The sequence below is a fragment of the Pseudomonas sp. TE3728 genome, from assembly GCF_056279145.1.
In genome coordinates this window covers 1,716,893-1,832,235 of the sequence record NZ_JBWBQT010000001.1, presented here as the reverse complement: position 1 = coordinate 1,832,235, position 115,343 = coordinate 1,716,893, and the positions used below count along the sequence as shown (strand labels likewise).

Genomic DNA, 115,343 nt, shown 5'->3' with positions numbered 1-115,343 from the left:
CATCGGCGCAGGGGTGACCAACGTACAAGTGGGTGATCGCGTCACCTACACCGGTTTTCTCAATACGTTGGGCGCCTACAGCACCGAGCGTCTGATCCCGGCCGCGCCGCTGATCAAATTGCCGGAAACCATCAGTTTCGAGACTGCCGCAGCCATGACCATGCGCGGCTTGACGTCCTCGTACCTGATGCGACGCATTTATGATTTCAAGGCCGGCGACAGCATTCTGTTGCACGCCGCTGCCGGTGGTGTGGGCCTGATTGTTTCACAGTGGGCCAAGCTGCTCGGTCTGAACGTCATTGGCACCGTGTCCACCGAGGCAAAGGGTGAAATTGCCCGGGCCCATGGCTGCGAGCATGTCATCAATTACAGCCATGAAGACGTCGCCCAGCGCGTTCGCGAACTGACGGACGGTGTAGGGGTCAACGTGGTGTTCGACAGTGTCGGCAAGAACACTTTCATGGGTTCCCTGGACTCGCTCAAGCGTCGCGGTTTGATGGTGTGCGTCGGCACGGCATCCGGCCCTATCCCGGCTTTCGATCCGGTATTGCTGGCGATGAAAGGCTCGCTGTTCCTGACCCGTCCGGCCCTGGCCGATTACATCGCCGATCCGGCGGAAAAAGCCGCGTTGGCGGGCGAATTGTTCGATCATGTCGGCAGCGGCCGGATCAAGATCGAGATCAACCAGCACTATGCTTTGCAGGATGCCGTGCAGGCCCATCGCGACCTGGAATCACGCAAAACCACGGGCTCATCGATTTTCGTCATTTAAGGGAGTTGTCTGCCATGAAAGTCGAACAATTGACCTGCAACATTGGCGCGGAATTGGTGGGCGTCAACCTCGCCGATGCGGTCCATGACGATGGTCTTTTTGCCGAGATTCGTGCTCAGCTGCTCAAGCATCGGGTGGTGTTCCTGCGTGATCAGGACATCACACGCGACGAGCATGTGGCATTCGCCCGGCGCTTTGGCGAACTGGAGGATCATCCGGTGGCCGGCAGTGATCCGGATCATCCCGGGCTGGTGCGCATCTACAAGAATCCAGACCAGCCGATGGACCGCTACGAAAACGCCTGGCACACCGACGCGACCTGGCGCGAGGCGCCGCCGATGGGCTGCGTGCTGCGTTGCGTAGAGTGCCCTCCGGTGGGCGGCGACACCATGTGGGCCAACATGGTCGAGGCCTATGCGCGCTTGCCCGAAGACGTGAAGGTGAAGATCGCCGACCTGCGCGCGCGCCATAGCATCGAAGCGAGTTTCGGTGCCGCCATGCCGATCGAAAAGCGTCTGGCGCTCAAGGCGATGTACCCGGATGCCGAGCACCCGGTGGTGCGTACCCATCCCGAAACCGGGGAAAAGGTGCTGTTCGTCAACGCCTTCACGACGCACTTGAGCAACTACCATACCCCCGAGCGGGTGCGCTTCGGCCAGGACGCCAACCCGGGCGCAGGTGAGCTGCTGCGTTACCTGATCAGCCAAGCCTACATCCCCGAGTATCAGGTGCGCTGGCGCTGGAAACCCAACAGCATCGCCATCTGGGACAACCGCAGTACCCAGCACTACGCCGTCATGGACTACCCGCCGTGCCATCGCAAGATGGAACGCGCCGGCATCATCGGCGACAAGACTTACTGATCGACCGCCACTGCATTCGCACTCGTAAACACGCCTGCCCGGCACGATCCCGGGTGGGCGGAACAATCATAAGAATAGGAGTAACTCATGCAATTCTTCGACGATTCCCTGCACCCGGAAAACATGGAAAAGGTGGTGATCACCGTGGCCCCGTATGGCCCCGAGTGGATGCCGGAAGACTTTCCCGAAGACATCCCGCTGACCATGGACGAGCAGGTGCAGAAGGCGGTTGAGTGTTATGAGGCGGGCGCAACGGTATTGCACCTGCACGTGCGTGAATTGGACGGCAAGGGTTCCAAGCGTCTGTCCAAGTTCAACGAATTGATCGCCGGTGTGCGTGAAGCCGTGCCGGACATGATTATCCAGGTCGGTGGCTCGATTTCCTTTGCCCCCGAAAGCGATGGTGAAGCCGCCAAATGGCTGTCTGACGATACCCGGCACATGTTGGCCGAGCTGACGCCAAAACCGGATCAGGTCACGGTGGCCATCAACACCACCCAGATGAACATCATGGAGCTGCTGTACCCGGAATACCTGGAAGGCACGTCCCTGGCCAATCCTGCCTATCAGGCAGCGTACAGCGAAATGACCGTACCGGCCGGCCCGGCCTGGGTCGCCGAACACCTCAAGCGTCTGATGGACAACGGCATCCAGCCGCATTTCCAGCTGACCGGCATGCATGCCATGGAAACCCTCGAGCGTCTGGTGCGCAGGGGCGTCTACAAGGGCCCGTTGAACCTGACCTGGATCGGTATCGGCGGCGGTTTCGATGGCCCCAATCCGTTCAACTTCTTCAACTTCATCCACCGCGCGCCAGACGGTTGCACCCTGACCTCCGAGTCGCTGCTCAAAAACGTCATGCCGTTCAACACCATGTCGATGGCCATGGGTATGCACCCGCGTGTGGGCAATGAAGACACTATTATTGATCACAAGGGCGATCGTTTCGGCTCGGTTGCGCAGATCAAGCAAACCGTACGCATCGCCCATGAACTGGGTCGCGAAATCGCCACGGGTAAAGAAGCCCGTGAGATCTACCGCATCGGTGTGCAGTACCAAAGCATCGAAGAAACCCTGTTGGCCAATGGCATGGCCCCCAACCGCAAGGCCGGGCAGAAAGGTGTGCCGCAACGCGGCTGATCGGCAGACGCAGCGGGGGGCAATGGCCTCCCGCTCGCTGCACTGCAACACGCTTGATAACAACAATAAAACGAAGCTTTGAGGAGGCTGCATGGCCTTTCACCCAATCGCCGCAGACGATGATGACTGCAGTGGCGTCGGCGTTGCGCGCAAGTACGCCTGGATCGTCTTTGCACTGACATTCGGTTTGTTGATTTCCGATTACATGTCGCGTCAGGTGCTGAACGCGGTGTTCCCGATGCTCAAGGGCGAATGGGCCCTGAGCGACGGCCAGCTCGGCCTGCTCAGTGGCATTGTCGCCCTGATGGTGGGGCTGCTGACCATTCCCCTGTCATTGCTGGCGGATCGCTTCGGCCGGGTCAAGAGCCTGGCGCTGATGGCTTTGCTGTGGAGCCTGGCGACGCTGGGCTGCGCATTGGCGCAGGACTATCAGCAGATGTTCATTGCACGGTTCATGGTCGGCGTCGGCGAAGCGGCGTACGGCAGCGTCGGCATCGCCGTGGTGATCTCGGTGTTTCCAAAACACATGCGTGCAACCCTGGCCAGTGCGTTCATGGCGGGCGGCATGTTCGGTTCGGTGTTAGGGATGGCGCTGGGCGGTGCAATCGCCGCCAAGCTTGGCTGGCGCTGGTCGTTTGCCGGCATGGCGCTGTTTGGCCTGCTGCTGGCGGTGCTTTACCCGGTCATCGTCAAGGAAGCACGCATTGCGCCGCAACGTACCGCTCAGGCGGCGAACAAGGCAGCTGCCGCGGTCAAGCGTCCGTTGCGTACGTTGTTTTCCAGCCGATCGGTGATCGCTGCCTACATCGGCAGTGGCTTGCAACTGTTCGTCGGCGGCACCGTCATTGTGTGGATGCCCAGTTACCTCAATCGTTATTACGACATGGCCACCGACAAGGCTGGTGGCCTCGCGGCGATCATCGTGCTGTGCAGCGGTGCGGGGATGATCCTGTGCGGCATGCTCAGTGATCGACTGTGTCGCCATTCGCCGGAGCGCAAAGTCGCTTTGGCCATTGCCTATTGCCTGGGCAGTTGTCTGCTGTTGTCGGCGGCGTTCGCTCTGCCGGCGGGGCCTGGGCAATTGGTGCTGATCTGCCTGGGCATGTTGATTGCCGCCGGCACGACCGGCCCTTGCGGAGCCATGGTTGCCAACCTGACCCATTACTCGGTGCATGGCACGGCCTTCGCCACGCTGACCTTGGCCAACAATATGCTGGGGCTGGCGCCTGGGCCGTTCATCACCGGCAGGGTGTCCGACCTTATCGGCTTGCAGGCTGCTTTCCAGCTGGTGCCACTGGTCAGCATCGCGGCTGCGGCCGTGTTCTTTTATGCCAAGTGTCATTACCACAAGGACATTGCCCGGCTTAAGGGCGAGCAAGTCCTCGATTCGATTGGCAAAGCGGCGTTAGAGGTGAAGTTGTGAGTGGTCGTTTACGTATTGATGTGTTTTTCGATTTCATCTGCCCGTGGTGCCTGATTGGCAAGCGTCAACTGGAGCGCGCGCAAGACCTGCTGCGCGTGCAGCAACCCGACGTGGAGATCACCACGGTGTGGCACGGGGTGCAATTGCTACCACAGCTGCCGGCACAGGGTGAACCCTTCGCCGATTTTTACCTCAAGCGTCTGGGCAGTCCTGAAGCGGTAGCGATGCGCCAGGCCCAGGTGCAGCAGGCGGCGATGGCGGTGGGTGTGCCCATCGATTTGAGCCGTATTCCCAACATGCCCAATACCGCCGACGCCCATCGCTTGCTGGAGCGGGCGAGGGCGCTGGGCAATAGCGCCCAATGCGATGTGTTGCTGGAGCGTTTGTTCGCGGCTTATTTCCAGTTTGGCGAAAATCTTGGCTGCCCGGACACCTTGCTGGTCATCGCCCGCTCGTGTGGCTTCAACGCTGCGGCGATGGCCTCCTTCCTGCAAGGTGACGGCGATCCTTACGTCGGCAACGAGGCGGGAGCGGCCAGCGGCGTGCCCAGTTTTCAATTCGACCGTCGCCTGACATTGGTGGGCGCACAGCCCGCCGAAGCGTTGCTTGATGCCATGTGCGAAGCCTTGGTTGAAAGTGCTCGCAAGCGGCAACCGGCATGAGTCTTCGTATTCCCGTGCCTGCCGGAAAACTCCCGCAGGCGGGTGGTCGTGCGCTGTTCGAATTCGATGGCAAAAGCCTGGCGTTATTCAACGTCGAAGGTGATCTGTTCGCCATTGACGACAGTTGCCCGCATCAGGGCGCCTCGCTGTGTGGCGGGCGTCTTGAGGGGCGGGTGATTCAGTGCTGCGCCCATGGCCTGCGCTTTGATCTGCGCAGCGGGTACTTGCTCAATTCAACCCAGCTCAAAGTCGCCAACTACCCGGTCGAGATCATCGACGGCCAGGCATTCATCGTCATCGTTCCCGAGGAGTCCGTGCCATGAGCACTATCGCTCTCACCCGTATCCACAGCCGAACGCGCGAACTGGCGCCGGGTTTTGTCGTCAGCCTGATCGTGGCGGCGGCTGCGTCCTTTTTGTCCGAGCATTACGGCGCGCCGGTGATGCTGTTCGCGTTGTTGCTGGGCATGGCGCTGAACTTTCTGGCCGGTGACGGCGCCTGCAAGGCTGGCATCGAATTCACGGCACGTACGGTGTTGCGCATTGGCGTGGCGTTGTTGGGCATGCGCATCACCCTCGAACAGATTGCCGCGCTGGGCTGGAAGCCTGTGGCGCTGGTGGTGATTGTGGTGGTGGTGACGATCGGCGTCTCGGTGATCGCGGCGAAGGCGCTAGGGTTCCAGCGTTTGTTCGGCATGCTCACCGGTGGGGCCACTGCGATTTGTGGTGCGTCGGCGGCGTTGGCGCTGGCGGCGGCATTGCCGAACCATCCGCAGAAAGAACGCGCAACGTTATTCACGGTGATCGGGGTGTCGGCGCTGTCGACCCTGGCGATGATCGTGTACCCGATGATTGCCAACTGGCTGTCGTTGTCGCCGCAAGTGGCGGGCGTGTTCTTGGGGGCGACCATCCACGATGTCGCGCAGGTGGTCGGCGCCGGTTACAGCATGTCGACCGAGACCGGCGATACGGCCACGGTAATCAAGCTGATGCGGGTTGCCATGCTGCTGCCCGTGATTGTCTGCGCCGCGATGATTACCCGCATGCAAGGCGCCGACCCGGCCGGCAAACGGCCGCCGCTGCTGCCATGGTTCGCCGTCGGATTTCTGATTCTGGCCTGTATCAACAGCACCGGCTGGATAGCCCCGGTGGTGCAGGGATCGGTCAATGACTTGTCGCGCTGGTGCCTGGTGGTTTCCATCAGCGCCCTGGGCATGAAGACCCAACTCAAGGAGCTGGCGGCGGTGGGCATCAAGCCGATCCTGCTGATGGTGGGGGAGACGGTGTTCCTTGTCGTGCTGGTGCTGCTGTTGCTGCGCTGGGGTCTTTAAGCCCGTTAAAAAATACTGTCAGCCGTAATGCTATCCCGTAGGAGCTGTCGAGCCTGCGAGGCTGCGATCGGCTGCGAAGCAGTCGTAAAACCAGAACCTGGGGTGCATCAGGCAAACCGCGTCAGCCGGATTCACGACTGCTTCGCAGCCGATCGCAGCCTCGCAGGCTCGACAGCTCCTACAGGGCCGGACCTCGCTCCACATTGCAGTGGGACTCCTCGGCCGGTGTCATAACACCGGTTCTTTTGCGGCGACTGTGCCAGCAGTCGCCGTTTTTTTTTGCCTGTTTTGCGTCCGTTTTCAGGGTTCGCTGGAGCCGGGCAGGGTGCTCAGGTCCGACGGTGCTTTGACGGGGTGCTTTTGCGCGCTGCGCCATGCGGCGGGCGGCATGCCGAACTGGGTGATGAACCAGCGTGTGAAGGAGCTCGCCATCGAATAGCCGAGCATGTCGGCGATTCGGCCCAACGAATAATTCGGGTTTTCCAGGTAGCGCAACACCAGATCGCGGCGCACGTCGTTGATCAGGTCGTTGAAGGCGCAGCCGTCGTCTTTCAGGCGACGTTGCAGGGTGCGTACGTTCATGCCCTGGGTCTGGGCGATCTGCTCGATGGTGGCGCGCCCCATCGGCAGCAGCAGATAGATGGCTTTGCGCACCTCGAACAGCATCGAAGGACCTTCGTGGCTGAGCAGCGAGTCGAGGTAGCTCTGCGCGTAGCGTGCCATGGCCGGGTCGGCATTGGGGTTGGTCACGTCGAGGCTGGCGTCGGAGCAGACGATGCCGTTGAACTCGCTGCCGAACTCCAGCTTGCAACCGAACAGGCGCCGATGCAGTTGCAGGTTGTCGGGAGGCTGGTGCGTGAAGTTGACGCTGTAAGGGTGCCAGTGGGTGCCGAGCAGGGCGGCGCACAGGCGGAACATCACGCCGATGGCCAGCTCAGTGGCTTGCCGGCTGGGCATCGGCGATTCGGTGACCACCTCTTCGCGAATGATCACCATCTTGCCGGCCTCTTCAATGAAGATGGCCAATGAATCGTTCATCAGATGACGGTAATGCACCACGACCTGCAAGGCATCTCGCAGCGTTCGCTGGTGGCTGAGCAGCAGGCTGACCACACCGAAGTCCGAAAGCTGACGCGACTCGGCCATGCTCAGGCCGAAGCTCTGGCAGCCACTGGCGGCGGCCGAATCTTCCAGCAGGCGTACGGCGGCATCAATGGGGATGCGGTGTTCGGGCGCTTGCAACAGCGCTTTGCTCAGGCCGACGCCGGCCAGCACATCACGTGGGTTGAACCCCAGGTATTGGGTGACCTCCAGGTAGTTGGTCAAGACAGCGGCGCGAACAAGCTTGGGCATGCGAAGGTCTTTCCTGGGCCAGTTGCGATTCGGATGAGCGTGGCGACTATATCCAGCACATCAGCAATTGAACAGTTGTGACGTTGTCGAGGGCGCTCGCCCGATTCTGTCCAGAAGCCCCTGCGTTTTTGTCGAGCAATCGACGCTCACCCATTGATTACAGTGACCCGCAGAGAAGCTGCGGGGTTTTTCGACCAATGGTCGGGGCACACCAGCATCTGCAAATCTGTCATGAAAAGAAAAGTGCCTGACGTCCAATGAAAAGCGCCTCGGGTGGGCGCTCTTTAATGTCAGTCCTACAAAAAGCCCCTGGCGATAGAGCCAGTCGAGTCATCGAGAAAGCGAAGGTGTTGAAAGTGGACAAACTGCAAACTGCCGCAACCGTTCTGATCGTACCGGGTCTGCGCGAGCACGTTGCCGAGCATTGGCAAACGCTGCTTGAGGCAAGGCTGTGCAAGGTACGCAGTGTGCCGCCGCTGGAAACCGACAAGCTCGATTGCGCCAAGCGGGTCGAAGCGATTCAGCGCGAGCTGGAGCAGATCGACGGGCCGGTGATTCTGGTTGCTCACAGCGCCGGTGTGCTGATGGTCGCGCACTGGGCTGCGCAGCACAGTCGGCCGATCAAGGGCGCGCTGCTGACCACGCCTCCGGATCTCGATGCTCATTGGCCACAAGGCTACCCGTCCGCTGAAACCCTGCGTACCCAGGGTTGGAATCCTCTACCAAAAGGGCCACTGCCGTTCCGCAGTCTGGTGGCCGTCAGTACCAACGACCACCTCGCCAGCCTGGATGCCGCCACTCGCCTGGCAGAAGGCTGGGGCAGTGAACTGCTCAACCTGGGCGAGGTGGGTCATCTCAATCCGGCAGCAGGGTTTGGCCACTGGCCGCAAGCCGAAGCACTCATCCTGGAACTGGATCGCTAGTTCAGGCGCCGGCTGGTTCCAGCCATCCGGTATTTGCCCTCACTCCTGAAAAACGCAAACCCCTGAAACAAGGGTTGCGCGAGGGCGGCTGCGCTTAAAACAAATACAAAAAGGCGGAGAGACAACGCAATGCACAACAATAAGAGTCACGGGTTCGCACCCTCGCGTTACACCTTGTTGGCCTCGGCCATTCTGGCCGCCGCCGTGCCGGTCGCGCAGGCGGTCGAACTCGACACAGGTAACCCGGACTGGACCGTGCGTTTTGATAACACCGTGAAGTACAACTACGGCGTACGCACCGAAAGCGCCGACAAGCGCATGTTGGCGACACCGAACAACAACGATGGCGACTACAACTTCCGCAAGGCTGGGACCAACATCACCAACCGTGTTGACCTGTTGACCGAAATGGATGTGGTCTACCAGAACCACATGGGCTTTCGCGTCAGCGCCGCCAGTTGGTACGACAAGGCCTACGAGAACACCGGTTCCAATTCCAACCCGTTCGTCAACGGCAATGACGCACGGTCGGGTCTGGTTGCCAACGATCCGCGCCTGGCCGGGGTCACCGGCGACAATGTCGGCAATGGCAGCCCGCACCTGAGCAACTACGCCCAGCGTTACTACACCGGTCCCTCCGGCGAAATCCTCGATGCCTTCGTGTTCTACAGCACCGAAGTGGGCGAGGAGTCGCTGCTGAGCGTCAAGGCCGGTCAGCACAACGTGTTCTGGGGCGAGACCATTCTCAACCCGGTGCACTCGAACAGTTACGGCCAATCGGGCCTGGACCTGGCCAAACTGGCTGCCTCGCCCGGTACCGAAGCCAAGGAACTGTTCGTTCCGCGTAACCAGTTGTCGATGTCGTTCACCGTCAATCCCGAGTTGACCGTGGGCGCTCAGTATTTCCTGGATTGGGATGCCGCCCGCCTGCCTGAAGCCGGTACTTACTATGGTGGTTCCGATCTGGTCGGTTTCGGTGCGCAGTCGTTCCTGCTGGGCAACACCAATGGCGTGGTGCCGGGCAGTCCGCTGGGTTGTGGTCTGGCGCCCTGCAACGGGTTGACCAATGTGCGTCGCGGCCACGACCTGACGCCAGACAAGCGCGGAGACTGGGGCGTGATGGCCAAGTGGTCGCCGGCCTGGCTGGATGGCACCCTCGGCGTTTACTACCGCGAAACCTCGGAAATCCTGCCGCAAGCCTGGCTGGATGCCAGAGGCCTGAGTTCGGCCAACCCCAACGGCACTCGGCCGGCAGGGCAAGTGCCTGCGGTGATCAACACGCTCAACTCGCTGAGCACCGCCACCTATCAAATGGCCTATGCCGACAACATCAAGATCGTTGGCCTGAGCCTGTCCAAGGACGTTGGCGGGGTGAGCGTCGGTTCGGACCTGAACATTCGTCACAACATGCCGTTGGCCAGTATTCCGGCGGTTGTCAGCACTAACAGCCCACTCGGTCTGGGCGCGGGTCTTGGCCTGTTGCCGGCGCGTACGGCTGCCACCGGTGTGGTTTATGACACCCCGCAGAAGGGCGACAGCATGGCCGCCACCGGTGACACCTTGCACTGGACGCTCAACGGCCTGATGACCTTCCCGAAAACCCCGGTGTTCGATTCGGCCAGCCTGCTCGCCGAGTTGTACTACAGCAACTTGCTCAAGCTCGATAGCAAGAACGAAGCGCTCTACAAGGGCAAGGACACCTATCGCGGCATCGACCAGCCGACCCGGGACAACTGGGGCATCGCGGTCAACTTCACGCCGACCTGGTACCAGGTGTTTCCCGGTGTCGACCTCAACGCACCGATGTCCATCAACGTCGGTCTCGACGGCGTGTCACCGGTGTCCGGTGGCGGTGCCAAAGACACCGGCAACTATGCCGTGGGCCTAGGTGCTGTTGTGTACAACAAATACTTCATCGACCTGAAGTACGTGGACTCCTTCGGCAAGACCGACAAGTGCGACACCAGCGGTCTGAGTTCCGGCGCGGCCAATGCCGGCAGCGGCGACGGTTCCACCCCCAATGCCTTTAGCGGCAATGAAAACTACGCGTGTTACGGCGGCGGCTACTCGGCCTTCTCCGGTGGTGGTGCCACGACTGAGGACCGTGGCGCTGTTTACCTGACGATGAAAACCACTTTTTGATGCACCACTGATTTGCTCAATGCAAGCAGGAGAATAACAAGATGAAATTCGCAAAAACCGTGTTGGCCGCTTCGCTGGCCATGATCCTTGTCGCCCAGGCACAGGCCGCTGTTTCAACTCAGGACGCTGCCAAATTGGGCAGCAGCCTGACCCTGGTGGGCGCCGAAAAGGCCGGGAACGCTGATGGTTCCATCCCCGCCTATGACGGTGGCTTGACCACGCCGCCGGCCAGTTTCAAATCCGGTGACAGCATGCGTCCGGATCCCTTCGTCAACGAAAAACCGTTGCTGGTAATCGACGGCAAGAACGTCGATCAGTACAAGGGCTCGCTCAGTGCAACCACGGTGGAATTGGCCAAGCGTTTCCCAAGTTTCCACGTCAATGTCTACCCGACCCACCGCACTGTCTCGTTGCCCAAGGCGGTGCTGGACAATGGGGTGAAAAACGCCACCGGTGCCAAGTCCCTGGAAGGCGGCCTGGCCATCGATAACGTACTGCCCGGTGTGCCGTTCCCGATTCCGCAGTCGGGCAACGAGGCGATGTGGAACTTCCTGTTGCGTTACCAGGGGGTCAACATCAACTCCAAGTACGACTCCTGGAATGTCGACTCCGCTGGCGTGCCGAGCCTGGCGACCACCGGACTGGCGTTCATTTCCTATCCGATCTACGAAAACCTCGCGCAGCCGATCAGCAGCGCCGACGTGTACTACCAGATGAAGTTGTCCTATACCGGCCCTGCGCGCCGGGCCGGTGAAGCGGTGATGCTCAAGGATGCCGCCAACCCGCTGCAGCAACCGCGCCGTGCCTGGCAATACTTGCCTGGCCAGCGTCGGGTCAAGCTGGCACCGAACCTGGCTTACGATACGCCTAACCCTGGCACCGCCGGTGCCGGCACCTACGACGATGTTTTCGTGTTCAACGGTGCACTGGACCGCTACGACTGGAAGCTGGTGGGCAAGCAGGAAATGATCGTGCCCTACAACACCTACAAGCTGACCTATGCCCAGGACCCCAAATCGCTGACCACCGCCAATCACCTGGCACCGGATTACGTGCGCTGGGAAAAACACCGGGTCTGGGTGGTGGAGGGCAACCTCAAGTCTGGCGCCCGGCACATCTATCAGAAGCGTCGCTTCTACCTCGATGAAGACAGCTGGACCGCTCTGGCCTCTGACCAATATGACGCCCGTGGTCAGCTGTACCGTGGCTCCTTCGCATTCCTCAGCCAGAGCTACGACAAGCAGATCCCGGACTCCACGCCCTTCATGATCTACGACTTGGTGGGTGGTTCCTACAACATCAACGGTGTGGTCGGTCCTTACGGCGGCATCAAGTACATCGATCCGCTCTCCAAGGCGCAGTGGTCGCCTGAGTCCCTGGCCGGTAACGGGATTCGCTAAGCAAACCGTGACAAAGCGTCCGTGCGGTCCACTGCCTGCCAGGCAGGGGACCGCACGACGGTCGGTGCATGCCGATCGTTTCGGGCGCCAGGTTGGAACGTCAGGCACACGGACGTGTGTCCCGGCGCGGTTTTCCGAAGAGGACGCGGTATGTGTTCGTACAAAAATTATCTGCAGTTGGCGCTCGGCGCCTTGCTTGCAACGTTGCAGGGTCTGAGCCAGGCGTCCGCTTATGTCGACGTGCTGGATCTGCCGGCCAAGGTCAGCGCCTTGGCCGTCAACAGCCCGCTATCGGGTATGACCCGCGCCGGCGAGCGTCTGGTTGCCGTCGGGCAGCGTGGCCACATTCTGTATTCCGATGATGCCGGTAAACACTGGCATCAGGCAGCGGTGCCGGTCAGTGCCGACCTCAATGCCGTGAGTTTTCCTTCCGCCACCCAAGGCTGGGCGGTGGGCGGTGACGGCGTGGTGTTGCACAGCAACGACGCCGGTGCGACCTGGCGCAAGCAACTGGACGGCCGCGAGATCGGGGCCTTGCTGGTCAAGCATTACGGCGCGTTGGCCAGTGCAGAGCCGGGCAACGAACAATGGCCACTGCTGGTCGCCGAAGGTGAGCGCCTGATGGCGCAGGGCGCCGACAAACCGTTGCTCGATGTCTGGTTCGCCAACGAGCGCCTCGGTTATGTGGTCGGGGTGTTCAACCTGATCCTGCGCACCGAAGACGGCGGCCAGAGCTGGACACCGTTCCAGGACCGCACCGACAACCCGCAGGGCTTTCACCTCAACGCCATCGCCTCCACTGGCGATGCGCTGTACATCGCTGGAGAGCAGGGGCTGCTGCTCAAGTGGGATGACACCCAACAGCGCTTCGCCGCCGTGCAGACACCCTATCAAGGCAGTTTTTTCGGTGTGCTCGGCAAGCCCGGGGAAGTGCTCGTCTATGGCTTGCGCGGCAATGTGCTGCGCAGCACCGATGGCGGTCTCAGATGGACTCCGCTGGACACTGGCCTGCGCGTCAGCATCACCGCCGGCCTGGTCGATGGCCGTGGCAACTACCGCTTGTTCACCCAGGGCGGGCAGATGCTGGTCAGCCAGGGCACAGGCGCGCAATTGCATCTGGTTCAGCAACAGGCACCGACACCGGTGACCGGCGCCACTCAGTCCGCCGACGGTGCACTGGTGGTGGTTGGCAGCCGTGGTGCACGGACGCTGTCCGTTGATAAGCCCTCGAACCCTTAGAGCGAGTACCCAGACATGGGCAATATCAAACAAGAAACCATGCCGGTGATCCGCGATCTGCGGGATTTCGACCGCCATTCCGGCAACCGGCTGGAGCGGTTGGTGTTCAACTACCGTCCGTTGTTCATGCTGCTGATGGCGCTGGCCACCGTGGTGTTGGGCTACATGGCCGCAACGCGCCTGGAGCTGCGCCCCAGCTTCGAAAAGATGATTCCGCAGAGCCAACCGTACATTCAGAATTTCCTGGAAAACCGCCAGTCGCTGCGCGGTTTGGGCAACTCGGTACGGGTGGTGGTGGAGAACACCCAGGGCGATATTTTCGACCCCGCTTATCTTGACGTGCTCAAACAGGTCAACGATCAGTTGTTCGTCACCGAAGGCGTCGACCGTGCCTGGATGAAGTCGTTGTGGAGCCCGGCGGTGCGCTGGACCGAAGTCACCGAGGAAGGTTTCCAGGGTGGCCCGGTGATGCCCGATACTTACCAGGGCAAACCGGAAGAAATAGAACAGCTGCGCCAGAACATTTCCCGCGCCGGTATCGTCGGCAGTCTGGTGGCCAGCGACTATAAATCGAGCATGCTCATTGTTCCGCTGCTGGACAAAGCCACGGCCAGCGGTCAGCGCATCGACTACCACGCCTTTTCGCAGATGCTTGAAGAGCAGTTGCGCGACAAGATCGAGTTCGCCGGTGACAGCGCTGCGCGCAAGGCCGGGGAGGAGGGCAAGGGGCAATACAAGGTTCGGGTGATCGGTTTCGCCAAACTGATGGGCGACCTGATCGATGGCCTGATCCAGGTGATGATGTTCTTCGGCCTGGCCGTCGTCACTTCACTGATCATCATTTACGCCTACACCCGATGCGTGCGTAGCACCTTGCTGGTGGTCGGCTGCTCGCTGATCGCGGTGGTCTGGCAACTGGGCATCGTCGCCTGGCTGGGCTATGCAATCGATCCGTATTCAGTGCTGGTGCCGTTCCTGATCTTCGCCATTGGTGTGTCTCACGCGGCGCAGAAAATGAACGGGATCATGCAAGACATCGCCCGTGGCACCCACAGACTCATCGCCGCACGCTACACCTTCCGCCGCCTGTTCATTGCCGGCGTCACCGCGCTGCTGGCCGATGCTGTCGGGTTCGCGGTGCTGATGCTGATCGATATTCCGGTGATCCGCGATCTGGCGATCACCGCCAGCATCGGTGTGGCGGTGCTGATCTTCACCTCGCTGTTGCTGATGCCGGTGGCGCTGTCTTATGTCGGCGTCGGCACCAAGGCGGCCGAGCGTGCGCTGAAAATCGACACCCGTGCAGACGGGCACAAAGGCTTCGGCAAACTGTGGGACTTGCTCGATCGCTTCACCACGGCCAAATGGGCCACGGGAGCGGTACTGGTCGCGGCACTGATGGGCATCGGCGGCTTCATGGTCAGCTTGCAGTTGAAGATCGGCGACCTGGAAAGTGGCGCACCGGAGTTGCGTGCCGACTCTCGCTACAACCGTGACAACGCCTACATCACCAGCCACTACGCGCTGTCCAGCGACCTGTTCGCGGTGATGATCAAGACTGCGCCGGAAGGCTGCTTGAACTACAAGACGCTGGTCCTCGCCGACCGTCTGGCCTGGGAGCTGCAGCAGTCTTCGGGCGTACAGGCCACGGCGTCGTTGGTCAACGCGGTGCGGCAAATCACCGCCGGTACTTATGAAGGCAACCCCAAGCTCAACAGCATCCAGCGCAATCAGGACGTGCTGAACTACGCCGCGCAGCAAGCCTCGGTCAACTCCCCGGAGTTGTTCAACACCGACTGTTCGCTGATGCCGGTGATCACCTTCCTCAAGGACCACAAGGCCGAGACCCTGGATGCCGTGGTGGGCATCGCCGAAAAGTTCGCCCGGGAGAACAACAGCGCAGATCGCCAGTTCCTGTTGGCGGCCGGGTCGGCCGGGATTGAAGCGGCGACCAACATTGTGGTGCGCGAGGCCAATCGCACGATGCTGCTTTACGTCTATGCGGCGGTGACGCTGTTCTGCCTGATCACCTTCCGCAGCTGGCGCGCGACCCTGGTCGCCCTGTTGCCACTGGTCCTGACCTCGATCCTTTGCGAGGCGTTGATGGTGGCCATGGGCATTGGCGTGAAAGTCGCGACCCTGCCGGTGATCGCATTGGGCGTGGGCATCGGCGTGGACTACGCCTTGTACCTGCTCAGCGTGCAGTTGCATTACCAGCGCCAGGGCCTGCCGCTGAGTCAGGCTTACCGCAATGCCGTGTCGTTTACCGGTCGGGTGGTGGGCCTGGTGGGCATCACTCTGGCGGCCGGTGTTGTGTGCTGGGTCTGGTCACCGATCAAGTTCCAGGCCGACATGGGCATCCTGCTGACCTTCATGTTCCTGTGGAACATGCTCGGCGCGCTGGTGCTGATTCCTGCCCTGTCGTACTTCCTGCTGCGTCACCCCGTTCCGCAAGCCCAAGTGGCGCAAGCCACTGAAACCGACACCTCTCAACGCCAGGGTATGCCCCATGCCCTGACCACTTCCGAGTAAGCCAACCATGTCTGATTACAAAGCTCCTTTGCGCGATATGCGCTTCGTACTCAACGAAGTCTTCCAGGTGTCCCGGCTATGGGCCCAGTTGCCTGGCCTGGCCGAGGTGATCGATGAAGAAACGGCCGCCGCGATCCTTGAAGAGGCCGGCAAAATCAGTGGCGAAGTTATCGCGCCGTTGAACCGCAGCAGCGACGAGCAGGGCTGCACCTGGAGCAACGGCGCGGTCCAGGCGCCGGACGGTTTTGTCGCGGCCTACCAGGCATTCGCCGAAGGCGGTTGGGTGGGTGTGGGTGGCGATCCGCAATTCGGTGGCATGGGCATGCCCAAGGCGATTTCGGCTCAGGTCGAGGAGATGGTCAACTCGGCGAGTCTGTCGTTCGGCCTGTACCCGATGCTGACCGCCGGTGCGTGCCTGTCGATCAATGCCCATGCCAGTCAGGAGCTCAAGGAACGCTATCTGCCGAGCATGTATGCCGGCACCTGGACCGGTTCAATGTGTCTGACCGAGGCGCATGCCGGAACGGACCTGGGCCTGATTCGCACCCGCGCCGAACCTCAGGCCGACGGCAGTTTCAAGATCAGCGGCAGCAAGATTTTCATCACCGGGGGGGAGCACGACCTGACCGAAAACATCATTCATTTGGTGCTCGCCCGGTTGCCGGATGCACCGGCCGGTCCCAAGGGGATTTCGCTGTTTCTGGTGCCCAAGGTGCTGGTCAATGACGATGGCTCGCTGGGTGAGCGCAACTCGCTGTCCTGCGGTTCCATCGAGCACAAGATGGGCATCAAGGCCTCCGCCACCTGTGTGATGAACTTTGACGAGGCGACCGGCTGGATCGTCGATGCGCCAAACAAAGGCCTGGCGGCAATGTTCACCATGATGAATTACGAACGCCTTGGCGTGGGTATCCAGGGTCTGGCGTTGGGTGAGCGTTCGTACCAGAACGCCGTCGAATACGCCCGTGACCGCCTGCAAAGCCGTTCGCCGACCGGCGCGCAGAACAAGGACAAAGCTGCCGATCCGATCATCGTGCACCCGGATGTACGACGCATGCTGTTGACCATGAAAGCCTTGAACGAAGGCGGGCGCGCGTTCTCCAGCTACGTGGCCCTGCAACTGGACACCGCCAAGTACAGCGATGACGCGGCAACCCGCACCCGCGCCCAGGAACTGGTATCGCTGCTGACCCCGGTGGCCAAGGCGTTCCTCACCGACATGGGCCTGGAAACCACCGTGCATGGCCAGCAGATCTTCGGCGGCCACGGCTACATTCGCGAATGGGGCCAGGAGCAACTGGTTCGCGATGTGCGCATCACCCAGATCTACGAAGGCACCAACGGCATCCAGTCACTGGATTTGGCCGGGCGCAAAATAGTCGGAAGCGGCGGGGCGCTGTACCGGCTGTTCGCTTCGGAAATCCGCAACTTTACCGCCAAAGCCTGCGCTGACCTCGGTGAGTTCACTAAACCGTTGAACGCCGCCGTCGACACCCTCGACGAACTGACCGCATGGCTGCTGGACCGAGCCCAGGGCAACCCGAATGAAATCGGCGCGGCGTCGGTCGAGTACCTGCACGTATTCGGCTACACCGCGTACGCCTACATGTGGACGCGAATGGCCAAGGCTGCCATGAGCACGCATTCCAAAGACGATTTCTACGCCAGCAAACTGGCCACCGCGCGCTTCTACTTCGCCCGTCTGCTGCCACGCATCCACTCGTTGAGCGCGTCGGCCAAGGCTGGCAGCGAATGCCTCTATCAATTGGATGCAGAGCAGTTCTGAGCCCACGTAAAAAGGACCGGAAACCCCAACCATGATGGCGACAAAAATAATTCCGCCCGCCGATGGCGCCTATGCCTATCCCTTGCTGATCAAGCAATTGTTGCTGTCCGGCGTGCGCTACGAACCGGGGCGGGAAATCGTCTACGCCGACAAACTGCGCTACAGCTACCAGACCCTCAACCAGCGGATCCGCAGGCTGGCCAATGCCTTGACCGCTGCCGGCGTCAAGGCCGGTGATACCGTGGCCTTGCTCGACTGGGACAGCCACCGCTACCTGGAATGCTTTTTTGCCGTACCGATGATCGGTGCGGTGCTGCACACCGTGAACATTCGTCTGTCGCCGGATCAGGTGCTCTTCACCATGAACCATGCCGAGGACGATCTGGTGCTGGTGCATGATGATTTCCTGCCGCTGGTTGAACAGATTCAGGGGCAGCTCAAAACCGTCAAAGGTTACCTGCAGCTCACGGACGATACGGCAAACGATACGTCGCTACCGGTATTGGGGGAATACGAAAACCTGTTGTCCGGGGCCTCAGACCAGTATGACTTTCCCGATTTCGATGAAAACTCGGTGGCGACCCTTTTCTACACCACCGGCACCACGGGCGACCCTAAAGGCGTGTATTTCACCCACCGCCAATTGGTCCTGCACACCTTGAATGCCGTGGGCACGTTGGGCGTCTATCAAGGCCTGCCGTTGCTGCGTTCCGATGATGTGTACATGCCGATCACCCCGATGTTTCACGTGCATGCCTGGGGTGTGCCTTATGTCGCCACCCTGATGGGGCTCAAGCAGGTGTACCCCGGCCGCTACGAACCCAACAGCCTGGTCAGGCTGTATCGAGAGGAGAAGGTCACTTTTTCCCACTGCGTGCCGACCATTCTGCAAATGATCCTGAGCTGTGAGGAAGCGGCACAGACCCGTTTCGATGGCTGGAAAATGCTTCTGGGTGGCAGCGCACTGACGCTGGGAATTGCCAGCGAAGCGAGCGCCAAAGGTATTCAGGTACACAGCGGTTACGGCATGTCGGAAACCTGCCCATTGCTGTGCCTGACGTATCTGCGTGATGAAGACCTCGAACAGTCCACGCAAGCCCAACTGGCCACCCGCATCAAGACTGGCACGCCGGTGCCGATGGTCGACCTGAAAATCATCGATGCCAATGGCAATGACGTTGCCCACGATGGCGAGTCTCTGGGCGAGATCGTGGTGCGCGCACCCTGGCTGACCCAAGGCTATTTGAAGGAGCCCGAAAAGGGCGCCGAGCTGTGGCACAACGGTTGGATGCACACCGGCGATCTGGCCTCCATCGACGCCTTGGGCGGGGTGGAAATCAAAGATCGAATCAAGGATGTCATCAAGACGGGCGGGGAGTGGATCAGCTCCCTGGAACTGGAAAGCCTGATCAGCGAACACGCGGCGGTGATGTCGGTCGCGGTCGTGGGCATTGCCGATGAGCAATGGGGCGAACGGCCGATGGCGCTGGTGGTGTGCGAGCCTGGGCAATATCTCGACCGCAAGATCCTCGAGGCGCATCTGCAAGGGTTTGTCGAGCGTGGCCGCATCAACAAATGGGCGATCCCCAAGCAGTTCAAGTTCGTCGCCGAGATTCCTAAAACCAGCGTCGGGAAGATTGACAAGAAGCTGATCCGGCAAAGCGAATTGGGGTGACAGCGGCGCGATGCTGACGTTCGGTAGGCCCGGGCCGACGTGTTGTTTCAGTGCATTGAAGGCCCGATGAAAATCCTGTGGCCGCGGGCTCTTGTGGCGAGGGGGCTTGCCCCCGTTGGGTCGCGAAGCGGCCCCTGCATTTCATATAACGGTTTTACGACTGCTTCGCAGCCGAACGGGGGCAAGCCCCCTCGCCACACAGGAGGTCGTGTTGTTAAACCGGTTCGCGGTGGATGTTGCCATCAACCAGTCGCGTAATGCCCAACGGGTTGGCGTTTTTCAGGGCGTCGGGCAGCAAGGCGTCCGGGCAGTTCTGGTAGCACACCGGGCGCAGGAAGCGCTCGATGGCCAGGCTGCCGACCGAAGTGCCACGGGCATCGGAGGTCGCCGGATAGGGGCCGCCATGCACCATGGCATTGCAGACTTCGACGCCAGTGGGGTAGCCGTTGAACAACACGCGGCCGACCTTTTGCTCCAGCAGTACCAGCAGATCGGCGTGTTCCTTCAGGTCCTGTGCTTCGCCAATCAACGTGGCGGTGAGTTGACCGTGCAAACTGTTCAGCGCTTGTCGCAACTCGGCCTCGTCGGCCACTTCGACGACGAGGGTGGTCGGGCCGAACACTTCTTCCTGCAACAGCGGATCACCCTTGAACAGCAGACTGACGTCGGCCTTGAACAGTTGCGGCCACGCTTGATTGCCGTGCTGATCCTGGCCCGCCAGGCGGATTATTCTCGGATGGTCGAGCAAGGCCTGCACGCCTTTTTCGTAGCTGCCGAGGGTGCCGGCGTTGAGCATGGTTTGCGCCGGTTGTTCGGCCATCAAGGCACTGAGCCGCGCGATGAAAGCGCTGAAGTGGGGTGAGCGCATACCGATCACCAACCCCGGATTGGTACAGAACTGACCGCACCCCTGGACCACCGACGCCACCAGTTCACCGGCGATTTTCTCGCCACGCGCGAGCAGGGCTTCCGGCAATACCAGCACCGGGTTGATGCTGCTCATTTCGGCGAACACCGGGATCGGTTGTGGCCGTGCGGCGGCCATGTCACAGAGAGCGCGACCACCTTTCAGCGAGCCGGTGAAACCGACGGCCCGGATCGCCGGATGCTTGACCAGCGCTTCACCGACGCCCGCGCCGTAGATCATGTTGAACACACCTGTGGGCATGTCGGTTTGCTCGGCGGCGCGGATGATTGCATCGGCCACGTGTTCGGCGGTCGCCATGTGTCCACTGTGGGCCTTGAACACCACCGGGCACCCAGCGGCCAGGGCGGCAGCGGTGTCACCGCCGGCAGTGGAAAAGGCCAGCGGGAAATTACTGGCGCCGAACACGGCCACCGGGCCGACGCCGATCCGGTATTGGCGCAGGTCGACCCGTGGCAATGGCAGACGTTCGGGCAAGGCGCGGTCGATGCGCGCACCATAGAAATCGCCCCGACGCAGAACCTGAGCGAACAGGCGCATTTGGTTGCTGGTACGACTGCGTTCGCCTTGAATGCGCCCGGTCGGCAGCGCGGTTTCGCGGGTGACCAGAGCGACGAATTCATCATCCAGTGCATCCAGTTGCGTGGCGATCGCTTCAAGAAATTCTGCACGGCGGGTTGCCGGTAGATTGCGGAAGGCCGGGTAAGCGGCAGCAGCGGCCTGGGCGGCGGCGTCCACTTCTTCCACAGTGGCTTGCATGAAAGAGAAGGGCAGCGCTTCGCCGGTGCTGGCGTCGTGGCCGTGCAGAGTGATGCTGCCGGCGGCGCTGCGGGCACCGCCGATGTAGTTGTGGCCGATAATCTCGGGCATCAAAAAAACTCCTGTCGGGAACGAGGGCAAGATTTTCGTGTTTGTCAGAATGCCAGGATCGCAGCCTTCGGCAGCTCCTACACAAGCGACCTGTGGTTGTATGTGATCCCTGTAGGAGCTGCCGAAGGCTGCGATCTTTTGGGACCTCAAACCAGCGAATCACCCCGGCGTGCCATGGCCGGCGCGGCGTTGTCCAGCGCAGCAATACGCGCAGCGGATTCGGCATCCACCTGATGCAACGACTTGCCACGGGTTTCCCGGGTCAGGCCGACGGCCACGATGGAAATCAACGCGGTGCCCACCAGATACCAGGCGATGGGTGTCGAGCTGTGATATTTGTTGAGCAGCGTGATGGCAATCAGCGGTGCCAGGGAACCGGCAAAAATCGGCGCCACCTGGTAGCACAGTGAAAGGGCGGTGTAGCGCACATGGGTCGGGAACATTTCGGCCATCAGCGCCGAGTAGGGCGCATAGGTCATCGACTCGATGCCCAGGCCCAGAATGATCGCCGCCATGATCAGCCAGTTGTTGCCGGTGTCCATCATCGGGAAACCGATAAAGCCCCAGAACGCGGTGAGCACCGCGCCGGTCAGGTAAATCGGTTTGCGCCCGACGATATCCGACAGATACCCCATCAACGGAATCAGGAAGAAGTGCACCAAGTGCGCGCCGAACATCAGCAGCAGAATTTCCGAGGTGTCCTTGTGCACCACCAGTTTCAGGTAGGTGATCGAAAAGGTGACCACGGTGTAATAGAGAATGTTCTCGGCAAAACGTGCGCCGATCCCCACCAGCACGGCGCGCCAGTGATGACGCAGCACTTCGACCACGCCCAGCTGTAGCTGCTTGGTCTGCGCCTGACGGGCCTGGGCTTCTTTGAAGATCGGCGCGTCATCGACGCTGGTGCGAATCCAGTAACCGATCAGCACCACCACCGCCGAGAACCAGAACGCCACACGCCAGCCCCAAGCGAGGAATTGTTCTTCCGACAGGTTCGACGACAACAGCAGCAGCGCGACGGTCGCCACCAGGTTGCCGGCCGGCACCCCGGCTTGCGGCCAACTGGCCCAGAAGCCGCGACGGTTGTCGGGGCAGTGTTCGGACACCAGCAAAATCGCACCACCCCATTCACCACCAAAGGCAAAACCCTGGATCAGCCGCAGCAGCACCAATAACACTGGCGCGGCATAGCCGATGCTGTCGAAGCCCGGCAGGCATCCCATCAGGAAAGTGGTGATGCCGACCACAATCAGGCTCAATTGCAGCAGGCGTTTTCGGCCGAATTTGTCACCGTAGTGACCGAACACCAGACCGCCCAATGGGCGAGCGAGAAAGCCGACCGCGTACAGGGCGAAGGCGGCGATGATGCCGTCGATGGGGCTGTCGGTCTGGCGGAAGAACAACTGGCCGAAGACCAGTGCGGAGGCTGTGCCGTAGAGAAAGAATTCGTACCACTCGGCAACGGTGCCGGCCATGGCGGCGGCCACTACGCGTTTGAGTCCCGAGGGGGTGGTTGCGCTTTGCGTGTGTAGAGGATTGGACATGCTGGCGTTTCCTGTAGGGGCGCAAAAACAGGCAGCCGGGCCGGGTCCGCAAAGACCCGCCCGGCAATCACTCAGAGACCGACGTCTGGCAACTCCGGACGGTTAGCCAAGGCCTTGGCCATGATCTGCTCGACGAATACCCGATCGGCTTCCGGCAGTGCCAGGCGTGGCGGACGGGTCAGCGCGCTGCCGCGACCGGCGATGGCTTCACAGAGCTTGATGCACTGCACCAGGTCGGCACGGGCATCGAGGTGCAGGATCGGCATCAGCCATTCGTAGATCGGCATGGCTTCGGCGAAGCGACCGGCCTTGGCCAGACGGAAGATGGTTTCGCCTTCTTTCGGGAACACGTTGGACATGCCCGAGACCCAGCCCTCGGCACCCACCGCGATGCTTTCCAGCACCACATCGTCGAGGCCGGCGAACAGCACGAAACGGTCGCCGACTTCATTGCGCACGTCGATGAAACGACGGGTATCGCCGGATGAATCCTTGAAGCACACCACGTTGTCGCAGTCGGCCAGGGAAATCAGGATGTCCGGGGTGACGTCGTTTTTGTAGATCGGCGGGTTGTTGTAAACCATCAGTGGTACGTCGGCGTTTTTTGCCACGTAGCGGTAGTGCTCGGCGGTCTCGAACGGCTTGGAGCCGTAGACCAGCGCCGGCATCAGCATCACGCCGTCGACGCCGACCCGGCGCACGGCATTGGCGACCTTGGCCGCTTGCACGCTGGTGAACTCGGCCACACCGCAGATCACTGGCACACGACCCCGGGAGGCGTCGACCGCGACTTCGGTCACGGCGATTTTTTCTTCGGCGGTCAATGAGGTGTTTTCCCCCACCGAACCGCACACCACCAGGCCTGAGACGCCGTCACGGATCACGTTGGAAATCACCTGATGGGTTTTTTCCAGGTTGATAGAGAAGTCATCGTTGAATTGAGTGGTCACCGCGGGGAAGACGCCACTCCAGTTAATGCGTTTGCTCATTGTTGCCTCCGGTTCGTTTTTTGTATTTCGTATACGATATTTTAAATGCCGGTGACTCGGCTAGTGTTTTTTTCAATTGGTCAGGGGTTTTTGGTCGCCGTTGGTCTGGGGGAGTTTCAGGCACCCGGCCAGGTGTCTGACAAGCGATAGCCCTGTGGCCACGGATCGCTCGGGTCGAGCAGCAGTTGGTGGGTGCCGGTGATCCAGGCCCGGCCGGAAATGCATGGGTAGATCGCTGGGCGTCCGGCCACTTCGGTAAGCGAATCGATGCGGCAGTGGAATTCGGAACCGATGATCGAGCGGCCAATAAAGCGCTCCCCCACTTGCATCAAGCCCTTGGCCTGCAGCACCGCCATGCGCGCCGAGCAGCCGGTGCCGGTGGGCGAGCGGTCGATCTTGCCGGGTTGAATCACCACCGCGTTGGCACCGGTGGCGATGCCATTTTCAACGACGATGGGCGCGGCAATCTGGCAGAAGGAAATATGCGACCACTCGGGGTTCAGCGGATGGACGAAGCCCAGCTGTTCATTGGCTGCGCGAGTGATTTTCAACCCGACCGCTACCAAGTCGGCAGCTTCATCGGGGCGAATGGAAAAGCCCAGGCGTTCGGCATCGGCGATCACAAAACTGTCGCCGCCATACGCAGTGTCGACCTGCAACGAGCCGAGGCCTTCGACTTCGATCCAGGCATCGAGGCGGTCAGCGAAGGAGGGCACGTTCTTGATTTCCACCCGTTCGACCTTGCCGTTGCGGCAGTCGGCCACGGCCTCGATCAGCCCGCCGGGCGCTTCGAGCACCAGCCGGGTTTGCGGTTCGGTCATCGGAAGGATGCCGCTGTCGAGCAGCACCGTGGCCACGCACAGCGAATTGGAGCCGGACATCGGTGGTGTGTCTGCCGGTTCCATGATGATCCAGGCCATCTGCGCCCGCGGATCCTTGGCCGGCACCAGCAGGTTGACGTGGCGGAACACGCCGCCGCGAGGTTCGTTGAGCACGAAGTTGCGCAGGGTCTGATCCTTGGCGATCCAGCGCGATTGTTCCCACACGGTGGCGCCCGGGGGTGGGGCGACGCCGCCGACGATCACATCGCCGACTTCGCCTTCGGCGTGACAGCTGACTACGTGAATGACTTTCGATGAGCGCATGGTTTGCTCCTTGTTTTGTCTGTTAGGGCCTCATCGCGAGCAGGCTCGCTCCCACAGGGTTTGGTGGTGTACACAAAATCGGTGATCGACGCAGCCCACTGTGGGAGCGAGCCTGCTCGCGATGAATTCACCGCTTACTTCACTGACTTTAGAAAAGCCGCCGTTTCCGCATGCACCGGATTACCAATCACCTGATCCGGCGAGCCGATCTCGTGCACCAGGCCATTGCGAAAGAACGCCACGCGGTCGGAGACATCGCGGGCAAAGCGGATTTCGTGGGTCACCAGCACCATGGTCATGCCGTCTTCGGCGAGCATGCGCATGGTGTCCAGTACCTCGCCGACCAATTGCGGATCGAGGGCCGACGTGGCTTCGTCGAACAGCATGTAGTCCGGCGACATGGCCAGGGCGCGGGCAATCGCCATGCGTTGTTGCTGACCGCCGGACAACTTGCCGGGAAAGGTCTTGAGTTTGTCGGCAAGGCCCACGTGAGTCAGTTGCTGCACCGCCAGCTCCTCGGCCTCGCGCTTGCTTTTACCCAAGACTTTGCGCGGCGCGAGCATCACGTTTTCCAGCACCGTCAGGTGCGGGAAGGCATTCCATTGCTGGAACACGATGCCGATTTTCTGCCGCAGGCGATTGAGGTCGGTGGCGCGGTCATGGACCTCGACGCCGTCGACGCGGATGTTGCCTTTCTGGATCGGTTCCAGACCGTTGATGCACATCAGCAGGGTCGATTTGCCGGAGCCCGAGCCGCCGATGATCGACACCACCTCGCCCTTGTTCACCGTCAGGCTGACACCCTTGACCACGGCGAGGTCGCCGAAGGATTTATGTACGTTGTCGATCTCAATCATTTTCTTGCCACCTTCTTTCCAGACGAGCGCCCAGGCGTGCGACCACCAGGCTCATGACGTAGTAAATAAGGCCCGCGATGCACAGCACCAGCAACGGTTCCTGGATGCGGGTGACGATGGTTTGCGAGGCGCGCAGCAGTTCGACGATGCCGATCCACATCACCAGCGCGGTGTCTTTCATCACGCCGAGCACCAGGTTCAGCCAGCCCGGAAAAGCCACCCGGGTGGCCATCGGCAGGACGATCCAGCGCAGGTCCTGCAGGAAGCTCAGGCCCAGCGAGCGACTGGCCCGGCGCAGGGTGAACGGCACCGACAACACACCGGCGCGCACGATCTCGGTGAAGTACGCGGCGGCGTAAACCCCCAGCACGATGCAGCCGACGCTGAAGGCGCTGATGTTCAAGCCGACGATGCTTTTGAGCGAGTTGAACAGCACGAACTGGATCAGCAGCGGCACGCTGCGAAACACGTCCAGCACCCAGGCCAGGGGCAAACTGGCCCGAGGCAGCAAGGCCCGCAGCAGACCGAAGAGCAAGCCGGCGAGGGAGCCGAGCATGATCGACCAGAACGTCAGTTGCAGCGTGACCCAGGCGCCATTGAGCAGGAACAACAGGTCATTGGAGGAAAAACCGGTGGCAAACATGGACAGCTCCTCAGTAACGGAACAACCGCCAGGCCATCAGCCGGGCTGTCGCGACGATCGCCTTGGCAATCAGGTAATACAGCACCGCTGCAATGGCGAAGAACTCGAAGGTGCGGAACGTTTTGACGTTGTAGTCCTGGGTCACGCCGGTCAGGTCATTGTTCAGCCCGACGATCACCCCCAGCGACGTCATCAGCACCGCCCAGACCATTTGATTAGTCAGTGGGTAGAAGACGATTCGCAGCAGCTGCGGGACGATGATCATGCGGTAGGCCTGAAAGGCGCTCATGCCCAGCGAACGTGCGGCGCGCACTTGTGTGTCCGGGACGGCCTTGAGGCCACCGCGAAAGTTCTCCGCCAGATACCCGGCATTGTTGAAGGTGATCCCGGCCAGCAGGGCGAGCCATGAGCTGACGTGCAGGCCCAGCGAGCCGAGGCCGAAGTAGAGGACGTAGATCTGGAACAGCGAAGGGGTATTGCGCGCGATCGATACCCAGCCGTTGCCGATGCCGCGCAGCAGCGGGTTCTTGCTTTCGCGCATCACGGTCAGGGCCAGGGCGATCAGCACGCCGAAGATCATCGACAGTGCCGCGGTCTCGAAGGTGACCAGGGCACCGGCAAGCATGTCCGGCAGGGCGCGCAGCGCTGAGCGCCATTGGAAGCTGTAATCAAACATGCGCAGGGCTCTCCAGTAGGGCGGCAGGTTGTAGCCACGCCGGCAGGCGCCCGCTGGCGGTGGCATTAGAGGCGGCATCAATGCATTCGGCGAGGCTGGCGAAATGCACTTTGCGGCCCACCAGGCCGGGTGCGTAATGGGCGTATTTGCCGGAGTTGGTCATCAAGGTTTTTGCGGCCAGCGGGATCACCGGTTCGCCGAGCATGCACCAGCAGGTATCGGTGACCAGGGTGGCGCCGAAAGCTTCGATCACGGCGACATGCCCGGCTTCGCGAGCCTGCTCCAGCACGGCACGGCCGCAGGTAATGGCGAGGACCACGTCAGGGTGTTTGTGCCGACCGAGGCACAGCCGCGCGAGGTGGGCGAATTCGCTGAGGGAGAAATGCGGATTGCCCAGCGAGACCACATCCACCCGGTTGTCGCGGGCACTGTTGAGTTCGCGCCAGCTGACCAGCAGATCCTTCAAGAGGATGTGCTCCACCGGCACCGGGTTATCCGTGTCCAGCACTTGCGCCGGGTCGATAGCCTCCGGGGTTATCCCGGCGATATGGAACAAGGGCGCGGCGGAGGTAGTGGCAAATGCCGCGCCGAACGCTTTGAGGTCGTCCAGGCTCGGCTTGCGGTTTTCCAACCCGCGCACCAGTGGAATCCGGCTGCCCGACAGCGCGCCAATGTAGTAACCGAGCAGCGGGTAGAAGGCGTCGTCCAGTTCACCCAGGGCGGGCAACTCGATCTGCAGTCGGGCCTTGCGTTGCGCGTCCAGGTGACAGCCGATCAACGGGGCGCGACCGGTCAGCGCGATGCAGATGTCCAGGTAGTCCGGGTACTTCAGGGTGCGTGCGCCGAGCACGCTGTTGGCGTAGACAACCGCGTTGGATTCGGCCCAGACGATCTGCTCGCCGGCCTTCGGCGCGCTGTCGAGCAGGTAGGGCGCGCAGGTAAAACTCAGCTGTGCACCCATCGCCATATAAGCATCGCCCAAGGCACTGGCCGGTTCGCCAAGGGCCGGGTCGATGCCCAGCTCGCGCCAGCGGCGCTGGTCCACGGAAATCGAATTGAGGGTGGTGGGTACCCGCACTGTTGCTCCCCATTGCACCAGCTGTTGGGCAAAACGCAGGCTCGCCGGTCCGGTGTAGATGCAGCCGTCAATGTGCGCTTGGGTGATATCCACCAAATGGCGGGCACCTTGCAGTTCGGCCATGCGCAGGACGATCTGCATCGCCACTTGTGCGGCCTTGCCATGCTGACCGTCGAGCAGCGCTTGGTCGTGTTCGGTGAGTTCGATCGCGGTGGCGATATCGGTGCTCGGCAAGGGGCTGTCGAGTGCCTGCCAGGCATCGCCTGGCAGGTGCTCGAACAGGCTCAGCGTTGTGTCCTCGACCCGAGCGAAGGCCTTGCCGCGCAGGGCGGCGAAGGCCTCCCGGCCGATGCACAGCACCGGCAGGGAACGCTCGAAAATGGTCTGTGCCACCAGCACGCCCAGGGTCAGGATTTCATCGGGTTCGGCCAGCACCAGTGCCGCCGGTGCGTGACTGTTGCTGATCAGTTCCATCAACACGCTACTGCCGGTGCACGAACCGCGACCGCTGGGGATGGCCAACACGCGGCCGGCCAGGTATTCGCCGCTGAGCGGGTGGTGACGGTCAATGATCTCGCCGCTATACGGATCGACCCCGCCCCAGAAACTCAACCCGATATCGGCGAACAGCAGGGCGCCCTCGGCGGCGCCCGCGACCAGGCTGCGACCGGTCAGAGAAGTGGGCCTAGGCATGCCGGACACCTTAGTAGTAGACCTGTGGCACGGTCAGGTTGGTCGGTGAGATTTCAGTGCCGACCCATTTGACGAACAGCTCTTTGTAACGACCGGTGCGCACCTGCTGGTTGACGAACAGGTTGAGGTAATTGAGCAGGCCATACTCGTTGCGCTTGGCACCGAGGGACACGTAGTCGATCACGTATGGCGCGTTACCGGCGACTTTCAGGTTTTTGTATTTGCCCGACTTAAGAGTGGCGGCGGCCACGGTGTTGGTGACCACGGTGGCGGCGATATGGCCTTGGGCGACGGCAAGCAACGTGTCGTTTTGCGACTGATAGGCGCGGAAGGTGCCGGTGCCCCAGCTCTTCACGTCTTTCTCCAAGGCGATGGCTTCATAGGTACCGCTGGTGTTACCGACGGGTTTGCCCTTGAGGTCATCGAAGCTATTGATGCCGGTGTCGTCGCGGGTCAGCACCACCATCTGGAAGGCAAAATAAGGCACGGTGAGGCCGACGGTCTTGGCCCGTTCGAGGGTGTCGGAGGTGGAGGCGACGATCACGTCGGCCCGCCCGGAAACCAGCGCCGGAATGCGGTCCGGGAACGGCGTCTCGATCACTTCGGCATCGACCCCGAGGATTTTCGCCAGGTCATGGCAGTAGTCCACGTCGAAACCGGCCGGGTTGTTACCGGCATCGCGAAAACCCATGGGCGGGAAATCCAGGGTCACGGCGCAGCGCAGCTTGCCCGAACCGATGATGTCGTCGAGCTTGTCGGCCTGGGCGGTGGCGATAAAGGAGGTACTGAGAACAGCGCTGAGGGCTACGGCAAATGCGGGGTTTTTCATAGAGGCCTCGTTGATGTGAAGTGCTGTTGGATATCGTATTGGGGATTTCGTATACGATATTAACAATAGCAATCAACGTGCCCATTTCCAGGCCGAGGCGCGAATTCAGTGTCAGGGCTTGAAATAGAGGTGTTGGAGTGGCGCAATTGGAGGAGAGTGACGCCGTGAAGACTTGGGCCCGCAACGGCAGGTGTTACAGATGGGAGCAATGGTTGTGCGGAGCGCCCCTTTAGGGAACATGCAAGCTCCTGTCGGGAATTGTGTTCGACTGCGGTAGGGGCGGCGAACAGCGAATCCGTAGGAGCTGGCGAAGCCTGCGATCTTTTGATCTTTGGCATTTTCGAAACCGCTGAAAATCAAAAGATCGCCGCCTGCGGCAGCTCCTACGGATTCGGTGCTTGCCGCCATACCGGGTCGAACACAATAGATTCGGAGCTCGCCGCCCTGTCGCGGTCGAACACAATTCCCCTGTAGGAGCTGGTGAAGCCTGCGATCTTTTGATCTTTTGATCTTTGGCATTTTCGAAACCGCTGAAAATCAAAAGATCGCAGCCTGCGGCAGCTCCTACGGATTCGGTGTTCACCGCCATACCGGGTCGAACACAATAGATTCGGAGCTCGCCGCCCTATCGCGGTCGAACACAATTCCCCTGTAGGAGCTGGCGAAGCCTGCGATCTTTTGATCTTTCTGGCTAACCTCGCGGGTCGAGGTTATCCAGCACCCGGTTCACTGCCAGCTCCCCGAGCATGACCACCGATTGAATCCCCAACATCATGTTGCGATGTGGCATGTCCATCAACCCGGCGAACTCACTGAGCATCATGCTCGCTGACGCCAGGGACTCGCAGGCGTTGACCAGCAGGGTTTCGTTATCGACCTCGGCGCCGACATGGTAAATGGTGCTGGGTTTGCGCTTGGTGTCTTTGGGGATGGGCGGCTTGAGGTAGTAATCGAGGGCGCGGTCGGCGGCTTCGTTGAGTTTTTTCGAATCGAGGGATTCGTAGGGGGATGTAGGATCGGTTTCAGGTGGGTTGGGTGTAGGTTTGATCATGGTGAAGCTCCTTGATGACTGGAGCTACCGCCGTTCGCGGTCAAACGAACAAGGTGGCAGCTGTACGCGGGTTGACCGACCGGACATCAAGGAATCCGGCACACCCGAAGGTGTCCCACGCACAGCCACCGCGACACGATATTTCAGACAATGCCTGAATGAGGTCTTGGACGCTGGCGCGCCTTGATTGATTCGGACGGTCAAATCCGATCGCTGATTCGTCAGCGACCCGGAAACGATAGAGCCCGGCCTCAAGGCACACAAGCCGGCGGATTCTGGCGTAGTCGTAGGCAACGGCGCAAGGATGTGTAGCCTGAGTGAGTGTCTGGAAGTGTCGTTTAAACAGTGCTTGTTTAGCGGTCTGACACCGAGTCTTGTGGTGGCTGTCCTGGCCTCATCGCGAGCAGGCTCGCTCCCACATTGGATCTGCAGCGTTCGCAAAAAATGGATTCACTGCAAATCCCCTGTGGGAGCGAGCCTGCTCGCGATGAGGCCCGAAAGAACACCACATTCCCTAACGCTGATTATCCCGAAACTGGCTCGGTGAAAGGCTGGTCAAGGCACGAAACTGTCGGCTGAAGGCGCTGTGGTCGGTGTAACCGCAGCGCAGCGCGATTTCGGTGATGGGCAGGTCGGTGTGCAGTAACAGCCGCGAACCTTCTTCCAGGCGCGCCTTGTGAATCATCTGCCGTGGGGTGAGCTGGAACACCCGCTTGCAGTGACGCTCCAGTTGCGCCACGGAATAGCCGGCGATGGCGGTCAGTTCGGCGAGGCTGATGGCGCGGGCGAAGTGGCTGCGGATGTGCGCATCCACGGCAGCGAGTTTCTGGAAGGCGGGATGGTTGGACTGGGGTGATTGCAGGTCGCGGGAGATCCCGGCCAGGCCAACGATCTGACCCTGTTCATCCTGCAAGGCGAGTTTGTGGGTCAGGCACCAGATCGGTTGATTGCCGTAATACAGGTGCAGCTCCAGTTGGTCGGCCAGTTCGCGGCCGCTGGACAATACCCGTCGATCCTGTTCGGTGTACAGCGGGCCGAAGCGTTCCGGAAAGACCATTTCGGCGGTGCGCCCCAGCAACTCCTCGGGATGCTTGAAACCGCAACGCCGGGCCAAAGTCTGGTTGACGAAGGCGTAGCGGGCTTGGCTGTCCTTGATGAAAAACACCACGTCCGACAGGGTATCGAGCAGCGGCGAGATCGGCTGCAGGCTGTTGAGCAGCGTTGGCAGATCGCAGGGTTTGAAGGTGCTGAGCGAGGGATACATGGCGCTGGGGTCTGATGGCGACCCCGGGATCATAGAGGCTCGGCAGCGTGGCCGAAACCCCCGAGAAGGTTTCAGGCTGGCGGGGTGTCGTCCAGGCACATCAAGGTCTCGATTCGCGCCGGGCTGAAGGGTGGGCGGGGTGCCGAAGGTTGCCAGCCAAACAGATGCTGCACCGCACCGCCACACACCCGGCCCTGACAGGCTCCCATGCCACAGCGACTGGCCAGCTTGGCTTCGCGCCAGTCAGTGTGCCCGGCCAATGCGGCGTAGGGCACGTCTTCGCAGCGGCAGACCAGGGTGTCGGGCCGGGCCAGGGACTTGAGTGACGGGGCGAGGGCGAATGCCTGATTCAGTGCCTCGGCAAAACCCTGCCAGCGTGCCCGGCGTGGCCACAATTGGCGGGCCGCTTCAAGGTTACCGACCGCCGCGTGACCAGCAATTGCACCTTCAACCAACGCCAGTTCACTGCCACCAAACCCGGTGCATTCGCCTGCCGCATAATGATCGGTACGGCTGCTGGCCTGCCAGGTATCCACCGCCAACGCCTGACCTTCGATGGCGTAACCCAGTGCCTGGCCCAATTGAATGTTCGGGATCAAGCCGAAACCACAGGCCAGCCGATCACATGCCAGTTCGACGATTTTGCCTTGCTGTTGCAGGCGCACGCCTTCCAGTCGGTCAGTGCCAAGGGCGGCCAGTACATGAGTCGCGGTGCGGTAATGGCGGTCGAACAAGCCGAACGATTGCATCAGCTTGTTGGGCCAGCGGGGCAGTTGCGCGGCGAAACCGGCGACGGCGGTGCGCGAGGCTTGCTCGGCGATGCGTTGTACTTGGGCGCCCTGTTTTTTCGCGGTGGCGGCACTCGCCAGTAATAGCGGGCCGCTGCCGGCGATCACCACGCGCTCACCCTGCACCGGCACACCCGCCTTGATCAGCGCCTGCAAGCCACCGGCCCCGGTCACGCCAGGCAACGTCCAGCCGGGGAAGGGCAGCAGCAACTCGCGGGCGCCGGTGCACAGAATCAGTTTGTCATAACTGATCAACCAGCCGTCGTCATCATCTTCGACCAACAGTTGTTTCGAACCGGGACTGGCGATCACCCGGGTGCCGGCGTGATGGCGGATGTTGCTGCAAGCCTGCAAACGCTCACGCAGGCGACGGGCCTGATTGGGCACGTTGGCTTGAGGGCCGTCACGCCAGATTTGCCCGCCCGGCAGCGGATTGTCGTCGAGCATGACAATGCGTGCACCGCTGGGGGCGGCGGCAAGGGCGGCGGCCATGCCAGCGGGGCCGGCACCGATGATCAGCAGATCGGCGTATTCGTTCATGAGCATGTCTGCACCTGCATGCCGTCTCGGCACAAAGTCTGGCAGGCGAGGCGTCGCCGGCCGTCGATGGTCACCCGGCATTCCTGGCAGATACCCATGCCGCACAGCGGTGTGCGGCGCTGACCACTGACCGACGTGCGCGTGCAGCCGTCGCTGCCCAACGCCAAGGCAGCAGCGACGCTGGTGCCCTCGGCCACCTTCAAGGCGCGGCCATCCAGCAGCAATTCAGGCATAGGCAGGTTCTCCGAGGAAACGCTGGGGGAGATAGGGTTGTGCGGCCAGTGGCGGGGTTTCGTCGAACAGTTGCGCCACCAGCAAGTCGGCAGTGCCGGGGGCCGTGGTGACGCCCAACCCTTCGTGACCGACCGCCAGCCACAAGCCTTGTCGCTGCGGGTGTTGGCCCACCAGCGGCAGGCCGTCGGGGCTGGCGGCGCGAAAGCCGGTCCAGGCGCGGATGCCGTTGAGCCGGGCCAGCCCGGGCATGTACTCGGCGGCACGCTTGAGCATTTTCGCCAGCATCCAGCCTTCGACCTGCGGGTCGGTGGTACCGAATTGCCGCGAGGCACCGATGAACAATTGCCCGGTGGGGCGCGGCTGAATATTGCAGGCGGTCGACGGCCCCGTGGCGTTGTGGGCGCTGGTGACGTAACCCAGTTCGACCAAGGTGTGGGTGACGGTGCGGGGGTAGCGATCGGTAATCAGCAGGTGACCTTTCTTCGGCTCGATGGGCAACTCCGGGCACAGTTCGTTGGCCTGAATACCGTTGGCCAACACCACCGCTTCGGCGCTCAACCAGTGACCGTCATCGAGGCATACGCGGTTGCCATCGACCGCGCTGACCCGTGCCCGGCGTTGACGGATGTTCGGCGTGTCGAGCATCCAGCTGGCCGTCGCCGGCGCATAAAGAATGCCGTCGCCATTGATCAACAAACCGCCTTCCAGACCTTCGCGCAGTTCCGGTTCACGCTGGCGCAAGGCACTGGCGCTGATCAATTCGCACGCCACGCCCTGGGCTTTCAGGTTCAAGTATTTGCCATGGGCGACCGCCATTTCCTCGGCGTTGGCCGCGAGCCACAGCGTGCCGTTGTTGCGGTAGGCGCAGCCGTCGGGCAGGTCCGGCGCCAGTTCGTGCCAGCGTCGCAGGGAATATTGACTCAGGGCCAGCTCGGCCGGATTGTCATCGAGCACCAGCAGGTGGCCCATGCCCGCCGCCGTCGCACCGTGCAGGCCGGCGTCCAGCACCAGCACCTGCAAGCCACGACGGGCCAGCGCCTGGGCACAGGCGGCGCCGATGATGCCGGCGCCGATCACGATCACATCGGCCACAAGGCCCTCGTTCATGGACGAATGCCCCAGGCGAACGGGTCATCCTGTTCGATGATCAAACTGGCTTCGGCGCTGATAAAGGCCCGGCCGCGAATGGTCGGCACAACGCGCTCGCCCTGCCATTCGTAAGAGCCTTCGAACTCGCTGCCGATGACACTGGCCTGGCGCCAGATCTGTCCCGGTTGCAACTTGTCGTCCGCTGCCAGGCACGCCAGTTTGGCGCTGGTGCCGGTGCCGCACGGTGAGCGGTCATAGGCCTTGCCGGGGCAGAGGACAAAGTTGCGGCTATCGGCGTGATCGTCATCGCTGAACAGCTCGACATGGTCGATCAGCCCGCCGTCTTCGCCACGTATACCCTGGGCCTCCAGCGCCTGTTGCACGGCGTAGGTGTAAGCGGTCAGCGCGTCGAGGTTATCGCCGGCCACCCGCAGGCCATGCTCGGCGATCAGGAAAAACCAGTTGCCGCCCCAGGCGATATCGCCGACCACCTGACCGACATTTGACACCTGCAACACCAGCGCCTTGCGGTAACGGTAGGCCGGCACGTTGCGCACGCTCACCGAATGATCTTCGTGCAGGGTCGCCTGCACCGTACCCACCGGCGTCTCGATGCGATGGATGCCGGGGCTGATCTTGCCCAGATGCGCCAACGACGCCACCAGGCCAATAGTGCCGTGGCCGCACATGCCCAGGTAACCGGTGTTGTTGAAGAAAATCACCCCGGCACAAGCGCTTGGGTCGACCGGCTCGCAGAGCAGGGCACCCACCAGCACGTCGCTGCCACGGGGTTCCAGCACACAAGCGGCGCGCCATTGATCGTGATGTTCGGCGAGCAGCTTGCGGCGTTCGGCCATGCTGCCGGTGCCTAGGTCAGGAAAGCCGGCAGTCACCAGACGGGTCGGTTCGCCGCCGGTGTGGGAGTCGATCACGGTGATGCGTTTCATGGGAGGGCCACGTCCGTTCAGATGAGTGAGCGAAAGAGTGGCCTGTGCAGCGGGGTGTCGGCTTGATGGATTTATCCTGTGCCGATGACGAAATCAGCACAGCATTTTAGCGGTCAGTGCGCGTGAGGCAGGTGTTCGAACAGGGTCTTGCAGACTCCGGCAATGTGCTCGTCCAGCAGCTTTACCGCCAGATCCACATCCCCGACACGACAGGCTTTGATGATCTCACGGTGCTCGTGATCAGCCCGTTCCTTGCCGGCCGACAGGCTCATCTGCATGCGCAGGTAGCGTTCCAGCTTGTCGTTGACCGAACGGATCAGGCTGACCAGAAACGGCCGTTGCGCCGGCTCGTAGAGGCAAGCGTGCAGCTCCCAATTGAGCTCGGCCCAGCGGCCCACGTCGTCCTCGCCGATGAATTCCTGACAGATGCGCTCGGCACGGGCGAAGGTTTCTTCGGTCATGTTGGGAATGGCCAGGCGCAGTATTTTGTCCTCCAGCAACATCCGCACTTCGAACATCTGCGCCAGCTCGGCATCGGAAACTCGCGTGACCATCGCCCCGCGATTGCGCTGGAACATCACCAGCCCTTCGGCCTCCAGCCGCTTGAGGGCCTCGCGCACAGGGATCTTGCTGACGTTGAACTGGCGGGCAATGTCGTCCTGGCGAATCGGCTCGTCTTCGGCGAAATGCCCGGCGACGATCGCGTCCCGCAGATGACGGGTGATGATTTCCGAGGTCGAAGGGGTATTGCCAAGGTCAGGAGCGTTGAGTTTGGGTAGGTTCACGGCAGCGGTCGTTTGGAGTGAGATGGCGATAGGGTATACGAAATTCTTTCACTGCGAAGTTCCAGGCGATGGTCGCCTCGAAGAATGGCAGGATTGGCACCCGCCCTCTCCCGCAAGGGGGAGGGCAATGTGCGGTATCAGGAAGCTTTGAGCGTTAGCGCTTACGACGATGGCCAGTGATCATCGACAGAGGCAGGTTTTCACGCAAGCGCAGGCTTTCCACCAACGCTGCGACGATATGCACACAAACCAATGCGAGCAGTGCATTGGCCATAAACTCGTGAACATCACGTAGCCAGTCTTCGCCCCAGAAATAGTCCACTTCTTCCATCAAAAAACCGCTGATACCCAGACCGGTCATCAACAGCAGCATGAGGACCATCACCAGTGCACCGATGGGCGAGTGCCCCATGCGGTGATAGCCCTTGCCGGAAAACAGCGCCCGGCCATGCTGAACGACCCTCGTCGGCGTCGGCCAGAAGTCTGACCAACGCGCCGATGGCGGGCCGATGAACCCCCACACCACGCGCACCAGCACGACAGCTACGGCGTAATAGCCGAGCCAGCGATGCCAGCCATCCCCTTCCTCATTGAGGAAGTAGTCGCTGATGAAGACAACCACCAGGGACCAGTGGCAAATACGTACGAGCGGGTCCCAGAGGCGCAGGGTTTCAGCTTTCACAGGTGACCTATTCGATCTCTTCTTTCACGACTTTGCCGGTGACCGGGTCAAAGTAGATCTCGACTTTGCGCTTGTCTTTGTCCCAGCCGTAGATCTCGTAGCAATTGCCGCTCGTGACCTTGAATTTCTTGATGTCATAGCCCTTGGCCTTGAGCTCTTCCTGAAACTTGACCTGGTCCTGCCATTGAGCCTTGTCGGTGGTGGTGCATTGAGGGCCAGCGAAGGCCAGGGGGGAGGCGGCAAGAAGCGAGAGCAACAGAAGTTTACGCATGGGTTTTCCTCGAAATATTGTTGTTGTCCGATAACGCGAGAGATTCTCAATCACTCTGTGCGCGCTGAAGATTAGTTGAGCTTTTGATCGCTGTCACGATGTTCCTATTCACTGAAGAGGGTCTTGAGTCACCGACACCTGTGGCGAGGGAGCTTGCTCCCGTTTGAGTGCGTAGCACTCACAAAAATCGATGATTGTTGTCAGATCTTTGGGGCCGCTACGCAGCCCAGCGCGAGCAAGCTCGCTCGCCACAAAGGTAAGCATGACTGAGGAACAGTGCTTGATTAGCATTGCCTGGAAGGCAGGGCATTTGCTTTTTTTTACTCAGAACCGGTAGTTGGTGCTCAGCTCCAGAGTTCGCGGTGCTCCGGGGGTGATCAGGTCCACCGAGCCATGGGCCGAGGCGTAATAGTCCTTGTCGAAGACGTTACGCAAGCGCAGCGCCATGTCCCATTTCGGCAGGTTGTAGAGCAACGCCGCATCGAAGGTGGTGTAAGCGGGCATGACCACTTGGTTATCCAGGGCGGTATAACGGTCATCGACATAGTTCGCCCCCATGCCTACGCGCCAGGTGTTGGTCAGCGAGCGCACCAGCCAGAGGTTGGCACTGTGACGCGGGGTCAACGTGGGTGTCTGGCCTTCGTTGGCGACGCCATTGGTTCGGCTGTTGGACTTGGTGATCTCGGCGTCCAGATAGGCATAGCCGGCATAGACCTGCCACTTGTCACTCAACTGCCCGCTGGCGGTCAGTTCAAGACCGTCGGTGCGCTGCTCGCCAGCCAAGACCAGTTTGGTCGGGTTCGCCGGATCGGTCGTTTTGATGTTGGTGCGTTCCAGCCGGAACAGCGCCGCGGTCAACGCCAGGCGATTGTCGAGCAGGTCCCACTTGCCGCCGATTTCGAAGTTGGTGGTTTGCTCCGGTTCAAGGTCCTGGTTGGTAGTGCTCAGGGCGAAGACTTCGGAGGAGGGTTGATAAGAGCGACTCACCGAAATGTAGTAGGACTGAACCTGATCAGGCTGATAGACCAGGCCTGCGCGCGGGCTCCAGGTGTTGTCGGTTCGGGACATCGAGGCGCCCGTCAGGTCATCCGAATACTCCTGATCGAACACGTCATAGCGCACACCTAGCAGTGCTTTCCATTGTGGGGTCAGTTCAATCAGATCCTGGACGTAGAAACCGGCCGTGTCCTGAGTAGTGGTGCCCTTGGCGGTTTGTCGGTTGGCCTGGAACGGCACGTCGATCAAGCCATCGCGGTACACCGGGACCCGCGCCACGTTGCTCTGACTAAAGACGGATTGGTCCTTGACCTGACGCCCCAGTTCCACGCCATAGAGCAGGTTGTGGTTCATCCCGGCCAGCGTGGCCTGTTGCTTCAGTTCGGTCTGGTTGAACCAGCCGTCTTCCTTGCGCTGCACGTTGCCGCGATTGAGTTTGACCAGCAATTCGCCGTTGGGGGCGGTGACGAAACGTGTCGGGCTGGAGTCGGCGAGTGTGTTGTTGCGATCCAGATCGTAGTGGTAGTAGCGGCTGGTGTTGCTCAGGGTGAAGTCGTCGTTGATGCGGTAGTCGACGCCGGCCGTGAACGAAAACACTTCGCTGCGGGTGTAATCGTCATCCGGGTCGGCGGAACCGAAGCGCTTGTCCCGATCGACATCGACCGGGCGATCGCCCCGCGCGGGAATGCCGAAGTCGATCAAGCGTTTGTCGTAGAGGTACGTCGCCCCCAGGTTCAGCTCAAGATCGTCGGAGAGTTTGAAGTAGGCCGAAGGCGCAATGGCCTTGCGATCGATATAGCCGTCATCGCGGAAGGTGTCGCTGTTCTCCAGCGCACCGGTCACCCGGAATGCCTTGTCGTTTTGCTGCTGATCGGCCCAGCCAGCGTCGAACTGCGTGCGCTTTTTACCCTCGCTGTCGAAGCTGACACCCACTTCCTGTTTGGGGGTGAAGTTGGGTTTCTTGCTGATGCTATTGATCAGGCCACCGGATGAACCTCGGCCATAGAGCACCGCTGCCGGCCCCTTGATCACTTCCACGCGCTCGACGTTGGACAGATCGCGGAAGTACAGCGCGTCGTCACGAACGCCGTCGACGTACATGTCGCCGATGGCACTGAAGCCGCGAATGGTGACTTGGTCGCGCTGCCCATCGCCATTGGAAAAACCAATGCCGGGGACGTTCTTCAACACGTCTTCCATCGACTGTGCGCCCTGATCCTTGATCACGCTCTGAGGGATCACGTTCACCGTTTGCGGGATATCCCGCAGCGGGGCGTCGATCTTCAGCGCACTGCGGCTGTCGGTCGGCCGGTAGCTCTGCTCGCTGTAATCACTGGTCACAGCGGTTGCAGGCAGGGCCAATGCCGATTGGGTTTGTGCTTGCAAATCAGGTACTGCAAAAAGCCCCAACAGTGAGAGAGAGGCCGGGTAAATGCGCGGTAAAGCCACCATGAGCTCCTTTTTTAATTATCGCGTTAATGATAACGATTATCTTTTGTAAGTAAATAAATATCATTTACATAAGGAGTCAATACATTGGCCGTTGAATTTTACATGCGGAAAAACGTATATTCGGCAAAACGCATATGAACGGCCCAACCCGGAGAAACCCAATGGCTGACCATCTGACGCCGACCACTGTTTTCAAATGCCTGGCTGACGACAACCGGGTCCGCATGATGCTGCTCATCGCCCATGAGGGAGAACTGTGCGTCTGCGAGTTGACCTGTGCGTTGAATGAGAGCCAGCCCAAAGTCTCCAGGCACCTGGCGCAATTGCGCACCTGCGGCTTGCTCTCGGATCGTCGCCAGGGCCAATGGGTTTACTACCGGCTGCACCCGAATCTTCCGGGCTGGGTGCATCAGGTGCTGACCGTGGTGCTCGAGTCCAACGGGCACTGGTTGAACCCGGATGCCAAACGCCTTGAACAGATGGGTGACCGTCCCGAGCGGGCAGCGGCTTGCTGCCCGGTTCGATGATTCCAGACGCGCTTTTGCGCAGGACAATGACCATGCACGATGACCACATGCCCCACCTCGATACCGAACTGGTTGATCTCCCGTCGACCGACAAGCTCGGCATCGAACAAACTTCCAGCCACAAGCCGCGCATTTTGCTGTTGTACGGATCGACCCGCGAGCGCTCCTTCAGTCGCTTGCTGGTCGAGGAGGCTGCCCGTTTGCTGCAGCATTTCGGCGCCGAGACACGGGTTTTCAATCCGTCTGGTTTGCCGTTGCCTGATGATGCTGGCGACGATCACCCACGGGTGCAGGCGCTGCGCGAATTAATGATGTGGTCGGAAGGGCAGGTCTGGTGTTCACCAGAACGTCATGGTTCGATGAGCGCAGTCTTCAAGGCGCAGATCGACTGGGTGCCGCTCGCGATGGGCGCCGTACGCCCGACCCAGAGCAAGACCCTCGCCGTGATGCAAGTGTGCGGCGGCTCGCAGTCGTTCAACGTAGTCAATCAGCTGCGGGTGCTGGGGCGCTGGATGCGCATGTTCACCATTCCCAACCAATCCTCCGTGCCGAAGGCCTATCTGGAATTCGACGATAACGGCCGGATGAAACCTTCGCCGTTCTACGACCGTGTCGTGGATGTGATGGAAGAACTGGTGAAATTCACCTTGCTGCTGCGCGATCGTCAGGACTATCTGGTCGATCGTTATTCCGAGCGCAAGGAATCGGCGCAAGAACTCATGAAACGTGTCAATCAGCGCTCTATTTGAAGGAGGAAACATGACGATCAAAGTGGGCATCAATGGTTTTGGCCGCATCGGTCGCCTCGCTCTGCGAGCAGCCTGGCGCTGGCCAGAGTTTGAATTCGTGCAGATCAACGATCCGGCAGGTGACGCGGCGACCCATGCGCACCTGCTGAACTTCGACTCGGTGCATGGTCGTTGGAATGACCAGGCCGACTCCGAGGGTGACAACATCGTCATCGACGGCAAACGCATCAAGGTAACGGCCAACAAGGCGATTGCCGACACCGATTGGTCGGGCTGCGATCTGGTGATTGAAGCCAGCGGCAAGATGAAGACCGTCGCGGTGCTTCAGGCTTACCTCGACCAAGGCGTCAAGCGTGTGGTGGTCAGCGCCCCGGTGAAGGAGCAGGGCGCGCTGAACATCGTCATGGGCGTCAACCATCAGCTGTTCAACCCGGCGGAACATCGCATTGTCACCGCCGCGTCGTGTACCACCAACTGCCTGGCGCCGGTGGTGAAGGTGATCCACGAGAAACTGGGCATTCGCCACGGCTCGATCACCACCATCCACGACCTGACCAACACTCAAAGCATCCTCGATCAGCCGCACAAGGATCTGCGCCGTGCGCGAGCTTCTGGCATGAGTTTGATCCCGACCAGCACCGGCTCCGCCACCGCGATTGCCGAAATCTTCCCGGAACTGCGCGGGCGTCTGAATGGCCATGCCGTGCGCGTACCGTTGGCCAACGCTTCGCTGACCGACTGTGTCTTTGAAGTCGAGCGCGTCACCACCGTCCAAGAAGTGAATCAGTTCCTCAAGGACGCGTCCGAGAACGAACTGAAAGACATTCTCGGTTTCGAGGAGCGTCCGCTGGTGTCCATCGACTACCGCACCGATCCACGCTCATCGATCATCGATGCGCTGTCGACCATGGTCATCAACGGCACCCAGGTCAAACTCTATGCCTGGTATGACAATGAATGGGGTTACGCGAATCGCACCGTCGAACTGGCCAGAATGGTCGGCCTGGCCGTTTAAGGAGCGGTGATGAAAGCGTTGTCAGCCCTCACGCCTCAAGTGCGGCAGTACCTGCTCGTGACGGGCAATTACTGGGCCTTCACCCTCACCGACGGTGCCTTGCGCATGTTGGTGGTGCTGCACTTTCACGCGTTGGGCTACAGCCCGCTGCAAATCGCGGCGTTGTTTCTGTTCTATGAACTCTTTGGTGTGATCACCAATTTGCTGGGCGGTTATCTCGGCGCTCGATTGGGCCTGAACCGGACCATGAACATTGGGCTGGGGATGCAGGTTGTGGCGTTGTTGATGCTGACGGTGCCAGTGGCCTGGCTGACGATTCCTTGGGTGATGGGCGCGCAGGCGCTGTCGGGGATCGCCAAAGACCTGAACAAGATGAGCGCCAAAAGCTCGATCAAGCTGTTAGTGCCCGAGGGGCAGCAGGGCACGCTTTACCAATGGATAGCCATCCTCACCGGCTCGAAGAATGCACTCAAGGGTGTTGGTTTCTTTCTCGGCGGGGCATTGCTCGCCCTGATCGGGTTCAAAGGGGCATTGCTGGCCATGGCGGGTGTCTTGGCGCTGATCTGGGTCAGCAGTTTGATTCTGTTGAAAAAGGATTTGGGCAAGGCCAAAGCCAAGCCCAGGTTTCGCGACATCCTGTCCAAAAGCCGGGCCATCAACATTCTGTCGGCGGCGCGGATGTTTCTGTTTGGTGCTCGCGATGTCTGGTTTGTCGTGGCGTTGCCGGTGTACTTGAGCAGCGTCTTTGGCTGGGACTTCTGGAAGGTCGGTGGATTCCTCGCGGCCTGGGTGATCGGCTACGGCATCGTGCAATCGTTCGCGCCGCGAATCACCGGAAAGAAGCGGGGGCATGTTCCTGATGGCCGCGCTGCGTTTCTGTGGGCGCTTGCTCTGGCAGGCCTGCCCGCGGCAATCGCTCTGGGGCTGAACACCGGGTTGTCGCAACAGGCGGTGCTGTTAGGCGGGTTGATGGTTTTTGGTGCGCTGTTCGCGGTGAACTCTTCGCTGCACAGCTACCTGATCGTGTCCTATGCCAAGGAAGACGGCGTGTCGCTGGACGTGGGTTTTTACTACATGTCCAACGCCATGGGACGGCTGATCGGCACCGTACTCTCTGGCTGGGTTTATCAGGCTTTCGGGTTGGCGGTGTGTTTATGGATATCCAGCGCATTTGTTATTTTCGCGGCAATGATTTCCGTGGCGTTACCGAGGCATGCTGAAATGCGTTAGATTGCGCTGGCGGTGGCTGTTTCACTGGCTTTACGCGAAGTGTCCAAGTGATTTTTGTTTAGGGTCCTGTCATTTTTCAGACGTCAAATATTTGCAATTTATTGTATGGATCGAAAAGCAATTAGCCCTAGCACAATTCATTCATACGCATTTATTAAAACCTCAGCCATAAATAAACGCATCAGGTCACGCTGCGAGGAAAACTACAAAAACCGGACAACTAAAAGATTCGCCACAATAAAAATCAAATCCTCCTTATAAGTCGGTGATTATCATGATTAAAATCATGACCTACTTTTTAATAGGAGCTGGTATTGCAGGATGCAACGGTATGGTAAAGCCCGACTTGTCGGGGCCTGCCAATGATTCATATTTTTCCGTCTTCTCGGGCTTTCCTTTGCCCTATCTGTACATGGCTTCCGCCGTGCAATGGAACGAAGACTATGCCGTCACCACGCGCCACACCCCTCTCGTACGCAACGTGAAATACAGCTGCAGCACTGGTTGCGACCTTGTTTTCATCCAGCACAAGGCCGACGGCCGCTACCCGTCATGGCGCGCACCGCGTGTGGGTGAACACATCACTGCCGTGGGCGCGAGCCCCTACATGACGACCGTCACCGGGCAAGGCAAAGTGTATCCGGCGCCTTTCATCAACAGCGATGAAGGCAGCGGCGAACGCTATGCCATCCATGATGCCCCGATGATTAAAGGGATGTCGGGTGGTCCCGTCATTGGCAGTGACGGCAACATTGTCGGCATCAATGTCGGTTTTTTCTCCACGACGCTTAATGATGTAAGTTTTCATCCCGGGTTAAAGGGGGCTGAGAGAGTCAGCATCTTTATCCCTTACTCGATCATTCAACGTGAATGGGAGTTGATGCAGGTGAAGCTTAACGATCCGCACGGCGCGAAGTACGCGAAGAAGTAACTTTACGTCGTCAATCAATTGACCGTCGGAATGTGTCTCATTGTATTGGCTGCAATGAGACACACCTTGGATGGTTAGTTGAATCCAGGCGTATATTGATTGTGTCGATCCGGGTCATTGAGGCGATAGCAGATCGCTGGCGGTGCGACAGACGAGAGGCTGGGGGGCTAGCAGATATCCCAGAACGTTTGGAGGTGTGACATGAGCCAATATCAACGACTCTTTCTAATAGCCGGCCCCACCATGCGTCACACGCCGGCACTGCAGCGGGCCGTCGCCCTCGCCGAGGCCACGGGCGCAGCGCTGCATATCACGGTGTTTATCGAAGATTTCAACATCTTGGGTTTGATCCACGCCAGTGCGAGGTTTCGTGAGGCTTGCCAGCAAGAGAACGAAAAATGGCTCAAGGATGAAGCCGATCTGATCCGTGGACGCGGAATCAACCTGAGTACCGAGGTGCTGTTCACTCGCGACGCGCTGCAAGAGATCCTTCAGCACGTGACAACAACGCAGGCGGATCTGGTTATCAAGGATGTGCAGCATGAGTCGGCGCTCAAACGCGTTTTCATCACGCCTCTGGATTGGCATCTGCTGCGTGAATGTCCGGTGCCTGTGCATCTGGTCAGCGAAGTCAGTTGCCCACTTCCACGCGTAATCGTGGCGGCCGTCGATCCGTCGCACCCAGAGACTCAGATCACTGGAATCAACGACCTGATCGTCCAGGCTGCGAACGAGTTGGCAATGCAATGCCATGCAGAAATGCATCTGCTGTATGCCTACGATCTATCGCAGACACATATATCCGATGCGGGCGCGGGTGCAGTGACGATGCCCGGCTTCAACAGTGACGTGCGCAAGTCTTTGCATAAGTCATTCATCGCATTGGCTGACCATTACGGCGTGCCCACCGAACGGCAACACTTCGTTGCAGGGCCGCCAGGCAAAGCATTGGCCGACTTTGCAGCGCATCACCGGGCCGACGTGATCGTCATGGGCAATGCCCATCGCAAGGGGCTGGAAAAATGGGTGGGCAGTACCACGGAGCATGTTCTGTATCGGGTGCCCTGCAACATTCTCGCCGTCGCCGGGCAAGCGGATCAATGAATGGATCCGTTGTTAAGTGAGCTGGGGCCTCGGCGGCCGACTCGGGATTTTTTCAGGGCGCGTGCCGAGATATCCCGGAAGGTGTCACTGTCGGTCGCCGCGAGCAGCTTTTCACCGTCCTTCAATGTGGCCATAAAGGTCACTTCGGTATTTTTCCCGGCGAGCAGATAGCCGGCGATGGCGCCGACGGGACCGAGCAACATGGCACCCGCGAGCCCCAGGCCTATGGCGGACTTTATATTCTTATTCGAATCAGTGTTCTGAACGGTTAGATCTTTAAACTCCGAGACCGGGAAGCTGGTTCCAAGCCGGGGTTTGAGGGACGTTTTGAGGGTGATGGTTCCAAGGTGATATTCCCCGTCGCACTGCGGGAAGTCACCGGCGAGTACTATGATCTTTGCCATATGGAATATTCTCTTGGAGCGATCATTTTTGGGTAGAACATTGCGCGCGCCCAAAGCCGAAACGTCAACGATACGACGATGAGTGGCATCCATGAATTCGCGATATACAAGTGCCGATTCTGCAAAAGAATTTCATTCTCAGATGTTCTCGGGGCGAAGGGTATTTCAGGAGCCCCGACCCGGCGCTGCGACATGGACGTTTTATAACGTTTAGCTCAAGCAGGCAGAGAGTGCGCTTTAATCCTCCGCTGGTTCGACAGGTTTAATCGCGACCAGAATCAAATGTTCGGCATCATCAACAGACCTTTCAGCCGAGAGGGTTTAACGGGGGATTAATGGACTTCTGGACCACCACGCAGGTATCGATTCTAGGGTTGGTTGAAGGGCTCACAGAGTTTTTGCCCATCTCCAGTACGGGACACCAGATTATTGCCGCGGACTTGCTCGACTTCGGCGGTGAGCGAGCCATGGCGTTCAATATCATCATCCAGTTGGGGGCTATTCTGGCGGTCGTCTGGGAGTTTCGTCGCAAGATTCTGGAGATCACTACCGGTTTGCCAACCCAGCGTAATGCGCAACGTTTCACGCTGAATTTGTTGATCGGTTTCTTGCCGGCGGTTGTTCTGGGTGTGATGTTCGCCGACAAAATCCATGAGTATCTTTTCAACCCGATCACCGTGGCCGTGGCGCTGGTGATAGGTGGAATCATCATGTTGTGGGCGGAGCAACGTGAGCATGTGGTGGTTATCGATCACGTTGACGAGATGCGCTGGACCGATGCCTTGAAAGTCGGTTGCGCACAGTGCCTGGCGATGATCCCCGGCACTTCGCGCTCGGGTTCAACGATTATCGGCGGGTTGCTGTTTGGCCTGTCACGCAAGACGGCTACCGAGTTTTCATTCTTCCTGGCGATGCCGACAATGGTGGGGGCCGCGGTGTACTCGGGCTATAAGTACCGCGACCTGTTCCAGTCTGCAGACTTGCCGGTGTTTGCCTTGGGGTTTGTTGCCGCATTCCTCTTTGCGATGATTGCCGTGCGCGGTTTGCTCAAGTTCATCGCCAACCATAGTTATGCGGTGTTTGCCTGGTACCGGATTGCGTTCGGTTTGCTGATTCTGGCGACATGGTTTTTGGGTTGGATCGACTGGAATCATCTCTCGGAAGGGGCGTAGGTCTGTGGCGAGCGAGCTTGTTCGCGTTGGGCTGCGTAGCGGCCCCAAAAATCTGCCAACCGATTTTTGTGAGTGCTACGCACTCAAACGGGAGAAAGCTCCCTTGCCACAGGTTCTTTTACTCAAGCCGCTGAGTGGATCTAAATCTTGTTAACCCCTGCCAGTGGCAAGCTGATGTGCTGTTCACGCTGCAGGAAATTCATCATTAACAGCACCCGTTCCTCGCCATCCATGGCCAGGAACACCGCCTCGAGATCGGAGAACGGGCCTTCAGTGATGCGCACCGTATCTCCGTGCCTCAACAACGTTGTCACGATCGCCTGACTGTCTCGCTCCTGAAGCTCGTCGATCAGTGCATCGCGGATCGGCAGTGGCTGACCGCCGAACCCGACGACTCGCGAAACACCGCGGGTCGAGCGCAGCGGGCCCCAACTGTCCTGAAGGCTCAGCTGGATAAACAGATAGCCAGGAAACAACGACTCGCTGATCACTCGACGCTGCCCGCGCAAAACGCGCTCACGCCGGTAGGTCGAACGAAAACAGGCGTAGCCCTGGCGCTGTAAATGCTCTTCGGCGCGCTCATCCTGTTTGGGCTTGCACTGAAGCAGATACCAGGCTTTGGCGGTGTGCTCTGCAATCGCGTTCATTTAAATGCCTCCTCTGCGTCGATCTGCTTCAGCACTTCGGCGGTTTTGTGCTGCATGAGCGAGCTGTCGCCGCGGCTTTCCACGGTCAGGCACGTCACGCCATCATCGTCCAGAAGACGCAAGCTGAGACGCCAGTCGGCAAAGACCAGGTTCAGCCCATCGCTCTCGTCGATGTCGAGGGCGTCGGCGGCGTAACGCTGCCTGATGCTCGCCATTAACGCCGGACCATCCTTGACGTGACGGCGGATTTCCCCGGAGGAGGGGAAGGCACCGATGCGTTCCACCAGCAGCACCGGCTGTTTCTGCACCCGGGGAAAGATCAGCTCCGACGCATAGGCGCGCACGATGAGGTACGCGAGGTTGTTCTTAAGGTCAGCGCCATACGGGCGGCGACTGTCATCTGCCTTGAAACCGCTCAATGTCTTCATAGAGGCTTCGTCCATAGGGTAATAAAGACCAAAAAATCAATTCGATAACGCACGCGTTTGTCAGGGTTCAGCGCCGTCACAAGGTGTTCTGATGCAGGTGCTCGAAACAGAAGTTGGTGGCTTCGATGTAACCTTCGGCGCCGCCGCAATCGAAGCGTCGTCCCTTGAATTGGTAAGCCAGTACGCAGCCGTTTTGGGCCTGCTTCATCAATGCGTCGGTGATCTGGATTTCACCGCCCTTGCCAGGCTCGGTATCAGCGATCAGGTCGAAGATATCGGGGGTCAGAATGTACCGACCGATAATGGCCAGGTTGGACGGGGCGTCTTCCGGGCGGGGCTTTTCGACCATGCTGTTGACCCGGTAAATACCCTCGCGAATCAGCTCGCCGGCAATCACGCCGTATTTTTGAGTCTGCTCACGCGGCACTTCCTGGATTGCCACGATCGAGCAGCGGAATTGCTCGTAGAGCTTGAGCATTTGCGCCAGTACGCCGTCACCTTCCAGGTTCAAACACAGGTCGTCGGCCAGCACCACGGCGAATGGCTCATCACCGATCAACGAACGACCGCTGAGAATGGCGTGACCCAGGCCCTTCATCTCCACTTGGCGGGTATAGGAAAAAGTACAGGTATCGATCAGCTCACGAGTGCCTTCCAGGAATCGCTCCTTATCAGTGCCGCGAATCTGGTGTTCGAGCTCGAAGCTGACATCGAAATGATCTTCCAGCGCTCGCTTGCCCCGGCCAGTGACGATGGCCATATGTTGCAGGCCGGCGTCGCGCGCTTCCTCGACGGCGTACTGGATCAGCGGCTTATTGACGATCGGCAGCATCTCCTTCGGCATGGCCTTGGTGGCGGGCAAAAAGCGGGTCCCATAGCCGGCAGCGGGGAATAGGCATTTACGAATCATGGAAGCGTCCTTGAAAGTAGACAGATGGAATGGCTAATGGCAGTAGGAAAGGTTCGACGGGTTGTCGGAACCGGTAACGCTGGAGAGTGCGGGCTCTAAATGGCTCGATCACTCGAGAAAAATGTTGGCAACGCTGCAGGGGCAGCGAAAGGCCTGTGCGCCATGTTTCGAACAAGGCGGGGGCAGAGAAAATCGGGCGGTCGGTTGGCCGGCGAGCATGCCTGGTTGTTCCACGGCATGCTCCTGACGCAACCTGCTGTAAACAAAGTTATTACCCAAGACATCTCTTACCCAACTTCTAACCGAATGTCCGACGTCCTGGCAATGCACTAACGGAACGGCTATATATTAGCCACTCGCTATTTCGGTGTAATTTAGATTGAACGGTCGCGGGAAAACGGCAATTGTTAGAAATTGTCTGGATAAATTCCAGAACTGTTATTTTCAGCGCTCAAAGAGTGAGATGTTATTTTTTGTCTGAAGAAAAAGTTGGGGGCTGTTCAAACGTCATGGTAATAAATACGCACTGATGGTTTGAAAGTTTCAGCTGCAGTTACTGGGGTTATACATACCCGGATTCATTCGTAGTTTAAAGCTCTTATGTTCGGCAAGTGCTATGTCACCGCCAATGTTGACAAGACGGGGAATGTTATCTTGCTTAAAAGGGTTTTGATTGTCTGCGTCGGCAATATTTGCCGCAGTCCCACCGCGGAGCATCTGCTGCGCGGGGCACTCGTTCATTCCGATATCGAGGTCAGTTCGGCTGGTCTCGCTGCCTTGGTGGGCAAACCCATCGAGCCGACGGCACACGCCCTACTCAAAGAGCATGGTCATCTGCCCGATGGACATGAGGCCGCTCAACTTACGCCTCAATCCGTCAGCGAGGCGGACTTGATTCTGGTGATGGAGCGGCGGCATGTCAGCGGGGTACTCAACATTGCCCCTGAAGCGCGAGGCAAAGTGTTGCTATTGGGCAAATGGCAAGACGATCGCGAAATCAGCGACCCCTACCGTCAAGGCAAACCTGCATTTGTGCACGCTTATGCGTTGATCGAAGAAGCCGTACTCGCATGGGCACAGCGCCTGGCGCGCTGATGGCCACTCCTTTTTGAATCGTAATACAGGCAAAGAATCCGACTTATGCAGCAAGCACCGGTAGTTAACGTGCGGGACGACGACAATGACGAGATTGATCTTCTCGGCTTGTTTGGAACACTCATCGACCATAAATGGCTGATTGCCGCGGTTACCGGTGCCTTCATGGTGGCTGGGGCCGCGTACGCGGTGATTGCGACCCCGGTATACCAGGCGAATGCGCTGTTGCAGGTTGAAGCGAAAAAGAACGATTTGTTGGGTTTCTCCGATGTCAGCAGTATGTTGGGCAAAGAATCGCCTTCGGCGACCGAGATCGAGCTGATCAAGTCTCGTGCGGTGATTGGTAAAGCGGTTGATAACCTGAAACTTGATATCGTCATACAACCGATGTACTTCCCGGTGGTCGGTGAGTTCCTGGCTCGTCGATTCCAGAGTAAAAATCCTGGTGAAATAGCCGACCCCTTGTTGGGGTTGAACAGTTTCGCCTGGGGAGGGGAGTCGCTGAAGATATTCAAACTGGATCTTCCCGACTCGCAACTGGGCAAGAAGTTGACCCTGACCGCGGGTGAAAATGGTCATTACACCTTGGTGGACGAAGACGACAACCTATTGGCAGCCACCCAGACTGGGCAACTTTTCGAACAGAATGGTGTTGCGTTCCAGATAGAGGAAATGCACGCCAATCCTGGAACCCGCTTCAGAATCATCCGCAATTCTCGCCTGACCAGCATCCTCGACTACCAAGAGGATTTGGATGTATCCGAGCGCGGAAAAGAGTCGGGCATGATCGGGCTGGCGCTGGAAAGCACAGATCCGAATCAGGCCATCAAAACACTCAATGAAATTGCCGCTATTTATGTGCGGCAAAACGTAGAGCGCACTTCAGCTGAGGCAGCGCAGAGCCTGGCGTTTCTTAAAGAGCAACTTCCGGTGGTCAAGCAGGACCTGGAAAAAGCCGGGAATGCCTTGAATGAATACCAGACGCGCAGCAAGTCCGTGGACATCACGCTCGAAACCAAAGCCATTCTTGATCAGATTGTCGGGCTTGATACCAGCATTTCAGAGTTGAAATTGCAGCAAGCCGAGATGGACCGCAAATTCACCCGCCAACATCCCGCCTATCGCGCCTTGTTGACTCAGATAGGTGAGTTGACCAGCAAGCAGAAAAGTTTGGCGTCCAAGGTGGAGGGCCTTCCCTCCACCCAGCAAGAATTGTTGAGCCTGACCCGGGATGTAGAGGTCGGTACCGCCATTTATACCCAACTGCTGAACAAGTCTCAGGAACTGGATGTGATGCGCGCGGGCACCGTTGGTAACGTGCGTCTGATCGACACCGCGGACGTCAATTTCCTCAAGCCGGTCAAACCGAAAAAAGCCTTGATTGTATTGATCGCCACCATTCTTGGCGGCTTCTTGGCGGTGGCCCTGGTGCTGGTACGCAAGGCACTTAACCGGGGACTGGAAAGTCCGGAAGCCATCGAGCAACTTGGGTTGCCGGTCTACGCGTCGATTCCTTACAGCGTTTTGCAGAAAACCGAAGAAGACAAAGTCTCCCGCGGACGAGGGCGCTCCGGGGCAGGTACTACGTTGCTGGCCGTCAGCCATCCTACCGATCTGGCAATTGAGGCACTGCGCAGTTTGCGTACCAGCCTGCACTTCGCCATGCATGAGTCCGACAACAACCGCCTGATGATTTCCGGGCCCAGCCCTCAGGTGGGTAAAACCTTCGTGTCGGTTAACCTCGCGGTGGTGATAGCACAAACCGGGTTGCGGGTATTGCTGATCGATGTGGACATGCGCAAGGGCTATCTGCACAAAGTGTTAGGTGTTTCTTCAGACAATGGGCTCTCCGATATCCTGGCCCGGCGCTGCGATGTGGCCACCGCTATCCATAAGACCGAAATCGACAACTTCGATTTTGTCAGTCGAGGCCAGATCCCGCCCAATCCTTCCGAGTTACTGATGCACGCCAATTTCAGCGCGCTATTGGAGCAGGCGAGCAAGCAATACGATCTGGTAATTCTCGATACGCCACCGATATTGGCAGTGACAGACGCGGCGATCGTCGGGCGCTTGTCTGGGACCAACCTGATTGTGACGCGCTATGGCCTGAACCCGGCGAAAGAAATCGAGTTGACGGTCCGTCGGTTCTCCCAGAATGGCGTTGCCATTAAAGGTGCGATTTTTAACGGCGTGGAGAAAAAGGCCTCCAATAAATATGGCTACAGTGATTATGGCTATTACCACTATGCCTACGCCTCCGACAAAAGTTGATGAGTGAGCAGGTCGCGTCATAAGTTCAGATGTTTGACGGCGTTACTGTTGTTCTTGAGTTTTTATCGTTTATTGCTGCGCCGGATCATTAGCCAATAGGCAGGATCAAACCGATATTTCATGGAAGCACCACGTCCTGAGGAAGATGACGAAAAATCCTGGGGCGGTAGCGTGTCTTATGCCGCTTCCTTCCTCATCGGTCACTCTTATTGCCGAACTTTAAGGCTATCAAGGAGCCTGGGATCTCTTAGGTTTCCAGCGGACGGCGTGAGCCAAAAACCAACGTTTGTATCACAGGTAATCATCATGAAAGTCACAGTATTCGGAATTGGCTACGTAGGTCTTGTTCAAGGGGCGGTGCTCGCCGAGATTGGCCACGATGTCATTTGTGTGGACATAGATGAGCAAAAAGTCAGAAACCTCGAACAGGGGATTATTCCAATCTATGAGCCTGGACTGGAAGTCTTAGTTAAAGAGAACTACAGCGCTGGAAGATTGAAATTCACTACAGATGCTATAGCTGCAGTGAAACATGGAGAGGTTCAATTCATTGCGGTAGGCACACCTCCTGATGAGGACGGATCTGCGGACCTGAAATATGTACTGGCCGTTGCCGAAACAATAGCAAGTAACATTGAAAGTAATTGTATTATCATTAACAAATCTACCGTTCCTGTTGGGACGGCCGATAAAGTGAGAGACCGAGTTGCGAGCGTACTTTCTGAGCGCGGCCGCACTGATCTCTCATTTGATGTTGCATCGAATCCAGAGTTTTTAAAAGAAGGTTCTGCAGTATCTGACTGCATGCGTCCGGATCGGATAATTGTCGGGACCGAGCAAGCTAACACCGAAGCAGTCATACGTGATTTATATGCGCCATTTAATCGCAATCATGAAAAAATAATTGTCATGGACGTTCGCAGCGCTGAGCTGACGAAATATGCAGCCAACTGCATGCTTGCAACAAAAATCAGCTTTATGAATGAGATATCCAACCTCTCGGAGATGCTCGGAGCTGACATTGAAATGGTGCGTAAAGGTATCGGCTCGGACCCGCGAATAGGCTATCACTTTATTTACGCGGGGTCCGGATACGGCGGCTCCTGTTTCCCAAAGGATGTGAAAGCTCTTATTAAGGCTTCGGAGCAATTGGACTTCGATGCGAAAGTTCTAAAGTCTGTCGAATCACGAAATCACGAGCAAAAATCTGTTCTATCGAGAAAAATCCTAAAACATTACGACGGAAAAATAGAAGGTAAAGTTTTCGCGCTTTGGGGATTAAGCTTCAAACCAAATACGGATGATATGCGTGAAGCTCCAAGTCGAGTTCTAATCGAAGAACTCTGGAAACATGGAGCCCACGTGCGTGCATTTGATCCAGAAGCTATGGAAGAAACTCAGCGAATTTATGGGAATCATGAAAATCTAAGTCTTTGTGGCACCAAAGAAGAAACTTTAAAAGACAGCGACGCCCTCATAATTATAACGGAATGGCAAGCATTTAAAGCTCCAGATTTTGATAATATAATTCAGAAGCTTCGCAATCCCGTCGTGTTTGATGGAAGAAACTTGTTTAATCCGAAAAAAATGCAAGATCTTGGGATCGAGTACTACTCAATCGGCAGGTGAAGTAGCTACCTTTCGCACATATGACGATCGTCTAAAAAAACGCTATAGAGTCTTTTGGTTGTAGCGATAATCGCTTATAAAAGACTCGACTATTAATAATAGACGATCTATTAAATGTGCGATGCGCTGACCTGGTTCAGGAGATTCAACATGGTTCTGAACAGGTAGCCAGCCTAACAATCAGGTTATATAGCTCTTTCAGAAAAAAGGTGAATGTACTTTAATTTGTCGTAGAGAAAGCGAAAAGTTACGATGGTGTTATTGAAAAAAGTACTAAATTCACAGCTGATCTCAGCAGTGCTCAGAGTAATAACTCTTATCTGCAAGCTCGTTTTCGTAATTTATCTGGGCGGAAAGTTAAGCCTTTCCGACCTTGGGGACTACGGTCTAATTGCAGCTATGACCAGTTATTCAATTTATTTCATAGGGCTCGAGGCACACTCATACGTAAATAGAAAAGGGATAGGAGAGGATTCTAATAAATGGCGAGTCCTGATTAATAAACAGCTTGGGCTATACCTGTTTACATCATTAGTCTTCCTTGTGATAACCCTGCTGTTGAGTCAACTGCATGCACTACAATTCAAGTACCTTTATTTTTTCTTGGGGATTACGTTGGTCGAACACTTCGGTCAAGAGTCCTACAGGACATTAATCGCACTAAGAGATCAACTGGCTGCTAGCTTAAGTCTTTTTTTTCGCGCAGCATCTTGGGTGATAATAACGGTTGTTGTATTTCAGTTGGAAATATACCGAGTTGAGTTAACGGATATATTTACTATGTGGTTGGTATTTGGGGCTATCAGCACCATAGCTACCTACATATATATTTCCAAAAAGTACACTAATGCCTGGTGTTTTACTCCGAAGCTTGATTATCACTGGTCAGTGTCCGCGATAAAAACCGCTTTAATTTTTCTCATGGCAACACTAAGCCTTAGGCTAATGCAGGTTTTAGACCGAGTCATCATCAACGCTACATCCGACAAGGAAACGCTAGGAATCTATGTTTTTTATACAAGCCTCAGCATGGCGGCGAGCGCTCTGTATATGTTCTTTGGGCCCAGCAGAATATATCCTGTCCTGGTAGCCCTTCATAAGGATGACGACAAGGCGCAATTTAAACTAGTGTCCAAAAAGCTTTTGCTTATATCTCTTCTTATGGGCGCTTTTTTTTGCTTGGCTATACCGTCATTTCTTGTGGCAGCTTCATTTTTTAGTAACTCACAGCTATTCCATATACAGCAAAACCCGCTTTTATTGATGTTGGTATTAGGGGCCTTGCTAGCAAACGCAATAAACTTAGGCTATCAGTACGTTCTCTACTGTAAAAATCTTGATAGAGTCATACTGCTATCCAACTGTATTGGGTTGTCCGCAAGCATTCTTTACTTGATAGTAATTTATTGTGTATACCAAGTTGATGCAATCAATGTAGCTGTCGCAGTATTGTTATTTTACCTCGCGAGCATAGTATTTAAGGTTTTCATAAATAAGCAGACTCAATAGGATGCCCATGAAGCAATATCAAATCGTAGGACCCTTTGACAGATACAACTACGGAGACCTTTTGTTTCCGCTTATTCTGGAAAAAGCGCTGCAATCTGAATCCGGATCCATAGTAAATTACTACGGTTTAATTGATAGCGATCTATCCCAATATAGCGGAAAGCCGACCAGATCAATTAAGGACTTTTACCAACAGACCAAAAGCGGTGATCACGTAATTATCGCGGGCGGTGAGTCACTCTGCACTAGTTGGGCGGACCTTTACTCGTATTTGAGCCCGACATTTAATAAGGTTTACAAGTATAAGTTGGTTAGAGCTGTTGATAGAAGAACTATGCTCGTGTCAAAAATAGCGAAGCACCTATGCGGTGGTGCTACCGATTTGCCATTCTCATTTAGCTCTTCAGAGTTGAATATGGATATTGACATCTCTTTGAACTGTGTCGGTGGTGCTGCAATTGCGTCGTGGACAGATACTAAGCGAAAACTCCTGAAGAAGAAGATACGGAGCCATAAAGCTATAGGTGTTAGAGACCGTAAAACATTTAGCATACTATCGGAAAAGGGAGATTTACCTTCGCTGAAGCTGGTTCCTGACTCAGCCATTCTCATGGAAAGATTATTATCTGAAGAAATGGAACAGAGAAAACACTCATTCAGTCATTATAAATCTATTCAGAACGACTATATATTTTTCCAAGTGGGATGTGAAAAGACCGACGATCTAAGCGAAGTTATATCTAATTTAGATTCCGTTTTGTCAAAAAGTAATTTTGATTTGGTTCTTTGCCCAATTGGGCACGCGTTAGGTCACGAAGACCTGTTGCCGTTGAAGACTATACGTAATGCATTAACTGGAAAGCATAAGGCTAGAGTTATTCTGATCGAGCCGGTTATAGATGTTTATGAAATAATGATGCTGATTTCGAAGTCCTCAATGTATATTGGGACAAGCCTGCACGGTACGATTACATCGTTGAGTTTTGGTGTCCCCTATATAACCTTCAATAAACAAATAAAAAAGCTAGAAGAGTATATTAAAACGTGGGGGGCTCCAGGTCTCACTACTCAATATCATGCAAAGGACATCTCTGTAGCCTTTGATAAAGTATCAGGTATTACAAAGCAATCTATATTGGAACACACCCGCCCACAAAAAGACCTAGTGACAGAGTTTATATCGGAACTGACGTCATGAGCATTGCTGCAGAATTTTTTTTTCTGCTAATGTTTTTTGCTGCCTCCGCGCTAATCCATTCAGAGAAAACAGCAAACAAGAAACTATTTTTGTCATTTTATGTTACCTATATATTTTTCTACGACTACGTTAATTACTACTTGGGTTTGGCCTTCGGAGCAGACGTAATTGTTTTTAAGCTAGGTACGGAGATTTTTCTATTATCCGCACTGCTTAAGATATTTCTTCAGGGACGTATTAGAGTAAAGGCAATTAAGCCTCTGCTTGCATGTGCCTTGCTCGTTGCGGTTGCCGCAATCATTGGTCTGAACAAAGGATACAATCCAAAGAATGTTTATATTGACTTCCGAAGTGCTCATCTCCCAATTATCTTTTCAATAGTGTTGATTGAGGCTGGGGGCGTTAAGGGGGTAAGATTTGAGCATGTATTTAAGATCGTGGTGCTTCTTACGTTATTTAATGGTGCGTACTCCATCTACGAGTATATGACCTTCAATGGGAATTACGAAAATATATGGAGATATCAATCTCTTCTTAACTCAAAAATGGAGGTGAATAGTAATTACAATGAAGCTCAACTTGCTTACCAGATGGTCCGTGATGACAATCTGAGAGCTGCTGGCTTTTTAGTTTCTGCGCTGATAGCAGCATACATATATGGGTTCATAGCAATACATTTAATTTGTAATATTCTTATTTTTAAGAAATCCAGGCGAATTTTATGGGATGGTATGCTTCTTGTTGCGTACATTGTGTTCTCCTATATAACACAAGTGCGAACCAGTTTCTTGATGGTGGGTATTGCACTTCTATTCATATATTCATTGAAGTTAGTGAGATCAGGGAAAGCTAAACAGGCGGTGGCTATTGGTGCATCTGTCTCTCTGGTCACGGGGCTATTTGTTTTTCTGTCTTCTGATGTTGGAGTTAAAGACGCATCCTCACTTGGACGGATAGCTCAGTACAATACTTTCTTTTCTGATTTGACATTCTCAGGGGGTGGCTTAGGTAGTTACCCTAGATCATTCGATTCTTTTTATATATATAGCATTCTGGAGTTGGGAGTTTTCTCCTTACTTTTGTATTACACGTTATTTAGAATGAGCGTTTCTCGAAAAGATCCTAGTCTTGAGCAAAAACGCTTTGGAATCTATACGCTTTTACAGTTCTCGTTATTTTTGTTTGTGTGCAGTTTTCAACACATTTCTGGCTCTATGTACTATTTTTTAATTGTGTTCCTTCTCTCGTATAACCATTTGTCCACAGAGCGCAAGGAGCATTATTTTAAGAATAACCTGCCATTCAGGGTGGCGAACCCAACTTCCTATGAGGTGCGCCATTAATGAATACTAGAATAAATTTCATCGTCGTTTTGTACTCTACTGATCCGGAAAACTCCAAAACTCTACGATCATTGAGTAATGTGGATTTTTCTAAGTATGGAATTGATGCTACTTACTGTATTCAGGATAATTCGCTGGGCGGATTTGATCTAAGCTCAATCCAAGGCATGTTAGGGCACGTTAATTATTATCATAGTGGAGAAAACAAAAAACTTTCCACTGTTTATAATGAGCTCATTAAAGATAATGGTCAGTGTGATTACTATATAATATTGGATGATGATTCGGTTATAGATGATTCCTATCTATTGAGTTTGCGTTCATTTTTTGAGTCGAATGTAAAAGTAGCTATCCCACTTATAAAGCACAATGGTGACTTGATTTCTCCAGGGCGGATTTCAGGGGTTCGAGGATACGCTCTCAAAGAATCTGATGTAGATGTCGGGATTGTAAAGTCATCTAGCCTAGTAGCAATGATGAGTGGAACTGTTTTGTCCAGAAGCATAGTCGAAGAACTAAGGTTCGACGAGAGGTTAAGTTTCTACGGAGTGGACACCAAGTTTTTCCTGTCGTACTCAAAAATATATGATGTTGTTTTTGTCCTTAATACGACGTTGGAGCATGAATCAGCGTTGCGCGATAATTTATCAGACTTTAACTCTTTGAAAAGAAGGCTGACAAATCTGATCTTATCCAAGGTTTACGTATTTGATGACGTGAAATTTCATCGAATTAAAATTTCGCTTTACGTACTTGCATTCGTGTCCAAGAGAATTATTACGACAAGAAACCTGAGCTACATTTTGTTGTTGAATACCATCCGATCAATCATGGCCAAGGCAAAATAATTATGACTGTCAAGATTCTTTGTCTCCACCAGGGTTCAGAGCTTTATGGGTCGGATAGAAGTTTTTTAAGTGCTGTCGAAGCATTGGCTCGCCATGTTGCTACTCACTCTATAGTTCCTTCTCCCGGAGATCTGGCACCTCTCTTGGAGAAAAGCGGATCTACAGTCTCCTACTATCCATTCGGTGTATTGCGAAAAAAAAGTTTCCGTCGTCCTTTGCGATATCTATGGGAAATGTTATCTGCGGTGAAGCACTACTACCTGTCGTACAAAACACATGACATTGTATATATCAATACTACCGTAATGTTTTCGGCACTCATCTCCGCCTCGCTTTATAGAGGAACTAAAAAGACTTTTTTTTGCCATGTGAGAGAGATTCCAGGAAGCAAATCAATTTTTATTTTCAAAGCACTGCTAAGACTGTCTGGTGCAAAATTGATTTTTAACTCTCAGGCGACTAAAAACGCATTCAACCTAAAAGGAGATGTGATTTACAACGGGGTGGAAGAAATATCATCGCCTCCGATGGCCTCTCAAGCAACTCAGAAAACAAAAATTCTATTAATTGGTCGCATAAATACTTGGAAAGGACAGGCATTCTTTCTGGATTCGTTAAGTTCTCTTGCGCCAGAGCAGTTGTCTAATTTAGATGTGCGCATAGTTGGAAGCGCATTCGAAGGCTATGAGTATCTTGAGACTGAACTGTATCAGAGAATCAAAGGCTCTGAATTAAATGGAATTGTTAGTTTGATTCCATTTGCCACTGATCCGACTGAACACTACACGTGGGCTGATTATGTAGTTGTACCCTCTATCAAGCCTGAACCCTTTGGCAGGGTGGCTATCGAAGCATTCTCTATGGGTTTACCTGTCATAGCTGCAGGGCACGGTGGTTTGGTGGAAATTGTATGCCAGGATAAGAATGGTTTTGTATTCGAACCGAATAGTTGCACAGCGCTATCCCATGTATTGAAAAATCTTCCGCCTTCGAGTAGTTACAATTATCGGGAGTTGTCAGTCGAAGCGCTAAAAACATATCGAGCAAAATTTTCCTTAACCCAATACGCCGAAAATATTGCAAAAACTGTGCTGGGAAGAACTAATAAGGACTAAATGCCTTGAGAACTATATTTCTTCTGCTATTCATTGCGTTCTCTAGTTGCTCTAATGCTGCAGCTAAAATTGATGTTGGCGTATTTTATTATCCTGGCTGGAACCAACCGCACACAGATCCATGGGCGAAAATCAAACCTTACCCGGACAGAGAGCCTTTGCTCGGGTGGTATAAAGAAAGCTCCCGAAAAGTCACGGCACAGCATGTGCAATGGATGAGTGACTACGGAATAGACTATGTGCTCTATGATTGGTATTGGGATAATACTCATGGTGTTACTAGAACGCATGCGATCAATTCGTTCATGGCATTACCTCAAGATAAATTGGAATTTATGGTTATGTGGGCTAACCATACAAATACCCCGGCCAGTCTGGGTCAGTTTGATGAAATAGTGGCTTACTGGGTAAAACACTATTTCACCCATCGCAACTATAAGAAGGTTGATGGAAAACCTGCCGTCTTCATATTTTCGCCAGAGCGTTTTGCCTCCGATGCTCGTCGCTTTGGCTATAGCACTTCCATGTTATTGGAACGTGCTAATCATGCAGCTGAAAAAGCCGGTTTTGGAGGCATCTATTTTATTGGAAGTGTAAACCCTAGTAAAGGTCACTCCCCTAGGGATCTGGAAAGCTCTGGATATAACGCATTATCGGCATATAACTATCAGGATTTGTCTCGCGGAGAAATCAAGATCACAAGCCTGTCCATGAACTATAAAGAACTAACCGTGGGGTATCAGCAAAAATGGGATTGGGTTCTTGATAATAGTGATATCCCTTACTTCATTCCTGTGACTTCAGGTTGGGATAAGCGTCCGTGGGGTGGCAGCACAATACCAGATCACGATAATTCATCCAGTACGCCACAGCAATTTTCAGAACAGTTACAGTCAGCAAAAAAATATGTTACGGATAATCCACAAAAAACTCTTGGGAATATAGTTATTTGCTGTTGGAACGAATACGGCGAAGGCTCTGTTATAGAGCCGAGCAAGAAGTTCGGTACTGAGTACTTGCAACTTATTAATAAAATCTTAAGAGAGAATAACTGAGCGTATGATTTCCAAGAACCTCTATATCCTCGGCATTCGTGGGATCCCCGCTAAACATGGCGGTTTTGAAACCTTTGCCGAAAAGCTCTCTCTCTACCTGGTCAAGCAGGGCTGGAAAGTCACTGTCTACTGCCAGGAAGAGGGTTCCGGCGGTATATCGACCAGTGAATGGAAGGGTGTTCATCGGATTCATATCCCGATCACCAATACAGGCGTGGCGGGCACGGTGTTTTTCGACTGGAAGGCCACCGTCCATGCGCTGGGCCAGAAGGGACTGTTTCTGACCCTTGGCTACAACACGGCGGCGTTCAATATTCTGCAGAGGATCAAGGGCCAGACCAATGTCATCAATATGGATGGCATCGAATGGCGGCGGGAGAAGTGGGGGCTCGTGGCGAAAACGTGGTTCTGGCTGAACGAGCGGGCGGGGTGCTGGATCGGCAACCACTTGGTGGCCGACCACCCGAAAATCAAGGATCACCTGGCCACCCGGGTCAAGGATTCGAAGGTCACCATGATCCCCTATGGCGGGGACCGGGTGAACGAGGCGGACTCGGCCGCCCTGGCCGGTTATGGGCTGGAGCCCCATGGTTTCTCGGTGGTTATCGCCCGGCCGGAGCCGGAGAACTCCTTTCTGCAGGTCGTCAAGGCTTTCAGCAGCAAGCGTCGTAACCATAAGTTGGTGGTGTTGGGCAACTTCACGCCAGAGAAGAACGAGTACCACAAGCGGGTGATGGACGCGGCCGGCGAGGAAGTGATCTTCCCGGGCGCTATCTATGAGGCGTCGGTGGTCCGGGCTCTCCGGTTTTTCAGCCGCTTTTACATCCATGGCCATCAGGTAGGAGGCACCAACCCTTCGCTGGTGGAGGCATTGGGCGCCGGCTGCTCGGTGATTGCCCATAACAACCATTTCAACCGTTGGGTCGCCGGTGATGCGGCGGTGTACTTCGACGACGAGCACGACTGTGCGAAGTTGTTCGAGAAATATCTGCGCGACGACCACAACCATTTGATCGCGGCTATGAAGGCTGAAAGCACCCGCCGCTTCAACGAAAAGTTCACTTGGGAAAACATCCTTTCCCAATATGAAAAATTACTGATCCAGTGGTACCCAAGGGAGTACAGCAAGTGACCCAACGTATTATCGTCACTGGCGGTGCCGGTTTTATCGGCTCCGCCGTCGTTCGCCATCTGATCGACAACACGGATGTGAGCGTGCTCAATATCGACAAGCTCACCTACGCCGGCAATACCGAGTCCCTGGCGTCGGTGGCGGGCAGTCCCCGGTATGAATTCCAGCAGGTGGATATCTGCGACACGGCGGCGCTGCACGAGCTGTTCGCGCGTTTCCAGCCCGATGCGGTGATGCACCTGGCGGCCGAGTCCCATGTGGATCGTTCCATCGACAGCCCATCGGATTTCATCCAGACCAACATCGTTGGCACCTACAGCATGCTGGAGGCCAGCCGCCGCTACTGGTCGGGGTTGGCGGCGGAGCAGAAGCAGGGCTTTCGCTTCCACCATATCTCCACCGATGAAGTCTATGGCGACCTGGAAGGCACCGACGACCTGTTCACCGAGACCACGCCCTACGAGCCGAGCTCGCCGTACTCGGCATCCAAGGCCGGCTCCGACCACTTGGTGCGCGCCTGGCACCGCACGTATGGCCTGCCGGTGCTGGTCACCAACTGTTCGAACAACTATGGGCCTTTCCACTTCCCCGAGAAGTTGATCCCCCATGTGATTCTCAATGCCATCCATGGCGAACCGCTGCCGGTATATGGCGATGGGTCGCAGATCCGCGATTGGTTGTTTGTCGAAGACCATGCCCGAGCGCTGTTCGAAGTAGTGTCGCGCGGTACCGTGGGCGAAACCTACAACATCGGCGGGCACAACGAGAAGCGCAACCTGCAAGTGGTGGAAACCATCTGCGAACTGCTCGATGAGCTGCGCCCCCGCGATGAAGAGCTGGGCTCATACAAGGAACTGATCACCTTCGTCACCGACCGCCCCGGGCATGACCGTCGTTACGCCATTGATGCGAGCAAGATCGAGCGTGAGCTCGGTTGGCGACCACAGGAAACCTTTGAAAGCGGCCTACGCAAAACGGTTCAGTGGTATCTGGATAATCAAGAGTGGTGGCAACGAGTCCTTAACGGTGAGTACCGCCCGGAGCGTCTTGGCCATATCGGTTGAACCATTCAAACCCTGCCTCTATTAAACTTTGAAGGGAATTCTCATATGAAAGGCATCATTTTGGCGGGCGGCTCCGGCACTCGCTTGCATCCTATTACCCGTGGTGTATCCAAACAGCTGCTGCCGGTCTACGACAAGCCGATGATTTATTATCCGCTGTCGGTATTAATGCTGGCGGGCATTCGCGAGATATTGATTATTTCCACGCCGCAGGACTTGCCCAACTTCCAGAACCTGTTGGGTGATGGCTCTTCTTTCGGCATTGAACTCAGTTATGCCGAACAACCTTCTCCCGATGGTCTGGCCCAGGCCTTCCTGATCGGCGAGGATTTTATCGGCGACAGTAATGTGGCGCTGATTCTGGGCGACAACATCTTCTACGGTTACGGCTTCAGCGCCTTGCTGCGTGAAGCATCGCAACGACAGACTGGTGCCACCGTCTTCGGTTATCGAGTCAGTGATCCGGAGCGTTTTGGCGTTGTCGAGTTTAACGATAACGGCAAGGCGATTTCGATCGAAGAGAAGCCAAAACATCCGAAGTCCGACCATGCTGTCACTGGCTTGTATTTCTACGATAAAGACGTTGTGAGCATTGCCAAGCAAGTCAAACCTTCGATCCGCGGCGAGCTTGAAATCACGGACGTGAACAACGCCTACCTGGAGCGCGGAGATCTGCACGTCAGCGTGCTGGGGCGTGGTTTTGCCTGGCTGGACACCGGGACCCATGATTCGTTGATGGAGGCCGGGCATTTCGTCCAGACCATCGAAGCGCGACAGGGCCTGAAAGTGGCCTGTCTGGAAGAGGTCGCGTACCACCAGGGTTGGTTGTCGGCTGCGGAACTCGATAAACAAGCCACCGCGTTACACAAAACCGGTTACGGCCAATACCTGGCACGGGTGCTGACAACGGAGCCTGCGAAATGAATGTCATCAACACCCGGTTGCCTGGTGTACTGATCATCGAGCCTAAAATCTTCGGCGATGCCCGCGGGTTCTTTCTCGAGAGCTACCACCAGCAGCGTTATCGCGACGCCGGCATCGAATTGCCTTTCGTCCAGGACAATCACTCGCGCTCGCAGTATGGCGTGTTGCGTGGTTTGCACTTCCAAAAGACCCGGCCCCAAGGCAAGTTGGTGCGGGTCACCCAAGGTGCGGTGTACGACGTGGTAGTGGACATCAATCCCCAGTCGCCCACCTGTGGTGAACATGTGGGCGTCAAGTTGACCGCCGACAACCATCTTCAGCTTTGGGTGCCGCCGGGTTATGCCCACGGTTTCTGTGTGCTCAGTGATACCGCTGATTTTCAATACAAATGCACCGATCTGTATTACCCCGAGGACGAGGGTGGTCTGCTCTGGAATGACCCGGAGCTGGACATTGCCTGGCCGTTGGAGTCGCCTGTTCTCTCGGAAAAAGACTTGCGCAACCCGCGCTTGCGCGCGGTGTTGAGTGGGGAATGACGGATTAATAATGGTCTATAGTTAACATTAACTATTTATGACCGATGTATTGAGCCTTGGATATTCAATCACATAGAACTTTGTGGGATAAGAATTCGGGAAAATCCTGACTAATAATAACAATCGGCGTCAGACACGAGGTGTTCAAGGTCGTGAGTTTGTGCCGAAAATGTCTTATTGGGTAGTGAACGTCTTGAAAAATCTTCTTTTCGTCAAAGCGTCCTGCCCTGCGCAAGCGCTTTTGAGGATGAGGTGACGAGGCTCGGCATATGGCATGCAATGCCTATAAATGACATCCTCCAAGGAGGCAATGTGTATGAACTGTCTCGTTGAATATACGGGTGTCAGTTCTATTCACCTGCTGTTCATTCCCGGTCCCTAGTATCAAATCTAATGCATAGTTGATGTCGAGAAGGAGTCTGATATGAAGAAACTACTTACGGCCGGCTTGCTGGCTGTCATGAGTACCGCGGCGTTGGCAGCGGATGAACCAGTGAGCAAGACGGTGAGCGAAAGCGAGCCACTGTCGTTGAACACCCCGCTGGTCGGGGGCGTGACGGTCGCCGAAACTATGGTGGTCGGTGCGGCCATCCTCGGCGCTGCAGTAGCCGCTTCAAACTCCGGTGGCAGTTCCAATGGCGGTACCTCTGGAACGGGCGGCACCACTGGTACGGGTGGTACGACTGGTACCAACTAATACCCCGCGAAGTGTGTTGTACAAGATCACTCAGAACTTTCTGGGTGATCTTGTTTTAGACTTGCCCTCGACTAGCGTAGTGCCATTATGATCCGTAGGTTTTCTGTTGTTATGCTGGCAAGTATCAGCTTGTCCGGCTGTATGTTTTCGCCTGGTCAACACATGGACACCAGTCAAATGGTTAGTGACGGCTCTCCGGAGAGTAGCCGAGTGGAACTTATTCCGATCACCCCTAAATTGATTGCCATGGATGCGGCCACGCAAGTTCGCGAATCGGTCCCCGCTGCGTTGTTGTCCTATGTTCCGGGCGGTTATCGCGTGGGTGCCAATGACCTGTTGTTTATCACGGTCTGGGATCACCCCGAATTGACGGCGCCTTCAGGGCCGCAACAGCAACTCGATGCCAACGGTCGTCTGGTGCGCCCGGACGGCACGCTGTTTTATCCCTACATCGGTAATATTCCGGCCGCCGGTAAAACCATCGAAGAGTTGCGAGCCTTTATCGCCGAGCGCTTGTCACAATTTGTCGAAAGCCCTCAGGTCGACGTCAGCGTTTTGCGTTTCGCCAGCCAGACCGTGGTGATTTCCGGCGCTGTGCTCAAAGCCGGTCAGCAACCGATCACCACCAACCCATTGAGTGTGGTGGAGGCCGTTGGCGCGGCCGGGGTGGACCCTTTGAACGCAGACTTGTCGGGCCTGACGCTGACCCGGGACGGGCGCGAATACAAGCTTGATCTGGACACCCTCAATCGCCGGGACTCAGAGCTGCAGGGCGTCTACCTCAAGGGTGGCGACCGGTTGTACTTGCCTTATAACGACCAAAAGCGAATCTATGTCATGGGTGAGGTCAACCAGCCTCGCGCGCTGAGCTTCAAGAGCAAATCGATCAACCTGACCGATGCTCTAGGCACGGTGGGTGGCTTGAACCAGAACACCTCCAACGGCAACGCGGTGTACGTGATTCGCGGCGCGGATAACCTGGAAACCGAACCGGCCAAAGTGTTCCAGCTCGATGCCGAATCCCCTTCGGCCCTAGTGCTGGCCACTCGTTTCGACTTGCAGCCGCAAGACATCGTCTATGTCGGCCCGGCCGGCGTGACGCGCTGGAACCGTCTGATCAGCCAGCTTCTGCCTACGGCCGCAGTCCTCGGGACCGGCGCCAGCTCTGTTAATAATCTCAGCGAAGCCAACAGCAGATAAGGCTCTATCCCGCCGTGAAAATTTTGCCTACCAGCGCCGGTCTGACGATGGCGCTCTTGCTGTGCGGGTGTAACCCGTTGATGAGGGCCTCCTGGGACACTCTCGAATCCTCCGTCACAGGACCTGCCTCCATCAACCTGACCCGCGCTCAGGTCGACGCCGTGCCGTATCCGCAGATCCTGGTCACCACCATCTCCAGCGAGGGGGTGATGGCCATGGCCCGTCGGCGCGGTGACCTGCAGTTCTGGGTTGCTTCCGGCAAGCAAGTGTTGATGATGCGCGACGGTTTGGTGGTGCGCACCGTCGGGTTGGGCGTTTCTCTTGACGGCACTCGCTTTAATGAAGAGTCGCCCTTCAAGCGCGGTCTTCAGCATTTGCCTGATGGCTATACCAGCACGCGCTGGATCGACATCTATGACGGCAACCGTATCGACATTGCGGTCAGCAGCCGTTTCAGCACCCATGGCATCGAGACCATCAGCATTCTGGACAAGGATTACGCCTTGCTGCGCATCGACGAGCAGGTGGATGCACCCACCCTGAATTTCCACGCCACCAACCGCTACTGGGTCGACCCTCAGGACGGTTTCATCCTGCGCAGCGAGCAACATCTGACGCCGCAGCTGTTCCTGAAAATCGTGCAGTTACGCCCTGATCGGGGGGCTGCCCGGTGAAGTGTCCGAACCTTTTATTGTTGGGTTTGTTCTTGATCGGTCCGGGCATGAGCCAGGCAGCCGTGACAGTCAGCGGTGATGTGCGCAGCCCCGGTTCCATCGACGTCAAGCCCGGTGCGCGTTTGATGGACGTCATTCAAGGCGCCCAACCCAACCCCGAAAGTTACTGGCTGGGTGCAGCGTGGCTGCACCGCTCATTAGAAGTTCAGCAAGCGCGCTTGAAGGCCGGCGTCTTGTTCGATCTGAAATTGCTGCAACGGGGTGCCTTGCTGGATGGCAAGGGCACGCGAGCAGATTTGAGTGCGCGCCTGTATGAGCAGATCGAGCGGCTGCCGGTCACTGGGCGCCAGGTTGCAGTGCTCGACCCGATCGCGGTGGAAGTGGGGTTCGCCCGCAACGCTTTGCTCGATGATGGCGACCGTCTTGTTTATCCCGCGCGGCCGTCCACCGTGGAAATCCTCGGGGCAGTCGCGCAGCCCTGTCATATGCCTTACCGCGCCTTGCAGGAAGTCCATGCCTATGCCCGGCAATGCACCATCCTGGACGATGCCGAGCGCGATTATCTGTGGCTGATCCAGCCTGACGGCAAGATTCGGCGCGTGGGCGTGGCGGCATGGAATCGTGAGGAGGGCGTTGTGGCGGCCCCTGGCAGCAGGATCCTGGTGCCGATCCGCAACGATGATCTAGAGATGCCGACGCCTGATCTCAATCAACAACTGGCCGAGTTTCTCGCCACTCAACCCCTGGCTGAGGTGGCCCCTTGAAGTTACGTTTTGCTGCTGTATTGCTCTTGCCCTGCGGACTGGTTCACGGTGAACCACGCTACACACAGAATGATTTTGGTGGCGTCGGTCTGCTACAGACCCCCACCGCGCGCATGGCCCCCGCGGGGGAACTGAGCGCCACGGCCAGTCGTACCGATCCTTACTCGCGCTACAGCTTTTCCTTGCAGCCGCTCGATTGGCTGGAGGGCTCGTTTCGTTACACGGCGATCACCAACCGCAACTACGGTCCCGAGGATTTTAGCGGCGACCAGAGCTTCAAAGACAAGGCCATTGACATCAAGGCGCGGCTTTGGGAAGAAAGTCACTGGGCACCGCAGGTCGCCGTCGGTGCCCGGGACATCGGCGGTACCGGGCTATTTTCCAGCGAGTATTTCGTCGCCAACAAGCGTTATGGCGACTTGGATTTCAGCCTTGGCATTGCCTGGGGCTATCTGGGTAATCGAGGGGATTTCAGCAACCCGCTGGCGGTCTTCGGCAGCAAGTTCAACGACCGGCCAGAGAGCTCGGCGGCTGTCGCCAGGGCAGGGGACGTGAACACCAACGCGTATTTCAGAGGCCACCCTTCGTTGTTTGGCGGGGTTGCCTACCAAACGCCGTGGGCACCGCTGAGCCTGAAGCTCGAGTACGAGGGCAACGATTACAAGAATGAACCGCTGGACAACTCGATCAAGCAAGACCTGCCGATCAATATCGGCGTGGTCTATAAGCTCGCGGACAGTGTCGATCTGAGTGCTGGCTGGGAGCGTGGCAATACGGCGATGTTCGGCATCACCCTGCACACCAACTTTGTCAGCCGCAAGGCGCCGGTCAAGACGTACGACCCTCCCGCCGAACCGTTGCCGGCGCAGGAACCGTCGACCCCGGCTGACCAGGTCAACTGGGCCGATGTCTCCAACCGGCTGCAGCAAAATGCCGGCTACAAGGTGAAACGCATCACTCAGCGTGGCTCCGAGTTGATGGTCTATGGCGAGCAGTCTCGCTATTTTTATTCGTCCAAAGCCGTCGGGCGAGCCAGCCGGATTCTTGATAACAGTGTCAATCAGGACATCGATTGGTTCACCCTGGTGAACCAGCGTTATGACATGTCCATCGAAGAAACCAGCGTGCCGCGCGAAACGTTCCGCGCGGTCGTGAACAATGACCAGCCGCTGAAGGATTTGCACCGTACGACCGAGGTCAACCCGGCGATGGCGCACCGGGAAACCACGCTCTACACCCAGGCGCTGGAACCGCTCACCTATGGCCTCGGCCTGGGCTACAAACAGAACATCGGCGGCCCTGATGGGTTGCTTTATCAGTTCACTGCCGATGCCGACGCAGAGTACCGTTTCACCCGCAATACCTGGTGGAGCGGCTTGCTCAGTGTCAACCTGCTGAACAACTACGACAAGTTCACCTACGACGCGCCGAGCGGGCTGCCGCGAGTGCGCACCGATTTGCGTCAATACATGACCACCTCCGATGTGATGATGCCGACGTTCCAGTTCAACCATGCAAAACAGCTGGATCAGGACTTGTATGGCATGGTCTACGGCGGCTATCTGGAATCCATGTACGCTGGCGTTGGCAGCGAAGTGCTGTATCGACCCGCGGGGAAACGCTGGTCGGTGGGCGCTGACCTGAACTTCGTGCGCCAGCGCGATTATGATCAGGGCTTCGGTCTGCGTGGTTACAACACCGTGACGGGCCATGTCACCAGCTATACTGAGCTGCCCAATGACATGCTTGCAGCGGTCAGTGTCGGGCGTTATCTGGCGCGGGACTGGGGCACCACCGTCGACTTGTCGCGGGTGTTCAAGAACGGTGTGAAGTTTGGCGCCTGGGTCACCCTGACCAGCGCCTCGAAGGAGGAGTATGGCGAGGGCAGCTTCGACAAAGGGATCTATGTTTCCATCCCGTTCGACGAACTGATGAGTACCTCCACCATGCGTCGGGCCAACATCGTCTGGGCGCCACTGACCCGCGATGGCGGTGCACGCCTGAATCGTGCCTACTCGCTGCAGACCATGACCGACGGACGTGATAGCGACCTGTTCTACAACAACTTCGAGAAAATTACCGAATGATCACGTGGCTCAAAGGCTTGGTCGAATTACCATTCTGGCTGCGGGGCCTGGTCTTTGCCTCGGTGACCTTGATTCTGCTATTCGCGGGTTTGCGCACTCAGCCGATCCCGGAGCTGTTCGTCGAAGAGGACAAGCTCCATCACTGGATCGGCTTTCTGGTATTTGCGTGCAGCTGCCGCCTGGCCTTTCCCACTGTGAAATTTCGCTGGATCGCTGTTGGGTGTTTGCTCACCGGTGTACTCATCGAGGCCGCGCAAGGTTTGATGCCGCTGCGCACGGCTTCGCCCTACGACATGCTGGCAAATACTGTCGGCGTAGTGATGGGGTTATTGATTTCAAGGTATTGGGTGCGCTGAAAGGCGTTAAAAACGCCCGGCAGTTTGTCTGCATTTTGTAACCGTTGATCCTCTCTATATTCCCTCCAGCAATACCTCTCTTGCCACTTTATCCGGGCTAATGCCTGTCGCCGCAGCCGAGCTTGCAAGGCTGCGTTCGACTCGGGCTGTGTTAAAGGAACGTAGTCTTGGCCGATGATTACGAGGCATTAAGCTATCAACTAGACGCTTTATGGAAGGGGGGGGCGCTGCTATCGAAATGGCTGTCCAAGTTCAGGCAGTTAAAGATAAACACCCTAAGCCCTAGGATGTAAAAAGCTGTGGCAGATCCTCCTGGACACTATTGCATCGAAGCGGAGGATCTGACTTAGCTATATCAGCTAGCCCTGAAGCTAAAGCTGGCTGATTTTCAGAGCGTCTATCGATAGGGTTGGGCTGTATAGGATCCCCCAAATAACTCTAGCCGATTACTGCACAGTCCAAATTTACTGATTAGGTTCTTACTTGTAACTCTGGGCGGATTTTGTTTTTAAAGTTAAAAATTGTTTTTTGTATAGGGGATTCAATTAATAAATACACTATGTGTCCGACCGCAATTGAGAAAGCTGCCAGTATCAGGCATGAGGCAAAGCTTGGGGGTAGAAATTTTGCGCCAGCTTTGATCACATACATATGTATTAGGTAGGTGGTGTAAGAGCTGTCACCTAAAAGTTTGGGTATGACTAATGTTTTCTTCAGCTTTAGTCCGCTGGCGCCATAAATAATGAGGGCGGCACCAAATCCCGCACTTAAAAATCGAGTGTTGAAATGCGGGCCATCAAAGTATGCGCCGGTTGTTAGGGCCAAAAATCCAAGACCCATCAGCAGTAGGGCGTGTTTGCTAGAAGGGGTGGAGAGTTTTGCTATGATCATTCCTAAGCAAAACTCTAATATGATAGGATTTGTATAAAGAGTTAGGTAGTAATTGTCGAATTGGCTATGAACAAGTGAAAGCATGCAAAAGATAAGAATGATTGCGGCGAGGCCCTTGCGGTAGTTAATGGCAGTGAAAGCCGCGAAAACCATATAGAAAAACATTTCATAAACTAAAGTCCATCCGACTGGGATAATGGTGGACTGTACATCGCTGTTTGGGATTTTTGTAGGAAGAAACAAAAGGCTCTTGATTAAGAAATCGACATCAATGGTCTTTTCAGATAGCGACGGTTTGTACATTATCGCAAGGGCGATTAGTATTGTAATGGTCCAGTACATTGGGGTTATTCGTACTAGTCTTTTATAGAGGAAAGACTTCCAGTCTAGCCTGCTTTCTTTGTATTTTTCTGTGGTTTTTACCATCAGGAAGCCGCTAATTACAAAAAAAATATCCACGCCTGTCGCTAATATGTGATGAGCGAAAGGGGAGTTGTAATTTTTGTAAATAACCATAAAGCTTATTGCGTGAAAAAACACGACCATTAATGCGGCTAATCCTCGCATGTAGTGAATTCCAATAAGCATTTTACTTCTCCTTCTGTGATTGTTCCGGCTGGAATGACTTGGCTTTATAGTGTTCTATGTTTTGTGTGTGGTCAGGATTTATAATTTTCAATGCTCTTAAGGGGCTGCGGATGGAGTGCGTCTAAACAAGATTCTTTACCATTTATTGTGAATGGGTGCGCGTTATGATAGCTGACAAATAATAACGTGATGGCCTTGTTAGGCTTTTAGATGAGAGGCTTGAGGCGCGTTTGCTTCGTACGCTAAGTTAGATCGAAGGATTATGCAGCGCACAAACTTACCCTGCCGTGTGCTATGTCGAAAGGTCAATTAGGTGATGAAGTGTTCACTCTTGTGTGTGTTAGTTTCTTATGCTCGTCAACCATAACGTTTAGCAGATTATTTGTAAGCGTCCAGCCAACACACCGTCCGAACTACGATATTAAGTGCGATGGTCTCTGCATATTTTGATCTGGCCCCGAAAGTTTGGACATCAACATCGGGGGGGCATGAAAAAGTACACAGAACAGACGAAATTTTCGGTTGTTCAGGAGTGCCTGCAACCAGGCGTGACGGCTTCCGGGGTTGCCATCTAACACGGCATCAACGTTAACGTCATCCGCAAATGACTCCCGGGACATCCGCGCCGGTACCGAGACCGCGCTGGTCCGGATGATTGCCGTATTCGGCGCGGCGAAGCCTGTGCTTACGGCGATGGCGCTAATCGCCGATTGAAAAGTGAAAGCCAGAAGCATTTTCCTCTAGCGTGTATCGAAGGATTTACAGTTGGAGGTCAGTCTCAGGTTGGCTCATCACTGGCCACGTCGTATTCGAATTTTTTGCCATCTCTGCTTAAAACCCAATTTCCTGTATCACCACAAAGAATATAAAGATTTGGCCCCAAATTCACGACTGCTTCGTCAGAACGCAGCCTTTGGCAGCGGCTACAAAAAAAGAGTGCGAAGGAGATGAGATAGAGGGGGCCGGGCAGTCATAAATCTGACTGCCCGGATCGCAGCGTTGTTAACCGCAAGCTGAAGAATAGAAGGTGAACATCTCAGCGGTTAATAGATGTCCTTGGAAAACAGCGTGAAGGGGGTTTTGATCAGGATCTTGATGTCGAGCCATAACGACCAGTTGTTGATGTAGTTGAGGTCGATCTCCACACGCTTTTGCATCTTGTCGAGGGTCTCGGTTTCGCCACGGCAGCCGCTGATCTGGGCGAGCCCGGTGATGCCCGGTTTGATTCGATGGCGGGCCATGTAAGCCTGAATCTTGCCGGTGTAGTAGTCGTTATGGGCGATCGCATGGGGCCGCGGCCCGACCAGCGCCATATGGCCTTGCAGCACATTGAAGAACTGCGGCAGTTCATCGATGGAGGTGCGTCGTATGAAACGGCCGACTGGAGTAATGCGCGGGTCTTCACGACCGGCCTGGCGGACCTGATGATCGTCGTGCAGGCGCATGGAGCGGAACTTCCAGACCTTGATGATCTTGCCGTTCCAGCCATGGCGCTCCTGTTTGAAGATGATCGGGCCCGGGGACGAGATCTTCACCGCAACGGCAATTATCAAAAGCAGCGGACTGAAGCCGATCAGCGCCAGGGCGGCGAGGCTTCGGTCCAGCATTGTTTTGCTCAGCGCCGCTGTCGGATAACTGGTCAGCGGGCTTTCATTGAGGTGAATGGCGGGCAGGCCATCCAGTTCGCTAACGGAATGATTGAGCAACGTCATGCTGCCCAGGTCAGGAACCCAGACTACATCGACATTCGAGTCGAGAAGATCGATGTACAGCGCTTCGACCTGTTTGGCCTCGCTCAGGGGCAGCGCGATGTATAACCGCCGGACATCGTGCACCCGGATCAGCTCGCGCAATTCCTGCAGCTGACCGACGATTCTGTGGGCATTGACGTTGGTCGACAGTTCGTTGGGTTTTGAGCTGATCAGGCCGACCAGCGGCGGGTATTCGGTTTTGGCCAGTTTGTCTGCCAGATTCACCGCCAGTTGGTCGGTGCCGATAATCAGGGTGTTGTTTTGGCTGTGCAATTGCCGATGGTAGTGCCTGGAAAAGCTGTGCAAAGGCAAGTACAGCAAGGCCTGCACACAATAACCGGCCAAAGCCCATACCAGGATGATTTCCCGGGGAGAACAATTCGCTGGTCTTGCTGAGAAAGCCGATGGTGGTCAGTCCGGCCAGCGTCAGCAGCCACCCCAGTAGCAGTCGACCCAGGCCGGAGAGGTAACCATGCTGTTTGTGATAAACCAGCAGCAGGGAATAGGAGGGGACCGAACCCAGTAGAGTAAGCACCGCTAACACACGGTAATGGGCCTCTATTTCTCCTGTCTGATAGAGCGCCAGAGCAAATAACAGCGTGTTGACTGATGTGATGGCAATGATCCATTGCCCCCAGAAAGTCAGCCCTTTGGATATGCTGTTTCGATTAATACGATTATGTACCATCGCGGTGTCCTCGGGCCTGCGCCACGTTGTGTATCAGTCGACGGTTAATAAATGGCAGCCACGCACAAAGGCTGAGCGAACGAGGTTCAGTCAGAAGTTATTTTTCTTATTATGAGGGGAATAGCATGGGCTTATGGCTGGCCATATTGGCTTTGTTTTCAAGTCAGCTGATACGGTTGTCTCAGTGTCTGGTTTTATACTAGTACCTAAATCTTCGTGGGTGTCTGACGAATTATAACGGCCACTCTTTTAGAGGCCTTGTTATAAAAGGTCGTGCTGTTTTGTTAGGAGGATATCGCTCAATCATCTATATAATTGCGGCATTCGAAAAACGTTTGCCGGCTAGGCGAGGGGAAAACGGAGCGTGCGCCATAAGAGAGTTTATGGCGATAGTCAGGATATGCAGTGCAAGGAGGCAGGTGGTGGGTGTGGGTGGTGTATCAAGTGGGGCGGAGAATCGCGTTTATTGTTATTGTTTTTGCGATCACTCGCTCAGTAGGCGACTCTTATCCTCTGTGCCAGGCAGTAACCACGGTTTCTGACCGAGCGAACCAGCCGTTCGCCATTAGCTGCAGTTTTGAACTTTTTCTGTAACCGGCTCAAGCACATTTCAAGTCCGCTATATTGGTCCGGGTCTTTATCGATGCGTAGAATAAGATCATTTTTGCTGAGTACTCGTCGATCGCTGAGGACCAATTGAGTGAGCATTAACGATTCGGTACCGGTCAATGGAATAGTGATGTCTTCTTTGAACAACGTTCGATCGTCGGCATTAAACCACCAGATATCAGGATTGCCCTGGGACTCTTTAACCCGACTGACTGCCGAGATGAACTCTTCGTCAGCCACCGGCTTCTTGAGAAAGCCATCAACACCGAAGTGCGAAAAGTGATGGAGTTCTGAAGATTCAGAGTTGGGTGTTATGAGGATGATTTCCGCATCTTTTTGATTTTTACGGATGAAGCTGACATCGCTTAGCGATATGTCCGCCTGGTCGAGCAGGATGTGCGTGAATCGACTCTTTCGGATGCGTTCGCTGCTGAGTTTACCTGACTCGATTTCAAAAGATAAATACAGGCGTTGCGCGAGAAGCGATTCGATTGCTTGTCGTGCTAGTTGGTCCCGGGTGAAAATCAGAAAACTATTATTCGGCGTACTCACAATAAGGTTCCTTCCTAGTCTGGTGAAGTTTTCAAAACTTAAATAAGCTCAGTCGGCGAGTAGTACCTCCCCTGAAAAAAGTCGAAGGGCATGCTGCGAGCCAGTGTGTGTAGTGCTTTGTGCTCCACCCTGTCCGCCACGAATTTGATCTTGCTGTCATGGATCATGCCGCTCAGACAGTCGTAAGACCGGTTGAAAAAGTCCTGGCTGTTTTCGACCATGATGTCGAAGTTGGATTTGGTCAGGTCAACTTTTATATAATCGAATAGCGTCAGGCTGATCAATTTTTCGGTGCTGTCGTCGCTTAAATCATAGCCATCGAAAGCGATCTCGATACCATTGTCTTTCAATAAATGAATGTGATTGATAATAGTTCTTTTTTCTTTCAGGTTGAACGACAGGAACGAACTGCTGTTAATGCTGGGGATTAGCTGTTGCTCATGCTTTTTGAGTATCGCTTGTGCATCGTTCATTTCCTTGATCAGCGCTTTATCCAATAAAGCAGATTGATTCATGGTCACGAACAGTTTGTTTGGTACCGGTGCGGAATGGGAAGGCAGGGCCTCAATCTGCGAGAGGGCATTCAATTGGATCCGTGTCAGGACTTCGTAATAAGTCGCCAGTGGATGATCGGAATGCAGTTGTTGATACCCCTTGTTCAGCGGTGTCTCCTGTTTGGTCGCCTTGGCATAAATTTCACTGCCGAACAGTTCATCGTTTCGTTTCAGAATCGATTGCCTGAAGAATACCAATGCGAAGTTTTCGTGCACTATAGCTTGCCTGCCGGGCTCCATTTCCTAGTCCTTTAAGAGTGAAAATTTGTTTGATTGACGGAGACGACCCCTCGAAGTAGTCGATAACCATAACCACGTACACTGTGAATGATGTTAATGCCAAAGTGTTTTTTGATTTTATTTCGAAGCCGGCTTATGGATTTCTCCAAGACGCGTGAGTCGTAGAGTTTTATATTCAAGCCCATGGACTCGGCCATGCAATCATGGTGCAGGATATTGCCTTCTGCGTTGATAAGCGCATCCAGGGCTTTCATTTCCTGATAGGCCAGATCCAGTTTGTATTCATCGTTGTATAAGTGCAGGCATGTTTGGTCCAGGGTCAACTTTATACTCGGCTGCCATTCAGGAGTTTCGAGCAACTCTGAGAGTAACCTGGCCTTTTCTTCCTGATCGTTAGGTACATTGATACAGTGATTGGCTCCGGCCAGATAACATTCAATTTTAGCGTGCGGAGATCGATAGTTGATTGCCACGATAATGGCCAGTTCTGTCGGGTTCGTACGTAACTTTTTGATCAGCGCCAGGCAGTCATTAAGTATGGAGGGGCTTTCAATATCGATCAGTACGGTATCGAGTGTTTGCGTTTCGATATCCATGCTTGGCGGGTTTGGATAATCTAATATATAAACATGTGTGAGATTAGGTACAAATAGTTGGCGAAGTTTCTCTGTCGAGCGCCAAGTGCGCCCAATAGCGAGAATACCCCTCTGGCTATTTTCGATTTTGCTCTCAGTACTCATCATGTAAATTACTCATATGTGCTGGCGTTGCAATCTTAATACACAAAATACTGACGTTATCTGACTTTTTATAACATTTCCCGTCTTGAACACACGTCACTCCATGCTCAGTAGTTTTAGCTGATTCAATGACATAGGCAAATGCCGAGGCTCAAGCCCATTGGTGTTTGTGATATCGGGCTTAGTTGGTGGGCCCCTTTCAGTCGGACTAGGCTCTTTAGGTTGACTTTTCTATGAGCAATACAGATGCGATGGCTAATTGCCCATCTGGCTGCAGAACGAAGCACAACTGAGGAGTCTTGCGTATGAACTGTGCGGATGTCCGCATTTTTGAAAATTGGAGTTGATTTATAAGGATATTCCACGGTGTTCTAGGGTGATGTAGGTGCACGTTGGGATGGCGATCAGTACAGCGACCGCCTCTTTTTAGGGCGAATGACTATATTAATTGAGGTTTTTGGCATTATATTCGTAATATTAATGTCGAAGGGGTAATTTGTCAGCGGATAGTTATTCTGTTTGGCTATTGAAAAAATCCAAAAGTTGATATTAAAGCGCCATTAAATTTTATGTACTAACCGGGGGGAGCCCGATCCTTTTTGCAATTAACCATCCACGCAACGCCAAACCGATCGACCAGCATTCCGAAACGGACCGCCCAGAACGTCGCCTCCAGCGGCAGCAAAAAACCGTTCTGCCTCCACCACACTGTCGACATTTCGTAAAAGCGGCCTCGCAGTCGCCGTTGAAGATCAGGCGGTTATTGAGAGGGGGACGTTCAGGTTCGTGCTCGAATGCCGGTGGGCATTGACTCCAGATAGCAAAGCGCTAAAACCTGGCGAGCGGTGGTATTTTTCAGGTGTTTTCCTATGGGCCAAGCGAGGCTTATCGCCTTGTGATGGCTTGTTTCACGTACTGTAGAACCGCCGCGCTTCTCTGACATCTGCCAGCGAGTCCATCGTCCTATGCCCGTCCTGACCCGCTTCGCCTCTTTGCTCGATCAGGCGAGACGTGCCTTGTTGCTGGTCTGGGGAACGTCCCGCGGGCTGTTTCTGGGATTGGTGCTGGCAACTCTGGTTGCCGGTGTGCTGCCGGCGCTGGCGGCCTGGTTGGGGCAGCGGATTGTTGATGCTGTAGTCACGGCCATGCAATTGCACGCCCAACAGGGCAGTGCGCCATTATGGCCGGTTGTGCGGTATGTGCTGTTTGAAGCAGGCGTGCTTGCGTTGCTGTCCGGGACACAGCGTGCATTGTCGGTTCAGCAATCGCTGTTGCGGGTGCAGTTGGGGCAGAAGGTCAACACGATGATTCTGGAAAAAGCCCAGACGTTATCGTTGGTGCAGTTCGAGAATTCCGAGTTTTACGACAAGCTGGTACGGGTGCGACGCGAGGCATCGACCCGGCCGCTGGCGCTGGTAATGAAGTCGCTGGGGCTGATCCAGAACCTGATCGTGTTGATCAGTTTCGGTGTGTTACTGGTGCATTTTTCGCCGTGGGCGTTGGTGCTGCTGGTGGTTGGGGCGTTGCCGGTGTTCTTTGCCGAAGCGCATTTTTCCGGGGATGCCTTTCGCCTGTTCACGCGCCGGGCGCCGGAGAGTCGGCAGCAGAATTACATCGAGACGCTGCTCTCCCATGAGGGCTACATCAAAGAGGTGAAACTGTTCGGCTTCGCGCCGCTGCTGTTGCAGCGTTATCGGGACACATTTGCGCGTCTCTACGCCGAAGACCGGCGCCTGACATTGCGTCGTGATGGCTGGGGATTTGTACTGGGACTGCTGGGCACAGCTGCATTTTATCTGGCCTACGCCTGGGTCGTGGTCGATACCGTTCACGGCAATATCACCCTTGGGCAAATGACCATGTACCTGGTGCTGTTCAAGCAGGGGCAGGCCGCCGTGAGCAGCAGTTTGAGCGCGATCAGTGGTCTTTACGAGGATGGCCTTTACCTGTCGAGCCTCTACGAGTATTTGGCCGAACCGGTTATTGCCGATAGCGGAAGCCTTACCGTGGGCGCGGTGCCCGGCGACGGTTTGCGTTTCGAGAACGTCGGTTTCCGTTATCCGGGAGCGAGCCGCGCCGCTTTGCAGGGTATCGATCTGCACCTGATGCCTGGACACAGCGTTGCCCTGGTGGGGGAAAACGGCTCGGGCAAAACCACGCTGATCAAGTTGCTGACTCGGCTGTATCGCCCCGATCAGGGCCGTATTTTGCTGGATGGCAGCGATTTGCAGTCCTGGGACGAAGAAGCGCTGAGACGACGCATCGGCGTGATCTTCCAGGATTACATTCGCTACCAGTTCTCCGTGGGCGAGAATATCGGCGTGGGCGATACCTTGGCGTTCAACGATGAAACGCGCTGGCAGCAAGCGGCCGCCGAGGGCATGGCCGCGCCCTTCATCGAGCGCCTGGATCGCGGCTACGCGACGCAGTTGGGCCGGTGGTTTGCCGGTGGGCAGGAATTGTCCGGTGGGCAATGGCAAAAAATCGCCTTGTCTCGCGCTTACATGCGCCGCGACGCCGATATCCTGATTCTGGATGAGCCGACCTCTGCCCTGGACCCGGCGGCGGAAGCGGCAGTGTTCGAGCATTTCAGTCAACACACCGAAGGCCGCATGACGTTGCTGATTTCTCATCGGTTCTCCAGCGTGCGCAATGCCGATCACATCATCGTGCTGGACCAGGGCTCGATCCTTGAGCGAGGCGATCACGACAGCCTGGTCGAGGCGGGCGGGCGGTATGCGCAGTTGTTCAACGTGCAGGCTCGTGGTTACCGATAGCGCGTCAATCCCCTGTGGGAGCGGGATTTGCGCCATCCCGCGGCCCGTTTTTTTTGTGCCTGGTGATACGGACTAATGTGGCGAGGGGCTTCATGGCATCTGCGGCAATTCCTGAGGCCGCAAATCAAACACCAACACCTCGGCATCCACGCCGTTGCTCAAGCTCAGCACCTGTTCTTCCCGAACCCGCACACCATCGCCTTCCTGCAACTGCACGCCGTTCAACTCGACACTGCCGCGCGCCACATGCACATAGGCGTAACGATCGGCGGCCAGTTCCAGGGTGGCGCTTTCCTTGCCGTCGATCAGGCCGGCATATACCCGCGCATCCTGGCGAACTTTCAGCGAACCGTTGGCGCCGTCCGGGGAGATGATCAGTTGCAAGCGCCCGCGTTTTTTCTGCGTGCTGAAGTGCTCTTGCTGGTAACGCGGTTTGGCGCCGCTAACCTCTGGCACGATCCAGATTTGCAGGAAGTGCACCGGTTTGTTCGTCGAATGGTTGAACTCGCTGTGAGCCACGCCGCTGCCAGCGCTCATCAATTGCACATCACCGGGACGGATCACCGAACCGGTGCCTAAGGTGTCCTTGTGTTCCAGGGCACCTTCGAGCACATAGGAAAAAATCTCCATGTCGCGGTGAGGGTGCTGGCCAAAGCCTTTGCCAGCCGCCACACGGTCGTCGTTGATCACCAGCAGGTCTGAAAAACCCTGCTCCCGAGGGTTGCGGTAGTTGGCGAAGGAGAAGGTATGGAACGACTTCAACCAACCGTGATTGGCCGCGCCGCGATCCGAAGCTTTACGAAGGGTCAGCATGATGAAATCTCCTGTCAGGACGTGAACTCGTCCGAGTGAGGAGAAGGTTAATGTTTACCGTTTGGTGCAATAAGTAGATGAAAATTGAAATACTGTCTCTTTCAAGTTGACAGTATTTGGTGCTGGTTCACGTATCCTTGTTGGTACATTTGGCCATAATGCTCAGCACTGCTGACGCTATTTTCCTTCTTCTCTGATATCAGTGATGTCCAATCCATGAAAACCGTGGCAATGGTGCTGTTCCCCGACTTTCTTCTGCTCGACATGGCCGGTCCCATGGAAGTGTTTTCCATCGCCAATCGCTATCTGGAACCGGCGGACCGTTACGAGCTGTCGACCATCGGCACCGAGCCGGGCGCGCTGCGAGCTTCAAACGGCGTTAACGTTCAGGCCGATTTGCACATCGATCAGGCGAACGAGCGCTATGACTTGTTGCTGGTGCCGGGCGGGCCGGGAGCCTACAACGAAAAACATCCGTCATTGCTCGCCTGGCTTCAGGGCGCTGTCACCCGGGCGAACCGTTATGGGTCGATCTGCACCGGCGCATTCGTGCTCGGGCATGCCGGGCTGCTGGACGGTTATCGCGTGACCACTCACTGGCATTACACCGAACGTCTGATCAAAGGCTTCCCCAAGGCCACCGTCGAGACCGATCAGATTTACGTACAAGACCGCAATCTCATCACCTCTGGCGGTGTCACCGCTGGCATCGACCTGGCGCTCGCGGTGGTTGCCGAAGACCATGGCAAGAAGGTCGCCCAGGACGTCGCCAAGGTGTTGTTGGTGGTAATGAAACGCCAGGGCGGGCAGGCGCAGTTCAGCCCGTTGATGGCGGCAGTGGCACCCCATGAAACGCCGATCACCCGGGTGCAGAACCATGTGCTCGAACACCTCGATGAAGCGTTCAGCATCGAACGCATGGCCAGCCTGGTGAACATGAGTGCGCGGCACTTCGCCCGGGTTTTCGCCCGGGAAGTGAGCATGACGCCCATGGAGTTTCTGCAAAGTGCGCGCATCGATTGTGCCAGGAACCTGCTGGAAACCAGCGACCTGCCGCTGAAGACCGTGGCCTATAAAAGTGGCTTCGGCAGCGTGCGGCATATGCGCTTTCTGTTCAGTGAAAAGCTCGGCCTGACCCCCACTCAATACCGCGAACAGTTCAGTTAGGGGGCGTTGTCCGTCAAGCGCACCGTGATGGCCGTGATGCTCCTCCCGTGGCCGTTGTACCGTCACCCATGCCTGCCAAGATACCCCTGAACTCTTTGCCATGGAGATGCGGGAGCCTGGATGGACGGGTGCGATGGATTTTGCAGTACCTTGAGCCGGGCCAGGTTTGCGCATGAACGTGCATGAACAGCCTCAGCAATATAAACAGCGATGCGGTGCTGCGGTTCGGGCCCTACGCGTTCCACCTGCATCAGCGACTGATCCTGGACGGTGATCGAGCGCTGCGCATGGGCGGGCGGGCCCTGGATATTTTGCAGGTGCTGCTCGAGCGCGCCGGTTCAGTGGTGAGTAAGGATGCCCTGATCGCGCATGTCTGGCCGACCTCGGTGGTCGAGGAAATCAACCTGCGTGTGCATATCGCCGCCCTGCGTCGGGCCCTTGGCGATGGTCAGAACGGCCAGCGTTACATCGTCAATATTCCCCAGCGCGGCTACAGCTTCATCGCCCCGGTACAACGCGACGGGATAGGCTCGCAGGTGCCGGTCGAGACGGAACACAAGCCTCAGCACAACCTGCCTGCGCGGCTCACACCGGTGACCGGTCGCGACTCGATCGTCGGCAGTGTGGCCCGGCAGTTGCCGGTTCGACGTCTCATGACTTTGATTGGTCCCGCCGGCATTGGCAAAACTACCGTGGCGCTGCGCGTGGCCGAGTTGCTGTTGCAGCACTATCAGGACGGTGTCTGGAGGGTTGATCTGGCGGCCATCGATGACCCGGGGCAACTCGTCGAGCATCTGTCGCGCACGCTGGAACCGGACGTCGGCGGGGCGGCGCTGGAGCAGCGGCATGCCTTGGTGGTGCTCGACAATTGCGATCACCTGCTCGAATGCTGTCGGGCAGTGGTAGACAATCTGTTGGCCTCGGCGCCACGGCTGTCGATCCTGGCCACCAGCCGCGAACCCCTGCGAGCGGCGGGAGAAACGCTGCTGCATATACCGGCCCTGGCGGTGCCGCCGGCCTCAGCGATATACAACGTGGCCGAGGCCATGGGTTATTCGGCGGTGCAGCTGTTGGTCAGCCGCGCCCGAGCCCGTCAGCAAGGGTTTGCCCTGCGCCAACAGGACCTCAAGGCTGTGCGCGAAATCTGTCGGCGCCTGGATGGCCTGCCCCTGGCCATTGAACTGGCGGCGGCGCAGATCGATGCGTTGGCGTTGGTGGGGTTGCAAGCGCAACTGGGTAACTGTTTTCAACTGCTGACACAGGGGCGGCGCACTGCCGTGCCACGGCATCAGAGCCTGAAAGCCGCACTGGACTGGAGCTATGAACAGCTAAGCCCGTTGGAGCAAACCGTGCTGCAGCGGCTGGCGGTGTTCAAAATGGCGTTCACCCTGGACGCGGCAATTGGCGTGATCAGTGGCGCGGTGCTGTTGCCTGCCAGTCTGGTTAAAGGGGTGGAAAGCCTGGCGCGCAAATCGCTGCTCTCGGTGGAGCAGAGCAGCGGCGTGACGCGTTACCGTTTCCTCAACACCACCCGCGCCTATGCCCTGGAAAAACTCGACGACAGTGGCTACTTGCGCGCCTGTGAACTGCGTTATGAGGGCTACATCAGCCGGGCACGCTGGACATCAGCCGGGCAGGTGTCGCTGCAGCTCGTCGAGTAGCCGACGGACTTTCGTCAAGTCCGGTGTGGCAAAGCCTTCGGTGAAGCGCTGGTAAATCGGCGCCAACAGCTCATAGGCTTGCTGAAAGTGACCCTGACGCTGCCATAGTTGGGCCAATGAGGTGGCGCTACGCAGTTCCCAGGCCAGCGCTCCCTGGGTTTTTGCCACGGCTAAAGCTTTGAACAGCACCGCCTCAGCCGCACTGACCCCGGTCGGGCAATCCTCGGTCAGCAACGCGTCGGCCCGGGCTCGCAGAATTTCCGCCGTGCTCCAGCCCGTCGTACCGTTTTCGGCTCGTTCCAGCAATGCGTCATCGATGAAACGACTGTCCAGCGTGACCATGATTTCCTTGATCAACCCGGTGTTAGCTCGCGATGACGAGGGCGCATCGGCCCCCCCGATCACATGCGCGTAATGTTTGGCCCACGTGTAGAACAGCAGCACCGAGTGTTTCTTCGCCTGCTCAAGCAGCAGGCTCAGGAGCTCGCGGGCGACCGGGGTGTCGCCGTTGTAGTGAGCGATCAGGCAACCGGCCAGCGCCAGGGTGTAGCAGATGGACGTGCCATGATTGATCTGCATCGCAATGTCGAGTGCTTGTCGTGCGGTACGCCAGGCTTTTTCCGGGTGCCCTTGTATCCAGAGAATGCGTGCCAGAATCGTCAGGGCTGCGACGCTCTGGTCGTACTGCACGCCAAAGCCGTGGGTGAAGCGGTTGAGGTGACCGCTCTGGGCCAGGCGCTGAATGACCTGCTCGGCATTCTCCCGCGCCAGAGCCTGATCGCCGGCAAAGTGCAGCGCCAGAACCCGCAAGCGTTGGGTGCTGAGGGCCAACACCGCATCACCGTGCAGCCCCAACCGCTCAAATTGTCGGCTCTGCTCCAGGGCCTGTTGGTAGTGGCCGCAACTAAGATCAACCGCCAAGTGCCCGGAAATCGCTTTCAGCTGACCAGCCACATCGTTGCAGTGTTCGGCCAAGTGTTTGGCGCTGACGAACGCTTCGACGGCTTCGTCGCTGCTGCCCAGGGTGTGGTAGCAGGAACTGCCGAGGGCAAGCTTGAGGGTAATGGTCACATGCGGGCAGGGCTGATGCGTCGCTTCGAGCAATGCCAAAGCCTTGCGTACATACACGCCGTGCTCCTTGAGCAGCGACAGTTCCTGCCAGAGCGGCGTCGAGGTCGCGGCGAGGCGGATCGCCAAGGCCTGCGGCCCTTGAGCATTCAAGCCCCAATCAAGTGCAGAACGGATGTCTTCCAGGTTGCGGGCGTAACGCTCGGTCCAGCGATCGCTCGAGATCTGCTCCCAGTCGTCCCGGGCTTGCTGCATCAAGGCCAGGCAGCGTTCGGCGTGGCGCTCGCGGGTGTCCGGCAATTCCTGGGCCTGGGCGAGTTTTTCCAGTGCATAGCCACGTGTGGTGTCGAGCAGCCGGTAGAACACTTCTTCGTCGCCGACTTCCACGTTCAATAATGACTTGGCGACCAATTGGGTGATCGAGGCCAATACCACGCCGGGTTCGAGGTGTTCACCGACGATCACGGCGGCCGCCGACTCCAGGGTGAAGGCGCCCCGAAAAATACCCAGTCGACGCAGGCAGATTTGCTCGCAGGCATTGAGCAGTTCGAAGCTCCAGTCCAGCGTCGCGCGCAGCGTCTGATGGCGGCCCAAGGTCGTTTGGCAGCCTTGGGTGAGCAGGCGAAAGTTGCCTTGCAGCTGCAACAGCAACCCACTCAAACCCAGGCTGCCCACTTGCGCTGCCGCCAGTTCGATGGCCAGCGGTATGCCGTCCAGACGCCGGCAGATTTCAATGGCCAGCGGCAGTTCGGCTTCGCTCAGTTCGAAACTGTCGTGGCTGGCCATCGCCCGTTCGACAAACAATTGCAGCGCCGAAAACGTCAGGGCCTGGGCGCGGTCGAGCACGGCGATGGGCGGTGGGCAGTCCAGCGATTCCAGGCGCTGCACGAACTCGCCTTCGGCCCGCAGGCTCTCGCGGCTGGTGGCCAGAATGTGCACTTGGGGCGCCGCGCGCAGGATGCTTTCACTGAGCAACGCAATGGCATCGATCAAGTGTTCGCAATTGTCGATGACCAGCAGCATCTGCCGTTCGCGCAGGAACGTGGCGAGACCGCTCATGGGTTCGGCGTCGTGCAAGGATAAATCCAGCAGCGTTGCCAAGTGCGTAGTGATCATCAAAGGGTCGTTGATCGGTGCCAGGTCCAGCAGGCGAATGCCGTCTCGGTAGCGGCCGATCAATTGCTCGGCGACGCGCAGCGCCACCGTGGTCTTGCCGATTCCGCCGGGGCCCACGAGGGTGATGAAACGCTGCCGCGTCAATTGCGTTATCACGCTGTCGACCAGAGCCTGACGACCAATCATGCGGGTCCGACGGATTGGCAGGTTATGCCGGCTTGATCCATTTTCGGCGCTTTTCGGGCTTTGCTCGATGTGCTCCACAGAGAACGGCGCGACAAAACTGTAGCCGCGCTGAGCAACGGTGATGATGTAGCGCTGGCCGGCCTGACCATCACCGAGGGCCTTGCGCAGCGCAGCCATGTGCACCCGCAGGTTGATGTCTTCCACCACGCTTTTGGGCCAGACCCGGGCGATCAGTTGCTGCTTGCTCACCACCTGCCCGGCGTGTTCCAGCAGGATCAACAGAATGTCCATGGCCCGCCGACCCAGGCGCAAGGGCTGGTCGGCCTCCATCACCAGGCGTTGTCCGGGGTAAATCCGGTAAGGGCCGAAATGGATGGCCTGTTCGGGAGAAAGGGTCAACGGGTCACTCCTGCTTGCATCCGTCTATCGCACGGTATCGGGGCATATTCCTCAGGTTTTTTCGGCAGTGCAATGCTCTGTCGTGCACCTCGTCGGTGTGTGCATCGGCTGCTGGATTCCCGTCAGCGCTTGTCGATCCCGTATTTATTGGGGGCGGTGTTGGCCGGGTGCGTGGGCGCCCCGTTGAAAATTAACAACGTTTAACTCGTCGTGTGTCCGGTCTACGCTCAAAAATCCATCCCTTCAAGTTCAACCGAAGGCACCGGCCTTCTTGCAACAAAAAGCGTGCCGCAAAAAGGATGAACCCTTCTGGAGGAGCCGGAATGAGCAACGTGGTGGTTGTCTATCACAGTGGCTACGGGCACACCCGGGTCATGGCCGAGGCCGTGGGCCAGGGTGTGGAACGGCACCTGGGCAGCACCTGTCGGCTGATTCCGGTCGAAGAAGTGGACGATCACTGGGAACGCTTACACCGCGCCGATGCAATCATCTTTGGCGCCCCGACCTACATGGGCAGTGCTTCGGCAGCCTTCAAGGGCTTCATGGACGCTACCGCCTCGTTCTACCTGGCCCAGCCCTGGCGCGACAAACTTGCCGCCGGCTTCACCAACTCAGGCTGCCTGTGCGGCGACAAGCTCAACACCTTGCAGCAGATGGCAGTGTTCGCCGCCCAGCACTCGATGATCTGGGTCGGCCTCGACCTGCTGCCGGCGCGCAGCAGCATTGGCCTGTTCGATGGGCAGTTGAATCGGCTCGGCAGTTCGCTGGGAGCCATGGCCCAATCGAACGTCGAACAGTCCCCCGACCTTGCACCGCCGCCCGAAGACCGCCGCACTGCCGCGCATTTGGGCGAACGGGTGGCACGCCTGGCTGAACGAATGGTCCGCACCTCTTATTAACCGCCACAAAAACCATGCATGAGGAGACATCACCATGAGCACCTTTACCACCCGAGACGGCACCGAGATTTACTACAAGGATTGGGGCACCGGTCAGCCAATCGTCTTCAGCCACGGTTGGCCATTGAACGCTGACAGCTGGGAGTCGCAGATGATCTTCCTGGCTTCGAAAGGTTACCGGGTCATTGCCCATGATCGCCGTGGTCACGGTCGTTCGAGCCAGCCGTGGTTCGGCAATGAGATGGACTCTTACGCTGATGACCTGGCGCAGCTGATCGAGCATCTGGACCTGCAAAACGCCGTGCTGTTCGGCTTCTCCACCGGCGGTGGCGAAGTGGCGCGCTACATTGGTCGCCACGGCACTGGACGCGTGGCCAAGGCAGGGCTGATTTCCTCGGTGCCGCCGTTGATGCTCAAGACCGAAGCCAACCCTGGCGGCTTGCCGCTGGAAGTGTTCGACGGTATTCGTCAGGCGTCCCTGGCCGACCGTTCGCAGCTGTACAAGGATCTGGCCAGCGGTCCGTTCTTTGGTTTCAATCGCCCGGGTGCCAAGCCGTCCCAAGGCATGATCGACTGGTTCTGGCTGCAGGGCATGATGTCCGGCCACAAGAACGCGTATGACTGCATCAAGGCGTTCTCCGAAACCGACTTTACCGAAGACCTGAAGAAGTTCGACGTGCCGACCCTGGTGGTGCATGGCGACGACGACCAGGTCGTGCCGATCGAAGCCGCCGGTATCGCTGCGGCAAAACTGGTCAAGGGCTCCATCTTGAAGGTCTACCCGGGAGCACCCCACGGCCTGACCGATACCCACAAGGATCAACTCAACGAAGATCTGCTGGCGTTCATCAAGGGCTGATCAAGATCAAAAGATCGCAGGCTGCGCCAGCGTCTGCATGGCTATGGCTGCGATCTTTGCTGTTCGCATTCAAGATCAAAAGATCGCAGCCTTCGGCAGCTCCTACGCGGTTTTGTGGACCCCTGTAGGAGCTGCCGAAGGCTGCGATCTTTTGCTGTTGAGAGAGGGAAGAGAACGCACAGTTCGACAGCGCCAGGCAAACGGTGAAACGCCTTCGCTGCGGGTGAAAATATGGGAAAAATGCGCCTGATCGCAGAAGCCGCATTCCAGGCTGATTTGCGTCAGGGTCAGGTCGGTGTTCTGGATCAGCTGCTTGGCCCGGGCGATGCGTTGCCGGCGAATCCAGTCTTGCGGCGAGAGACCGGTGCTGCATTTGAACGCACGGGAAAAATGACTGCGTGACAGAGCGCACGCCCGTGCCAGTTCTGTCACTTCCAGGGTTTCATCGAGATGGTCGAGGATCAACTGCTTGGCCAGGGTTTCACGCCAGGGGCTGAGTCCGCCCGTGGTTTTTTTTTGTGTTTGAGTGGCTGACGCGCTGACCGCGTTCTGCTGGAAGTGAGCCATGACAAATGTCCGTGTCGGTGGAAGCGCGCTGGTGCACTGCACGGTGGGTCAGCACGTTCCCTTTTCTGAAAAAAACAGGTCTGCGCAGAGGGTTTCATTCTTGGTCGTGGGGGCTTTGACTTGCGAGTTAAACGTTGTTAATTCCTCGATCCGGACGGGCGGTCTCAAGTAAAGTCAGATGCGCTCGTCAACCTTCGTGCCTGGCCGAAAACACCATGGGATTGTGCTTATGAACCGTAACGATCTGCGCCGCGTCGACATGAACCTGCTGGTGATTTTCGAAGCCCTGATGTTCGAAAAAAACCTGACCCGGGTCGCCGAAAAACTCTTCATGGGCCAACCCGCGGTGAGCGCTGCGCTGGGGCGGTTGCGTGATTTGTTCGACGATCCGTTGTTGCTGCGCAACGGTCGCGGAATGGAGCCGACCGCACGGGCGCTGGCGATTCTCAAGGAACTGCAACCGGCGATGGACACCATCTCGGGGGCGGTCAGCCGCGCCAAGGAGTTCGACCCAACGACCAGCTGCGACGTGTTTCGCATCGGGCTGTCGGACGATGCCGAGTTCGGACTCTTTCCTCCGTTGTTGCGCAAACTGCAAGAAGAAGCGCCGGGGATTGTGGTCGTGGTGCGCCGCGCCAATTATCTGCTGATGCCGGCGTTGCTCGCGTCTGGCGAGATTTCGGTGGGGGTGAGTTACACCACCGACCTGCCGGCCAATGCCAAGCGCAAACGCCTGCGCGACATTCCCTGCAAAGTGCTGCGCGGTGACGACCGTCCAGGGCCGCTGACCCTCGACGAATATTGCGCACGGCCGCACGCGATGGTGTCGTTCTCCGGTGATCTGAGCGGCAACATCGATATGGATCTGGCCAAGGTCGGCCGCTCTCGCCGCGTTGTATTGGGCGTGCCGCAATTCAGTGGCTTGCGGGCGTTGTTGGCCGGTACCGAGATGATTGCCACGGTGCCGGATTACGCTGCGTGTGCGCTGGTCGAGGGATGTACCTTGCGCGCCGAAGATCCGCCGTTTCCTATCGACGCCGCGCAGTTGTCGATGGCGTGGAGCGGGGTGCATGACAACGATCCTGCCGAAAAATGGCTGCGCTCACGGATCAGTCAGTTCATGTCCGAGCCCCTGAACATACCGGCCTCGTAGGCGCTGCCGAAGGCTGCGATCTTTTGATCCTGATGGCCGACCCGATTTTGCGGATATACCCGATCCCCTGTGAGAGCGAGCCTGCTCGCGATGACGGAGTGTCAGACAACATCATTGTTGACTGGAAGGCCGCCATCGCGAGCAGGCTCGCTCCCACAGGGGAATGTGTGTTGATTCGAGGGATGTGTTTAATAGTGTTTAGCGTTACTTCCTGAAAGCTACAGATCCTTGCGCCGTTGCCTACGACTGCGCCAGAATCCGCCGGCTTGTGTGCTTTGGGCCTGGTCTTTATCGTTTCCGCATCGCTGCCAATCAGCGATCGGGTTTAGCGACTCGGACTATTCAAAGTGCATCAGTGCTCCAGACTTCATTGCCGACTTTTGACGTCTGCAATTGCGTTATGGTGGCTGTATGCGGGAGACCCTTGGGTCTACCGGGTGCCTTTGACCGGTTCGCTAACCTGCATACAGTCGCCACCCTTATTTGTTTAGCGACAGGTTCTGGTGGTGCTATTTTCCAAAGGAGATTCACCATGTTCAAAGCCACACCTAACCCGCCAGAAACCGACGACGTTTCCCCCTACGATCCCCTCGATCCCAAAAAACTCAACGAAGCCGCCGAGCGTGCTCTCGATCACTACCTCAAACCGTCCGCCCCCAAGACCCCGCGCAAACCGAGCACGATTTACACCGTCGCCCCGGGCATCGACATCGAAGAGCTACTGGCCAATGCCTGCGAATCCTTTGCCTCGGCCAAGGTGATCGCCAGTGACTGTGCCGGGTTTCTGGAGGGGGCGCAGCGCAATACGATACTGGGCGTCGCACAGCTCATCATGCTGGGTGAACTGGCTGTGAGTCGGGCGCTGGATAGTCTGGAATTGAAGGCAGCCCCGGCCGTCTGACCGGATTGAATACGAAACGGCCTTCGGGCCGTTTTTTGTGCTTGAGCAGTAGTGAGCACACACAAAAACCTGTGGGAGCGAGCCTGCTCGCGATGACGGAGTGTCAGACAACATCATTGTTGACTGGAAGGCCGCCATCGCGAGCAGGCTCGCTCCCACAGGGGAATGTGAGTTGAGCAAAGAGAGCACGTACATTCAATTTTTCCCTACCCCGTCACTGCACTATTCAGGGCAATGATTGATCAAGGGTAGGGCCATGAACGCTTTGCGATGGAATGAACAGGCTCAAGACTTCGGGCTGCTGTTTTTGCGGGTCAGTGGTGGTCTGTTTCTGCTGTGGGTTCACGGCTTGCCCAAGCTGCTGGACTTCAGTGCGCAGCTGCAACTGATCGAAGACCCTTTCCACCTCGGTGCCCACCTCACCCTGAGCCTGGCGATCTTCGCCGAAGTGCTGTGCCCATTGCTGATCGTCGCCGGCGTATTTGTGCGTCTGGCGTGCCTGCCCATTTTGTTTGTGCTGCTGGTGGCGATGCTGATCGTGCATCCGCAATGGAGCGTGGCCGAAGGGCAGTTCGGCTGGTTGCTGTTGATCCTCTTCACCAGCATTTTCATCGCCGGGCCCGGACGGCTGGCGCTCAATGTTCATCTCGCCGGAGCCCTCCGTTATGCCTGATTCCAATCGTATCGATGAGATCGTGACGCTGATCGTCAAACACCGGGTCAAGGCCGGTTTTGAAGCGGCCTATGAAGCCTGGCTGCGCAACATCGTCAGCGTGGCCGGGCAACGCGAAGGGCACTTGGGCGTGGATGTGATTCGCGGCAAGAGCGGTGGCCTCGACCTGTTCACCTGCGTGCTGCGTTTTTGCTCCACCGAGGCGATGCAGCGCTGGCTCGACTCGCCGCAACGCCAGGCGCTGGTCGACGAAGCTGCGCCGATGCTGGCCGACGGCGACCAGACCGAGGTCAACCCGGTCAATGAGTTCTGGTTCTCACCGCTGGCTGAAGCCGGTTCGCCACCGCCGCGCTGGAAGCAGGCCGTGGTGACGTTGTTGGTGATTTTGCCGCACACCTTGCTGGTGCCGCTGATCTGGGGGCCGCTGTTGCAGCTCAATGCCTTCCTGTCCAACTACGTGGTCGCCACTTTCTTGATCACCCTGACCATTGTGCTGTCGGTGGTGTACGTCTTTATGCCGCTGGCCACGCGCCTGTTCGCGCCGTGGCTGGAAGCCGGCCAGTCCCATTCCACACAGCCTTAAGGAAACGCGATGAACGCCGATCTGATTCTGTTCAATGGCCAGTTCCATACCGTTGACCGTGAGAAGCCCCTCGCCAGCGCCGTGGCGATCAGCGATGGCCGCTTCGTCGCGGTTGGTACCGATGCCGACGCCATGGCCCTGCGCGGTTCGGGCACGCAGGTCATCGACCTCAAGGGCCGTTGCGTCATCCCCGGTCTCAACGACTCGCACTTGCACCTGATCCGCGGTGGTTTGAACTACAACCTCGAACTGCGCTGGGAAGGTGTGCCGTCCCTGGCCGATGCCTTGCGCATGCTCAAGGATCAGGCCGACCGCACGCCGACGCCCCAGTGGGTTCGGGTGGTGGGTGGCTGGAACGAATTCCAGTTCGCCGAAAAACGCATGCCGACCCTGGAAGAACTCAACCAGGCCGCACCCGATACGCCGGTGTTCGTGCTGCATTTGTACGACCGCGCCTTGCTCAACCGCGCCGCGTTGCGTGTTGCCGGTTACACACGCAACACGCCGAACCCGCCGGGTGGCGAGATTGTGCGCGATGCCAACGGTGAGCCGACCGGCATGCTGGTGGCGCGGCCGAACGCGATGATTCTTTACTCGACCCTGGCCAAAGGGCCGAAGTTACCGCTGGAATATCAAGTCAACTCGACCCGCCAGTTCATGCGCGAACTCAATCGCCTCGGCCTGACCAGTGCCATCGACGCCGGCGGTGGTTTCCAGAATTACCCGGACGACTACGCGGTGATCGAGCAGTTGGCCAAGGACCAGCAACTGACCGTGCGCATCGCCTACAACCTGTTCACCCAGAAGCCCAAGGAAGAACTGACCGATTTCAAGAACTGGACCGGCAGCGTCAAGCTGCATCAGGGTGACGACTTCCTGCGGCACAACGGCGCCGGGGAAATGCTGGTGTTCTCGGCGGCGGATTTCGAAGACTTCCTCGAGCCGCGTCCGGACCTGCCGCAAACCATGGAAGACGAGCTGGAACCGGTGGTCCGCCACCTCGTCGAGCAGCGCTGGCCGTTCCGTTTGCATGCGACCTACAACGAATCCATCAGCCGCATGCTTGATGTGTTCGAGAAGGTCAACCGCGACATTCCCTTCAATGGTTTGCCATGGTTCTTCGACCACGCTGAAACCATCACCCCGCAGAACATCGAGCGGGTGAGGGCGCTGGGCGGCGGTATCGCCATCCAGGATCGCATGGCGTTCCAGGGTGAATATTTCGCCGAGCGTTATGGCGCCCAGGCCGCCGAAAACACGCCACCGATCAAGCGCATGCTGGCCGAGGGTGTACCGGTGGGGGCCGGTACCGATGCGACTCGAGTGTCCAGCTACAATCCATGGACCTCGTTGTACTGGATGGTCAGCGGTCGCACCGTCGGTGGGCTGGCGCTGCACAGCGAAGGCCTGCCCCGGCAGACCGCGCTGGAACTGTTCACCCACGGCAGTGCCTGGTTTTCCTCCGAACAAGGCAAAAAAGGCCAGATCAAGGTCGGGCAACTGGCCGACGTCGCCGCTCTGAGCGCCGACTTCTTCAGCGTCGAGGAAGAAGCGATCAAGTGGATCGAATCGGTGTTGACCGTGGTTGGCGGCAAGGTGGTGTACGCCGCCGGCGAATTCGAAAAGCTTGGACCGCCTAGCGTGCCGGTGCTGCCGGACTGGTCACCGGTGGTCAAGGTGCCGGGTCACTGGAGTCCGGCTTCACCGATGCAGGCGCAGGTTCACCAGTGCAGCGGGCCGTGCGCGGTGCATTCCCACAGCCATGAGCGGGCGCGTTTGTCGAACGCACCGGTCAGCGATTTCCAGGGGTTCTGGGGCGCGTTTGGCTGCTCGTGTTTTGCCTTCTAGTGATTAAACAATGCGCCGGCCTGGTGTGTCGGCGCCCCTGAGGTAAGTCCATCCCCCGAGGAGTTTCACATGAGCAACGTTCCTTACAAACGTCTGAACAAAGATGATGCAGTGGTATTGCTGGTTGATCACCAGACCGGCCTGATCTCGTTGGTGCAGGATTTCTCGCCCAACGAATTCAAGAACAACGTGTTGGCCTTGGGCGACATCGCCAAGTTCTTTAACCTGCCGACCGTCCTCACCACCAGTTTCGACAGCGGCCCGAATGGCCCGATCGTGCCGGAACTCAAAGAGCAGTTCCCGGACGCTCCGTTCATTGCACGCCCGGGCCAGATCAACGCCTGGGACAATGAAGACTTCGTCAAAGCCGTGAAGGCCACCGGCCGCAAGCAGTTGATCATTGCCGGTGTTGTAACTGACGTGTGTGTGGCGTTCCCGACGCTGTCGGCGCTGGCTGAAGGGTTTGAAGTGTTTGTGGTAACTGACGCTTCCGGCACCTTCAACACTACGGTGCAACAAGCGGCGTGGGCTCGCATGTCGGCTGCCGGTGCGCAACTGCTGAACTGGTTCTCCGTGGCCTGCGAGTTGCAGGGCGACTGGCGCAACGACATGGAAGGCCTGGCCAACCTGTTGTCCCAGCGCATCCCGAACTACCGCAACCTGATCAATAGCTACACGACGTTCACCGCGAAGTAAGAGGTATGGCTGCCGGCCTCGGCCGGCCGCTTGAAAAGATCGCAGGCTTCGCCAGCTCCTACATGATTGGGTACACCCGCCTGTACTCAATCCCCGTAGGGGCGGGCGAAGCCTGCGATTTTTTGATCTTTAGATTTGGGGAGTCAGAAACGAAAAAAACGGCTATAAAGCGTTTGGCTGTCAATCAGGGCGCGACAATGAATCCGTTCGAAGATATGCGTATGTTTTGCCAAGTCATGGACTCTGGCAGCTTCACGGCGGCAGCCGATCAATTAGGGTTGTCCAAGCAGTTCGTCAGCCGCCGCTTGATGCAACTGGAAAAGCGCCTCGGCGTGCGCCTGCTCAACCGTTCGACCCGGCGGTTGGACGTCACGCCGCTGGGGCAGAGTTATTACGAATCAGCCCTGCGCCTGCTCAGCGAAGTCGAGCAAGTGGAGCAGGGCATCGCCGGCCAGACCACCGAGCCTCGCGGCACCATTCGCCTGAGCGCACCGTTGTCGTTTGCCGTGGCGCATCTGGGCTGTCTGTTACCGGAGTTTTTGCAGCGTTATCGCGAGGTCACCGTGGAAGTCGACCTGAGTGATCGACCAGTGGACTTACTCGGTGAGGGCTACGATTTGGCATTGCGCATCGGCGTGCTGGAAGACTCGACGCTGATCGCCCGACGTCTCGCCTCCATCGAGCGGCTGTACTGTGCCAGCCCGGTGTATCTGGCCGAGCGGGGTACGCCGCTTAAACCCGAGGATTTACACACCCATGATTGCCTGCCTTACGGCCACGGTCGTCAGGTGCAATGGCGTTTCGAGGGGCAGGGCAAGCCGCTGAACGTCAACGTCACTGGGCGGATGCGGGTCAACAATGGTGAGTTGCTCAAGGACGCGGCCATCGCCGGTATGGGCATCACGTACCTGCCGACCTTCATCGTCGGTTCGGCCCTGGAGGACGGCCGACTTGTGCCGGTGCTGGATGATTTGCGCCCCAAGCCGCTGACCTTGTCGGCCGTCTACCCGCAGCATCGCCAGAGGTCACGACCGGTGCAGGCGCTGATCGAGTTCTTGCGTGAGCGGTTGAATCAAGGCGAAGAGGTTTCGCCCCACCGGTGATTACAAGATCGCAACAAAGCTCGAATGGTAGTTTTTCTGATGCTGATCCAGACTCGTGCCGGCCAATCAAAGGCCTGAATTCTGGAGTGTGCAATGGAAATGCCGACAAAAGAAAAAGCCATCGCCAGCAATCGCGATGCGTGGAATGACTCCGCCCAACACCACAAAGATACCCCGGAGTGGCAGGCCTGTTTGAGTGCCGTGAGCCATGGCGATTTTTCCTGCCTGGATGACACCCTCACCGGGTTGCTTCAACAGGTCGGCGTCGACGACAAGGATGTGGTGCAGCTCGGCTGCAACAACGGACGCGAAAGTCTTTCGCTGTTTGCCCTGGGGGCCCGTCGTGTCGTCGGCATTGACCAGTCGGAGGCCTTTCTCGATCAGGCCCGGGAGCTGGCATCCCGTTCGCCCCATGAGCCCGAATTCATCGAGGCTGACATCCATCATCTGCCGACTGATCTTCACCAGCGTTTCGATGTGGCGCTGATTACCATCGGCGTATTGAACTGGATGCCGGACATCGCTGAATTCTTGCGCCATGCCGCGCAAACCCTCAAGCCCGGCGGCAGCCTGGTGGTGTACGAAACCCACCCGTTCCTGGAAATGTTCGACCCCGAGTCAGCCGATCCCTACCGCCCGGACAGTTCGTATTTTCGCAGCGAACCTTTCGTCCAGAACCAGCCGATCGTTTACGAGGGTAAAGTCGAACAGCCCGCCTCAGCGTCTTACTGGTTCGTCCACACCCTGGGTGCCATCTTCACCGGTGCCGTTGAGGCGGGGTTGCAGATCGGCCACTTCAAGGAATACCCGCATTCCAACCGCGAAGAACTCTACGATCGGTATCAGCAGCAAAAGGCGCAGTTGCCGTTGTGTTACACGTTGGTGGCGGTGAAGGCGAACAATGTAGTGCCAAGGACACTCTCAGAGAGTTGAGTGATTTGCCGCATGTCCCGGTTGTGCGCAGAGATCAATGCCAAGGGCATGAATGACCTTTAGAACCGTATCAAAACGTGGTTTCGCGCCTGGCGCGAAGGCTTTGTACAGGCTTTCGCGGCCCATTCCGGAGTCTTTGGCAATTTGTGTCATGCCACGGGCCTTTACCACGTAGCCAATAGCACGAAGAAATTCTTCGTTGTCGCCGTCTGCCAGTACCTGAGAGAGGTACTCGCTGATGGCTTCGTCACTGTCGAGCAGTGCTGTTATATCGAAATTTGTGAGTTTGTGGCTCATGGTTTTGACTCCTCATTCCTGTTCGAATGTATAGGTCCGCGCAGGTATGAGGAGTCAGTCGGTTCCTTGAGAGGGGGGCATTTTTCCCTGAATTGTGTAGGCAACATACCGCCATCGCAGGAAAACCCGCGTTGGCGGCAAATCAAGCAACAAACCCCCACCAACCAAAATCACGCCTGCGCCGCAGTCACTGTCTGCTGTTCCGGTTTGCGCAGCGCAGTCAGCCGCGAGCCGCTGTAGTAGGTTTCACGGAAGAAGCGAAAGCGGCCGAACAGGTCGTAGACGTGGGTGATTCGCCCCTGTTCCTGGTAGTCCATGCGCAGGTGCATTTTCATGGCCTGGATGTTGCGGACATCGCAGACGTCCATGACCTTGTCGCAACCTTGGTCCCGCATCGCACCCCAGATATTGTACTGGGCGTCCACCGACAGGCTGGAGCCGAAGTAGAGAGGGATCATTTCACCGCCGAACTGGAAAAACTCACCGGGTTTGACCCGGAACCAGCAGCCATAATAATGCTGGTCAAAGTAGTCACTGAGGCTGCCCCAGATGAATCCAATCGCATCACCTGCCTCGTCCACATACATATGCCCGGTGTGACCTTCGGAGGCGATCTGGGCCATGGCCTTGACGCGGTTACCGTAATACTTGGTGAAAGCGATGGCGTTCTCCTGGGTAATCGTCACCCGCTTCAAACCCGTATAGGGCCGTAGTTTGTGCGGCGCCACCGGGGTGACCAGATCGCGCCCCAGCCACAACAGTTCTCGGTGGAAGTACACATAGCGCTTCCAGAGCGTCTGGAGCGTGTGGAGCAGGCCTTTTTGTTTGATTCGTTCGCGAAGCTTGGCGATGGCGCTCATGAAGTCCTCCGTGGCTGAAGCCAGGGTTGGGTGGGGAACGTTTTTTTCAATGGCGATTAATCAAGGTTGCAACGTTCGTAGGTCAATCGAGTACTGCGGTTCCTCTTCGAACGTCCTTGGCACTGCGGCATAGGACACTCTCGGAATGCCCGGAAGACGCAGCTCCAGAATGTGAGCCAGAGACTCTCCGGGGTTTAAATAGATATCGCCAAAATCGGCGCCGATATGGGTCGGGTGGACGACGATCTCCAGCAGTCCGTCGATCGGCATCGCCACGTTGCGCAGGTCTACCGGGGTACATACGTACTGGGCGGTCGCTCCGGCGAGGCGGTTCAATCGATGATTGAGCAGTGTCTTGAACACCCGCTTGCGCACACTCAGGTTATTTCCCAGATGGCGCGCCAGTCGCACGGGCACCCCTTGGTAGGCGGCAAAGCGCGCGACGATTTCGCCGATGGGCCAGATGTTGTGCACGTGCTGATGGGAATCGATGTGGCTGGGGCGCAGGCCGTTGTCCAGGCAACGTTGCCATTGGGCCTGGAGTTCCTCCAGCACCGCTTCGCGATCCAGGCGGTTGAGCCAGAGGCTGTGGCGGGGCAGGTCGAGATCGAACATGCCCTGGCTGTCGCAGAACGTCGAGCGCGCGAGAATCGACGGGCTCAACGGCCGGCCATAGGTGAGGTTGAAGTGCAAGCCGATTCGTCCCTGGAGCAACGGCTGCCGGGCCAGGACGCAGGCTTCCTCGAACGCCGGCATATTGGCCATGGCGGTGGCGGAGCTGATGACCCCGGCCTGGAAGGCACCGAGGATCACTGCGTTTTCGCTCAGGCTGAGGCCGAAATCGTCAGCGTTGACTATGACTTGGCGAGGCATGTTTGCCCTCCCTGTTTTTTTCGGTGGGCGCAGGGCCTTTGTCGACACGAGTGGGTGTCGGAGGGGATGCAGGAGCAACTGATGCATGCCAGGCCCGCCATTTTTTCAACCACGGCTTGAATTGATGCCAGAGTCGCATGGTCAGCCCCAAGGCGAGGCCGCTGGGGCGCCAGGAGTAGAAGCTCCAGCGCCAGTGCTCAAGTTGCCCGGTCATGCGCTCCTGGAGTTGATGGCTGGAGTTCATCAGGCTGACCCGCGAAGCGTCGATCCAGTGCCAGTTGTCGTCCAGGCCCCAGCGAATCCACTCTTCGAGCAACACACGACCGCTGCCCATATCGGCGTATTTGGGCAGGAACGCCAGGTTGTAGTCGTACAGCCGGCCCTCTTCCAGCAAGCCGAGCCGGTAGCTTATGCAGCGCCCGTCCACCTCCAGCAGCACCACCCGCAGCAGTCCCTGTTCGGCGAGGGCGGTGAAGGCCAGGTTGATCCATTGTCGGCTACGATTGCTGGTGAAAATCCCGACGCCTTCGACACCTTTCCAACTCTGTACTTCGACTTCGCTGAGGGCCTGCAATATAGGCCCGATGGTGGCTGCGTCAGGGCTAATGCGTCGGACCTGAGCGCCATAGGCCAGGATGCGTTTACGCGCCCGGCGCAGTTTGTAGCGCGGGTCGCCGGACACTTCCTGGCGGTCGGTGTCGCTGATCAAATGCACCGGCACCCGGCAACTGATGCGACGTTCACCGGTCGAGCTGTGGGCCATCCATGCGGTCAGCGTGCTTTCTTCGCCGATGGGTTCGGACAATTCGTTGAGTTGCAGCATCGCATGGGGCAAGTGACGGCGGATGATCACCAGCGCCTTGCGCATGCTGTCGGCATCGAGGCAGGTGAGCAGGGCCAGGCGATCGGTGAGGGGATAACCGAGGTGACGCAAGACCCGAAATGGCAGCCTTCCAAAGCGCTCCACGGACGCCACCAGCGGCAGGCACAAGGCCAATTCATCACCTTGCCAGCCCAGTAGAACGTGCAAGCGTTCCCCGGCGGTCAGTGCCTGTTCCGATGCGCACAGCCAGGCGAGGGTGTTGAACGGCGTATGGTCCGTCACGCGCCTGCGCAACCCCTCATAAGCAGCTGCCGGAAAGTCCGGGGCGCACAGCGAGGTGCGCCATTCGAATCGAGCCATCATATTTTCACGCCACTGACTCAGGAACAGGTGAACGGGACGGTTTTCGTAGCGCATCCAGGCGTGAGTCGCTGTAACGGGTTTCACGCAAGAAACGCCAGCGACCGAATAATCGATAGACGTGCTGGATGCGTCCTTGCTCTTGATAGCCCATGCGGATGTGCAGTTTCAGCGCCGGTACGTTGCGGGCATCGCAGACATCCACGACCGTGTGGCAGCCTTGGGCCTGCATGGCTTTCCAGAGTCGCAGTTGCAGGTCCACCGAGAGCGTGGTGCCCCAATACGCGCGAGCCAGTTCGCCGCCGAATTCGAAGAATTCGCCTTTTTTTACCGGGAACCTGCAGCCATAGAAATGGCGGTCGTGGTACTCCCGGGTGCTGCCCCAGATGAAGGCCACCGCGTCGCCTTTGCCATCCAGATACATGTGCCCGGTGTAACCCTCGGTGGCCAGTTCTTCCATGATGTTGACCCGGTCGCCAAAGTGACGGGCAAAGGCTGCGGTGTTGTGCACCGTGATGGTCTTCACTTGCAGCGGTGGGCAAGGTTTGAGCTGGTGGGGCGGTACCGGGCTGACCAGGTCACGCTTCATCCACAGAAGCTCCCAGTGAACGAACATGTAGCGTCTCCAAAGGAGCCGGACTGTTGCACGCAGGCCTTTTCGTTTGATGTGTTGGCGAAGTTTTCCCAAGGCATTCATATCATTGCCTCCTGACAGAGACCGGTCACCGCTGGCGTGGTGAAACGCGCGGTCGAGAGCGGCACGGTCGTGGTGATGCAAGTTGGCGGCGTTCATGAGGCTCTCCAGCTCAAGGCGAACAGGGTTTCGCCCGGCAGGTCGAAGCTGACGCGACCGTCGTGACAGGTGAACTGAGCGCTACGACTGCGGCTGTCGGCACCGAAGTACACCAGCGCTCCCTTGGCTAGCGGGCACGTCGCGCCGCCCAGATCGACACGCTGCAAGCGCCCCCCTTTATTGACCCCTAACAGGCTGCGCTGGCGCTCGGTGGCCATGGCCAACACATCGACTTCGAAAGCGTCGTTGTCCAGGCGCATGACGTTTTTCAGCCAGTGCTGCTGAATGAATTGCTGGGCCAGGCCCACCGGCTTGAGTTCGAAACGATCGCCGCCCAGCACCCGCACCATGCCTTTGGGGTAGGTCGGTTCGTCGGCGGCCTGGAACCAGTTGAGCATGTCCAGCAACCCATCCTGCGCCGAGTTGATGACCACCGAAGTCCACCACAGCGAAGCAAAGTGGGTTTCCTGATCATAGGGGCTCAGGCTTGAACCGCTGGACAGGTTGGTCTGATCCAGCAGCAAGGCTTTGCGTGGCCGGCCCTTGGCATCGAGGCCCACCAGCTCGGCGGCACGGCGTACGCTGTCGCGGTAGACCCGAGTGGCCAGCAGGTCGCGAATCATCCATTCGTGCCAGGCGAGGGCGTCGATCTGCTCACCGGATTCGGCCAGCAGGCGCCTCGCCCAATCGATACCGCGCTTGTCGACGGCGTTGTCGGCGAACGGGCCGTTGACGAAGCGTGAAGTGGCGGGCATGGCGATGCGCACACCGGCCTTGGCGTTGGCCGGATCGCTGCGCACCTGCCGGGCCATGCTGTTGAAAATCGACTGGTAGTCGGCGTAGCTCGGGTAGTTGAGGTTCGGCTCGTCGGCGAACGCGATGTAGTGCGTACCGGTGCCGCCAAGGGCGCGAGTGGCGGCGAGCCAGGCATCGAGGCCGGCGTTGCTTTGAGTGTCGGCGCGCAAGTCCGCCTGACGCTGGCTGCCGGCCAACAGCGTGAGGTCCTGGGTGATGCCGAAGCGGTTCTGATAGAGCTGGCGGAACGCATCTTCGTGGTGCGGATTTTGCGCGGTGACGTCAACGAAACTGTAATAGGTGCCCGCCTGAGGCTTGAGGGCGTCGAGCGCTGCGAAACTGGATTGAGGGGGCAGCACGTAGGGCAAATAAATGCCCAGGTTCGGGGTGGGGCCGAGCATTTCTTTGTGCAGGGTCAAGCGGGTCTGGCCATCGTCTTCGCGCAGCGGTTTGAGCTGCTGCGGTTTCTGGGCAAACAGATTCGCCGTGCCATCGAGCCAGAACGCGACCTTGCCGCTGCCTTGCAGGCGCAGGCGCCAGACCTGTTCGTCCTGAGTGACGGGCAATGCCACCTGATCGAACTGCCAATAGGCGCGATGGGGTTTCAGCGCCAGGGACAACTGTTTGTTGTCGCTCACGCGCTGGGCCTGCAGGGCGTTGATCCCACCGTGAAACTTGCCGGCCAGTACGGCGTGTTCCCCGGGTGCGACCTTGAAATACAGCTCATCGCCGCCGCGGGTTTCGGCGCTGAAATGCACCTTGGCGGGGGCGAACAACGCCACTGTGCGTTCATCGTGTTCGATCGTGTAGCGGCGGAAACTGTAGCCCGGGATTTCCAGTCGATAACTGGCGGCACTCGGCGCCAGTGGCCAACTCTGCTTGCCTCGGGTTTCACTGGCGGCGATCAGGCGCTCGCCCTTGAGGTTGCCGTTGCCGTCGAGCAGGTACAGGCGTTCTTCGTTGGCATCGGCCTGCCACGCCGGAGCCCAGCGAACAGTCAGCGTGTCGGGGCGATCCGTTTGCAGGTACAGGCTGCCGTCGCGAATATCAGCCCAGCGCATGGGCGCCGCCTGGGCGCTCAAACCGAGGCTCAGGCTCAACAGCAGCATGAGGCGTTTCATGCCGATTTCCGTTGCAGCATCTGAAGCATCGGAGCCACATCGCTGGGCAGGATGATCAGGGTTTGCCAGACGGGTACGCCACTCAACCGGCAATACATCACCAGCAGCGCGAGGGTTACCGCCAGGTAGGCGATGGACGATGCCGTCGCAGCGCCGACGATGCCGTAAATCGGGATCAGCAACAGGTTCAGGGCCAGGTTCAGCAACGCGCCGAGGCCCATCAACAGCGAAATCGTGCCGGGGCGGTTTTTGCCCAGCAAGTCCAGGCGCAGGATGCTCGCATAGCAAAGGCCGAGCAGCCCCGGCAGCAGCGCCAGCAACGCCGGGTAGGCTGGCTGATAGGCAATGCCGAACAGCGTGACGATCAGCCATTCACCGATCACCGCCATGGTCAGGCAGGCACCGAGCATCACCGTGGCGGTCAGGCGCAGCGCCAACGGCGTCAGGCGATCCATGCCTTCGTCCTGTTGCAGCAGGCGTTTCATCAGCGGCGTCGTCACCGCCTCCGGGACGATCAGCAGCAACTCGGCAGCGGCGCTGGCCATGGCGTAATGCCCCAACGCGGTGCTGCCGAGCAGGGCGCCGATGAACAGGTAATCGGAGCGCAGAATCACTTGCTGGAACAACAGGTCCGGATGGCTGCGAGCGCTGTAGCGCCACAGTTCATTCTGGCTGGCACGGTCCCATTGCAACTTCAAGGGCTGAGCGCGCTTGAGCCAGAACCACCCGGCCAGCACCACCAGGCTGAGGCCGGCCAGCCAACTGATCAGCGCCGCTTCCAGGGCTGCGTCTTTCCACATCCAGAACAAGGCCAGAAACAGCAGCAGGGGGGCCAGGGATTCCACCAGCCGCAAGGCGTTGAACGCCACCACACCGCCCGACGCATTGTGCAAGGTCAGCAGGCCGCTCTTGAGGACGGTCAGCGGCACCGCCAGCAGCAACAGCCAGGCGAGCAATCCCAGTTGCGTGGTGATGTCGAGTTCACCACCGAACTCGCGCACCAGCGCCACCACCAGCAATGTCAGCAAACCCGCCAGCAGGCAACCGAACACCAGCACCTGGCTCAACAACAATCCCATGGGCCGTTGCTTGGCCGCCTGATACCCCACCGCCGAATTCAGCCCGCCGCTGGTGGCGGCGCTGATCAAATCGGGCAGGGTACTGAGCAACGCAAACAGACCGCGCTCGCTGGGCCCCAGAATCCGCGCCAGCAATACATTGCGCAGCAGCCGCAGGCCGATCATCGCCAGTTTGGTGCCCATGCTCAGGGCCAGGTGTTTGAGGTAATGACTGCGACTCATGGCCGGGCTCCGCGGTAGATGCGCCAGGACAGCAACTCCGGATTGCGCGCCGTGCGATGGCTGATGCCGATTCGCGGCAAGGCCAATGGATCGCTGATACCCCGATAAATCCCGAGGTCGGTGCCCAGGGCAAACGGGAAGTCGTGGTCCGCCACGTGTTCGCGCACCCGCGCATCATGGTTGCCATTGGGATAGCAGTAGACCGGCAGCGGCCGGTTGCAACCGTTGTGCAGGGCATTGCGGCTGCGGCTCAGTTCTTCATCCAGACGTTGGTCGTCCAGGTCGGTGAGAATCGCGTGGCTGGCGCCGTGCGGACCGAAGCGGATCAACCCGCTGGCTTCCAGCGCGCGTACCTGATGCCAGTCCAGGGCCTGGGGCAACGACTCTTCAGGGCACTGATCGGTGAGCCGATTCAGTTCGCCCGACGGCAGATTTTTCAGGCTGTGCAGAAAGTGCAAAAGCGCCAGGCTACGGCGCTGCACATCCAGATCATCGAGCAGCACCGGTAACGGTCGTCTGATCTGTTGCAAGCATTCAATCAAATGCGTCCGGGCTTTTTCACCGTGGCTGTGCCACAGGGTTTCTCCCAGGCTTTCCCACCAGAAGCGTTGTCGGCTGCCGATGAAATCGGTGGAGAGAAAAATGCTCGCCGGCACCTGATACTTTTTCAGCAGCGGGAAGGCATTCAGCGCGTTGTCGCGCCAGCCGTCGTCGAAGGTCAGCGCGATTTTTGGTCGTCCGGTCCTGATGGCGCCCGGTTGCAAGATCTCCATCAGAGGCACGCAGTCGAAGTTCTTTTTCAACCAGGCGAGCAGATGTTCGAATGCCTTCGGCCCGACGCACAGTTCATTGCGATGGGGCAGGTCGGCGGCGCGGTCATTGGCCAGCACCCGATGCAGCATCAGGATCACCCCGGCACCGTGCAGTTGATGACGGCCTACGGGCGAGTTGAGATAAAGCCAGCCACTGGTGCGTTTTAATAATTGTTTGATCGCCATGGCACGGTCCTTTCAACGATTTTGCTCGGGGTTCCATTGCGCGTACCGCTGGCCGCGCAAGAACTGCCAAAGACCGATACTCATCCCGGCCAGGGTCACCAGAACAAACGCGGCGAGGCGAAAGGGTTTGGGCAAACGGTGTTGCACATCCAGCAGGCCGACGATAGCCATCGCGTAACCGAGCAGTTGCGCGATCAGGCTCAGGCGATAGAAGCCATGAACATTCCACAGCCAGACATTGCTCAGCAGCAACGGCACCAACAGGATCGGTGCCAGGCGTCGAATCAGCTTGTGGCTGATCAGTGCAATCGCATACAGGCCATACCGCCAAGGGTTCAGCAGCTCCCGGCGCTGGGCCAGGCTTTGCAGACCGCCGACGGTGACGCGTTGGCGGCGGCGCCATTGCTTGGCGATTTCGTCGACGCCCTGGTCGCTCACTTGTGCTTGGGGCACGTAGACGATGCGTTTGAACGCCACCGGTGCGCAGGTGCTGATAAAGAAGTCATCGTTGACCTCCGCCGGCACGTGCTGGAACAACTCGCGGCGCAGGGCGAGCAGGGCGCCGTCGGCGGAGACCATGCAGCCGGTGCGATTTTCCACCTTGCGCAACCAGCCTTCGTAATGCCGATAAAGGCTGTCGCCCAGGCTCAGGCCCTTGCCCGGCACCGGGATCAGCATGTGCCCGGCACAGGCCCCGACCTGTGGATCGGCCAGGGGCGCGAGCAACTGGCCGAGGGTGTCGGTCGACCATTGGTTGTCGGCATCGGTGAACACCAGAATCTCGCCCGTGCTCAGGGCTACGGCAGCATTCAAGGTGGCTGCCTTACCCTGACGAGGCAGGTCGAGCACGCTGATGCGCGGGTCAATGACCTTGTGGGCGCAGGCCACGGTGTCGTCGGTGGAGCCGTCGCTGGCCAGAATGATCTGTAGCGAGCGCGCCTGATAATCCTGGGCGAGCAGGATGCGCAATTTCTCTTCGATATGCCGGGCTTCGTTGTGCGCGGCGATGATGATGCTGACATTCATGGGGGGGGCTGGCGCATGACGCCGCGCGCGGAACAACGGCGCGATCAGTGTCAGCAGCAGCGGATAGCCCAGCCAGGCATACACCGGCAATAACAGGCACAACCAGAAAATGAATTCAGCCACGGGCCGGCCTCCTGGCATTCCAATGACACAGGCTCAAAATGAGCGCAGCACCGGCCAGGTGCAGGCGCACCCAGTGCAGGCTCCACAGTTGCAGCATCAGGCCTATGTCATGGTGTTTCAGGCTTTGGCGCAGGCTCAGCACCAGCGCTGGCAGGCTGGTGATGAATACGATGAACAACGCCGCTTTGGGGAAACCATTGAGCAGGGCCGACAGAGCGATGAAATCCAGTGCCCAGACGCCCATCGAAAAGGCCGGGAATCGCAGCAAGCGCAGGCTCATCCCTTGGGTGCGCAGCAGTTGCAGGTGACTGCCCTGGCGCCACAACTCCTTGCCCATCCATTCACGCCAACTGCCTTCGAAACCCCAATGCAAGGCGACACTTTGATTGACCGCGAGCAATCGCGCGCCGGCTTCACTCAGGCGCAAGGTGAACGCTTTGTCTTCGCCGGTGCGCAGGGTTTCGTCGAAGCCGCCGACCTTGTCGAACCAGCTGCGGCGCATCAGCAGGTTGGCGCTGGGCAGCCATTGCAACGGGTGCAAGGCGTGAGTGGTCGGGCGGGCCATGCGGCGTTGCCAGGCCGTGGCAAACCATGGCGCCTGGACAGGGGTGTGCAAGTCCAGGGCGAGGACATCGGCCTGGCCGCCGGACTCGAGTTCGAAAAGCCGCGTCAACCAATCCTCGGGCATCTCGATATCGGCATCGATGAAGCCCAGCCACTCACCCGTTGCCACCGCCGCCCCGCGATTGCGCAAGGCGCCGATCAGCAAGCCGGGCAGCACCAGCACCTGCGCACCAAATTGGCGAGCGATGTGCGGGCCCTGATCGTCGGAGCCGTTATCGACCACAATCAACTCGCATTCCAGCCTCGCCGCCTCGACGGCCTTTTTCGCGGCAAGCAATGTACGGCCGATGTGTCGGGCCTCGTTGTACATCGGGATGACGAGGCTGATGCGGCTCATGCGCTGGCCTCCGTCGGCGGACGTTCTTCAGCCTTGAGGCGCAACACGAACGTCAGCGCGAGCATGATCCACAGGTATTTGTGATTCGGTGCGCTGAGGAACATCAAAAACAGCAGCAACGACACATAGCTCATGCTCAGGTGCGTGATCAGGTCGGCCTGTTCCCAATTTCGTCGCAGCATCCAGGCGTGACGGGCGCGGACCAGGTTGTACATCCCCAGGCCCAGCATGCCGACGAACAACAGGCCGGCGGGAATCCCCACTTCGCTGAAGATTTCCAGGTAAGTATTGTGCGCGCGGCGATACAGGTCGCCGGGCTTGCGGTTGGCGGAAAACACTTTGGCGTAACCGGTGGTGGCGTAGTGCAGCGGGAAGGTGCCGGGGCCGGAACCGAGTAAGGGGTGCTCTTGGATGATCTGGCTGCCGACCAGGATGTACGACGCGCGGCGGCCCAGGGATTCGTCCTGGCTCTTGGCCCCGGCTTTCAAGATGCTCAAGGACTGGATACGCGCGATGTAACCGGCCGGCATCGAATAAATGGCCAGCGGGATCACGATCGCGAGGCCAAGCATGGCAAAACCCAAGTGGCGCGGACGGATGCGCGGCAGCTGCGCACGGTAGTGCCAGGCGCCGATCATCAAGCTGAGAAAAAGCACCACCAGCCCGGAACGGGAATCGGTCTTGGTCATGCCACCCAGCAGCAAAATGCAGCAGCCGCCCCAGAACAGTCGGTGCAGCAGGTTCGGGCCGCGGATCACCAGCAGCAGCGCCAATGGCACGGCGAAGGCAATCAGCAGGGCAAAGGAGTTCGGGTCTTCCAGCAGCCCGGAGGCGCGGCCCTGGTCCTGATACTTGGTGGAGAACATGGCCAGCGCGCTGGTCGCGCTGACGCTGAGGGTCACCAACCGGGCGAACATATCGAGGTTCAACTCACGGCCGATCAGCAAGGTGATCACAAACAGAACCAGGCCGACGCTCAGATCCCGCAGATGACTCTGGGACATGTCCAGGTTATCGGTATTGATCATGCTCAACAGGTACAACACCATGAACCAGATCAGGAAGCGCCAGATGTTGCTGCGCAGGCGCTCGGACGGAATCTGGTGGATAGCCAGTTGCAACATCACGATCAGCGCCAGTGACGCACCGATGAATTTGGTGCCCGATAGCGCGCTGCCCTTGAAGAAACCTTCGAACGGCACCAGCGCCGCGATGCCCAACAAACCCCAGGCAGGTTTTCGGTACAGCACCGCGACAGCCACCAGGCCCAGTACTGCGCCTGGCGCCAGATACGGATAAGGGCTGGCCAGCAAACCAAGGCAGACCAGGGCGAGCAGACTGACGATCGAGAGCGGAAAGATCACGCGCGTGCCTCCCGTGCAGTACGGATATAAAGCTGCGACCAGCGTTCGGCCAAGGCCTTCAGGTCGTAACGGTCCAATTGCGTACGTCTTGCGTTGTCGATCAATTCGCGAGCCAGGGCCGGTTCACTCAGCAGCGTGTCGATCTGCCGGGCGAGGGCGGCGCTGTCGGTGGGTGTCGCCAGCAGGCCGTTGTGCCGGTCCTCCAGCACATCGGGAATACCGCCGACGCTGAACGCCACCACCGGCACTCCGGCCTGCATGGCCTCCAGCAAAATCATCGGCGTGCCCTCGGTACGCGAACTGATCACCAGCGCATCGAGTTGCTGCCACCACCGGTTCATGTCGGTTTGATAACCCGGCAAGGTGATGCGTTTGTGCAAGCCGGCAGCGGCAATCCGCGCCAGCAAGGTTTTCTGTTCCGGGCCGTCGCCGAGCATCACGGCGTCCAGTTGCGGGTGTTGCTGACAGAGCGGAATCAGGGCATCGAGAAACAGGTCCGGGCCTTTCTCATTGCTCAGCCGACCGACGTAACCCGCCAGCCAGCGCGGGTGTGTGGCAGTGTGCGGTAGCAGGCCGCTGGCCTTTGGCAGACCATTGGGAATCACTTGCAGTTTCTCCGTCCGGACACAGGCCTTGCGGTGCAGCACGGCGATGCTTTCGGCCACGCAAACCACGCGGTGCACCGACGCCGTGCGACACAATTGCAAACTCAGCCAGCCATAAACGCGTTGCTTGCGACTGCGCGGAGTGAAACCGTGTTGAGTAATCACCAACGGCAAGTCCAACAACGTGGCGGCCGCCCAGCCAAATAACAGACCCTTGAAATTGTGCGTGTTGATCAGCGGCTGTTCAGCTCGCCGCTGACGTAAATGACGCAGCAATTCCCTCAAAACCCGTGAAGCTACGGCAGTCGACCCCAGCCCCGCGAAATCGCGCGATCAGCGCTGGCGGCGCATCGAGAAACAGCACTTGGTGCTGCCCCGGCGTCGCCAGGCAATGGTCCAGCAGCATCCGCTCAGCCCCATAGAAGCCGCCGCTGCTGATCAAATGCATGATCGGCAGAGCGCTGGCGCTGAGCGGCCCGTTCAATGGCGCACCCAATGCACGAAGCTATCCACGGTCCAGTTTTTGTGCGGGTTGGTCGGCATAACGTCTTGCTCGTTGATCACCAACAGCACCGGCAAGCCCAGTTCATGGGTAATTTGCGCTGGGTGTTTGAAGCGGTGATCGAAGAACTCACGCACGTAGACGAAGGCAATCGCCAGCAGCAGACCGGTCAGCATCCCGAACGGAATGATCAGCATCGGCCTGGGAAATGCCGCATCGGCCGGTTCGTAGGGCGGGCTGAGTACCCGGGCGTTGGACATATCGTTGTCCAGCGAGCGGGAGGTGCTGCTTTCGGCAAAACGCTGGGCATAGGTGGAGAACGCTGCGTGCAAGGCATTGATCTCGGTATCCATTTGCGCCAGTTTGCTTTGAGCCACTTGCAACTGATGGATGCGCTCCTTGAAGTCGGCGATGCGTGCGGTTTTCTGCTTGATCACCGAGGTGACAATCGCCAGGTCGTTGGTGCGCTCCTGAATCCGGTTGCTGACGATTTTCAGGAACTGCTGACGGGTGCGGGAAATCTGCTCACGGGTCAACAGCATGGGTTCACTGCCCGGCTGGAAGACCGCCAGGTCGTTCATGTAGCGGCTGACCAGAGTGGTCAGTTGCTCACCGAGCTGTCTGATCTCCCGGTCTTCGAAGGCAATGTTGTCCACCGTGGTGGTGAAGGTGAAGGGGAAGGTGTACTCGCTGAGCCGGGACGTATTGGTGGCAGACGTCAGGGCGGTTTTCAGGTAGTCGAGCCAGCGCTGGCTTTGCAACAGGCGATCCTGATACAGGTTCAGGGCCTGTTCCTCGGTGTTGATGGCATTGAGGCGAAAGGTGATTTCTTCTTTCGGATCGGATGAAGCCACGCCTTCGAGCAACGCCAGCCGCGTGCCTTCCAGGCCATCGAGACGCACCTGATACTGCTTCTTCTTGGTTTCGTAGAAGCTCTGCGGCAGGTCGATCGATTGCAGCTCCTGACGGCTGGCCAGGTAGTTTTGCAGCAGCGCCGCGACAAACCGGGTGCCCTGGGCGGGATCGCCAAAGCTGTAGACAATGGAGATCACGTTGGAACCCGGCAGGGTTTCGATTTTCAGGTTATCGACGGCCTCTTGGGTGTAGGTATCCAGGGCGGTGTCCCGAACCGGATCGGTCTCAAGCCCGAATGCATCGCGCACCGGATTGACCACGTATTCACGCAAGGGGGTGGTCACAAAACGCTTGATCGGTTCGGTCACCAGTTTGCTGAAGATCCCGGGGTTGGGCGCGTACTCGCCTTTGTCCCGCAGGTCGCTGATGGTCTGACGGATCAGGGCCGGCGAACGCAGGATATTGCTCTCGGTTTCCATGTCTGCCAGTGACGGCGGAATGAATGAGGCATCACCTTGGGTCAGGGACGTGGTGGCGTCTCCCTGGGAGAGTTTTTTGGATTGCACGATCACCTGCGCGGTGATGTCGAAGCTCTGCTTGAGCATCAGCGGCAAGATCAGGGCGATCACTGCAAAGATCAGGAAGACGCGTTTCACCAACTGCTTGTTGGCGAAGAAAATCCTGAAGAACTCATGCAGGTAGTTTTCCTTTGGGTTCATGGTCGGTCACCTGAGCGTTAGTTGTCGCTGTCTTTGTTGTCGACGCGGTAGGCGAATCCGAAGCCCACCCCCTGGAACAACACCACGTCCGCCAGTTGCCGCGCGAGCTCACCGGCGCTGGCCAGTTTGGTCTTGGGCACGTAGAGCATGTCGTCCGGTTGCAGGTAAGCAATCTGCGACGCATCACCGGACAAGGCTTTTTCAACGTCGTAGTGCACGGCCTGCACATGGTTGCCGGTGCGGCGCATGATCACTACCGAATCGAGCCGCGCCTTGACGTTAGTGCCACGGGCCAGGGTCAAGGCTTCGAGTACCGAGACCGGCCGGCGAATCGGGTAGGAGCCCGGTTGCGCGACTTCACCCAGCACATAGATTTCGTTACCCGACGTGGATTTGAGCATGACGTCGACCTTCATCCGCCCCGGCAATTGCGCGTAGCGTTGATTGAGGAAGGTTTCCAGTTGGTTGACCGTCATGCCTTGCAGTGGCACGGAGCCGATTTCCGGGAAACTCGCATAGCCGTCGTTGCCCACAACGATCTCCCGGCTCATGCCGGTAGCGGGGTGGTTCAGGTTGCTCTTGAGGTTTTGCTCGTCGCTCAGCGGGCTGGTCACCAGCACCGTCACCTGATTGCGATTGGGCTGAAACAGGGATTTGCGCTCATAGGCACGCTGGATCTCCTGCCGTGCTTCGACAGCCGTCAGCCCGGCGATTTTCACCGAGGTATTGGCCCCCGGCAGTTCGATGGTGCCGTCGGGCAACACCCGTTGGGTGCCGTTGAGCTGGCTGGCCGCGGTGAAGTTCAGGGCGACCTGGTCACCGGACTGAATGCGGTAGGCGCCCGAGCTACTGGTGCTGATGTGAAAGATCACATCCAGCACGTCCTTGGGCCGCAGGGTCTGTTCGACCTTGGGCATGTCGGTGGCCTGGGCATTGGCCGGCTCGGCCGTGAGGATCTGCACCGGCATCTGCTGGGTTTCACTGGTGCTGGAGCAACCTGCAAGCGGCAGCAACAGCAGGAGAAGCATTTTGGCGTTCATGGCGTCATCCTTTTCTGCGGTTGCTTACAGGTTTTTGTAGAGCCATTTGGGCATGTAGTACTTGCGCCGGTTGAAGACGCTGCCCACCAGTTTTGCGCCCGCCTGAGTCAGGCGCTGGGCTGCGGCCTGGGCCACCTCCCAGCGCGTGTCTTCGGCACGCACCACCATGATCACGCCGTCCACCAAGGTGCTGATGACCAACGTATCGGCGGCCGAATACACCGCGTCGCCGTCGATCACCACGAAGCGATAGCGATCGCCCAACTGGTTGAGCAACGGCGCCAGTTGTTCGGTCGTCAGGTGCTCGGCGCCGCGGATGTGCCGCCCGTTCGGCAGGATGTGGAAGGGCAGGCTGGAGACGTTCACCAGGCAGTCCTGCAACAGTGGCGGCGAGGCGTTGAACAGCAGGTCGCGAAAGCCGCGTTCTTTGGTCAGCCCCAGCTGTTGCGTGAGGTTGCCCTCCGACTGGCTGGCATCCACCAGCAGCACTTGGCCGCTGCTCATTGACGCCAGTTGGCTGGCCAGCGCCAGGGCGCTGGTGGTGGTGCCGGCGCCTGGATTGGCAGCGGTCAGGAAGAGGATCCGCAGATCCAGGTCGAGCACGGTCGAGGTCAGGTTGGACTCGCTCGGGCTGGCGATGGTCAGGCTTTTATTCGATGAACCGTCCATTTAACTCGCTCCGTGGCCGCTGAATACTTTGAAGGGGGTTTTCAACAGGATCTTCAGATCAAGCAAGAGGCTCTGCTCGGCGATATAGCTGAGGTCCAACTCAACGCGCTGGTCGAAGTCGATATTGCTGCGCCCGGATATCTGCCACAGGCCGGTCATGCCGGGGTAGATGCTCAGGCGTGCAAGGTGGCTGTCCTTGTAGCGATAAGCGTTGAACGAGGTCGGTCGGGGACCAACCAAACGCATGTCGCCGCTGACCACATTGATCAGGTTGGGCAACTCATCAAGGCTGCTGCGCCGCAGGAAGCTACCGATAGGGGTAATCCGCGGGTCGTTGTCGATCTTGAAATCGATGGCATCGGCGCCGTGCTTGTTCAGATGCCGCAAGGATTCCTTGAGCTCTTCGGCGTTGGTCACCATGGTGCGGAACTTGTACATGCCGAACAGGCGGCCGCGGTAACCGGTGCGCTTCTGCACGAACATCACCGGCCCCGGGCTGCTGAACTTGATCACCAGCGCCAGGCCCAGCAGCACAGGGGACAGCAGCAGCAGAATCACCAGCGCGCCAAGGCATGCAACCACTCGGTTGGTTCGCGACAGCGTCCAGGGCCGACCACCGTCACGGCCGGTCATCCAGCCGCGGCCCTGCATGTGGATCGCCGTGTCCAGGCGCATTCGGTGTTCGGGGTCCAGGCGTTTGTCACGCAGCATGTGATTGAGCAACACGCCTTTTTCATGTCCAGTCATAGAGTCCTCCGCTGAAGCCCGGGCGCGAGTGGCGAGTGGGCGTTGCGCAGTGGGTAGTAGTCACGGAACCAGGCGATGAATCGTCCGAGTCCTTCATCCAGCTCTATCCGTGGCTGGAAACCGGTGGCCTGGGCCAGATCGCTGGCATCGGCGCAGGTGTTGAGCACGTCGCCCGGCTGCAGGGGCAGCAACTCGACGAGGGCTTTTTGTCCGAGGTGTTTTTCTAGCAGCGCCAGGTAGTCCTTGAGCTCCACTGGCTGTTGTCCGCCAATGTTGTAAATGCGCCATGGCGCCATGCTGCTGGCCGGGTCCGGTTGTTCGCGGTTCCAGTCCGGTGCCGCTTGGGGGGCGCGCTCGATCAGACGGGCGATGCTCTCGATGATGTCGTCGATGTAGGTGAAATCACGCTGGTGCTGGCCGTAGTTGAACAGCTTCAGCGGCTGCCCTTCGGCAATCGCCCGGGCGAACTGGATCGGCGACATGTCTGGCCGGCCCCAAGGCCCGTACACCGTGAAAAAACGCAAACCGGTGCAGGGAATGCCGAACAGATGGCTGTAGCTGTGGGCCATCAGCTCATTGGCTTTTTTGGTCGCGGCATACAGCGACAACGGGTGATCGACGCAGTCCTTGACCGAGTAAGGCGTGTGCTGGTTGGCGCCATACACTGAACTGGACGAGGCATAGATCAAGTGCTTGACCGGGTGGTGGCGGCAGCTTTCGAGGATGTTCAGGAACCCGCTCAGATTGCTGTCGACGTAGGCCCGGGGATTTTCCAGGGAGTAACGCACCCCGGCCTGGGCCGCGAGGTGAATCACCACCTCCGGTTGTTCAGCGACAAACAGTGCGTTGAGGGCCGTGGCGTCGGCCACATCGACTTTCGCCAGCGGGAAATCGCCGACTTGCTTGCGCACCCAATCCACGCGGTCGTGTTTGAGTTGCGGGTCGTAGAAGTCGTTGAAATTATCCAGGCCGAATACCTCATGCCCGTCGCGCAACAGCCGCAACAGGCAATGGGCGCCAATGAAACCGGCTGCTCCTGTGACGAGTATTTTCATGGCCGTGGCGCCTCGGGAACGATGTGCCGAAGCCCGATACCGCTGTAGTGCAAACCGGCCGCCGCCACGTGTTCCGGGTTGTAGAGGTTGCGCCCGTCGACAATCACCCGCGCGCGCAATTTACTCGCCAGCAGATCGAAGTCGACCACGCGGAAGTTCTTCCACTCGGTGCAAATCACCAGCGCGTCGGCATCTTCCAGGGTGTCGTCGCGGGTGGCGCACAGGTGCAGGTCATTGCGGTAGCCGTAAATGCGCCGGCACTCGGACATGGCTTCCGGGTCGTAAGCCTGCACGCTCGCACCTTCGGCCCACAGCGCCTCCATCAGATAACGGCTGGGCGCTTCGCGCATGTCATCGGTATTGGGCTTGAAGGCCAGGCCCCAAATCGCGATGGACTTGCCGACCAGGCCATCGGGAAACAGCGCCTGCAGTTTGCTGAAGAGGATGTGCCGTTGGCTGTCATTCACATCGGTGACGCTACGCAGCAGACGCAATGACATGCCGTTGTGTTCGGCGGTGTGCAGCAGAGCTCGCAGGTCTTTAGGAAAACACGAGCCGCCGAAGCCACAGCCGGGGTAGATGAAGTGGTAACCGATGCGCGGGTCCGAGCCGATGCCTTTGCGCACCGCTTCAATGTCGGCCCCCAGCAACTCGGTGAGGTTGGCCAGTTCGTTCATGAAACTGATGCGGGTGGCGAGCATTGCGTTAGCGGCGTACTTGGTCAGCTCGGCGCTGCGGTTGTCCATGAACATGAGCTTTTCGCGGTTGCGGCAGAACGGTGCATAGAGTTCGCTCAATTGGTTGCGCGCTTCATCGTCATTGGTGCCGACAATGATCCGGTCCGGGCGCATGCAATCGGCCAAGGCGCTGCCTTCCTTGAGAAACTCCGGGTTGGACACCACCCGCACGTTCAACGCTTGTTTGCCACGGCGTTGCAGTTCTTCGTTGGCAGCGCTCGCCACTTGGTCCGCAGTGCCCACCGGCACGGTGGACTTGATGATCAGGGTGCGATCGGACTCCATGACACTGGCGATCTGCCGAGCGACATTCAGCACATGGCTGAGGTCGGCGGAACCGTCTTCATCGGCGGGCGTGCCCACCGCGATGAAAATCAGTTCGGCGTGTTCGACCGCGTCACTGGCCTGGGTGGAGAAGAGCAGGCGACCGGCCTTGATGTTGTCTTCCAGTGTGCTGGACAGTCCCGGTTCGCTGATCGGAGGCACGGCTTGCTGCAGT

General features: G+C 57.6%; 101 protein-coding genes and 3 pseudogenes (2 of these 104 running past the window's edge). 53 read left to right on the top strand and 51 right to left on the bottom strand.

Translation table 11 applies throughout. The annotated features are described in order from the left end of the window. The 7 genes from ACZ89R_RS07660 to ACZ89R_RS07630 form a co-directional block, all read left to right on the top strand. On the top strand, positions 1–772 hold the 3' portion of the coding sequence (locus ACZ89R_RS07660; RefSeq protein WP_429546150.1) for a quinone oxidoreductase family protein. The gene continues 209 nt to the left of window position 1, outside the view; the window shows 772 of its 981 coding nt (coding positions 210–981); its start codon lies off the left edge, out of view; the stop codon is at positions 770–772. A 14-nt stretch (positions 773–786) separates the two neighbouring features. Then, positions 787–1,635: a TauD/TfdA dioxygenase family protein gene (locus ACZ89R_RS07655; protein ID WP_429428167.1), complete on the top strand. Its 849-nt coding sequence runs from the start codon at positions 787–789 to the stop codon at positions 1,633–1,635. Between the two features lie 87 nt (positions 1,636–1,722). Next, positions 1,723–2,775 carry a beta-keto acid cleavage family enzyme gene (locus tag ACZ89R_RS07650; protein ID WP_429546151.1) on the top strand — a complete coding sequence of 351 codons (1,053 nt, stop codon included), beginning with the start codon at positions 1,723–1,725 and terminating at the stop codon, positions 2,773–2,775. A 91-nt stretch (positions 2,776–2,866) separates the two neighbouring features. Beyond that, on the top strand, positions 2,867–4,198 hold the full coding sequence (locus ACZ89R_RS07645) for an MFS transporter (protein WP_429543852.1): 1,332 nt from the start codon (positions 2,867–2,869) through the stop codon (positions 4,196–4,198). Then, positions 4,195–4,860, top strand: a complete 666-nt coding sequence (locus ACZ89R_RS07640; RefSeq protein WP_429546152.1) for a DsbA family oxidoreductase — start codon at positions 4,195–4,197, stop codon at positions 4,858–4,860. The genes ACZ89R_RS07645 and ACZ89R_RS07640 overlap by 4 nt, the downstream gene beginning before the upstream one ends. Then, entirely contained in the window at positions 4,857–5,183 is a 327-nt protein-coding gene (locus ACZ89R_RS07635) for a Rieske (2Fe-2S) protein (RefSeq protein WP_123356481.1), read from the top strand. The genes ACZ89R_RS07640 and ACZ89R_RS07635 overlap by 4 nt, the downstream gene beginning before the upstream one ends. Beyond that, positions 5,180–6,190, top strand: a complete 1,011-nt coding sequence (locus ACZ89R_RS07630) for a YeiH family protein (protein WP_008072377.1) — start codon at positions 5,180–5,182, stop codon at positions 6,188–6,190. The genes ACZ89R_RS07635 and ACZ89R_RS07630 overlap by 4 nt, the downstream gene beginning before the upstream one ends. Before the next feature lie 300 nt (positions 6,191–6,490). Here the strand turns inward: ACZ89R_RS07630 and ACZ89R_RS07625 are convergent, their stop codons facing one another. Beyond that, the gene (locus ACZ89R_RS07625) at positions 6,491–7,543 is read right to left on the bottom strand and encodes an AraC family transcriptional regulator (RefSeq protein ID WP_123497773.1); all 1,053 of its coding nucleotides are present in this window, start codon (positions 7,541–7,543) and stop codon (positions 6,491–6,493) included. A gap of 356 nt (positions 7,544–7,899) precedes the next feature. Here ACZ89R_RS07625 and ACZ89R_RS07620 point away from each other — a divergent pair, with 356 nt between their 5' ends. The 7 genes from ACZ89R_RS07620 to ACZ89R_RS07590 all read left to right on the top strand — a co-directional run bounded on the left by ACZ89R_RS07620 (position 7,900) and on the right by ACZ89R_RS07590 (position 19,240). Continuing rightward, positions 7,900–8,466 (top strand): RBBP9/YdeN family alpha/beta hydrolase, encoded by a 567-nt coding sequence (locus ACZ89R_RS07620; protein WP_429546153.1) that lies wholly within the window; start codon positions 7,900–7,902, stop codon positions 8,464–8,466. A 129-nt stretch (positions 8,467–8,595) separates the two neighbouring features. Beyond that, positions 8,596–10,608 carry a DUF1302 domain-containing protein gene (locus ACZ89R_RS07615; RefSeq protein WP_429546154.1) on the top strand — a complete coding sequence of 671 codons (2,013 nt, stop codon included), beginning with the start codon at positions 8,596–8,598 and terminating at the stop codon, positions 10,606–10,608. Positions 10,609–10,649: 41 nt separating this feature from the next. Further along, positions 10,650–12,008, top strand: a complete 1,359-nt coding sequence (locus tag ACZ89R_RS07610) for a DUF1329 domain-containing protein (protein ID WP_429546155.1) — start codon at positions 10,650–10,652, stop codon at positions 12,006–12,008. 150 nt (positions 12,009–12,158) lie between these two features. Then, the gene (locus ACZ89R_RS07605; RefSeq protein WP_429546156.1) at positions 12,159–13,247 is read left to right on the top strand and encodes a WD40/YVTN/BNR-like repeat-containing protein; all 1,089 of its coding nucleotides are present in this window, start codon (positions 12,159–12,161) and stop codon (positions 13,245–13,247) included. 15 nt (positions 13,248–13,262) lie between these two features. Continuing rightward, positions 13,263–15,779: an efflux RND transporter permease subunit gene (locus tag ACZ89R_RS07600; protein WP_429546157.1), complete on the top strand. Its 2,517-nt coding sequence runs from the start codon at positions 13,263–13,265 to the stop codon at positions 15,777–15,779. Positions 15,780–15,786: 7 nt separating this feature from the next. Then, a complete protein-coding gene (locus ACZ89R_RS07595; RefSeq protein WP_429546158.1) occupies positions 15,787–17,565 on the top strand; it encodes an acyl-CoA dehydrogenase C-terminal domain-containing protein in 1,779 nt (592 codons plus the stop codon). A 31-nt stretch (positions 17,566–17,596) separates the two neighbouring features. Then, positions 17,597–19,240, top strand: a complete 1,644-nt coding sequence (locus tag ACZ89R_RS07590) for a fatty acid--CoA ligase (RefSeq protein ID WP_429546159.1) — start codon at positions 17,597–17,599, stop codon at positions 19,238–19,240. Positions 19,241–19,454: 214 nt separating this feature from the next. Here the strand turns inward: ACZ89R_RS07590 and ACZ89R_RS07585 are convergent, their stop codons facing one another. The 19 genes from ACZ89R_RS07585 to ACZ89R_RS07495 form a co-directional block, all read right to left on the bottom strand. Then, entirely contained in the window at positions 19,455–21,035 is a 1,581-nt protein-coding gene (locus ACZ89R_RS07585) for an aldehyde dehydrogenase (NADP(+)) (RefSeq protein WP_429546160.1), read from the bottom strand. 146 nt (positions 21,036–21,181) lie between these two features. Next, a complete protein-coding gene (gene abaF / locus ACZ89R_RS07580; RefSeq protein WP_429546161.1) occupies positions 21,182–22,579 on the bottom strand; it encodes a fosfomycin efflux MFS transporter AbaF in 1,398 nt (465 codons plus the stop codon). A 71-nt stretch (positions 22,580–22,650) separates the two neighbouring features. Further along, positions 22,651–23,568, bottom strand: a complete 918-nt coding sequence (locus ACZ89R_RS07575) for a dihydrodipicolinate synthase family protein (RefSeq protein ID WP_007903713.1) — start codon at positions 23,566–23,568, stop codon at positions 22,651–22,653. A gap of 116 nt (positions 23,569–23,684) precedes the next feature. Next, complete coding sequence (locus ACZ89R_RS07570; protein WP_429546162.1) at positions 23,685–24,713, bottom strand: trans-3-hydroxy-L-proline dehydratase; 1,029 nt, start codon at positions 24,711–24,713, stop codon at positions 23,685–23,687. Positions 24,714–24,847: 134 nt separating this feature from the next. Further along, positions 24,848–25,570 carry an amino acid ABC transporter ATP-binding protein gene (locus ACZ89R_RS07565; RefSeq protein WP_429546163.1) on the bottom strand — a complete coding sequence of 241 codons (723 nt, stop codon included), beginning with the start codon at positions 25,568–25,570 and terminating at the stop codon, positions 24,848–24,850. Then, positions 25,563–26,213, bottom strand: coding sequence for an amino acid ABC transporter permease (locus ACZ89R_RS07560; protein ID WP_007903724.1), 651 nt, complete (start codon positions 26,211–26,213; stop codon positions 25,563–25,565). Before ACZ89R_RS07560 ends, ACZ89R_RS07565 begins: the two co-directional genes overlap by 8 nt. A 10-nt stretch (positions 26,214–26,223) precedes the next feature. Next, positions 26,224–26,889, bottom strand: coding sequence for an amino acid ABC transporter permease (locus tag ACZ89R_RS07555; protein ID WP_429546164.1), 666 nt, complete (start codon positions 26,887–26,889; stop codon positions 26,224–26,226). Continuing rightward, positions 26,882–28,660, bottom strand: a complete 1,779-nt coding sequence (lhpI, locus tag ACZ89R_RS07550) for a cis-3-hydroxy-L-proline dehydratase (RefSeq protein WP_429546165.1) — start codon at positions 28,658–28,660, stop codon at positions 26,882–26,884. The genes ACZ89R_RS07555 and lhpI overlap by 8 nt, the downstream gene beginning before the upstream one ends. A gap of 10 nt (positions 28,661–28,670) precedes the next feature. Continuing rightward, positions 28,671–29,489, bottom strand: a complete 819-nt coding sequence (locus ACZ89R_RS07545; protein WP_429546166.1) for an ABC transporter substrate-binding protein — start codon at positions 29,487–29,489, stop codon at positions 28,671–28,673. A 691-nt stretch (positions 29,490–30,180) separates the two neighbouring features. Then, a complete protein-coding gene (locus ACZ89R_RS07540; protein ID WP_063340266.1) occupies positions 30,181–30,540 on the bottom strand; it encodes a DUF6124 family protein in 360 nt (119 codons plus the stop codon). 514 nt (positions 30,541–31,054) lie between these two features. Further along, complete coding sequence (locus ACZ89R_RS07535) at positions 31,055–31,804, bottom strand: AraC family transcriptional regulator (protein WP_429546167.1); 750 nt, start codon at positions 31,802–31,804, stop codon at positions 31,055–31,057. A gap of 71 nt (positions 31,805–31,875) precedes the next feature. Further along, the gene (locus ACZ89R_RS07530; RefSeq protein WP_429547880.1) at positions 31,876–33,132 is read right to left on the bottom strand and encodes an FAD-dependent oxidoreductase; all 1,257 of its coding nucleotides are present in this window, start codon (positions 33,130–33,132) and stop codon (positions 31,876–31,878) included. Then, entirely contained in the window at positions 33,129–33,365 is a 237-nt protein-coding gene (locus tag ACZ89R_RS07525; RefSeq protein WP_429546168.1) for a 2Fe-2S iron-sulfur cluster-binding protein, read from the bottom strand. The genes ACZ89R_RS07530 and ACZ89R_RS07525 overlap by 4 nt, the downstream gene beginning before the upstream one ends. Further along, positions 33,358–34,473, bottom strand: coding sequence for an NAD(P)/FAD-dependent oxidoreductase (locus tag ACZ89R_RS07520; protein ID WP_429546169.1), 1,116 nt, complete (start codon positions 34,471–34,473; stop codon positions 33,358–33,360). The genes ACZ89R_RS07525 and ACZ89R_RS07520 overlap by 8 nt, the downstream gene beginning before the upstream one ends. Further along, the gene (locus tag ACZ89R_RS07515; RefSeq protein ID WP_429546170.1) at positions 34,470–35,402 is read right to left on the bottom strand and encodes a 4-hydroxyproline epimerase; all 933 of its coding nucleotides are present in this window, start codon (positions 35,400–35,402) and stop codon (positions 34,470–34,472) included. The genes ACZ89R_RS07520 and ACZ89R_RS07515 overlap by 4 nt, the downstream gene beginning before the upstream one ends. A 113-nt stretch (positions 35,403–35,515) precedes the next feature. Next, the gene (locus tag ACZ89R_RS07510; protein ID WP_429546171.1) at positions 35,516–36,187 is read right to left on the bottom strand and encodes a GntR family transcriptional regulator; all 672 of its coding nucleotides are present in this window, start codon (positions 36,185–36,187) and stop codon (positions 35,516–35,518) included. Positions 36,188–36,341: 154 nt separating this feature from the next. Next, positions 36,342–36,869, bottom strand: coding sequence for a cytochrome b/b6 domain-containing protein (locus ACZ89R_RS07505; protein ID WP_123497736.1), 528 nt, complete (start codon positions 36,867–36,869; stop codon positions 36,342–36,344). A gap of 7 nt (positions 36,870–36,876) precedes the next feature. Next, positions 36,877–37,140 carry a PepSY domain-containing protein gene (locus ACZ89R_RS07500; protein ID WP_429546172.1) on the bottom strand — a complete coding sequence of 88 codons (264 nt, stop codon included), beginning with the start codon at positions 37,138–37,140 and terminating at the stop codon, positions 36,877–36,879. 324 nt (positions 37,141–37,464) lie between these two features. Next, positions 37,465–39,588 (bottom strand): TonB-dependent receptor, encoded by a 2,124-nt coding sequence (locus ACZ89R_RS07495; protein ID WP_429546173.1) that lies wholly within the window; start codon positions 39,586–39,588, stop codon positions 37,465–37,467. Between the two features lie 161 nt (positions 39,589–39,749). Between ACZ89R_RS07495 and ACZ89R_RS07490 the strand changes: the two genes are divergently transcribed. The 6 genes from ACZ89R_RS07490 (at position 39,750) to ACZ89R_RS07465 (ending at position 45,144) form a co-directional block, all read left to right on the top strand. Next, positions 39,750–40,115 (top strand): metalloregulator ArsR/SmtB family transcription factor, encoded by a 366-nt coding sequence (locus ACZ89R_RS07490; RefSeq protein ID WP_429546174.1) that lies wholly within the window; start codon positions 39,750–39,752, stop codon positions 40,113–40,115. Positions 40,116–40,147: 32 nt separating this feature from the next. Next, positions 40,148–40,864 carry an arsenical resistance protein ArsH gene (gene arsH / locus ACZ89R_RS07485; RefSeq protein WP_429546175.1) on the top strand — a complete coding sequence of 239 codons (717 nt, stop codon included), beginning with the start codon at positions 40,148–40,150 and terminating at the stop codon, positions 40,862–40,864. 10 nt (positions 40,865–40,874) lie between these two features. Next, positions 40,875–41,879, top strand: a complete 1,005-nt coding sequence (locus ACZ89R_RS07480; protein ID WP_192343381.1) for an ArsJ-associated glyceraldehyde-3-phosphate dehydrogenase — start codon at positions 40,875–40,877, stop codon at positions 41,877–41,879. Positions 41,880–41,888: 9 nt separating this feature from the next. Then, on the top strand, positions 41,889–43,109 hold the full coding sequence (gene arsJ / locus ACZ89R_RS07475; RefSeq protein ID WP_429546176.1) for an organoarsenical effux MFS transporter ArsJ: 1,221 nt from the start codon (positions 41,889–41,891) through the stop codon (positions 43,107–43,109). Positions 43,110–43,440: 331 nt separating this feature from the next. Further along, a complete protein-coding gene (locus ACZ89R_RS07470) occupies positions 43,441–44,040 on the top strand; it encodes a trypsin-like peptidase domain-containing protein (protein WP_429547881.1) in 600 nt (199 codons plus the stop codon). A gap of 201 nt (positions 44,041–44,241) precedes the next feature. Beyond that, on the top strand, positions 44,242–45,144 hold the full coding sequence (locus ACZ89R_RS07465; protein WP_429546177.1) for a universal stress protein: 903 nt from the start codon (positions 44,242–44,244) through the stop codon (positions 45,142–45,144). Here the strand turns inward: ACZ89R_RS07465 and ACZ89R_RS07460 are convergent. Then, positions 45,138–45,548: a hypothetical protein gene (locus ACZ89R_RS07460; protein WP_429379688.1), complete on the bottom strand. Its 411-nt coding sequence runs from the start codon at positions 45,546–45,548 to the stop codon at positions 45,138–45,140. The two genes, ACZ89R_RS07465 and ACZ89R_RS07460, sit on opposite strands and share 7 nt — an antisense overlap. Before the next feature lie 335 nt (positions 45,549–45,883). On the opposite strand from ACZ89R_RS07460, the gene ACZ89R_RS07455 reads away from it, so the two are divergent. Next, positions 45,884–46,720: an undecaprenyl-diphosphate phosphatase gene (locus ACZ89R_RS07455; RefSeq protein ID WP_123497711.1), complete on the top strand. Its 837-nt coding sequence runs from the start codon at positions 45,884–45,886 to the stop codon at positions 46,718–46,720. Positions 46,721–46,860: 140 nt separating this feature from the next. Here ACZ89R_RS07455 and rfaH read toward each other — a convergent pair whose 3' ends face one another. From rfaH to galU, 3 genes are all read right to left on the bottom strand, one after another. Beyond that, positions 46,861–47,367, bottom strand: coding sequence for a transcription/translation regulatory transformer protein RfaH (rfaH, locus tag ACZ89R_RS07450; protein ID WP_401173505.1), 507 nt, complete (start codon positions 47,365–47,367; stop codon positions 46,861–46,863). Continuing rightward, positions 47,364–47,795 carry a phosphohexomutase domain-containing protein gene (locus tag ACZ89R_RS07445; RefSeq protein WP_063340366.1) on the bottom strand — a complete coding sequence of 144 codons (432 nt, stop codon included), beginning with the start codon at positions 47,793–47,795 and terminating at the stop codon, positions 47,364–47,366. The genes rfaH and ACZ89R_RS07445 overlap by 4 nt, the downstream gene beginning before the upstream one ends. Before the next feature lie 76 nt (positions 47,796–47,871). Then, entirely contained in the window at positions 47,872–48,705 is an 834-nt protein-coding gene (galU, locus tag ACZ89R_RS07440) for a UTP--glucose-1-phosphate uridylyltransferase GalU (protein WP_429546178.1), read from the bottom strand. Between the two features lie 600 nt (positions 48,706–49,305). Between galU and ACZ89R_RS07435 the strand changes: the two genes are divergently transcribed. From ACZ89R_RS07435 to ACZ89R_RS07345, 19 genes are all read left to right on the top strand, one after another. After that, positions 49,306–49,800: a low molecular weight protein-tyrosine-phosphatase gene (locus ACZ89R_RS07435; RefSeq protein WP_429546179.1), complete on the top strand. Its 495-nt coding sequence runs from the start codon at positions 49,306–49,308 to the stop codon at positions 49,798–49,800. A gap of 45 nt (positions 49,801–49,845) precedes the next feature. After that, positions 49,846–52,074: a polysaccharide biosynthesis tyrosine autokinase gene (locus ACZ89R_RS07430; RefSeq protein WP_429546180.1), complete on the top strand. Its 2,229-nt coding sequence runs from the start codon at positions 49,846–49,848 to the stop codon at positions 52,072–52,074. A 306-nt stretch (positions 52,075–52,380) separates the two neighbouring features. Further along, entirely contained in the window at positions 52,381–53,703 is a 1,323-nt protein-coding gene (locus tag ACZ89R_RS07425; RefSeq protein ID WP_429547882.1) for a UDP-glucose dehydrogenase family protein, read from the top strand. Between the two features lie 261 nt (positions 53,704–53,964). Next, on the top strand, positions 53,965–55,212 hold the full coding sequence (locus tag ACZ89R_RS07420; protein ID WP_429546181.1) for a polysaccharide biosynthesis protein: 1,248 nt from the start codon (positions 53,965–53,967) through the stop codon (positions 55,210–55,212). Positions 55,213–55,219: 7 nt separating this feature from the next. Further along, on the top strand, positions 55,220–56,410 hold the full coding sequence (locus ACZ89R_RS07415) for a polysaccharide pyruvyl transferase family protein (protein WP_429546182.1): 1,191 nt from the start codon (positions 55,220–55,222) through the stop codon (positions 56,408–56,410). Next, the gene (locus ACZ89R_RS07410) at positions 56,407–57,753 is read left to right on the top strand and encodes a hypothetical protein (RefSeq protein WP_429546183.1); all 1,347 of its coding nucleotides are present in this window, start codon (positions 56,407–56,409) and stop codon (positions 57,751–57,753) included. The genes ACZ89R_RS07415 and ACZ89R_RS07410 overlap by 4 nt, the downstream gene beginning before the upstream one ends. Then, a complete protein-coding gene (locus ACZ89R_RS07405) occupies positions 57,753–58,601 on the top strand; it encodes a glycosyltransferase family protein (RefSeq protein ID WP_429546184.1) in 849 nt (282 codons plus the stop codon). The genes ACZ89R_RS07410 and ACZ89R_RS07405 overlap by 1 nt, the downstream gene beginning before the upstream one ends. A gap of 2 nt (positions 58,602–58,603) precedes the next feature. Then, positions 58,604–59,716, top strand: a complete 1,113-nt coding sequence (locus ACZ89R_RS07400; protein ID WP_429546185.1) for a glycosyltransferase family 4 protein — start codon at positions 58,604–58,606, stop codon at positions 59,714–59,716. Between the two features lie 5 nt (positions 59,717–59,721). Beyond that, a complete protein-coding gene (locus ACZ89R_RS07395) occupies positions 59,722–60,771 on the top strand; it encodes a glycoside hydrolase family 99-like domain-containing protein (protein ID WP_429546186.1) in 1,050 nt (349 codons plus the stop codon). A gap of 4 nt (positions 60,772–60,775) precedes the next feature. Next, the gene (locus tag ACZ89R_RS07390; protein ID WP_429546187.1) at positions 60,776–61,903 is read left to right on the top strand and encodes a DUF1972 domain-containing protein; all 1,128 of its coding nucleotides are present in this window, start codon (positions 60,776–60,778) and stop codon (positions 61,901–61,903) included. Beyond that, on the top strand, positions 61,900–62,967 hold the full coding sequence (gene rfbB / locus ACZ89R_RS07385) for a dTDP-glucose 4,6-dehydratase (RefSeq protein ID WP_429546188.1): 1,068 nt from the start codon (positions 61,900–61,902) through the stop codon (positions 62,965–62,967). Before ACZ89R_RS07390 ends, rfbB begins: the two co-directional genes overlap by 4 nt. Positions 62,968–63,012: 45 nt before the next feature. Further along, entirely contained in the window at positions 63,013–63,891 is an 879-nt protein-coding gene (gene rfbA, locus ACZ89R_RS07380) for a glucose-1-phosphate thymidylyltransferase RfbA (protein WP_429546189.1), read from the top strand. Next, positions 63,888–64,427, top strand: coding sequence for a dTDP-4-dehydrorhamnose 3,5-epimerase (gene rfbC / locus ACZ89R_RS07375; protein WP_429546190.1), 540 nt, complete (start codon positions 63,888–63,890; stop codon positions 64,425–64,427). The genes rfbA and rfbC overlap by 4 nt, the downstream gene beginning before the upstream one ends. Before the next feature lie 424 nt (positions 64,428–64,851). Further along, a complete protein-coding gene (locus ACZ89R_RS07370; protein ID WP_063340354.1) occupies positions 64,852–65,124 on the top strand; it encodes a hypothetical protein in 273 nt (90 codons plus the stop codon). Between the two features lie 87 nt (positions 65,125–65,211). Continuing rightward, the gene (locus tag ACZ89R_RS07365; protein WP_429546191.1) at positions 65,212–66,324 is read left to right on the top strand and encodes a polysaccharide biosynthesis/export family protein; all 1,113 of its coding nucleotides are present in this window, start codon (positions 65,212–65,214) and stop codon (positions 66,322–66,324) included. Positions 66,325–66,338: 14 nt separating this feature from the next. Further along, positions 66,339–66,998, top strand: a complete 660-nt coding sequence (locus ACZ89R_RS07360) for a YjbF family lipoprotein (RefSeq protein ID WP_429546192.1) — start codon at positions 66,339–66,341, stop codon at positions 66,996–66,998. Next, entirely contained in the window at positions 66,995–67,762 is a 768-nt protein-coding gene (locus ACZ89R_RS07355; RefSeq protein ID WP_429546193.1) for a capsule biosynthesis GfcC family protein, read from the top strand. The genes ACZ89R_RS07360 and ACZ89R_RS07355 overlap by 4 nt, the downstream gene beginning before the upstream one ends. After that, complete coding sequence (locus ACZ89R_RS07350) at positions 67,759–69,849, top strand: YjbH domain-containing protein (RefSeq protein WP_429546194.1); 2,091 nt, start codon at positions 67,759–67,761, stop codon at positions 69,847–69,849. The genes ACZ89R_RS07355 and ACZ89R_RS07350 overlap by 4 nt, the downstream gene beginning before the upstream one ends. Continuing rightward, positions 69,846–70,205, top strand: coding sequence for a VanZ family protein (locus ACZ89R_RS07345; protein WP_429546195.1), 360 nt, complete (start codon positions 69,846–69,848; stop codon positions 70,203–70,205). The genes ACZ89R_RS07350 and ACZ89R_RS07345 overlap by 4 nt, the downstream gene beginning before the upstream one ends. A 471-nt stretch (positions 70,206–70,676) precedes the next feature. Here the strand turns inward: ACZ89R_RS07345 and ACZ89R_RS07340 are convergent, their stop codons facing one another. The 6 genes and pseudogenes from ACZ89R_RS07340 to ACZ89R_RS07315 form a co-directional block, all read right to left on the bottom strand. Further along, positions 70,677–71,684: an acyltransferase family protein gene (locus ACZ89R_RS07340; RefSeq protein WP_429546196.1), complete on the bottom strand. Its 1,008-nt coding sequence runs from the start codon at positions 71,682–71,684 to the stop codon at positions 70,677–70,679. A gap of 1,043 nt (positions 71,685–72,727) precedes the next feature. Next, a pseudogene (locus ACZ89R_RS07335) lies at positions 72,728–74,123 on the bottom strand (undecaprenyl-phosphate glucose phosphotransferase). A 492-nt stretch (positions 74,124–74,615) separates the two neighbouring features. Next, positions 74,616–75,284 (bottom strand): winged helix-turn-helix domain-containing protein, encoded by a 669-nt coding sequence (locus ACZ89R_RS07330; RefSeq protein ID WP_429546197.1) that lies wholly within the window; start codon positions 75,282–75,284, stop codon positions 74,616–74,618. A 38-nt stretch (positions 75,285–75,322) separates the two neighbouring features. Further along, entirely contained in the window at positions 75,323–76,078 is a 756-nt protein-coding gene (locus ACZ89R_RS07325) for an EAL domain-containing protein (protein WP_429546198.1), read from the bottom strand. An 11-nt stretch (positions 76,079–76,089) separates the two neighbouring features. Next, complete coding sequence (locus tag ACZ89R_RS07320) at positions 76,090–76,821, bottom strand: winged helix-turn-helix domain-containing protein (RefSeq protein WP_429546199.1); 732 nt, start codon at positions 76,819–76,821, stop codon at positions 76,090–76,092. A gap of 571 nt (positions 76,822–77,392) precedes the next feature. After that, positions 77,393–77,537 (bottom strand): annotated as a pseudogene (locus ACZ89R_RS07315) (VOC family protein); the annotation flags it as partial. Between the two features lie 246 nt (positions 77,538–77,783). Here ACZ89R_RS07315 and ACZ89R_RS07310 point away from each other — a divergent pair. Beyond that, the gene (locus ACZ89R_RS07310) at positions 77,784–79,595 is read left to right on the top strand and encodes an ABC transporter ATP-binding protein (protein ID WP_429385116.1); all 1,812 of its coding nucleotides are present in this window, start codon (positions 77,784–77,786) and stop codon (positions 79,593–79,595) included. A gap of 90 nt (positions 79,596–79,685) precedes the next feature. Here ACZ89R_RS07310 and ACZ89R_RS07305 read toward each other — a convergent pair whose 3' ends face one another. Continuing rightward, entirely contained in the window at positions 79,686–80,408 is a 723-nt protein-coding gene (locus tag ACZ89R_RS07305; protein WP_429385118.1) for a pirin family protein, read from the bottom strand. A 216-nt stretch (positions 80,409–80,624) separates the two neighbouring features. Here ACZ89R_RS07305 and ACZ89R_RS07300 point away from each other — a divergent pair, with 216 nt between their 5' ends. Both ACZ89R_RS07300 and ACZ89R_RS07295 read left to right on the top strand, forming a co-directional pair. Beyond that, positions 80,625–81,575 (top strand): GlxA family transcriptional regulator, encoded by a 951-nt coding sequence (locus ACZ89R_RS07300; protein WP_429546200.1) that lies wholly within the window; start codon positions 80,625–80,627, stop codon positions 81,573–81,575. A 182-nt stretch (positions 81,576–81,757) separates the two neighbouring features. Then, positions 81,758–83,236 carry an ATP-binding protein gene (locus tag ACZ89R_RS07295; protein WP_429546201.1) on the top strand — a complete coding sequence of 493 codons (1,479 nt, stop codon included), beginning with the start codon at positions 81,758–81,760 and terminating at the stop codon, positions 83,234–83,236. Here ACZ89R_RS07295 and ACZ89R_RS07290 read toward each other — a convergent pair. Next, positions 83,201–86,005, bottom strand: a complete 2,805-nt coding sequence (locus ACZ89R_RS07290) for an ATP-binding protein (protein ID WP_429546202.1) — start codon at positions 86,003–86,005, stop codon at positions 83,201–83,203. The two genes, ACZ89R_RS07295 and ACZ89R_RS07290, sit on opposite strands and share 36 nt — an antisense overlap. A 323-nt stretch (positions 86,006–86,328) precedes the next feature. On the opposite strand from ACZ89R_RS07290, the gene ACZ89R_RS07285 reads away from it, so the two are divergent. Beyond that, positions 86,329–86,904 carry a flavodoxin family protein gene (locus tag ACZ89R_RS07285; RefSeq protein WP_123497653.1) on the top strand — a complete coding sequence of 192 codons (576 nt, stop codon included), beginning with the start codon at positions 86,329–86,331 and terminating at the stop codon, positions 86,902–86,904. 34 nt (positions 86,905–86,938) lie between these two features. Then, the gene (locus ACZ89R_RS07280; protein ID WP_192343413.1) at positions 86,939–87,763 is read left to right on the top strand and encodes an alpha/beta fold hydrolase; all 825 of its coding nucleotides are present in this window, start codon (positions 86,939–86,941) and stop codon (positions 87,761–87,763) included. Positions 87,764–87,865: 102 nt separating this feature from the next. Here ACZ89R_RS07280 and ACZ89R_RS07275 read toward each other — a convergent pair whose 3' ends face one another. Next, a complete protein-coding gene (locus tag ACZ89R_RS07275) occupies positions 87,866–88,330 on the bottom strand; it encodes a helix-turn-helix domain-containing protein (RefSeq protein WP_429546203.1) in 465 nt (154 codons plus the stop codon). 229 nt (positions 88,331–88,559) lie between these two features. Between ACZ89R_RS07275 and ACZ89R_RS07270 the strand changes: the two genes are divergently transcribed. The 8 genes from ACZ89R_RS07270 to ACZ89R_RS07235 all read left to right on the top strand — a co-directional run bounded on the left by ACZ89R_RS07270 (position 88,560) and on the right by ACZ89R_RS07235 (position 96,220). Then, positions 88,560–89,483, top strand: coding sequence for a LysR family transcriptional regulator (locus tag ACZ89R_RS07270; protein ID WP_429546204.1), 924 nt, complete (start codon positions 88,560–88,562; stop codon positions 89,481–89,483). A gap of 532 nt (positions 89,484–90,015) precedes the next feature. Then, entirely contained in the window at positions 90,016–90,384 is a 369-nt protein-coding gene (locus ACZ89R_RS07265; protein ID WP_429546205.1) for a DUF6124 family protein, read from the top strand. A gap of 256 nt (positions 90,385–90,640) precedes the next feature. After that, a complete protein-coding gene (locus tag ACZ89R_RS07260; protein ID WP_429546206.1) occupies positions 90,641–91,057 on the top strand; it encodes a DoxX family protein in 417 nt (138 codons plus the stop codon). Continuing rightward, complete coding sequence (locus ACZ89R_RS07255) at positions 91,050–91,640, top strand: antibiotic biosynthesis monooxygenase (protein WP_429546207.1); 591 nt, start codon at positions 91,050–91,052, stop codon at positions 91,638–91,640. Before ACZ89R_RS07260 ends, ACZ89R_RS07255 begins: the two co-directional genes overlap by 8 nt. Positions 91,641–91,649: 9 nt before the next feature. Beyond that, positions 91,650–93,488, top strand: coding sequence for an amidohydrolase (locus ACZ89R_RS07250; RefSeq protein WP_429546208.1), 1,839 nt, complete (start codon positions 91,650–91,652; stop codon positions 93,486–93,488). Between the two features lie 69 nt (positions 93,489–93,557). Then, positions 93,558–94,184 (top strand): isochorismate family cysteine hydrolase YcaC, encoded by a 627-nt coding sequence (gene ycaC, locus ACZ89R_RS07245; RefSeq protein WP_007900772.1) that lies wholly within the window; start codon positions 93,558–93,560, stop codon positions 94,182–94,184. A gap of 197 nt (positions 94,185–94,381) precedes the next feature. Beyond that, on the top strand, positions 94,382–95,287 hold the full coding sequence (locus tag ACZ89R_RS07240) for a LysR family transcriptional regulator (RefSeq protein WP_429546209.1): 906 nt from the start codon (positions 94,382–94,384) through the stop codon (positions 95,285–95,287). A 93-nt stretch (positions 95,288–95,380) separates the two neighbouring features. Next, positions 95,381–96,220 carry a class I SAM-dependent methyltransferase gene (locus tag ACZ89R_RS07235; RefSeq protein ID WP_429546210.1) on the top strand — a complete coding sequence of 280 codons (840 nt, stop codon included), beginning with the start codon at positions 95,381–95,383 and terminating at the stop codon, positions 96,218–96,220. Here the strand turns inward: ACZ89R_RS07235 and ACZ89R_RS07230 are convergent. From ACZ89R_RS07230 to ACZ89R_RS07145, 18 genes and pseudogenes are all read right to left on the bottom strand, one after another. Continuing rightward, positions 96,209–96,517 carry an addiction module antidote protein gene (locus ACZ89R_RS07230; protein WP_429546211.1) on the bottom strand — a complete coding sequence of 103 codons (309 nt, stop codon included), beginning with the start codon at positions 96,515–96,517 and terminating at the stop codon, positions 96,209–96,211. The two genes, ACZ89R_RS07235 and ACZ89R_RS07230, sit on opposite strands and share 12 nt — an antisense overlap. A 170-nt stretch (positions 96,518–96,687) precedes the next feature. Continuing rightward, the gene (locus ACZ89R_RS07225; protein ID WP_429546212.1) at positions 96,688–97,377 is read right to left on the bottom strand and encodes an N-acetyltransferase; all 690 of its coding nucleotides are present in this window, start codon (positions 97,375–97,377) and stop codon (positions 96,688–96,690) included. A 60-nt stretch (positions 97,378–97,437) separates the two neighbouring features. After that, complete coding sequence (locus tag ACZ89R_RS07220) at positions 97,438–98,250, bottom strand: ChbG/HpnK family deacetylase (RefSeq protein WP_429543811.1); 813 nt, start codon at positions 98,248–98,250, stop codon at positions 97,438–97,440. Further along, the gene (locus tag ACZ89R_RS07215; RefSeq protein ID WP_429547883.1) at positions 98,222–99,436 is read right to left on the bottom strand and encodes a GNAT family N-acetyltransferase; all 1,215 of its coding nucleotides are present in this window, start codon (positions 99,434–99,436) and stop codon (positions 98,222–98,224) included. The genes ACZ89R_RS07220 and ACZ89R_RS07215 overlap by 29 nt, the downstream gene beginning before the upstream one ends. 4 nt (positions 99,437–99,440) lie before the next feature. After that, positions 99,441–100,130, bottom strand: a complete 690-nt coding sequence (locus tag ACZ89R_RS07210) for a GNAT family N-acetyltransferase (RefSeq protein ID WP_429547884.1) — start codon at positions 100,128–100,130, stop codon at positions 99,441–99,443. Positions 100,131–100,222: 92 nt separating this feature from the next. Further along, positions 100,223–102,142: a hypothetical protein gene (locus ACZ89R_RS07205; protein WP_429546213.1), complete on the bottom strand. Its 1,920-nt coding sequence runs from the start codon at positions 102,140–102,142 to the stop codon at positions 100,223–100,225. Then, complete coding sequence (locus tag ACZ89R_RS07200; protein ID WP_429546214.1) at positions 102,139–103,443, bottom strand: lipopolysaccharide biosynthesis protein; 1,305 nt, start codon at positions 103,441–103,443, stop codon at positions 102,139–102,141. Before ACZ89R_RS07200 ends, ACZ89R_RS07205 begins: the two co-directional genes overlap by 4 nt. Continuing rightward, on the bottom strand, positions 103,440–104,441 hold the full coding sequence (locus ACZ89R_RS07195) for a polysaccharide deacetylase family protein (protein ID WP_429546215.1): 1,002 nt from the start codon (positions 104,439–104,441) through the stop codon (positions 103,440–103,442). Before ACZ89R_RS07195 ends, ACZ89R_RS07200 begins: the two co-directional genes overlap by 4 nt. Positions 104,442–104,453: 12 nt before the next feature. Beyond that, entirely contained in the window at positions 104,454–105,590 is a 1,137-nt protein-coding gene (locus ACZ89R_RS07190; protein WP_429546216.1) for a glycosyltransferase, read from the bottom strand. Next, positions 105,583–106,551, bottom strand: coding sequence for a glycosyltransferase family 2 protein (locus ACZ89R_RS07185; protein ID WP_429546217.1), 969 nt, complete (start codon positions 106,549–106,551; stop codon positions 105,583–105,585). The genes ACZ89R_RS07190 and ACZ89R_RS07185 overlap by 8 nt, the downstream gene beginning before the upstream one ends. Beyond that, positions 106,548–107,915 carry an O-antigen ligase family protein gene (locus ACZ89R_RS07180; protein WP_429546218.1) on the bottom strand — a complete coding sequence of 456 codons (1,368 nt, stop codon included), beginning with the start codon at positions 107,913–107,915 and terminating at the stop codon, positions 106,548–106,550. Before ACZ89R_RS07180 ends, ACZ89R_RS07185 begins: the two co-directional genes overlap by 4 nt. After that, positions 107,912–108,968 (bottom strand): annotated as a pseudogene (locus ACZ89R_RS07175) (glycosyltransferase family 4 protein). The gene ACZ89R_RS07180 and the pseudogene ACZ89R_RS07175 overlap by 4 nt, the downstream one beginning before the upstream one ends. Before the next feature lie 32 nt (positions 108,969–109,000). After that, entirely contained in the window at positions 109,001–110,596 is a 1,596-nt protein-coding gene (locus ACZ89R_RS07170) for a GumC family protein (RefSeq protein ID WP_429546219.1), read from the bottom strand. 17 nt (positions 110,597–110,613) lie between these two features. Then, on the bottom strand, positions 110,614–111,636 hold the full coding sequence (locus ACZ89R_RS07165) for a polysaccharide biosynthesis/export family protein (protein WP_123497615.1): 1,023 nt from the start codon (positions 111,634–111,636) through the stop codon (positions 110,614–110,616). Between the two features lie 24 nt (positions 111,637–111,660). Further along, a complete protein-coding gene (locus ACZ89R_RS07160) occupies positions 111,661–112,305 on the bottom strand; it encodes a CpsD/CapB family tyrosine-protein kinase (protein WP_429546220.1) in 645 nt (214 codons plus the stop codon). Next, complete coding sequence (locus ACZ89R_RS07155; RefSeq protein ID WP_008073318.1) at positions 112,306–113,052, bottom strand: sugar transferase; 747 nt, start codon at positions 113,050–113,052, stop codon at positions 112,306–112,308. Next, entirely contained in the window at positions 113,049–114,107 is a 1,059-nt protein-coding gene (locus ACZ89R_RS07150; RefSeq protein ID WP_429546221.1) for an NAD-dependent epimerase, read from the bottom strand. Before ACZ89R_RS07150 ends, ACZ89R_RS07155 begins: the two co-directional genes overlap by 4 nt. After that, positions 114,104–115,343 carry the 3' portion of a UDP-glucose dehydrogenase family protein gene (locus ACZ89R_RS07145; RefSeq protein WP_429546222.1) on the bottom strand. The gene runs 113 nt beyond the window's last position, so only the last 1,240 of its 1,353 coding nucleotides appear in the window; the start codon falls outside the window, past its right edge; the stop codon is at positions 114,104–114,106. Before ACZ89R_RS07145 ends, ACZ89R_RS07150 begins: the two co-directional genes overlap by 4 nt.

Coding starts and splice junctions, on each gene's coding strand:
- ACZ89R_RS07655 (WP_429428167.1), top strand. CDS start 787: ATGAAAGTCGAACAATTGACCTGCAACATTGGCGCGGAATTGGTGGGC.
- ACZ89R_RS07650 (WP_429546151.1), top strand. CDS start 1,723: ATGCAATTCTTCGACGATTCCCTGCACCCGGAAAACATGGAAAAGGTG.
- ACZ89R_RS07645 (WP_429543852.1), top strand. CDS start 2,867: ATGGCCTTTCACCCAATCGCCGCAGACGATGATGACTGCAGTGGCGTC.
- ACZ89R_RS07635 (WP_123356481.1), top strand. CDS start 4,857: ATGAGTCTTCGTATTCCCGTGCCTGCCGGAAAACTCCCGCAGGCGGGT.
- ACZ89R_RS07630 (WP_008072377.1), top strand. CDS start 5,180: ATGAGCACTATCGCTCTCACCCGTATCCACAGCCGAACGCGCGAACTG.
- ACZ89R_RS07625 (WP_123497773.1), bottom strand. CDS start 7,543: ATGCCCAAGCTTGTTCGCGCCGCTGTCTTGACCAACTACCTGGAGGTC.
- ACZ89R_RS07615 (WP_429546154.1), top strand. CDS start 8,596: ATGCACAACAATAAGAGTCACGGGTTCGCACCCTCGCGTTACACCTTG.
- ACZ89R_RS07610 (WP_429546155.1), top strand. CDS start 10,650: ATGAAATTCGCAAAAACCGTGTTGGCCGCTTCGCTGGCCATGATCCTT.
- ACZ89R_RS07605 (WP_429546156.1), top strand. CDS start 12,159: ATGTGTTCGTACAAAAATTATCTGCAGTTGGCGCTCGGCGCCTTGCTT.
- ACZ89R_RS07600 (WP_429546157.1), top strand. CDS start 13,263: ATGGGCAATATCAAACAAGAAACCATGCCGGTGATCCGCGATCTGCGG.
- ACZ89R_RS07595 (WP_429546158.1), top strand. CDS start 15,787: ATGTCTGATTACAAAGCTCCTTTGCGCGATATGCGCTTCGTACTCAAC.
- ACZ89R_RS07590 (WP_429546159.1), top strand. CDS start 17,597: ATGATGGCGACAAAAATAATTCCGCCCGCCGATGGCGCCTATGCCTAT.
- ACZ89R_RS07585 (WP_429546160.1), bottom strand. CDS start 21,035: ATGCCCGAGATTATCGGCCACAACTACATCGGCGGTGCCCGCAGCGCC.
- abaF (WP_429546161.1), bottom strand. CDS start 22,579: ATGTCCAATCCTCTACACACGCAAAGCGCAACCACCCCCTCGGGACTC.
- ACZ89R_RS07575 (WP_007903713.1), bottom strand. CDS start 23,568: ATGAGCAAACGCATTAACTGGAGTGGCGTCTTCCCCGCGGTGACCACT.
- ACZ89R_RS07570 (WP_429546162.1), bottom strand. CDS start 24,713: ATGCGCTCATCGAAAGTCATTCACGTAGTCAGCTGTCACGCCGAAGGC.
- ACZ89R_RS07565 (WP_429546163.1), bottom strand. CDS start 25,570: ATGATTGAGATCGACAACGTACATAAATCCTTCGGCGACCTCGCCGTG.
- ACZ89R_RS07560 (WP_007903724.1), bottom strand. CDS start 26,213: ATGTTTGCCACCGGTTTTTCCTCCAATGACCTGTTGTTCCTGCTCAAT.
- ACZ89R_RS07555 (WP_429546164.1), bottom strand. CDS start 26,889: ATGTTTGATTACAGCTTCCAATGGCGCTCAGCGCTGCGCGCCCTGCCG.
- lhpI (WP_429546165.1), bottom strand. CDS start 28,660: ATGCCTAGGCCCACTTCTCTGACCGGTCGCAGCCTGGTCGCGGGCGCC.
- ACZ89R_RS07545 (WP_429546166.1), bottom strand. CDS start 29,489: ATGAAAAACCCCGCATTTGCCGTAGCCCTCAGCGCTGTTCTCAGTACC.
- ACZ89R_RS07540 (WP_063340266.1), bottom strand. CDS start 30,540: ATGATCAAACCTACACCCAACCCACCTGAAACCGATCCTACATCCCCC.
- ACZ89R_RS07535 (WP_429546167.1), bottom strand. CDS start 31,804: ATGTATCCCTCGCTCAGCACCTTCAAACCCTGCGATCTGCCAACGCTG.
- ACZ89R_RS07530 (WP_429547880.1), bottom strand. CDS start 33,132: ATGAACGAATACGCCGATCTGCTGATCATCGGTGCCGGCCCCGCTGGC.
- ACZ89R_RS07525 (WP_429546168.1), bottom strand. CDS start 33,365: ATGCCTGAATTGCTGCTGGATGGCCGCGCCTTGAAGGTGGCCGAGGGC.
- ACZ89R_RS07520 (WP_429546169.1), bottom strand. CDS start 34,473: ATGAACGAGGGCCTTGTGGCCGATGTGATCGTGATCGGCGCCGGCATC.
- ACZ89R_RS07515 (WP_429546170.1), bottom strand. CDS start 35,402: ATGAAACGCATCACCGTGATCGACTCCCACACCGGCGGCGAACCGACC.
- ACZ89R_RS07500 (WP_429546172.1), bottom strand. CDS start 37,140: ATGCGTAAACTTCTGTTGCTCTCGCTTCTTGCCGCCTCCCCCCTGGCC.
- ACZ89R_RS07495 (WP_429546173.1), bottom strand. CDS start 39,588: ATGGTGGCTTTACCGCGCATTTACCCGGCCTCTCTCTCACTGTTGGGG.
- ACZ89R_RS07490 (WP_429546174.1), top strand. CDS start 39,750: ATGGCTGACCATCTGACGCCGACCACTGTTTTCAAATGCCTGGCTGAC.
- arsH (WP_429546175.1), top strand. CDS start 40,148: ATGCACGATGACCACATGCCCCACCTCGATACCGAACTGGTTGATCTC.
- ACZ89R_RS07480 (WP_192343381.1), top strand. CDS start 40,875: ATGACGATCAAAGTGGGCATCAATGGTTTTGGCCGCATCGGTCGCCTC.
- arsJ (WP_429546176.1), top strand. CDS start 41,889: ATGAAAGCGTTGTCAGCCCTCACGCCTCAAGTGCGGCAGTACCTGCTC.
- ACZ89R_RS07470 (WP_429547881.1), top strand. CDS start 43,441: ATGGTAAAGCCCGACTTGTCGGGGCCTGCCAATGATTCATATTTTTCC.
- ACZ89R_RS07465 (WP_429546177.1), top strand. CDS start 44,242: ATGAGCCAATATCAACGACTCTTTCTAATAGCCGGCCCCACCATGCGT.
- ACZ89R_RS07460 (WP_429379688.1), bottom strand. CDS start 45,548: ATGGCAAAGATCATAGTACTCGCCGGTGACTTCCCGCAGTGCGACGGG.
- ACZ89R_RS07455 (WP_123497711.1), top strand. CDS start 45,884: ATGGACTTCTGGACCACCACGCAGGTATCGATTCTAGGGTTGGTTGAA.
- rfaH (WP_401173505.1), bottom strand. CDS start 47,367: ATGAACGCGATTGCAGAGCACACCGCCAAAGCCTGGTATCTGCTTCAG.
- ACZ89R_RS07445 (WP_063340366.1), bottom strand. CDS start 47,795: ATGAAGACATTGAGCGGTTTCAAGGCAGATGACAGTCGCCGCCCGTAT.
- galU (WP_429546178.1), bottom strand. CDS start 48,705: ATGATTCGTAAATGCCTATTCCCCGCTGCCGGCTATGGGACCCGCTTT.
- ACZ89R_RS07435 (WP_429546179.1), top strand. CDS start 49,306: ATGTTCGGCAAGTGCTATGTCACCGCCAATGTTGACAAGACGGGGAAT.
- ACZ89R_RS07430 (WP_429546180.1), top strand. CDS start 49,846: ATGCAGCAAGCACCGGTAGTTAACGTGCGGGACGACGACAATGACGAG.
- ACZ89R_RS07425 (WP_429547882.1), top strand. CDS start 52,381: ATGAAAGTCACAGTATTCGGAATTGGCTACGTAGGTCTTGTTCAAGGG.
- ACZ89R_RS07415 (WP_429546182.1), top strand. CDS start 55,220: ATGAAGCAATATCAAATCGTAGGACCCTTTGACAGATACAACTACGGA.
- ACZ89R_RS07410 (WP_429546183.1), top strand. CDS start 56,407: ATGAGCATTGCTGCAGAATTTTTTTTTCTGCTAATGTTTTTTGCTGCC.
- ACZ89R_RS07405 (WP_429546184.1), top strand. CDS start 57,753: ATGAATACTAGAATAAATTTCATCGTCGTTTTGTACTCTACTGATCCG.
- ACZ89R_RS07400 (WP_429546185.1), top strand. CDS start 58,604: ATGACTGTCAAGATTCTTTGTCTCCACCAGGGTTCAGAGCTTTATGGG.
- ACZ89R_RS07390 (WP_429546187.1), top strand. CDS start 60,776: ATGATTTCCAAGAACCTCTATATCCTCGGCATTCGTGGGATCCCCGCT.
- rfbA (WP_429546189.1), top strand. CDS start 63,013: ATGAAAGGCATCATTTTGGCGGGCGGCTCCGGCACTCGCTTGCATCCT.
- rfbC (WP_429546190.1), top strand. CDS start 63,888: ATGAATGTCATCAACACCCGGTTGCCTGGTGTACTGATCATCGAGCCT.
- ACZ89R_RS07370 (WP_063340354.1), top strand. CDS start 64,852: ATGAAGAAACTACTTACGGCCGGCTTGCTGGCTGTCATGAGTACCGCG.
- ACZ89R_RS07365 (WP_429546191.1), top strand. CDS start 65,212: ATGATCCGTAGGTTTTCTGTTGTTATGCTGGCAAGTATCAGCTTGTCC.
- ACZ89R_RS07345 (WP_429546195.1), top strand. CDS start 69,846: ATGATCACGTGGCTCAAAGGCTTGGTCGAATTACCATTCTGGCTGCGG.
- ACZ89R_RS07340 (WP_429546196.1), bottom strand. CDS start 71,684: ATGCTTATTGGAATTCACTACATGCGAGGATTAGCCGCATTAATGGTC.
- ACZ89R_RS07325 (WP_429546198.1), bottom strand. CDS start 76,078: ATGGAGCCCGGCAGGCAAGCTATAGTGCACGAAAACTTCGCATTGGTA.
- ACZ89R_RS07320 (WP_429546199.1), bottom strand. CDS start 76,821: ATGATGAGTACTGAGAGCAAAATCGAAAATAGCCAGAGGGGTATTCTC.
- ACZ89R_RS07310 (WP_429385116.1), top strand. CDS start 77,784: ATGCCCGTCCTGACCCGCTTCGCCTCTTTGCTCGATCAGGCGAGACGT.
- ACZ89R_RS07305 (WP_429385118.1), bottom strand. CDS start 80,408: ATGCTGACCCTTCGTAAAGCTTCGGATCGCGGCGCGGCCAATCACGGT.
- ACZ89R_RS07300 (WP_429546200.1), top strand. CDS start 80,625: ATGAAAACCGTGGCAATGGTGCTGTTCCCCGACTTTCTTCTGCTCGAC.
- ACZ89R_RS07295 (WP_429546201.1), top strand. CDS start 81,758: ATGAACAGCCTCAGCAATATAAACAGCGATGCGGTGCTGCGGTTCGGG.
- ACZ89R_RS07285 (WP_123497653.1), top strand. CDS start 86,329: ATGAGCAACGTGGTGGTTGTCTATCACAGTGGCTACGGGCACACCCGG.
- ACZ89R_RS07280 (WP_192343413.1), top strand. CDS start 86,939: ATGAGCACCTTTACCACCCGAGACGGCACCGAGATTTACTACAAGGAT.
- ACZ89R_RS07275 (WP_429546203.1), bottom strand. CDS start 88,330: ATGGCTCACTTCCAGCAGAACGCGGTCAGCGCGTCAGCCACTCAAACA.
- ACZ89R_RS07270 (WP_429546204.1), top strand. CDS start 88,560: ATGAACCGTAACGATCTGCGCCGCGTCGACATGAACCTGCTGGTGATT.
- ACZ89R_RS07265 (WP_429546205.1), top strand. CDS start 90,016: ATGTTCAAAGCCACACCTAACCCGCCAGAAACCGACGACGTTTCCCCC.
- ACZ89R_RS07260 (WP_429546206.1), top strand. CDS start 90,641: ATGAACGCTTTGCGATGGAATGAACAGGCTCAAGACTTCGGGCTGCTG.
- ACZ89R_RS07255 (WP_429546207.1), top strand. CDS start 91,050: ATGCCTGATTCCAATCGTATCGATGAGATCGTGACGCTGATCGTCAAA.
- ACZ89R_RS07250 (WP_429546208.1), top strand. CDS start 91,650: ATGAACGCCGATCTGATTCTGTTCAATGGCCAGTTCCATACCGTTGAC.
- ycaC (WP_007900772.1), top strand. CDS start 93,558: ATGAGCAACGTTCCTTACAAACGTCTGAACAAAGATGATGCAGTGGTA.
- ACZ89R_RS07240 (WP_429546209.1), top strand. CDS start 94,382: ATGAATCCGTTCGAAGATATGCGTATGTTTTGCCAAGTCATGGACTCT.
- ACZ89R_RS07235 (WP_429546210.1), top strand. CDS start 95,381: ATGGAAATGCCGACAAAAGAAAAAGCCATCGCCAGCAATCGCGATGCG.
- ACZ89R_RS07230 (WP_429546211.1), bottom strand. CDS start 96,517: ATGAGCCACAAACTCACAAATTTCGATATAACAGCACTGCTCGACAGT.
- ACZ89R_RS07225 (WP_429546212.1), bottom strand. CDS start 97,377: ATGAGCGCCATCGCCAAGCTTCGCGAACGAATCAAACAAAAAGGCCTG.
- ACZ89R_RS07220 (WP_429543811.1), bottom strand. CDS start 98,250: ATGCCTCGCCAAGTCATAGTCAACGCTGACGATTTCGGCCTCAGCCTG.
- ACZ89R_RS07215 (WP_429547883.1), bottom strand. CDS start 99,436: ATGATGGCTCGATTCGAATGGCGCACCTCGCTGTGCGCCCCGGACTTT.
- ACZ89R_RS07210 (WP_429547884.1), bottom strand. CDS start 100,130: ATGAATGCCTTGGGAAAACTTCGCCAACACATCAAACGAAAAGGCCTG.
- ACZ89R_RS07205 (WP_429546213.1), bottom strand. CDS start 102,142: ATGAAACGCCTCATGCTGCTGTTGAGCCTGAGCCTCGGTTTGAGCGCC.
- ACZ89R_RS07200 (WP_429546214.1), bottom strand. CDS start 103,443: ATGAGTCGCAGTCATTACCTCAAACACCTGGCCCTGAGCATGGGCACC.
- ACZ89R_RS07195 (WP_429546215.1), bottom strand. CDS start 104,441: ATGGCGATCAAACAATTATTAAAACGCACCAGTGGCTGGCTTTATCTC.
- ACZ89R_RS07185 (WP_429546217.1), bottom strand. CDS start 106,551: ATGAGCCGCATCAGCCTCGTCATCCCGATGTACAACGAGGCCCGACAC.
- ACZ89R_RS07170 (WP_429546219.1), bottom strand. CDS start 110,596: ATGAACCCAAAGGAAAACTACCTGCATGAGTTCTTCAGGATTTTCTTC.
- ACZ89R_RS07165 (WP_123497615.1), bottom strand. CDS start 111,636: ATGAACGCCAAAATGCTTCTCCTGCTGTTGCTGCCGCTTGCAGGTTGC.
- ACZ89R_RS07160 (WP_429546220.1), bottom strand. CDS start 112,305: ATGGACGGTTCATCGAATAAAAGCCTGACCATCGCCAGCCCGAGCGAG.
- ACZ89R_RS07155 (WP_008073318.1), bottom strand. CDS start 113,052: ATGACTGGACATGAAAAAGGCGTGTTGCTCAATCACATGCTGCGTGAC.
- ACZ89R_RS07150 (WP_429546221.1), bottom strand. CDS start 114,107: ATGAAAATACTCGTCACAGGAGCAGCCGGTTTCATTGGCGCCCATTGC.